90 protein-coding genes, 1 tRNA gene, 1 pseudogene and 1 other annotated feature are annotated in these 101572 nt (G+C 66.6%); of the genes and pseudogenes, 56 read left to right on the top strand and 36 right to left on the bottom strand.

The window, feature by feature from the left end; genetic code table 11:
* Positions 1-122: 122 nt before the first annotated feature.
* Positions 123-392, top strand: a pseudogene (locus ABD719_RS16810) (LysR substrate-binding domain-containing protein); the annotation flags it as partial.
* On the opposite strand, the gene ABD719_RS16805 reads toward ABD719_RS16810, so the two are convergent.
* Positions 372-1784, bottom strand: coding sequence for an aminotransferase-like domain-containing protein (locus ABD719_RS16805; protein WP_344694516.1), 1413 nt, complete (start codon positions 1782-1784; stop codon positions 372-374). The pseudogene ABD719_RS16810 and the gene ABD719_RS16805 overlap by 21 nt on opposite strands.
* Positions 1785-1895: 111 nt before the next feature.
* Here ABD719_RS16805 and ABD719_RS16800 point away from each other — a divergent pair, with 111 nt between their 5' ends.
* Positions 1896-2738, top strand: a complete 843-nt coding sequence (locus tag ABD719_RS16800; protein ID WP_344694515.1) for a PhzF family phenazine biosynthesis protein — start codon at positions 1896-1898, stop codon at positions 2736-2738.
* Positions 2738-3334, top strand: a complete 597-nt coding sequence (locus ABD719_RS16795; RefSeq protein WP_344694514.1) for a DJ-1/PfpI family protein — start codon at positions 2738-2740, stop codon at positions 3332-3334. Before ABD719_RS16800 ends, ABD719_RS16795 begins: the two co-directional genes overlap by 1 nt.
* Here the strand turns inward: ABD719_RS16795 and ABD719_RS16790 are convergent.
* Positions 3331-4179 carry a protein NO VEIN domain-containing protein gene (locus ABD719_RS16790; RefSeq protein ID WP_344694513.1) on the bottom strand — a complete coding sequence of 283 codons (849 nt, stop codon included), beginning with the start codon at positions 4177-4179 and terminating at the stop codon, positions 3331-3333. The two genes, ABD719_RS16795 and ABD719_RS16790, sit on opposite strands and share 4 nt — an antisense overlap.
* Positions 4180-4210: 31 nt before the next feature.
* Entirely contained in the window at positions 4211-4849 is a 639-nt protein-coding gene (locus ABD719_RS16785; RefSeq protein WP_344694512.1) for a helix-turn-helix transcriptional regulator, read from the bottom strand.
* A gap of 146 nt (positions 4850-4995) precedes the next feature.
* Between ABD719_RS16785 and ABD719_RS16780 the strand changes: the two genes are divergently transcribed.
* From ABD719_RS16780 to ABD719_RS16770, 3 genes are all read left to right on the top strand, one after another.
* Positions 4996-5565 (top strand): glutathione S-transferase family protein, encoded by a 570-nt coding sequence (locus tag ABD719_RS16780; protein WP_344694511.1) that lies wholly within the window; start codon positions 4996-4998, stop codon positions 5563-5565.
* 411 nt (positions 5566-5976) lie between these two features.
* Positions 5977-6246, top strand: coding sequence for a hypothetical protein (locus tag ABD719_RS16775; RefSeq protein WP_344694510.1), 270 nt, complete (start codon positions 5977-5979; stop codon positions 6244-6246).
* Between the two features lie 31 nt (positions 6247-6277).
* The gene (locus ABD719_RS16770) at positions 6278-6622 is read left to right on the top strand and encodes a hypothetical protein (protein WP_344694509.1); all 345 of its coding nucleotides are present in this window, start codon (positions 6278-6280) and stop codon (positions 6620-6622) included.
* A gap of 6 nt (positions 6623-6628) precedes the next feature.
* On the opposite strand, the gene ABD719_RS16765 is transcribed toward ABD719_RS16770, so the two are convergent.
* Entirely contained in the window at positions 6629-8110 is a 1482-nt protein-coding gene (locus ABD719_RS16765; protein WP_344694508.1) for a SulP family inorganic anion transporter, read from the bottom strand.
* A gap of 76 nt (positions 8111-8186) precedes the next feature.
* Positions 8187-8242 (bottom strand) — a sequence feature (sul1 is cis-regulatory element that is thought to sense ions involved in sulfur or methionine metabolism; They are found in Alphaproteobacteria).
* 103 nt (positions 8243-8345) lie between these two features.
* Between ABD719_RS16765 and ABD719_RS16760 the strand changes: the two genes are divergently transcribed.
* From ABD719_RS16760 to ABD719_RS16750, 3 genes are read left to right on the top strand one after another with little or no spacing between them, the layout of a single operon-like run.
* Entirely contained in the window at positions 8346-8762 is a 417-nt protein-coding gene (locus ABD719_RS16760) for a cupin domain-containing protein (protein ID WP_344694507.1), read from the top strand.
* Positions 8759-9730, top strand: coding sequence for an SDR family oxidoreductase (locus ABD719_RS16755; RefSeq protein ID WP_344694506.1), 972 nt, complete (start codon positions 8759-8761; stop codon positions 9728-9730). Before ABD719_RS16760 ends, ABD719_RS16755 begins: the two co-directional genes overlap by 4 nt.
* A complete protein-coding gene (locus tag ABD719_RS16750) occupies positions 9727-10044 on the top strand; it encodes a hypothetical protein (RefSeq protein WP_344694505.1) in 318 nt (105 codons plus the stop codon). Before ABD719_RS16755 ends, ABD719_RS16750 begins: the two co-directional genes overlap by 4 nt.
* On the opposite strand, the gene ABD719_RS16745 is transcribed toward ABD719_RS16750, so the two are convergent.
* A complete protein-coding gene (locus ABD719_RS16745) occupies positions 10014-11405 on the bottom strand; it encodes an ABC1 kinase family protein (RefSeq protein WP_344694504.1) in 1392 nt (463 codons plus the stop codon). The two genes, ABD719_RS16750 and ABD719_RS16745, sit on opposite strands and share 31 nt — an antisense overlap.
* A gap of 232 nt (positions 11406-11637) precedes the next feature.
* Here ABD719_RS16745 and ABD719_RS16740 point away from each other — a divergent pair, with 232 nt between their 5' ends.
* Positions 11638-14115 carry a putative bifunctional diguanylate cyclase/phosphodiesterase gene (locus ABD719_RS16740; RefSeq protein WP_344694503.1) on the top strand — a complete coding sequence of 826 codons (2478 nt, stop codon included), beginning with the start codon at positions 11638-11640 and terminating at the stop codon, positions 14113-14115.
* A gap of 84 nt (positions 14116-14199) precedes the next feature.
* Positions 14200-15552, top strand: a complete 1353-nt coding sequence (locus ABD719_RS16735; RefSeq protein ID WP_344694502.1) for a glycoside hydrolase family 27 protein — start codon at positions 14200-14202, stop codon at positions 15550-15552.
* Positions 15553-15575: 23 nt separating this feature from the next.
* Here ABD719_RS16735 and ABD719_RS16730 read toward each other — a convergent pair whose 3' ends face one another.
* The 5 genes from ABD719_RS16730 to ABD719_RS16710 all read right to left on the bottom strand — a co-directional run bounded on the left by ABD719_RS16730 (position 15576) and on the right by ABD719_RS16710 (position 23923).
* On the bottom strand, positions 15576-17603 hold the full coding sequence (locus ABD719_RS16730; protein ID WP_344694501.1) for a hypothetical protein: 2028 nt from the start codon (positions 17601-17603) through the stop codon (positions 15576-15578).
* A gap of 55 nt (positions 17604-17658) precedes the next feature.
* Positions 17659-20553, bottom strand: coding sequence for a TonB-dependent receptor (locus tag ABD719_RS16725; RefSeq protein WP_344694500.1), 2895 nt, complete (start codon positions 20551-20553; stop codon positions 17659-17661).
* Positions 20554-20647: 94 nt separating this feature from the next.
* Complete coding sequence (locus tag ABD719_RS16720) at positions 20648-21607, bottom strand: FecR family protein (protein ID WP_344694499.1); 960 nt, start codon at positions 21605-21607, stop codon at positions 20648-20650.
* Positions 21579-22187: an RNA polymerase sigma factor gene (locus ABD719_RS16715; protein WP_344694498.1), complete on the bottom strand. Its 609-nt coding sequence runs from the start codon at positions 22185-22187 to the stop codon at positions 21579-21581. The genes ABD719_RS16720 and ABD719_RS16715 overlap by 29 nt, the downstream gene beginning before the upstream one ends.
* Positions 22188-22252: 65 nt before the next feature.
* The gene (locus tag ABD719_RS16710) at positions 22253-23923 is read right to left on the bottom strand and encodes a sensor histidine kinase (RefSeq protein ID WP_344694497.1); all 1671 of its coding nucleotides are present in this window, start codon (positions 23921-23923) and stop codon (positions 22253-22255) included.
* A gap of 183 nt (positions 23924-24106) precedes the next feature.
* Between ABD719_RS16710 and ABD719_RS16705 the strand changes: the two genes are divergently transcribed.
* Positions 24107-24574: an Lrp/AsnC family transcriptional regulator gene (locus ABD719_RS16705; protein WP_192128890.1), complete on the top strand. Its 468-nt coding sequence runs from the start codon at positions 24107-24109 to the stop codon at positions 24572-24574.
* 105 nt (positions 24575-24679) lie between these two features.
* Here ABD719_RS16705 and ABD719_RS16700 read toward each other — a convergent pair whose 3' ends face one another.
* Positions 24680-25966, bottom strand: a complete 1287-nt coding sequence (locus ABD719_RS16700) for a hypothetical protein (protein WP_344694496.1) — start codon at positions 25964-25966, stop codon at positions 24680-24682.
* Between the two features lie 162 nt (positions 25967-26128).
* On the opposite strand from ABD719_RS16700, the gene ABD719_RS16695 reads away from it, so the two are divergent.
* The 4 genes from ABD719_RS16695 (at position 26129) to ABD719_RS16680 (ending at position 30771) form a co-directional block, all read left to right on the top strand.
* Complete coding sequence (locus tag ABD719_RS16695; protein WP_344694495.1) at positions 26129-26869, top strand: YaaA family protein; 741 nt, start codon at positions 26129-26131, stop codon at positions 26867-26869.
* Positions 26866-27549 carry an SDR family NAD(P)-dependent oxidoreductase gene (locus tag ABD719_RS16690; protein ID WP_344694494.1) on the top strand — a complete coding sequence of 228 codons (684 nt, stop codon included), beginning with the start codon at positions 26866-26868 and terminating at the stop codon, positions 27547-27549. The genes ABD719_RS16695 and ABD719_RS16690 overlap by 4 nt, the downstream gene beginning before the upstream one ends.
* An 82-nt stretch (positions 27550-27631) precedes the next feature.
* Positions 27632-30421, top strand: a complete 2790-nt coding sequence (gyrA, locus tag ABD719_RS16685; RefSeq protein ID WP_344694493.1) for a DNA gyrase subunit A — start codon at positions 27632-27634, stop codon at positions 30419-30421.
* The gene (locus ABD719_RS16680) at positions 30418-30771 is read left to right on the top strand and encodes a DUF952 domain-containing protein (RefSeq protein ID WP_344694492.1); all 354 of its coding nucleotides are present in this window, start codon (positions 30418-30420) and stop codon (positions 30769-30771) included. The genes gyrA and ABD719_RS16680 overlap by 4 nt, the downstream gene beginning before the upstream one ends.
* A gap of 84 nt (positions 30772-30855) precedes the next feature.
* Here ABD719_RS16680 and ABD719_RS16675 read toward each other — a convergent pair.
* Both ABD719_RS16675 and ABD719_RS16670 read right to left on the bottom strand, forming a co-directional pair.
* Positions 30856-31613, bottom strand: a protein-coding gene (locus ABD719_RS16675; protein ID WP_344694491.1) for an IS5 family transposase whose coding sequence is annotated in 2 segments (ribosomal slippage) — positions 30856-31289 and positions 31289-31613 — 759 coding nt in all. Because the reading frame shifts where the segments join, the coding sequence is not laid out codon by codon here.
* 60 nt (positions 31614-31673) lie between these two features.
* Positions 31674-32108 carry a DUF488 domain-containing protein gene (locus ABD719_RS16670; protein WP_344694490.1) on the bottom strand — a complete coding sequence of 145 codons (435 nt, stop codon included), beginning with the start codon at positions 32106-32108 and terminating at the stop codon, positions 31674-31676.
* 44 nt (positions 32109-32152) lie between these two features.
* On the opposite strand from ABD719_RS16670, the gene trmFO reads away from it, so the two are divergent.
* Positions 32153-33520 carry a methylenetetrahydrofolate--tRNA-(uracil(54)-C(5))-methyltransferase (FADH(2)-oxidizing) TrmFO gene (gene trmFO / locus ABD719_RS16665; RefSeq protein ID WP_344694489.1) on the top strand — a complete coding sequence of 456 codons (1368 nt, stop codon included), beginning with the start codon at positions 32153-32155 and terminating at the stop codon, positions 33518-33520.
* On the opposite strand, the gene ABD719_RS16660 is transcribed toward trmFO, so the two are convergent.
* Positions 33456-33920, bottom strand: coding sequence for an EF-hand domain-containing protein (locus ABD719_RS16660; protein ID WP_344694519.1), 465 nt, complete (start codon positions 33918-33920; stop codon positions 33456-33458). The two genes, trmFO and ABD719_RS16660, sit on opposite strands and share 65 nt — an antisense overlap.
* Before the next feature lie 33 nt (positions 33921-33953).
* Positions 33954-34637: a squalene/phytoene synthase family protein gene (locus ABD719_RS16655; RefSeq protein WP_344694488.1), complete on the bottom strand. Its 684-nt coding sequence runs from the start codon at positions 34635-34637 to the stop codon at positions 33954-33956.
* Between the two features lie 61 nt (positions 34638-34698).
* Between ABD719_RS16655 and ABD719_RS16650 the strand changes: the two genes are divergently transcribed.
* Genes ABD719_RS16650 through ABD719_RS16640 form a run of 3 tightly spaced genes read left to right on the top strand, consistent with a single transcriptional unit; the run spans position 34699 to position 37639 of the window.
* Entirely contained in the window at positions 34699-36423 is a 1725-nt protein-coding gene (locus tag ABD719_RS16650; protein WP_344694487.1) for a TadE/TadG family type IV pilus assembly protein, read from the top strand.
* The gene (locus ABD719_RS16645; protein WP_344694486.1) at positions 36423-37001 is read left to right on the top strand and encodes a TadE/TadG family type IV pilus assembly protein; all 579 of its coding nucleotides are present in this window, start codon (positions 36423-36425) and stop codon (positions 36999-37001) included. Before ABD719_RS16650 ends, ABD719_RS16645 begins: the two co-directional genes overlap by 1 nt.
* Positions 37001-37639, top strand: a complete 639-nt coding sequence (locus ABD719_RS16640) for a TadE/TadG family type IV pilus assembly protein (RefSeq protein ID WP_344694485.1) — start codon at positions 37001-37003, stop codon at positions 37637-37639. Before ABD719_RS16645 ends, ABD719_RS16640 begins: the two co-directional genes overlap by 1 nt.
* Positions 37640-37714: 75 nt before the next feature.
* Here the strand turns inward: ABD719_RS16640 and ABD719_RS16635 are convergent, their stop codons facing one another.
* Both ABD719_RS16635 and pdhA read right to left on the bottom strand, forming a co-directional pair.
* On the bottom strand, positions 37715-39139 hold the full coding sequence (locus ABD719_RS16635; protein WP_344694484.1) for a pyruvate dehydrogenase complex E1 component subunit beta: 1425 nt from the start codon (positions 39137-39139) through the stop codon (positions 37715-37717).
* 1 nt (position 39140) lies between these two features.
* Positions 39141-40184 (bottom strand): pyruvate dehydrogenase (acetyl-transferring) E1 component subunit alpha, encoded by a 1044-nt coding sequence (pdhA, locus tag ABD719_RS16630; RefSeq protein ID WP_425567195.1) that lies wholly within the window; start codon positions 40182-40184, stop codon positions 39141-39143.
* 122 nt (positions 40185-40306) lie between these two features.
* Between pdhA and ABD719_RS16625 the strand changes: the two genes are divergently transcribed.
* From ABD719_RS16625 to ABD719_RS16615, 3 genes are read left to right on the top strand one after another with little or no spacing between them, the layout of a single operon-like run.
* Positions 40307-41596 (top strand): MFS transporter, encoded by a 1290-nt coding sequence (locus ABD719_RS16625; protein WP_344694483.1) that lies wholly within the window; start codon positions 40307-40309, stop codon positions 41594-41596.
* A complete protein-coding gene (cysK, locus tag ABD719_RS16620) occupies positions 41593-42513 on the top strand; it encodes a cysteine synthase A (protein WP_344694482.1) in 921 nt (306 codons plus the stop codon). Before ABD719_RS16625 ends, cysK begins: the two co-directional genes overlap by 4 nt.
* Positions 42510-43832 (top strand): cell wall hydrolase, encoded by a 1323-nt coding sequence (locus ABD719_RS16615; RefSeq protein ID WP_344694481.1) that lies wholly within the window; start codon positions 42510-42512, stop codon positions 43830-43832. The genes cysK and ABD719_RS16615 overlap by 4 nt, the downstream gene beginning before the upstream one ends.
* A 191-nt stretch (positions 43833-44023) precedes the next feature.
* On the opposite strand, the gene ABD719_RS16610 is transcribed toward ABD719_RS16615, so the two are convergent.
* From ABD719_RS16610 to ABD719_RS16595, 4 genes are read right to left on the bottom strand one after another with little or no spacing between them, the layout of a single operon-like run.
* Positions 44024-45826 (bottom strand): acyl-CoA dehydrogenase C-terminal domain-containing protein, encoded by a 1803-nt coding sequence (locus ABD719_RS16610; RefSeq protein WP_344694480.1) that lies wholly within the window; start codon positions 45824-45826, stop codon positions 44024-44026.
* Between the two features lie 18 nt (positions 45827-45844).
* On the bottom strand, positions 45845-46267 hold the full coding sequence (locus ABD719_RS16605; RefSeq protein ID WP_344694479.1) for a MerR family transcriptional regulator: 423 nt from the start codon (positions 46265-46267) through the stop codon (positions 45845-45847).
* Between the two features lie 31 nt (positions 46268-46298).
* Positions 46299-46658 carry a phosphoribosyl-AMP cyclohydrolase gene (gene hisI, locus ABD719_RS16600; RefSeq protein ID WP_344694478.1) on the bottom strand — a complete coding sequence of 120 codons (360 nt, stop codon included), beginning with the start codon at positions 46656-46658 and terminating at the stop codon, positions 46299-46301.
* A 42-nt stretch (positions 46659-46700) separates the two neighbouring features.
* Positions 46701-46952 carry a DUF7218 family protein gene (locus ABD719_RS16595; protein WP_344694477.1) on the bottom strand — a complete coding sequence of 84 codons (252 nt, stop codon included), beginning with the start codon at positions 46950-46952 and terminating at the stop codon, positions 46701-46703.
* Between the two features lie 127 nt (positions 46953-47079).
* Here ABD719_RS16595 and purF point away from each other — a divergent pair, with 127 nt between their 5' ends.
* Together purF and ABD719_RS16585 are read left to right on the top strand one after the other, a co-directional pair.
* On the top strand, positions 47080-48552 hold the full coding sequence (gene purF, locus ABD719_RS16590) for an amidophosphoribosyltransferase (protein ID WP_192129610.1): 1473 nt from the start codon (positions 47080-47082) through the stop codon (positions 48550-48552).
* A 2-nt stretch (positions 48553-48554) separates the two neighbouring features.
* Entirely contained in the window at positions 48555-49265 is a 711-nt protein-coding gene (locus ABD719_RS16585) for an SDR family NAD(P)-dependent oxidoreductase (protein WP_344694476.1), read from the top strand.
* 123 nt (positions 49266-49388) lie between these two features.
* On the opposite strand, the gene ABD719_RS16580 is transcribed toward ABD719_RS16585, so the two are convergent.
* From ABD719_RS16580 to ABD719_RS16570, 3 genes are all read right to left on the bottom strand, one after another.
* Entirely contained in the window at positions 49389-50600 is a 1212-nt protein-coding gene (locus ABD719_RS16580) for a class I SAM-dependent methyltransferase (RefSeq protein ID WP_344694475.1), read from the bottom strand.
* A 108-nt stretch (positions 50601-50708) separates the two neighbouring features.
* On the bottom strand, positions 50709-52067 hold the full coding sequence (locus ABD719_RS16575; protein ID WP_344694474.1) for a cryptochrome/photolyase family protein: 1359 nt from the start codon (positions 52065-52067) through the stop codon (positions 50709-50711).
* Positions 52068-52074: 7 nt separating this feature from the next.
* Positions 52075-53007, bottom strand: a complete 933-nt coding sequence (locus tag ABD719_RS16570) for a histone deacetylase family protein (RefSeq protein WP_344694473.1) — start codon at positions 53005-53007, stop codon at positions 52075-52077.
* 59 nt (positions 53008-53066) lie between these two features.
* On the opposite strand from ABD719_RS16570, the gene ABD719_RS16565 reads away from it, so the two are divergent.
* From ABD719_RS16565 to ABD719_RS16510, 12 genes are all read left to right on the top strand, one after another.
* Entirely contained in the window at positions 53067-54041 is a 975-nt protein-coding gene (locus tag ABD719_RS16565; protein WP_344694472.1) for an alpha/beta hydrolase, read from the top strand.
* On the top strand, positions 54038-54523 hold the full coding sequence (locus ABD719_RS16560) for an RNA pyrophosphohydrolase (protein ID WP_344694471.1): 486 nt from the start codon (positions 54038-54040) through the stop codon (positions 54521-54523). The genes ABD719_RS16565 and ABD719_RS16560 overlap by 4 nt, the downstream gene beginning before the upstream one ends.
* 39 nt (positions 54524-54562) lie before the next feature.
* On the top strand, positions 54563-55510 hold the full coding sequence (locus tag ABD719_RS16555) for a DUF481 domain-containing protein (protein ID WP_344694470.1): 948 nt from the start codon (positions 54563-54565) through the stop codon (positions 55508-55510).
* Positions 55511-55563: 53 nt separating this feature from the next.
* Complete coding sequence (locus tag ABD719_RS16550) at positions 55564-56715, top strand: hydrolase (RefSeq protein WP_425567196.1); 1152 nt, start codon at positions 55564-55566, stop codon at positions 56713-56715.
* On the top strand, positions 56712-57725 hold the full coding sequence (locus tag ABD719_RS16545; RefSeq protein WP_344694468.1) for an arginine N-succinyltransferase: 1014 nt from the start codon (positions 56712-56714) through the stop codon (positions 57723-57725). The genes ABD719_RS16550 and ABD719_RS16545 overlap by 4 nt, the downstream gene beginning before the upstream one ends.
* Positions 57725-58975 (top strand): N-succinylarginine dihydrolase, encoded by a 1251-nt coding sequence (locus ABD719_RS16540; protein WP_344694518.1) that lies wholly within the window; start codon positions 57725-57727, stop codon positions 58973-58975. The genes ABD719_RS16545 and ABD719_RS16540 overlap by 1 nt, the downstream gene beginning before the upstream one ends.
* Before the next feature lie 89 nt (positions 58976-59064).
* A complete protein-coding gene (locus ABD719_RS16535) occupies positions 59065-59286 on the top strand; it encodes a hypothetical protein (protein ID WP_344694467.1) in 222 nt (73 codons plus the stop codon).
* Positions 59287-59354: 68 nt separating this feature from the next.
* Positions 59355-60254, top strand: a complete 900-nt coding sequence (gene cysD / locus ABD719_RS16530; RefSeq protein ID WP_344694466.1) for a sulfate adenylyltransferase subunit CysD — start codon at positions 59355-59357, stop codon at positions 60252-60254.
* Positions 60254-62167 (top strand): sulfate adenylyltransferase subunit CysN, encoded by a 1914-nt coding sequence (gene cysN / locus ABD719_RS16525; protein WP_344694465.1) that lies wholly within the window; start codon positions 60254-60256, stop codon positions 62165-62167. The genes cysD and cysN overlap by 1 nt, the downstream gene beginning before the upstream one ends.
* A complete protein-coding gene (locus ABD719_RS16520) occupies positions 62164-62916 on the top strand; it encodes a 3'(2'),5'-bisphosphate nucleotidase CysQ (protein WP_344694464.1) in 753 nt (250 codons plus the stop codon). Before cysN ends, ABD719_RS16520 begins: the two co-directional genes overlap by 4 nt.
* 87 nt (positions 62917-63003) lie before the next feature.
* A complete protein-coding gene (locus tag ABD719_RS16515; protein ID WP_344694463.1) occupies positions 63004-64200 on the top strand; it encodes an acyl-CoA dehydrogenase family protein in 1197 nt (398 codons plus the stop codon).
* Entirely contained in the window at positions 64200-65312 is a 1113-nt protein-coding gene (locus ABD719_RS16510) for an acyl-CoA dehydrogenase family protein (RefSeq protein WP_344694462.1), read from the top strand. The genes ABD719_RS16515 and ABD719_RS16510 overlap by 1 nt, the downstream gene beginning before the upstream one ends.
* Before the next feature lie 13 nt (positions 65313-65325).
* Here ABD719_RS16510 and cas3 read toward each other — a convergent pair whose 3' ends face one another.
* A complete protein-coding gene (cas3, locus tag ABD719_RS16505) occupies positions 65326-67872 on the bottom strand; it encodes a CRISPR-associated helicase Cas3' (RefSeq protein WP_344694461.1) in 2547 nt (848 codons plus the stop codon).
* 173 nt (positions 67873-68045) lie between these two features.
* Between cas3 and drmD the strand changes: the two genes are divergently transcribed.
* The 6 genes from drmD to ABD719_RS16475 all read left to right on the top strand — a co-directional run bounded on the left by drmD (position 68046) and on the right by ABD719_RS16475 (position 81126).
* The gene (gene drmD / locus ABD719_RS16500) at positions 68046-71267 is read left to right on the top strand and encodes a DISARM system SNF2-like helicase DrmD (protein ID WP_344694460.1); all 3222 of its coding nucleotides are present in this window, start codon (positions 68046-68048) and stop codon (positions 71265-71267) included.
* Positions 71264-75205, top strand: a complete 3942-nt coding sequence (locus ABD719_RS16495; RefSeq protein ID WP_344694459.1) for an Eco57I restriction-modification methylase domain-containing protein — start codon at positions 71264-71266, stop codon at positions 75203-75205. Before drmD ends, ABD719_RS16495 begins: the two co-directional genes overlap by 4 nt.
* Positions 75202-78687: a DISARM system helicase DrmA gene (gene drmA / locus ABD719_RS16490; RefSeq protein ID WP_344694458.1), complete on the top strand. Its 3486-nt coding sequence runs from the start codon at positions 75202-75204 to the stop codon at positions 78685-78687. Before ABD719_RS16495 ends, drmA begins: the two co-directional genes overlap by 4 nt.
* A 13-nt stretch (positions 78688-78700) precedes the next feature.
* A complete protein-coding gene (gene drmB, locus ABD719_RS16485; RefSeq protein WP_344694457.1) occupies positions 78701-80590 on the top strand; it encodes a DrmB family protein in 1890 nt (629 codons plus the stop codon).
* A gap of 49 nt (positions 80591-80639) precedes the next feature.
* Positions 80640-80843 carry a Flp family type IVb pilin gene (locus tag ABD719_RS16480; RefSeq protein WP_344694456.1) on the top strand — a complete coding sequence of 68 codons (204 nt, stop codon included), beginning with the start codon at positions 80640-80642 and terminating at the stop codon, positions 80841-80843.
* Between the two features lie 121 nt (positions 80844-80964).
* Positions 80965-81126, top strand: coding sequence for a Flp family type IVb pilin (locus tag ABD719_RS16475; RefSeq protein ID WP_192129592.1), 162 nt, complete (start codon positions 80965-80967; stop codon positions 81124-81126).
* A 79-nt stretch (positions 81127-81205) separates the two neighbouring features.
* Here the strand turns inward: ABD719_RS16475 and ABD719_RS16470 are convergent, their stop codons facing one another.
* The 4 genes from ABD719_RS16470 to ABD719_RS16455 are packed head-to-tail and all read right to left on the bottom strand — an operon-like array spanning position 81206 to position 85006.
* Positions 81206-82153 carry an acetyl-CoA carboxylase carboxyltransferase subunit alpha gene (locus tag ABD719_RS16470; protein ID WP_344694455.1) on the bottom strand — a complete coding sequence of 316 codons (948 nt, stop codon included), beginning with the start codon at positions 82151-82153 and terminating at the stop codon, positions 81206-81208.
* Positions 82154-82162: 9 nt separating this feature from the next.
* Positions 82163-83068 (bottom strand): tyrosine recombinase, encoded by a 906-nt coding sequence (locus ABD719_RS16465; protein ID WP_344694454.1) that lies wholly within the window; start codon positions 83066-83068, stop codon positions 82163-82165.
* Positions 83065-84888 (bottom strand): hypothetical protein, encoded by a 1824-nt coding sequence (locus ABD719_RS16460; protein ID WP_344694453.1) that lies wholly within the window; start codon positions 84886-84888, stop codon positions 83065-83067. The genes ABD719_RS16465 and ABD719_RS16460 overlap by 4 nt, the downstream gene beginning before the upstream one ends.
* On the bottom strand, positions 84872-85006 hold the full coding sequence (locus tag ABD719_RS16455; RefSeq protein ID WP_274602270.1) for a hypothetical protein: 135 nt from the start codon (positions 85004-85006) through the stop codon (positions 84872-84874). Before ABD719_RS16455 ends, ABD719_RS16460 begins: the two co-directional genes overlap by 17 nt.
* Positions 85007-85107: 101 nt before the next feature.
* Here ABD719_RS16455 and ABD719_RS16450 point away from each other — a divergent pair, with 101 nt between their 5' ends.
* The 3 genes from ABD719_RS16450 to ABD719_RS16440 all read left to right on the top strand — a co-directional run bounded on the left by ABD719_RS16450 (position 85108) and on the right by ABD719_RS16440 (position 87414).
* Entirely contained in the window at positions 85108-85638 is a 531-nt protein-coding gene (locus ABD719_RS16450; protein WP_344694452.1) for a shikimate kinase, read from the top strand.
* Positions 85635-86774: a 3-dehydroquinate synthase gene (gene aroB, locus ABD719_RS16445; protein ID WP_344694451.1), complete on the top strand. Its 1140-nt coding sequence runs from the start codon at positions 85635-85637 to the stop codon at positions 86772-86774. The genes ABD719_RS16450 and aroB overlap by 4 nt, the downstream gene beginning before the upstream one ends.
* Positions 86775-86862: 88 nt before the next feature.
* A complete protein-coding gene (locus ABD719_RS16440) occupies positions 86863-87414 on the top strand; it encodes a MarR family winged helix-turn-helix transcriptional regulator (RefSeq protein ID WP_425567194.1) in 552 nt (183 codons plus the stop codon).
* On the opposite strand, the gene ABD719_RS16435 is transcribed toward ABD719_RS16440, so the two are convergent.
* Positions 87369-88385: a lytic murein transglycosylase gene (locus tag ABD719_RS16435; protein WP_344694450.1), complete on the bottom strand. Its 1017-nt coding sequence runs from the start codon at positions 88383-88385 to the stop codon at positions 87369-87371. The genes ABD719_RS16440 and ABD719_RS16435 overlap by 46 nt on opposite strands.
* 122 nt (positions 88386-88507) lie before the next feature.
* On the opposite strand from ABD719_RS16435, the gene ABD719_RS16430 reads away from it, so the two are divergent.
* Positions 88508-88597, top strand: a tRNA-Ser gene (locus ABD719_RS16430).
* A gap of 84 nt (positions 88598-88681) precedes the next feature.
* On the opposite strand, the gene ABD719_RS16425 is transcribed toward ABD719_RS16430, so the two are convergent.
* Positions 88682-91450, bottom strand: a complete 2769-nt coding sequence (locus ABD719_RS16425) for a peptidoglycan DD-metalloendopeptidase family protein (protein ID WP_344694449.1) — start codon at positions 91448-91450, stop codon at positions 88682-88684.
* Between the two features lie 676 nt (positions 91451-92126).
* Between ABD719_RS16425 and ABD719_RS16420 the strand changes: the two genes are divergently transcribed.
* From ABD719_RS16420 to ABD719_RS16410, 3 genes are all read left to right on the top strand, one after another.
* Positions 92127-92381, top strand: a complete 255-nt coding sequence (locus tag ABD719_RS16420; RefSeq protein ID WP_344694448.1) for a hypothetical protein — start codon at positions 92127-92129, stop codon at positions 92379-92381.
* Between the two features lie 292 nt (positions 92382-92673).
* Positions 92674-93003, top strand: coding sequence for a hypothetical protein (locus ABD719_RS16415; protein ID WP_344694447.1), 330 nt, complete (start codon positions 92674-92676; stop codon positions 93001-93003).
* A gap of 482 nt (positions 93004-93485) precedes the next feature.
* Complete coding sequence (locus ABD719_RS16410; RefSeq protein ID WP_344694446.1) at positions 93486-94355, top strand: hypothetical protein; 870 nt, start codon at positions 93486-93488, stop codon at positions 94353-94355.
* 186 nt (positions 94356-94541) lie between these two features.
* On the opposite strand, the gene ABD719_RS16405 is transcribed toward ABD719_RS16410, so the two are convergent.
* On the bottom strand, positions 94542-95018 hold the full coding sequence (locus tag ABD719_RS16405; protein ID WP_344694445.1) for a LexA family protein: 477 nt from the start codon (positions 95016-95018) through the stop codon (positions 94542-94544).
* Between ABD719_RS16405 and ABD719_RS16400 the strand changes: the two genes are divergently transcribed.
* A complete protein-coding gene (locus ABD719_RS16400) occupies positions 95012-95167 on the top strand; it encodes a hypothetical protein (protein WP_344694444.1) in 156 nt (51 codons plus the stop codon). The two genes, ABD719_RS16405 and ABD719_RS16400, sit on opposite strands and share 7 nt — an antisense overlap.
* Positions 95168-95354: 187 nt before the next feature.
* Positions 95355-95588 (top strand): YozE family protein, encoded by a 234-nt coding sequence (locus tag ABD719_RS16395; RefSeq protein WP_344694443.1) that lies wholly within the window; start codon positions 95355-95357, stop codon positions 95586-95588.
* Between the two features lie 363 nt (positions 95589-95951).
* Here the strand turns inward: ABD719_RS16395 and ABD719_RS16390 are convergent, their stop codons facing one another.
* On the bottom strand, positions 95952-96929 hold the full coding sequence (locus tag ABD719_RS16390; RefSeq protein WP_344694442.1) for a hypothetical protein: 978 nt from the start codon (positions 96927-96929) through the stop codon (positions 95952-95954).
* 400 nt (positions 96930-97329) lie between these two features.
* On the opposite strand from ABD719_RS16390, the gene ABD719_RS16385 reads away from it, so the two are divergent.
* Positions 97330-97533, top strand: coding sequence for a hypothetical protein (locus ABD719_RS16385; RefSeq protein ID WP_344694441.1), 204 nt, complete (start codon positions 97330-97332; stop codon positions 97531-97533).
* A 163-nt stretch (positions 97534-97696) separates the two neighbouring features.
* Positions 97697-97951, top strand: coding sequence for a hypothetical protein (locus ABD719_RS16380; protein WP_344694440.1), 255 nt, complete (start codon positions 97697-97699; stop codon positions 97949-97951).
* Positions 97952-98085: 134 nt separating this feature from the next.
* Here ABD719_RS16380 and ABD719_RS16375 read toward each other — a convergent pair whose 3' ends face one another.
* Positions 98086-98271 carry a hypothetical protein gene (locus ABD719_RS16375; protein WP_344694439.1) on the bottom strand — a complete coding sequence of 62 codons (186 nt, stop codon included), beginning with the start codon at positions 98269-98271 and terminating at the stop codon, positions 98086-98088.
* Between the two features lie 167 nt (positions 98272-98438).
* Between ABD719_RS16375 and ABD719_RS16370 the strand changes: the two genes are divergently transcribed.
* Positions 98439-98828: a BLUF domain-containing protein gene (locus tag ABD719_RS16370; RefSeq protein ID WP_344694438.1), complete on the top strand. Its 390-nt coding sequence runs from the start codon at positions 98439-98441 to the stop codon at positions 98826-98828.
* Between the two features lie 600 nt (positions 98829-99428).
* On the opposite strand, the gene ABD719_RS16365 is transcribed toward ABD719_RS16370, so the two are convergent.
* Together ABD719_RS16365 and ABD719_RS16360 are read right to left on the bottom strand one after the other, a co-directional pair.
* On the bottom strand, positions 99429-99728 hold the full coding sequence (locus tag ABD719_RS16365) for a hypothetical protein (protein WP_344694437.1): 300 nt from the start codon (positions 99726-99728) through the stop codon (positions 99429-99431).
* A 227-nt stretch (positions 99729-99955) separates the two neighbouring features.
* Positions 99956-100792, bottom strand: a complete 837-nt coding sequence (locus tag ABD719_RS16360; protein ID WP_344694436.1) for a PEPxxWA-CTERM sorting domain-containing protein — start codon at positions 100790-100792, stop codon at positions 99956-99958.
* A gap of 272 nt (positions 100793-101064) precedes the next feature.
* On the opposite strand from ABD719_RS16360, the gene ABD719_RS16355 reads away from it, so the two are divergent.
* Positions 101065-101523: a DNA/RNA non-specific endonuclease gene (locus tag ABD719_RS16355; RefSeq protein WP_344694435.1), complete on the top strand. Its 459-nt coding sequence runs from the start codon at positions 101065-101067 to the stop codon at positions 101521-101523.
* Positions 101524-101572: the final 49 nt, after the last annotated feature.

The following is a 101572-nucleotide window of genomic DNA, read 5'->3' as shown; positions in this document are numbered from 1 at the left end:
CCAGCCTCGGCCTCCTTCAGGATGCCGATGATCTGCTCTTCCGAAAACTGCTTCCGCTTCATCTGTCCGTCCCTTCGAGGGGCCGGTCTCTAGCTCCAGGTGGATGAAAAAACGGGGGGCACGTCACCTTGAGCGTCGAGGGCGGCATCGTCGCCAACAATGGGGAAACGCTCGGTCAACTCGCCGCCGCGGGCGTCGGCATCACGCGCGTCGGCCGCTTCAGCGTCGTCACCGAGATCGCCGATGGACGGCTCGTGCCGCTGCTCGATGCGTATAATCCGGGCGATGTCGAGCTGATCCATGCCGTCTTCATAGGCGGTGCAACCACGCCGGCGCGAGTGCGGGTATTCGTCGACTTTCTGGTCAAGCGGCTAGCCGGTCGCACCGTCTAGCGGCCGGGAAAGGGCGGCTTCCAGAAACGCATATAGCCGCTCGTCATCGCTCATCGCAACGTTGAAGCGCATATGGTCGCGCCACCCCCCGCTGGTGCTGAACACCGGCCCCGGCGCCAGCACGATGCCCTCGACGATCGCGCGGCGGGCGAGGTCGACGGCATCGGTGCCGTCGGGCAGTCTTGCCCACAGGAAGATGCCGGCCGCCGGCTCGATCCAAGGCTCGATGCCCACCGTGCGCAGCCGCATCGCTACTTTGGCGGTCGCGCGAGCCAGCCGCGTCCGAACACCTTCGACGTGACGGCGATAACTGCCATCGGTCAGCACATTATGGAGCAGGCTGGCCGCGAGCGGGCTGCCCGCCATCGACGTGGCGATCCGCAGGTCGGCCAGCCCCTCGATCCAGTCCGGCCGCGCAGCGATGTGACCGCAGCGCACCGCCGCGGACAGCGATTTCGAAAAGCTGCCGATGCGGATCGTCCGGTCGAGGCCGTCGGAGGCGGCAAGGCGTGGCGATGGCGCATGTTCGAAGTCGGCGAAGATGTCGTCCTCGATGATGACCATATCGTGCGCCTCGGCGATCTTGAGCAGCCGATGCGCGATGGGCGCAGCAAGCGATGCTCCCGTCGGGTTATGGACGCCCGAGTTCGTCAGGTAGAAACGCGGTCGATGCGTCGCGGCGGCCTCGGCGAAGGCGGCGACGTCCGGCCCGGTCGGCGTCATCGGCACGCCGATCACTTTCGCCCGATGCGCCCGCAGCAGCGCGAGGAAGTTGAAGTAGCACGGATCGTCGACCAGCACGGTATCGCCGGGCTGAAGCAGGAACCGGCACACCAGATCGAGCGCATGGGTGCCGCTGTCGGTCAGCAGGATCTGGTCGGGACCGGCCTCGATCCCCTGATCCGCCATCCGCCGCGCGAGCAGCGTGCGGAGCGGGCGCGAGCCGCGTGGCGAGGCATAGCCGGCCAGCGTGCCGTCACCGTCCGCGCGTGCCGCCCCGCGCATCGCCTTGCGGAGCGCGTCGCCCGCGAGCCAGTCGTCAGGCAGCCAGCCGCATCCCGGCATCAACGCGTGTCGGCGCTCGCCCAGCGACTGGCGCAGCATCCACAGCGGATCGACCTCGCGTTCCTGCGCAGTGCCAAGTCGGTCGAGGGCCAATGGTGCGAGCGGCGCGGCGACATAGAAGCCCGAGCCCGGTCGCGAACGGATCATGCCGTCGCCGGCCAGCCGCTCATAGGCCTCGACCACGGTCGAGCGTGCGACACCGATCGACTCCGCCATGGCGCGGATCGAGGGGAGCCGCGCGCCGGGCGTGAGCGTGCGTGCCTCGATCCGGTCGCGGATAATGCGCGCCACCATCCCGGTGCGAGTCTCGTCGGGCTTACTTGCCACCGTGCTGCACCTTTCACCAATACAGTTCGATCGCATCGTATCGATCCGTCACTGTCCGCGCCAGCCTGCCAGCGGCTACATCGGGGCATCATCAACAGGAGATCTGCCCCCGTGACCCGCCCCTTCGCTCTTGTCGACGTGTTCGGTACCGACCCGCTGACCGGCAACCCGCTGGCCGTCATCGCCGATGCTGAGGGGCTGACGACGGAAGCGATGCAGGCAGTCGCGAGCTGGCTGAACTTCTCGGAGACGACCTTCCTGCTGCCGCCGGTCGACCCGTCGGCGGACTATCGCATCCGCATCTTCACCATGGCGCACGAACTCCCCTTCGCCGGGCATCCCACGCTGGGCAGCGCCCACGCCTGGCTGGAGGCTGGCGGGCAGCCGAAACGCGATGGCATGATCGTCCAGGAATGCGGCGTCGGGCTGGTGACGATCCGGCGCGACGGCGACCATCTCGCCTTCGCCGCGCCGCCGCTGCTGCGCAGCGGGCGGCCGACCGAGGCGGAGATCGCGCAAGTCGCCGACCTGCTGCGGATCGACCGGGCGGCGATCGTCGACGCGGCCTGGGCGGACAATGGCCCCGGCTGGATCGCGGTCATGCTGCAGTCGGCCGAGGCGGTGCTGGCGGTCGAGCCGGCGCGGCATCATCCCGAGCATATCGACATCGGCATCGTCGGCCCCCACGCCCCCGGCGGGGAGGCCGCGTTCGAACTGCGCGCCCTGTTCACCGACGCGCATGGCGGGTTGATCGAGGACCCCGTCACCGGCAGCCTCAACGCCTCGGTCGGCCAGTGGCTGTTCGCGAGCGGCCGGGCGAGCGGCCGCTACATCGCCGCGCAGGGCACCCGGCTGGGGCGAACCGGGCGCATCCACGTCTCGCAGGACCACACCGGACAGGTCTGGGTCGCTGGCGCGACGCGGACGTTGTTCAGCGGTCGGACACACGGCTGATGCAGGTCGCGATCCTCACCTTCGACGGCTTCAACGAATTGGATTCGTTCGTCGCCGCCGCGATCCTCAATCGGCTGCGCCCACATGGCTGGGCCGCACACATCACCGCGCCTAGCAAGACGGTGACGTCGACGAACGGCGTCGTCGTCCACCGGCAACGCCCGCTCGCGTTCGTCGAGGAAGCGGATGCAGTCCTGATCGGCAGCGGTGTCCGCACGCGTGAGATCGCCTCAGATGCGGCGATGCTGTCGCGGTTGCGGCTCGATCCGGCGCGACAGCTGATCGCCGCGCAATGCTCGGGCACGCTGCTGCTGGCGAAGCTCGGCCTGATCGGCGACCTGCCGGCCTGCACCGACCTCACCACCAAGCCGTGGGTCGTGGAAGCCGGCGTCACCGTCATCGATGCGCCGTTCGCCGCGCACGGCAACATCGCCACCGCCGGCGGCTGCCTTGCGGCACCCTATCTCGCCGCCTGGATGATCGCCCGCGGCGGGTCGTCCGATTTGGCACGCGAGGCGCTGCACTATGCTGCACCGGTCGGCGAGAAGGGCCGGTTCGTGGATCACGCCCTATCCGTGATCGACGTGGTGCGTTAATCCCGAAAGCTTGCCTGGAAGCTGGTCGGCATCAGCGACACATGCGCGTCCAGCGGCGGTCGCAACTCGAACGCGCGGGGATCGCGGGCGAAGTTCCATAACCGGACAAGGCACCAGTCGCGGCGGCGTTCGTCGGCCACCGCCAGCTCGTTGCGGCTGATGTAGAAGGGCGTGCGCTCCCATCCGTTGGTCGTCTTCACTTCGATAAGGCGCGGGCGCCCGTCGATCTCGAAGCTCGCGATGTCGTAACCGGCACCATCGCCATCCTGCTCCGACACCCAGCGGACGCGGTCGGCCAGATCATCGCGCCCGCCGGCCGCCAGCGACGATCGCTCGTGCCGGACGATCCGCTCTTCACCGGCGCGGCCCAGCGCACGGTTGCGGGCATCGCGCTCCGCCACGTCGAAGCGCCGGGCGATATGCTGCATCTGTTCGAGTTCGTCCGGCGGCGGCGCATTGCCCAGCGTCGGCGGTGGGCCGATCCACAGGGCCGGCGTTTCCTGCACACGCGACGACGACCCTCCGGCCAAGGACAGGCGCGTCTCGGGCGACAGCCACGTCGGATACGTCGCCAGCCAGCGCGCCACGGCATCGACCAGCGATCCCTGGAAGTTGAAGGCAGGCTTGTAGCCGGGGATCCAATCCTCGCCGAGCCCCTTCAGGACGGCGCTGATGTTCTGATGCTTGTATTCGATCGACCCGCGCGGGCGGCTGATCGCTTCCTGCAACCGGCAATTATGCTCGGCCTTGCTGTAGGGACGGCCAGCCTCATCGTCGGCCAGCATCGCGAAGTAATCGGCGACGATCGCGTCATTTTGTTGATCGGTCCAGTCGCCGGAGCCCATCGGCCGAGGCTAGGCGATGCGGGCGAAGCTGTCACGATGGAGTGCGCGCCTGTTGCTCCTTCCTCTTCCACACCGCCGTCCGCAGCACGACATAGTCGCGAAGGAGCTGCACCCGGCGGGGACGGAAGCTGCGTCCGCCCCGTTCCAGCGCTTCGATCCGCGGCACCTCGAACGTGCGATGGGCCTCGCGCAGCAGGCACCTGCCCACCAGCATCAGCGTCCTCGGGCTGTAGGACATGCCGAGCGGCAGGATTTCACGTTCCGTCCGCCGCCCGTTTGCATCGCGATAGGCGATGCGGACGCTGAATTCGTCCCAGCAGGCTTCGCGCAGGAGATCGAGGTCGATCGTGACGGCGGCGCGCGGCTCCGGCGGACGCCACGCTCGCATCGTCGCGTGCGCGGCCTGCCGCGCTTGTCGGTCGGGCAAGGTCGCGACGATCCGCGCGAGCGCATTGCGCCCCGCCGTCGTCAGCGTGTTGTCGCCAAGGTCGCCGAGACTCGCGACCCCCAGCGTCAACGCTTCGATCTCGAGGCGCGAGAAGCTTTGCGGCGGCAGCGCCGGATCCTCGGTCAGCGTGTAGCCGTAACCCGCCGCCCCATCGATCAGCACCCCGCCAACGCGCAGCGTCGCGATAGAGCTGTCGCGGCGAGACCTCCGTCTCCGCGGCAAGGCGGGTCGCCGTCACCGGCTTTGGTAGCCGCCGCAGCGCGTCGAGCAACCGCATCAGTCGATCCGATCGTGCCATCCCTGCTGCCCGAAATTGTCAGGAGCGCTTTCGTAGGGTGACGACGTCATTCAACGCAAGGAGCAACCTGATGCGCACCCTTTACTATTCACCCAACTCCCGGTCCGATACGGTCGTCGCGCTCGCGCGGATGCTCTCGGCCAACATCGACATGCGCGAGGTGACCATCGCGCGACAGGACGGATCGGGCAGCCGCGATCCCGCCAATCCGCACCCGGAAGGCAAGGTGCCCTATCTGACTGACGGCGATGACGCCGTGCGCGATCGGGGCGCGATCATGCTCTACCTGACCGATGCCTATCCCGATGCCGGGCTCGGGCCGCTGCCGGGCGAGGCGGGGCGCGGCGCCTATCTGTCGTGGCTGTTCTATTATCAGGGCATCATCGAGCCGCTGCTGATCCTGAAATGGGCGAAGGTCAGCCATCCCGCGATCACCGCCGGCCTGCGTGACTTCGATACGATGATCGAGCGACTGGCCGAGCCGCTCCGGCAGGGGCCTTGGCTGCTCGGCGAGCGTTTCTCCGCCGCCGACATGCTGTGCAATTCCCCGTTCTTCTGGTTTGCCGACATGATGCCCGCGGATTCGGCGATCCGCGACTGGGTAGCGCGGTGCGCGGCGCGGATGGGCGACGGGAAGTAGGACCACGTCGCCCCACAGTCATGTGACGGTGCCGGGCAAGATTCACGACCTGGATTCGCCATCGATCGGCGGTTGAAAAATGCCGCCGATCGATCATCGGCCGCTTGCCATTTTGTGAACCTTTTTGTACCCCTCGCTGTGCAACTCGCTAATTGGAGAGTTGGTCGTTGACATGGAATCAACGACTTAGCGGGCCGGGAGAAATTGGAGGAATCCTGTCTCCCCGACCAACGATTGTCGAGCATAGCGCTTTGCCTGTTGGCGGTAGCACGTTCGATATGCCCCCTGCTTGGCCATTGCGGGCTCCCATACAATCCGAACAGGTACCGCGCCTACTGAATGGGCTGGCCTGACTGTTGCGGGACATCTCGGCGTGTCGATGCGTTGGTGTCGGTCATTCCGGAGAAACCGATGTCTCATTCCCCGCCCGTTCCGCCTGCCAATCAATCCCCTTATCCCCGGGTCGAACCGCCGCACGAGCATCATGACTCGCCCGTCGCTCCGTCGCCGACGGTCGACCGCGCATCGTCCGAGCGTCGGGTGCGAACCGGCATCGCCGCCGCCTTGGGCATCGGGGCGATTGCCGCGTTGGTGGCAGGTATCGTGGCCGCCAACCGACAGTCACCGGCGTCACCTGCCCGCAAGCGGAAGCCGAAGGGATCGGGCAAGAAGAAGCGCTGATGATCGCGGCATGGCAGCAGAGGATAACGACATGACCGAACCGACCCCTTCCCGACCGGACGACCCCCTGGATGATGGCGCCCGGCGACAGCCCGCCAGCGCCTTCGACCGGGATACCGGCTACAGCGGTCAGGGCTATCAGCGTGATCGCGAAGCGGCGGAGGGCGCTGCGCGACCGAGCGGCCATCCGCTGATCGGCGACCCGGCCACGGTGACGCCGCCGGCAGCCGATCCGCAGGCGCGCGACATTCCGCCCGAGAATGGTCGTCGTGGCTGGATCGACCCCGCCACCGGCGAGGTCCATGGCAGCGGCAGCGGTGCCGGTGGCGGCAATCCCGGCGAGAATTTCGACGACGAAAGTCCCGCCGGCGGCTGACCGGGATCAGGCGGTGGCGTCACGCATCAGGGGTGCGTGACGATCCACCAGAACCGCGCTCGCCTGATTCAGGCCGATCACCTCCACGGCGTTGCCGTGCCGCCGCATCGCGGCAACGACCTCTTCCAGCGCGCCGACCGCCGTGACATCCCACAGATGCGCGGCGGTCAGATCGATCCGCACGTGACGGGCATCGTCGCGAAGGTCGAACCGGTCGGCGAACATCTCGGCACTGGCGAAGAACACCTGTCCCGACACGATGTAGGTCCGGGTATCGCTGTCCACGTCATGCTCGACCCGGACGGCCATCAGCCGGCTGACCTTGAACGCGAAGAACACGCCGCTCAGCAATACCCCGACCGCGACGCCGATCGACAGGTCGTGCGTCGCCACCGTCACCACCACGGTGGCGAGCATGACGATGCCGGATACCCGCGGATGCCGGCGCAGATCGCGCAGCGACCCCCAGGAGAAGGTGCTGATCGACACCATCACCATGATCGCCACCAGCGCCGCCACCGGCACCTGCGCGACCCATGGCCGCAGCGGCACCATCACGATCAACAGGAAGACGCCCGCCACCAGCGTCGACAGCCGGCCCCGCCCGCCATAGCGGACATTGCCGACCGTCTGCCCGATCATCCCGCACCCGGCGATGCCGCCGAACAGGCCCGCCGCGACATTGGCCAGCCCGAGCCCGGTACACTCGCGCGCCTTGGGACTGGTGGTTTCGGTCAGGTCGTCGACCACCCGCGCGGTCATCATCGATTCCAGCAGCCCCACCGCCGCCATCGCCAACGCATAGGGGGCGACGATCACCAGCGTCGCCCAGTCGAACGGGATGGCGGGCAGTGCGAAGCCGGGCAGCGCATCCGGCAGACGCCCCAGATCGGCCACCGTCCGTAGCGGCATCGGCGCCCATGCGGCGATCACGGTCAGCACGACGATGCAGATCAGGGGCGACGGGATCGCGGTCGTCAGCCGTGGCAGCAGATAGATGATCGCAAGGCCCAGCGCGATCATCGCATGGGTATGCCACGTCACCCCCAGCATCTGCGGCACCTGCGCCGAGAAGATGAGGATCGCCAGCGCGTTCACGAAGCCGGTACGCACCGACCGCGACACGAAGCGCATCAGCATGTCGAGCCGCGCCAGCCCGAACGCGATCTGGAAGATGCCGGCCAGCACCGTCGCCGCCAGTAGATAGGAAAGCCCGTGCGCCTGCACGAGCGCGGCGGCCACCAGCGCCACGGAGCCCGCCGCGCCGGAGATCATCGCCGGGCGCCCCCCGGCAAAGGCGATCACGATGCCGATCACGAACGAGGCGAACAGCCCCACTTCGGGATTGATGCCCGCCACGAAGGCGAAGGCGATCACCTCCGGGATCAGGGCGAAGGTGCCGACCATGCCGGCCAGCACGTCGCGCCGTGCGGCGGCGGGGCCGCTGTACCATTCGGCACGGTAACGGGAAAAGGATGATAGGGTCATGTCGATCGTCCGCAATCATCGCATCGATGCGGCGCCCACCCGGCGATCGGGCGAACGGTGTCAGGGATGCGGTCTGCGTTGTCCGGCGGATCGGCGGCCGGAATAGCCACCCGGAATTGCACCGGGTCCATGCGAATGTCGCCCGCTACCGCCGAACGCGTCGCGATGCAACCTTCGCGGGGAACACCCCCTCGCCTCGTTCGTCCACCAGACGAACCATCAAGGGACCGATATCATGACGATCTTCAACAAGGACATGGTCGACCTGGCGAGCCGCAACGAGCTTTGGCAGAAGGAAGTCTATCGCGACAACAAGGTCCAGATCGTGCTGATGAGCATCCCGGCCGGCGAGGAGATCGGGATGGAGACGCATCCCGCCGACCAGACCACTTTCATCGTCGCGGGCGATGCGCAGGTGGTGATCGACGGCCATTCGACCAAGGCCAGCCCCAACCACCTCGTCGTCGTGCCCAAGGGTTCGCAGCACAACATCATCAACAAGGGCAGCGGCGATCTGAAGCTGTTTTCCGTCTACGCCCCGCCGGCAGAACCCGAAGGCGCCGCCTTCCGGACCAAGGCGGAAGCGGAGGAAGCGGAAAAGGGCCTGCTGGCCAAGGCGGCGGATGCGGTGAAGGAGGCGATCGGGCGATGAGCGGTCACGCCACCCGCGTCGTCATCACCGGCGCATCGAGCGGGATCGGGGCCGCGACGGCGATCGCCTTCGCCCGGACCGGCGCCCGTCTGGTGCTGGGCGCGCGCGGCGAGGCGGGGTTGCAGGATATCGCCCGGCGCTGCCGCGAGGTCGGCGGCATCGCCGATATCCAGGTCGTCGACACGACCGACGCGGCGGCGGTCGCATCGTTCGCGGCATCGGCGCGCGACCTGCTCGGCGGGATCGACCTGTGGTTCAGTTGTGTCGGCGTCGGCGTGGTCGGCCGGTATCACGAGGTGCCGATCGCCGATCATGCCCGCGTGATCGATACCAATCTGCTCAGCCACATGAACGATGCCCATGCCGTGTTGCCAATCTTCCTCGCGCAGGATCGCGGGACGTGGGTCAACATGATCTCGGTCGGAGGCTTCTTCGCGACGCCCTATGCCGCCGCCTATTCCGCTAGCAAGTTCGGCCTGCGCGGGTTCAGCGAGGCATTGCGCGGCGAGGTGTCGAAGCGGCCGCATATCCATGTCTGCGACGTCTATCCCACCTTCGTCGACACGCCGGGGATCGATCACGCCGGCAACTATACGGGCGCGAAGCTGTCACTGCCGCCCGGCTCGCTGGCACCGGAAACGGTGGCGAAGGCAGTGGTGCGGCTTGCACGACATCCGCGTAATACGACCGTCGTCGGCGCACCCGCGATCGCCCTGAATCTCGGCCAGTTCGCCGCCCCTAATCTGGGCGCGGCGATGATGAACGGCTTCATGGACATATGGTCCGACCGGGCCGAACCGGGCGAGGACACGCCGGGCACCTTGTTCGCGGCCCCCGGAACGGCGAGCGGCCCGGATGGCGGCCGACGTCACCCGGAACGCCGCCGCAAGGCCACCATGGCGGTCGGTGCAATCACGGCGGTGGGCGTCGCCGGCATTGGTGCGTGGTGGTGGCGGCAGCGGCGGTGAACCCACCCCCGGTCACGCCCGACGGCCGCTATATCGTGGTGCGTGGCCGACTGTGGCGGCGGGCCGATCCGGCGCTGCCCGATGTGGAACGGCAGCGACTGGTTGACCGCCTGATGGACGCCCGCCGCGCCGTCGCCCGTGCGTTGCGGACGAAAGACGACGCGGCGTTGGCGGTAGCGCGAGTCGCCGTCGAGGATGAGAAGATCGCGCTGGGGGAGCGTGGTCCAGTATGGTGGCAGGACGGCGACCCCGACCTCAACCGCCGGATGGCGCGCAATACCGTCTATGCGGACTGGTTCGCCACCATTGATTGATCGGGGGACCGATCGGGCACCGCCATGCCGATCGCCGCGGCGGCGAGGCCACGCACATCGACCCGTGACTTCAGCCGCGCGGCCAGCAACGCGGTGCCGCTCACCTTCCGCTGCACGAACAGCGTCTCGACATGCGGGACATGCCATGTCGTGCGGTCGGCAACCAGCGCGCGCGCCTCTTCGCGTACCACCGGCACGAAGGCGCGGTCCCCGAAATCGAACGGGCCGGGTCGCGCCATCGCATCGTCGACGGCGGCGATGATCCGGTCGACCGCCGGCCGATGCGCCATAGCCGCCTGCTCGCCGAGGAAACCGTTCGCCACCGCCAGATCGCGGATACGATCGCGATCGTGAACCAGACCCGCCTCGATCAGTCCGCGATACGACGCCGCGGTCGCTGCCGGTACGCTGCGGGTCGCGCCGAAATCGAGCAGTACCAGCCGGCCGGTATCCGGTTGCCAGCGATAATTGGCGAAGTTCGGATCGGTCTGCATCATGCCGAACGCGAATAGTTCGCGCAGCACGAGATCGACCAGCGCGGTCATGGCGCGGTCGCGAATGTCCTGCGGTTCGTCCGCCAGCGTCTCCACCGGCCGCCCCTCCACGAAGCTCATCGCGAGGACGCGATCGGTGGTCAGCGCGGGATCGAGCGTCGGCACCAGATAGCGCGGATCGTCGCCGAGGCGTTCGCCATAGGCACGCATCTGCTCGCCCTCGCGCCGGTAATCGGCCTCCTCGGCCAGTTGGCGTTTCGCTTCCGTCAGCAGCGGTGCGATATCCATCGTCGCGGGCAGCAGGTTCGATACGCGAAGCAGGGTCGCAACATTGTCGACATCGGCGTCGATGCTCTCGCGTAACCCCGGATACTGCACCTTGATCGCCAGGAGCCGCCCGTCAGGCAGGGTCGCACGGTGAACCTGCCCGATCGAGGCGGCGGCGATCGGCGACGCCTCGAAATGCCTGAACCGGCGTCGCCAGTCGCGGCCCCATTCCGCCTTCAGCACGCCGTCGAGTTGCTGGGGCGGCATCCGATAGGCCTGGTTGCGCATCCGCGCCATGATGGTGGATAGTTCGGGCGGCAACAGGTCCCCCGCATCCATCGAGATCATCTGCCCCAGTTTCATCGCCGCGCCGCGCAGATGCGACAACCGGTCGGCGATCCGCGTCGCGTTCGCCGGGGTCAGCATCATGTCGCCCATGGTGGGCCGCTCGCCGGCGGCCAGCCGTCGCGCGCCCTCCGCGAGCATCCCGCCCGCCACCCCGCCGGCCAGCCGGCCGAAGGTACCCAGCCGGGCGAGCCGGCCACTGGGTACGGCGCGACCGCGGGGGGCCGGAAGATTGTCGTCGTCATGATCGGGCATGACGGCACAGCGCCCGGCGACCGGCACCGGTTCCGGTTCCGGTGGAGGTCGCCGTATGCGACCACGATATGGGATCAAGGTTGACCCATCTTGGTTGCACCGCCCGGAATGACGCCGTAAGCAGCGAGGATCGTCAGGGGCGATGCCCTGGGCATGCACGTCGATCCGGTTCGCCAACCCTGCCGGAATTCCCGAAGGGGAGACGGACAGCCGGGTTCTAGCGGGGTGGCCGATGGCGCATAACCTATGGAAATTGCTGGCGATCGTTTTCCTGATGGTGGCGGCGCCGGCATGGGCGGACGGCATTTCCCTGCGTGAAGCGGTCTGCACCGCGCCCACCGCGTCGGACGCCACCCCGCAGACGGTGCGCCGGGCCGATTATGCCTGCGACGATGCGGCACCGCGTGCGGCGAAGGGCTGGCTCTGGCTGAAACTGGATGCCGCGCGGCTGGCATCGTTGCCACCGGGATGGCGACTGCTGGTCGATCAGACCCGCTTCGCGCGGATCGCATTGCTGGTCGATACGGATGCCGGTGCCAGACGGACGATGCTGTCGACAGGCGATCTTGCCGGATACGGGGCACCGGGCGGTGTCCTGCGTTTCGAGATGCCCATGGCGGGGCGCGAGGTTCGCGGCCTGTATCTCGGCTTCGACGGGATCGATGACCTGTCACTGATGCGCAAGTTGCGTGCGATGACCCCGGCCGAGCAGATGGCCGATGCGACCGCCTGGCTTGTCCTGATGGGGATGTTCGCCGGTATCCTGCTGTCCGCGCTGATCTACAACGTCGTTATCCATGCGGGGCAGCGATCGGCGTTCCAGCGCTGGTACCTGCTATGGGTCATGGTCGCCTTCGCCTATGGCATGACGTGGACGAACATGGCGGCGCTGCTCGATCCCGCCCTGGTTGGACCGGTGGCGGTCCGGATCGACTACGTGCTGGTCGGCCTGATGGTCGCGGCGGGCGGCAGGTTCTTCCTGACCGTGATCGAGGCGGGGATGATACCGCGTGCGCTGGTGGCAGCGATACGGTGGCTGACCATGCTCGGTGCCGCGGCCGGCGTGGCGGCGGCGGCGGACGGGGTGTTGCCGGTCATGCCCTTCGACCGGGCGTTGACCGTCATGGTCGCCGCGTCGTTCGTCGCCCTGGGGGCCGGCTGGGTGACGGCGATGATGCGGGGCAGCCGGGTGGTCTGGCCGTACCTGATCGGATGGGCACCGGTGATCGGCGTGTTCGTGGCGCGGCTGCTGCGCAATCTGGGTGTCATGGGACAGAGCGATGCGATCGACCGCGCCACCTTCGCCGCCCTGGCGTTCGAGGCGCTGGTGTTCTCGCTCATCATCGCGAGCCGGTTCCGCCGCCTGCGACGGGAGTTGCATCACGCCACCCGTCAACGCGAGATCGAGTTGGCCGAAACCGAGGCCCTGCGCCGCGCGGCCGAAACCGATTTCCTGACCGGACTGGGCAACCGGGCCTCATATCAGCGCAAAGCCCAGGAACTGGTCGAGGGAGGCGACGCGTTCTCGCTGTTCCTGATCGATATCGATCATCTGAAGCTGGTCAACGACCGGCTCGGCCATGCCGGGGGCGATGCGCTCATCATCGCGCTCGGCGATGCGCTCCGTTCGCTGCGCGCGGGCGACGGCCTTCATGTAGCGCGGATCGGCGGCGACGAGTTCGCGGTGCTCATGCCCGGCGATGGGATGGCGGAGGCGCGGTTGCTCGACCGGATCGACGCAATGCAGGGTGAGCCATGGCGGTTCGCGGGTGGACGGCGAATGCTGTCGGCCAGCATCGGCGTCGCCAGCTTTCCCGACGATGCCGCCGATATCGACTCATTGTACCAGAATGCCGACATGGCGCTCTATGGGGCCAAGGAGATGGGGCGTGGTCGCCATCGCCGGTACGATCCGCTGCTGCGCATCCTGCGCGATCTTCAGACCGATTTTTCCCGCGATGCGGAAAACGCACTCGATCGCGGCGAATTCGTGCTGCATTTCCAGCCGATCGTCACCCTGCCGGATGGCGATCACCGCGGGTACGAGGCACTGCTGCGCTGGAACCATCCCGAGCATGGCCTGATGCTGCCCGATCGGTTCGCGAACCTGCTCGTGGCGGATCGGCTTGGCCTTCGGATACAGGATCATGTCCTCGATACGGCGCTCGGCTGGGTGCAGCGCCGACCCGACGTCGCGATGGTGTGCGTCAACGCCACCGCTGCGCAGCTGGGCGATCCGGGTGCCGCACGCCACATCCTCGACCGGCTCGCCGACCATGGCATCGCGCCCGGCAGGCTGTGCGTCGAGGTGACGGAGGCGGCGATGCTGGACCAGGCCGCCGATACGATTCTCGCAACGCTGACGACCCTGCATCAGGCAGGCGTCGTGATCGCGATCGACGATTTCGGCACCGGCCTCGCCTCGATCGTCCATCTGCGCCGGATGCCGGTCGACCGGATCAAGATCGACCGCTCGTTCATCGCCGGGCTGGACGAGGAGGGTGGCAACGCGACCGCGATCGTGCGCGCCATCATCGCGCTGGGTCATGGGCTGGGCAAGGCGGTGATCGCGGAGGGGGTCGAAACCATAACGCAGGCACGATTGCTCGCCGATATGGGATGCCTCCTCGGCCAAGGCTTCCTGTACGGCATGGCGACCATGGACGGCAAACCGGTCCGGCATCCCCCGGCCCCGCTGCACCCCGTCTAGGCACGGGTTGTCCCACGGGATCGACAATCGGCGCCGCCGCTGTACGATCTGGTCCGACAAGATCACCGCCGGGGAAAGTGAACAATGGACGATATGCAGCCGAGCCGTCGCAGGGTGCTGGCATCGGGCATCGCCGGCGCGACGGCCGCGATGGTTCGGCCGTCACGGGCGGGCGCGGCGCCGACGGGCGGACTGCTCGCGCCGCGACCACCGATGGGCTGGAACAGCTGGAACAGCTTCGCCACCACCATCACCGAGGCGCAGGCCCGCGAAACCGCCGCGATCATGCGCGAAAAGCTGCTGCCGTTCGGCTATGATATCTTCACCGTCGATATCCAGTGGTACGAACCGGAGGCGTCGAGCTACGAATATAACGGTAATCCGGTACCGGCGATGGACGGTTACGGCCGGCTGATCCCCGCCCCGAACCGCTTTCCGTCTAGCGCCGACGGGTCGGGCTTCACCACGCTGGCCGCCGATGTCCACCGGATGGGGATGAAGTTTGGCATCCATCTGATGCGCGGCATCCCCCGGCTGGCGGTGAAACGGAACCTGCCGGTCCTCGGCACCCGCTACCGCGCCGCCGATATCGCCGACACAAGCAGCATCTGTTCGTGGAACCCCGACATGTACGGCGTCGACATGACTAAACCGGGTGCGCAGGCTTATTATGACAGCGTGTTCCGGCTGTACGCCGGCTGGGGCGTCGATTTCGTCAAGATGGACGATATGAGCCGCCCCTATGATGCCCACGCACCCGAGATCGAGGGCGCCCACCACGCCATCGCGAACAGCGGCCGCCCGATGATGCTCAGCCTGTCGCCCGGCGAGACACCGGTGATCCGTGGCGAGCATGTCCGCCGCCATGCGCAGATGTGGCGGATCAGCGACGATTTCTGGGACAATTGGGGGATGCTGGAAGCGCAGTTTACCCGGCTGGAAAACTGGAACCCGTGGCGGCGGGCGGGGGCTTGGCCGGATGCGGACATGCTGCCGTTGGGCCGGCTGGCGCTGGGCAAGCGCGATACGAAATTCACCCCCGACGAACAGCGCACGCTGATGACATTGTGGTCGATCGCGCGGTCACCGCTCATCATGGGTGGCGACCTCCGCCATCTCGATGCGCCGACCCTGGCGCTGCTGACCAATCGCGATGTCCTCGCGGTCAATCAGGCGAGTACCGACAACCAGCCGCATTTCGTCGACGACGGCGCCCGCATCTGGTCCGCCCGGCCGGAGGGCAGTCAGGATCGCTACCTCGCGCTGTTCAACCCGACGGACAAGACACGACCGGTCGGCATCTCCCTGCGCGATCTCGGCAAGGCGGGCACGGTGCGGGTGCGTGACCTATGGTCGGGGAAGGCGATCGGTACAGCTACCGACCGTGTCGTCCGCACCGTTCCAGCGCACGGCGCCGAACTGCTCCGGCTGAGTTGATCGTCCACCTTGCCGCCCGCCCGTCAGCGGGCGGGAGGATGCAGGGCAAGGAAGACGGTGCTCCAGAGTTGGGCCGCGTTGGATTCGTCGGCATCGCCGCTCGATGCGCCGAACGGAGCGACGCGGTAGCGGCCGTCCGCATAGGTCCATGACCAGAGTTCCGACGTGCGGACCTCTCCCGCCGCGTCGATCGCCCGCCACAGGCGACTGCGCAGGGCCACCAACGCCGCGCGGGTGGCGGCGGGCAGGTCGCGACGCGCCAGTTGCCGGTCCAGCCCCGCGGCCAGGATCGCCTGCTGCCACGACCAGACCACCGTGCCGTGATAGGCGTTGGCGCCGAACCGCGCCCTCGTTTCCGCCGGGGCGTAGGCGGGATTGGCGACCAGCAGGCCGACATCCGTCATCAGCCCCGCCGGAAACGGTCGCGCGATCGCCGCCACCGAGCGGTCGAGGGCGGCCGGATCGGGGTCGGTGAACAACAGGGCGAAGCCGTCGTCGGAATGGATCACCGGTACCGGCCGGCCCCGCGCATCGAGCGACAGCGCATTGAAGGCCAGCGGGGCATCACCGAGCGCGGCCAGTGCCGGGGCATCGGACACGCCCACCGCACGGGCATAATCGGCGACGGCGGCGCGGGCGCGTGTATTGGGCAGCGTCAGCGCGAACAGGCCGGGCGCGCGTTCCCGCCATATCCTTGCCTGCGCCGCGGCACGCGAGATCGCCGCCCGCTCCGCCGGGGTCCCGTACCGATCGATCAGCGGCGCGAGATCGGCGATCGCCGCCAGCGCGGCGGGCACCCAGACCGCATTCACGTCATAGGCATAGACGCCCCTGCCCAGCCCCTCCTCGCTGTCGCGCCATTGCCCGGTAAGCCGGCCGTCCTTGATCGCGACCAGCCGTTCATGGCCCGGCGCGGCGGCGAAGGCGGCGGTCCGCTTCACCACCCAGGCGAAGTTGCGCGCCAGCAGGTCGCCACGCCGCACACCGCCAATGCGACCGCCGAGGAATGCCGATGCCCGATCGCGTCCCCGATCCAGCAGCCACGCCCGGACGACGGCGGGGAACATGAAATCGTCGTCGACCATCGCGTAATCGTAGATCGGCGTGGCGACGCGGCCACGGCCTTCCTTCGCGTTGCGCAGGACGGCGAACTCGCCGATATCCTCCTCATGTGCGACCTGCCCGTCGGGGGCCAGCCGCGCGAGCACCGCGCCCAGTCCGTCCTCGACCGCCACCGGTTGCAGCACCGGCATCAGCAGCCGCAGCGACATCAGCGTATCGCGCCCGAAATAGGTATCGAACCGCCACGATCCGGCGAGATACTTCTCCCGGTAAGACAAGAATTGCAGCGCGTGGCGCGCGCGGGCATCCGTCCCCGCCGCCCCGGTCAGCAGGGCATCCTCGGCTAGCGGCGTCAGCGGCACCTCTCCCGTGGCGGCCTTGATGGTCAGGCGGATGCGGCCGGACGGCCCGGCGGATACGCTGCTGTCGGTCATCACCGTGTCGCCCACCGCGCTGACCGACAACCAGTAACCGGCCGCACCGTCCAGCCGGTCTCGCGCCCATGTCAGCACGGCATCGCCATGCATCGGCGATGCCTCCCCAAACATGGGCATGGTCGACACCTCCGGCGGCGCGGTCCGCAGCAATTCGTAATCGCGAAGCACGCGGATCGACGACAGCACCCCCTGCCCGAATGTCAGCGTCCGGGCGTCGATGCTCACCGTGGCGGTGATGCCGTTCAGGCGCCGTCCCTTCCTGTCGGTCGTCCGCCACGGTTCGGGCGGCCGGTCGAGCGCCCACGCCACCGGCTGCGCCGTCTTCGCGAACCACAGGGCGACGCCGCTGTTGCCCGCGGGAAAGCCGATCAGGATGCGCGGATCGGTACCCGATCGCAACAACAGGTGCGCCGCGACCGGCCCCTGCCGCACGAAGGCGTTGATGTTGCGCCCCTCGTCGATGCGGAAGGCGAGCGGTGGCGGGGTCCGCTGCGCGGAACCGGCGGCACCTGCACCGGCCAGCAGGACGAACGCGGCGGCAAGACGGATCATGCAGGCTCCCATGGCGACAGGAAGGCGGGGCGTGACCGGCACGCCCTGCCCCGGATCAGAAATCGAACCGCAGCGATGCGACCGCATTGGTGCCGTTGATCGGCCGGGCGAAGTAGAAGTTCGATCCCGTATTCTCGACGAAGCCACCGCGCGGATTACCTTCGGTCAGGCCGATGGCGTTGCCGATATTCTCGACGCTGGCGTTGAACGTCACCCCCGGCGCCACCCGCAACAACACCCCGGCAGAAAAGACGCTGTAGCCGGGCAGTTCCAGCGAGTTGGAGATATCCGCATAGATCTTTCCGATCCGCTTCCAGTTGCCGTAGATCTCACCCAGATCGCCCGGTAGCACGATCGCGGGGGTGACGTTGACATTGACCGAGGGAGTTCGTTCCGGCCGGTTTCCATCGAAGGTGTTGACGAGCGCGACGTCGCTGGCGCTCGGCGTCTGCGACACGCCGTTCAGCGCGGCGCCGACGCGGTTCACGTTGATGTTCGAATCCTGGATCACGCCCGATGCCTGCACGCGGAACCATGATACCGGCCTGACCGTCACTTCGAACTCGCCGCCATAGACATCGATGTTCGAGAACGCCTGCACCTCCACACCGGTGGAATTCTGGCGCGAGAAGATGAAATCCTTGAACTTGGTGTAGAAGCCGGTCAGCGACGCCTGCAGGAATCCCGACGAATAGCGGACGCCGCCCTCGGCGAATTCCAGGTCGGTCGGTGCGTTCTGCTCCTGCGCCTGGAAGCCGGTGGCATAGCGGCCATAGACCGCAAGGCGCGGCGTAATGAGGTAATTGGCCCCGATCGTATAGGCCAGCTTGTTGAACTCGCGCCGCTGCGACGTGTAGGTGCCGGCGAAGCTGTTGCCGCCGAACTGCGCGATATAGTTGTTGGCGATGATCGTGTCGTTGTCCTGCACGATCGTACCGTTGACGAAGGTACCCGCCCCCGCGACCGGCGTCCGCCCCACGGTGTCGCCGCCGCGCCGGTTGAATACGAAATGCTCGAACCGGACGCCGCCGTCGATGCGCAGCGCATCCCACAGCGTCAGCTGATCGGTGGCATAGCCGGAGATCGAGGTGAACTTCGCCCGGCTCGGTCCCTCGCCGAAGGTGCCGTAGTTGAGGAAGCCGTTCTCGGTCAGCGATCCGACCACCCCGCCCGCAGCGTTGAGCGCGACCACGTCGACACGCCGCGCCCGGTCCTGCACGTCGGTCAGGAAGGTCGAGGCGCCGATCGCGTCATTGTACCGGCTCGACCGCGTGAACAGGCCACCGACCGTGAGCGAGTTGCCGGGCGTCTGCCAGGTGATGCCGGTATCGCTATTGAACTCCTTCACCCGCGCCTTGTTGTCGCCGATCACGCTCTCCGCGATCAGACCGTTGCCGTTCAGCGCGTTGAGCGCGGCGGTGCCCGCGACGATCTGGCCGGTATCCACGTAGCGCAGCCCGAGCGAGCCGGCGCCGCGCGGCGCGAAGGTCTGCAGCGCCAGCACGCTGGTCGCATTGGGGTTGGCACCGAACGTGTTCAGCCGCTCGGACGCCAGTTGCAGCGCCGAATTGTCGTAGGAGAAGATCGAGTTGAAGTTCGTCTTGAACCGCGTGTACCGGCCCCGCGCGAAGAAATTCACCTCCTCGCCGAAATCCTGCGTCAGGTCGTAGCCATAGGCCTGTGCGCGGGTATGCACGCCGTCCTCCAGGTCGATGTCCTCGAACGAGCGGCCGGTGGTGGGCGAGGTACGGGTGCGGACCAGCGAGAAGTCGCGGCTCTGCAACAGACCGTGCGTCGCCGACAGGCCGGGGATCGACTGCGGATCGCCGACACCGGTCACCGGGATCGGCACGTAGAAGGTGTTATGGTCGTCCACCACCTTGGCCGACAGCGTCAGCTTGCCGGTGTTCCAGCGCTGCGCTACCGCACCGCGGAAGATGAAGCCGTGATTGGCGTCATAACCCGGATCGCGGATGCCCTCGTCCCGCCGGTAGAAACCGCCCAGCGAAATCGCGGTGTTCTCGCCGATCGGCCGCGTCATGAACGCGTCAACCCGTGCGGTGGCGAAGGACGAGGTGGTCAGCTGGAACGTGCCGCCCGCCTTGTCGAAATCGGGTTTGCGGGTGATGAAGTTGATCGTCGCGCCCGCGCCGTTGACGGTCAGGATACCCGACGAGCCGGAACGCACCGCCTCCAGCCGGTCGATCGACACCTCCTGCTTCAGCAGCGTGTCCGACAGCGCGTTGATGTAGAAGATCGGCAGCCCGTCTTCCTGCAACTGCACGAATTGCTGCCCGCCCCCGGCAAGACCCCGGACCGAGAAGTTGTTCGACACCTCGCCACCCGATCCCTCGACATAGATGCCGGGGATCAGCTCCAGCGCCTGCGCGGTCGATCGCGGCGCCTTGCGATCGAGATCCTCGCGCGTGGCGACGGTGATCGCGGACGAGGACGTCAGCACCGTCGCGCCACGGGCGCGGGTACCGGTGACGATGATCTCGTCCAGTTCGTTGTTGGCCTGTTCGGTCGGCGCCTCACCCGGCTGGTTGACGTTGTCCGTCTGCGGGGCGGCGGGGTTCGCGGCGGGATCGGCCGCCTGCCCCTGCTGCGGCCTGACCGCGAGCGACAGGGGCCGGACCGGCATGGAGCCGGCGGCGAGCACGGCGGTGCGCCCGTCGAACGACACGACCCGCAGCCCCGCCATCGCGGTCAGCCGGCGCAGGGCATCGGCGACCCGCATCGTGCCCCGCAGGTCCGCGGTCCGCCGGCCACGGGTCGCCGCCTCCGGCGCGATGATCTGGATGCCGGCCTGACGGGCGAACGCGACGATGCCGGTGGCGGCCGGCTGCGCCGCCACGTCGAAACTGCGCGACTGGGCATAGGCGGCGGCGGGACTGGCGGTGACCATCGCGACGATGGAGGCCGTGACGAGCGAGGCTTGAAGGCGCATGATTTCGTTCTCCCCAATGATCGGGCACGTCTTCGGCGTGCCTTGCGATCAGGAGATACGCGGCGATGGCATTTCCGTCGCGATCCGGCCCGATTTATTCGACGATGCGGATCGCATCCCCGTCGCGCTCGATCCGGGCGCCCGTCATCGTCGCGGCGGAGCGGGCGAAGCCCTCCACGTCGTCGGTGCGGAACCAGCCGACGATCCGCCGTTCGGCCAGCGGTGCCTCCACCGCCAGCTGACGCGTGTTGTAGCGGTTGAACTCGGCGGCGGCGTCGCCCAGCGTCATCCCCTCCAGCACGATCTCGCCCCGCCGCCAGGCCAGCGCATCGGCCACGCCACCGTCGGTCACCGCCGCGTGGCCGACGCCCGCCTGTTCCGGCACGGACGCCCGGCGCCCGGCATCGACGAACAGGAACCGGGCGGGATCGGCGGTCGACCACACCCGCACGCGCCCCGCCGTCACCAGCACCTCCGCCAGCCCGGCGCGACGACGGACGGCAAAGGCGGTGCCGACCGCCTCGACCCGTATTGCCCCGGCCACGACCACGAACGGCCGCCGACGGTTGTGGGCGACATCGAACCACGCCTCACCCCGGTCGAGCATCACCTGACGGTGCGCCGGGGTGTAGGCGATGCGCGAACGGGTATCGGTGTTGAGCAGCATCGTCGACCCGTCGGCCAGTCGTGCCCGGCGCTGTTCGCCATGCGCGGTGGCCACCGCCTCATCGCGATCGCCGTCCAGCCACCAGGCAGTGCCTGCCGTGGCGATTGCGGCCATCCCGGCGGCAACCAGCCATCGTCGCCGCGCCGGACTAGCCGGCGCATCGTCCGCGATCACCGCCGGCACCGCCACCACGTCGAGTGCGGCCCATGCCGCCTGTGCCCGGATCAGCGCGCCGCATCGCCGCGGGTCCTCCGCCAGCCACGCGTCGAGCGCCGCCTGCGTGGCGTCATCGCGCGGCGTCTGGTCCAGCCGCACCGCCCACATCGCGGCGGCGTCCATGGTCGTGTCCGCCGCCATGTCAGCGGGGATTGGCCGGACGGCGGGCATGACCGACCTTGCCGGTGCCGACGGGTCGGGTCCGGACGGGGCGGGCCGGCAGTTCGTCGCGCTCTCCGTCGCTGAGACCGGCCAGCAACGCCCGCAGCCCGCGCGACAGGTCGTTCTCCACCACCGCCTCGCTCACCCCCAGCCGCTCGGCGATCTGCCGCTGCGACAGGCCATCCAGTTTGCGTAGCCGGATCGCGGTGCGGGCCCGTTCCGGCAACCCGGCGAGCAGCACGTCGACATGGGCGAGCAGCCAGCGACCGCCCACGATCCGGTCGGGCGACAATTCGTCCGCTGCCAGCACCCCCTCCAGATCGGCAGCGGACCCCGCCGCCTCGATCCGCACGACGCGGGCACGCCGCAGTTCCGCCAGCACGACGTTGCGCGCGGTCTGGAACACGTACCGGCGCGGGTCGTCGATCCGGTCGAAATCGGTCATGCCCGCGATCCGGCAATAGGTTTCCTGCACCACGTCATCGACATCGCATCCCGGAAAGGCACGACGAAGCCACCGTCGCAGACCGGGTTCGGCCGGCAACACATGCCGCGCCACCCACGTCACCAGGCTCGTCATCGTCGCCATCGCATCCCCTGTCTCCCATGCCTTGATGCATGGCGCCAGCGGTTCCGTCCGGCGGCGGCGTCGTCCTATCCGTCGGCCATCGCTTCCATCGCCACCGGCCGTGTCGCGGCAGGCAGGCGCAGCGTCAGCCGGTCCTGGTCGATCGTCAGTTCGCCGCCCAGTTCCGCGGCGAGGTTGCGCACCAGCCGCAACGTGAAGCTGATGCCCAGCAACGGCGCGCCCTCGCCCCCGTCATCCGCCAGCGCGTCGGCCATGCCGTCCAGCGTGAACAGCGGTTCGCCCGGCACGCCGGTGATCGCGCGCGGCCGGGTGCCCGTCACCACGACGTGGCGACCGGCGGTGTGGACCGCCACGTCGATCCGCTCCCCCGCCTCGGCCGCAGCGACCAGAGCGGCGAGCAACCGGTTGACCAGCCGGTCCGCCGCGCGGTCGTCCACCACCGCCACCGCGTCGCCCGACGCGGCCAGTTCCACGCTGCGCGCCCGCGCCAGCGGCGTCAGGTCGGCCACCGCCCGCCCGATCAGCGCGCCCAGCGGCACCTCCGCCGGGCGCAGGTCGAGCGCCCCGCCCTCGATCCGCGCCGCCACGTCGAGATCGTCGATCGCCGCGAGCAGGCTGGCGGCCTGTACCCGGATCACATGCGCGCGCTTGCGATAGGGATCGGGCACGGGACCCAGCAACTCGGTTTCGATCAACTCGGCAAAGCCCATCACCGCATTGGCAGGGGTGCGCAGTTCGTGCACCAACTGGCGCAGGCCATCCGACATCGCCGCCCGTGTGCCGGTGGCGGGCGCCTCTTCGCGCGTGGCAGGCCGCTGGCCGGTGCCGGCATAGCCGACGAAGCGCCCCGTCGCCGGATCGAAGCGCGGCACGGCACTGATCCGCCACGATCCCGCCGCATCGGACAGCCCCTCAACTTCCAACCGGATATCCGCGAAACGTGCGCGACGGCGAAGCGCCGCCGCCGCCCCGGCATCGATTCGCACCAGCCCCTGCGGCCCCGGCATTTCGAGCGACGCACCGACGAGCGCGGCACGGCCGACCCCATCGACCCACCGGATCGTACCCGCAGGATCGGTCACGAACCGGAACCCGCCGGTGGTGGCGGGCGGCGGATCGCGGAACCGTTCGCTCCAGCCGTGGCGATATGCATCGATCCGGGCGATCAGGTCGGCGATCGGAAACGTGATGCTCGCGGGGCCCCCGGATCGGGGTTCGCCCACGGGCGGCGGCGCGGCGGCCGGCTCGGGAGGGCGGATCGCCGCGTCATCGGCATCGATCGCCATCGGCGGATCGGTCGCCGTGATCGGTGCCGCGATCGCCCGGTCGACGCTGCCCAAGCTGTCGAGCCCGCGCCGCACCACCGCCGGCAGGTCTTTTCGCCGCCGCAACATCCCGCGGCTTGTCGGCCCCAGTCGCGGCAGCAGTCCGAGCCAGCTGGCCGCCGCCAATCGTACGCCGCCCAGAACGGGTTCTGCGACCACAGGCTCGTCCTCACCGAACAATCCGACCAGCGTGGCGGAGGGCCATGCCCCTGCCAGCCCGCGTCCGGACGACGTCCGTACCGCCACAGGCACTTGCCCGCGCAAATCGCGCAGTCGCCCGATCAGCGCCGCCTCGTTGGCGAAGCGTTCACGCCCCATCAGGTCGACGAGTTGCCGCCACGTCGCCTGCGCGCCCAGCCCGGGCGTCTGCCCGGCTGCCAGCACCGTATCGAGGCGGTCGTCGAAGCGCACGCGAATAGCTCCCATCGGCCCCGCATGGGATACGGGGTCGCAACGATGCCTTAATGGACCCGGAACGGGCTCGATACCGGCTTTCTGCGATCGTCACTCTATGGGACAATTGCCTTATCCGGCAATTATCTTATGTGCCGACCCCCAAGGCTGAACGGTCATATCTCCGGGAGATGGAACACGATGGCGATCGATCGAATCGACCGGCAGATCCTGTCCTTGTTGCAGGACGACGGACGGATGACGAATGTCGATCTGGCCGAACGGGTCGGGCTGACCGCACCACCCTGTCTGCGCCGGGTCCGTGCGCTGGAGGAAGCGGGGGCGATTCGCGGCTATCACGCGGATCTGGACGCCGCGCGTCTGGGCTACCCGATCACGGTCTTCGCGATGGTGTCGCTGCGCAGCCAGGCCGAACGCGATCTCGCTGCGTTCGAAGACCATGTCGCCGCGATTCCCGAAATCCGCGAATGCCACATGCTGAACGGCGAGATCGACTTCATCCTCAAGATCGTGGCGTCCGACCTCAAGAGCTTTCAGGAAATCCTGACGACGCACCTGACGCCGGCACCCAATGTCGCCAGCGTGAAGACGTCGCTGACGATCCGGACTGCCAAGGCGGTATCCGGCATCCCGGTCCGCCTGGAATAGAAAACCCCTCCCCTGTCGCCAGAGGAGGGGTGGTGACGAAGATATCGGAATACCCCCGCGCCAGCGGCGGGTGCCCCCTCCCTGAACAGGGAAGGGGCTGCCTCCTTACGCCGTCGGTGCCGCCAGATAGGCGTTCCACAGGCCGGCGATCCCGGCGCGTGGCGTACCCTTCACGGCGTCGAACGCCGCCTTGGCGCCGGCCTTGTCGCCCGACTTCGCCAGCGCAATGCCGAGGTGCGTATTGACCTCGTCCGCGTCGACGCCGCCCTTTTGCAGCGCCACACGGTAGAGTGCGGCTGCTTCGGTGTAGTTGTCCTGACCCAGATAGGCGTCGGCGGTACCGGCGGCGAGCTTGCCGGTCGCTGCGGCATTGGCCTTCGTCTTCAGCGGCGCCAGCGATCCTTCGGCGGCGACCTGACGCGTGGCCTCGGTCACCATCGTCTTGGCCAGCGTATTGGATGCCGGAATCTTGCCGGCAGCCTGACCTTCCTTGATGACCGCCAGTGCTTCGGCGGGCAGGCCGCGGCGCTGCACGTCGTCGGCATATTCCAGATAGTCGTTCTGATCGGCCAGCGCCTTGTTCTGGCGGAGCAGGCGGAACAGGTCGATCTTCTGCGCATCGTCCAGCTTGGCGATCGAATTGCTCGACAGGCCATAGGTCACCACCACGTCGCGCCAGTTCTTGGGCGTGGGATAGGCGGAGACATAGGATTGCAGCCACGTCATCGTCGTCGGCAGCTTCGCCTGGTTGGAACGTGCGATGCCGTAGCGATAGATGTCCTCGGGCGCCTTCTGGCCGCTCGCATTCATCTGCTGCACCGCGGCCTGCAGGTCGGTCAGGCCACCGGCCACGTCGCCGCCGCCGACCTTCGCCTGCGCGGTCTGCACGACGAGATTGGGGTCGGAATAGCCGAACTGCTTGGCCTGCTCGAAGAACTGGACCGCGACCGGGAACTGCTTGCCGTTATAGGCCAGCAGGCCCCGCTGGTAGGCCAGCTTGCCCTTCTCGGCGACGGGCGTGTTCGGGCTGGCCATCAACGCCTCGATCGGCTTGGCGAGCACCGTCTCGTCGACCGGTGCGTTCGGGTTGGCGGTGCGCGCCGCCTGGATCTTGATCTGCTCCAGATTGTACCGCATCGCCGCCGCGAAATACTTTTCGTCGTCCGACTTGGCGACGGTTTCGAGCTGCACGATCGCTGGTTCGGCAGTGGCGGCGTCCTTGGCGGCGAGCGCGGTCTGCGCCGTCTGGGCGGCCTTCAGCGCCTCCGGGCTCATCTTGGGGCCGGGCTTCTCGTCCTTCTTCTTCTGGGCGAAGGCGGGCGGGGTCAATGCGACCCCGGTCGCACCGGTGGTCAGCGCCAGCGCGATGGCAAGCTTCGAAATCGTCTTCATGGTCGTGGAATTCTCCTGTTGCCCGGTGGCATCGACATGTCGGGTTGCATCTACCGCCGCAGCCTGCCGCCATCAAGCGAGCCCGGGCGTTATGGTTCCATGCCGCCGAAGCGCTGAACCGCGATTGAACCGCCTCGCCGCCCACGCTACCCGGCGCGGACCATGATTGCCGTGATCTCCCCCGCCAAGACGCTGGATTATGACAGCGCCCTGCCCCCGCTCGACCCCACCGAGCCGCGCCTCGCGAATGAAGCGGCGACGCTGGCCCGGGCGGCCGCGCGGCTGGGGCCAAAAAAGCTGGCCGAACTGATGAAGATATCGCCCGCGCTGGCGACGCTCAACGCGCAACGTTTCCGCGATTTCGCCGACGCCCCCGCCCGCCCCGCGATGTTCGCCTTCGCCGGTGACGTCTATACCGGGCTGGACGCCGCCACGCTGGAGGCACCTGCGATCGTCTTCGCGCAGGACCATCTGCGAATGCTGTCGGGCCTTTATGGGCTGCTCCGCCCGCTCGATGCGATGCGGCCCTACCGGCTGGAGATGGGCACGCGCTGGGCGCCGCGGAAGGATCGCCTGACCGACTGGTGGCAGGGTCGCATCGCCGACCTGCTTGCCACCGACGTGGCGGCGGAGGGATCGGACACGATCCTGAACCTGGCCAGCAACGAATATTGGACGGCGGTCGGCGGGCGGCTGCCCGCCGGCGTCCGCACCGTCGCGGTCGATTTCCGCGATGGTGGCCGCTTCGTCAGCTTCCATGCCAAGAAGGCACGCGGCATGATGGCGCGCTGGCTGGTCGAACATCGGGTGGAGGAGGTAGAGGATATGAAGGCGTTCGACAGCGACGGCTATACCTTCATGGCGGCCGACAGTGACGACCTGCGCTGGACCTTCGCGCGATGAAGCAGGCGATCGTCATCGGCGCGTCGGGCGGCATCGGCGCCGCGCTCGTGCAGGCGCTGGCGGAGGAGGACGTGCCCGTGCGCGGCCTCGCCCGCTCCTTTGCCGGGCGCGACCATCTCGACCTGACCGACGAGGCTAGCATCGCCGCCGCCGCTGCCGGCGTCACCGCCGCGCCCGATCTGGTCGTGCTGACCACCGGGCTGCTGCACGAGGGCGAGCGTGGTCCCGAAAAAAGCATGGCCGCGCTCGATGCCGACTGGCTGATGCGCCAATATGCGATCAACGCGATCGGCCCCGCCCTCGTCGCCAAGCATTTCCTGCCGTTGATGCCCCGGGCCGGGCGCTGCGTGTTCGCGGTGCTGTCGGCGCGCGTCGGCTCGATCGGCGACAACAAGCTGGGCGGCTGGTACGGCTATCGCGCCGCGAAGGCCGCCTTGAACCAGCTGATCCGCACCCTCGCGATCGAGGAACGCCGTCGCAACGATCGGGCGATCGTCGTCGGTCTTCACCCCGGCACCGTCGACACCGGCCTGTCCCGGCCGTTCCAGGCGAATGTCCGGGCCGACCAGTTGTTCACCGCCGATCGCGCCGCGGTGCAGCTGCTCGACGTGATCGAGGGCCTGAAGGCGCCCGACAGCGGCCGGCTGTTCGATTGGGAGGGCAAGGAAATCACGCCCTGACGAAAGCGGCGCACGCGTGACTTTGCCCGCCACAGGGCATAGAGGGCAAGTCACACCCCTGTAACGAACCGGAAAGCTGACCTTGGCCGACGACACCGTCCTCGCCGAACCTTCTGACATTTCGACGATCTCGATCGTCGACGAGATGAAGTCGAGCTATCTCGACTATGCGATGAGCGTCATCGTCGCCCGCGCGCTGCCCGACGTGCGCGACGGGTTGAAGCCGGTGCATCGCCGCATCCTGTATTCGGCGTATGAAAGCGGCTTCGTCGCGGGCAAGGCGTATCGCAAATCCGCGCGCATCGTCGGTGACGTGATGGGTAAATACCATCCGCACGGCGACAGCGCGATCTACGACGCACTCGCCCGGATGGCGCAGGACTGGTCGATGCGCGTGCCGCTGATCGACGGTCAGGGCAATTTCGGCTCGATGGATCCCGATCCCCCCGCCGCGATGCGCTACACCGAGGCGCGACTGGCGAAGGTCGCCAACTCGCTGCTCGACGGGCTCGACAAGGATACGGTCGACTTCACGCCCAACTATGACGGGTCGGAACGCGAGCCTTCTGTGCTGCCCGCGCAATTCCCCAATCTGCTGGTCAACGGCGCTGGCGGCATCGCGGTCGGCATGGCCACCAACATCCCGCCGCACAACCTCGGCGAGGTGATCGACGCCTGTTTCGCCTATCTCGATAATGGCGCGATCACGTCGGAGGAACTGACCGAGATCGTACCCGGTCCCGATTTCCCGACCGGCGCGATCATCCTCGGCCGGGCCGGGGCGCGTTCGGCCTACAGTACGGGTCGCGGCTCGATCATCGTCCGCTCGCGCCACAGGATCGAGACCGGTCGCGGCGATCGCCAGTCGATCATCCTGACCGAGATCCCGTTCCAACAGGGCAAGAACGCGCTGGTCGAGAAGATTGCCGACGCCGCCAAGGAAAAGCGGATCGAAGGCATCAGCGACATCCGCGACGAATCGAACCGCGAGGGCGTCCGCATCGTCATCGAGCTGAAGCGCGATGCGACCGCGGACGTGGTGCTGAACCAGTTGTGGCGGCATACCCCGGCACAGGGGTCGTTCCCCGCCAACATGCTGGCGATCCGTGGCGGTCGCCCCGAACTGCTGAACCTGCGCGACATCATCCAGGCGTTCATCCAGTTCCGCGAGCAGGTCATTACCCGCCGCTCGAAGTTCGAGCTGAACAAGGCCCGTGAGCGCGCGCACCTGTTGCTCGGCTTGGTCATCGCGGTCACCAACCTCGACGAGGTGGTGAAGATCATCCGCGGATCGGCCAGCCCGGTGGCGGCGCGGATGGCGCTGCTGACCCGCGAATGGCCCGTCGCCGAGATCGCGCCCTATCTGGCGTTGGTCGAGGCGGTCGAGAACACCGGCGACAGCGACGTCTATCGCCTGTCAGATGCGCAGGTCCGCGCGATCCTCGACCTGCGGCTCCACCGCCTCACCGCGCTCGGCCGCGACGAGATCGGCGACGAGCTGAAGACGCTCGCCGAATCGATCACCGACCTGCTCGACATCCTCGCCGACCGTGTGAAGCTGTACGAAGTGATGCGGGGCGAGCTGAAGGCGATCCGCGACCAGTTCGCGACGCCTCGCCGCACCGAGATCGTCAACTTCGCCGGCGGGATCGAGGACGAGGATCTGATCGAGCGCGAGGACATGGTCGTCACCGTGACCATGGAAGGCTATATCAAGCGCACCCCGCTCGATACCTTCCGCGCCCAGCGCCGCGGCGGCAAGGGCCGTGCCGGCATGACGACGAAGGACGAGGATGCGATCACCAGCCTGTTCGTCACCTCGACGCACACGCCGGTCCTGTTCTTCTCGACGCATGGCAAGGTCTATCGCCTGAAGGTCTGGCGCCTGCCGGAGGGCGGCCCCGCCACCCGCGGCCGGCCGATGGTGAACCTGCTGCCGCTGGCGGCGGGCGAGACGATCTCCACCGTGCTGCCGCTGCCCGAGGATGAGGCGAAGTGGGGCGACCTGCACGTCATGTTCGCCACCGCCAAGGGATCGGTGCGTCGCAATTCGATGGATTCGTTCGCTAACATCCGCACGTCCGGCAAGATCGCGATGAAGTTCGAGGAAGGGTCCGACGATCGCCTCGTCGGCGTGTCGCTGCTGACCGAGACCGACGACGTGCTGCTGGCGACCCGCATGGGCCGGGCGATCCGCTTCTCGGCGACCGACGTGCGCGAATTCCAGAGCCGCGATTCGACCGGCGTGCGCGGTGCGCGGCTGGCGGACGGCGACGAGATCATCTCGCTGTCGGTCCTGCGCGGCACCCCTTTCACCGTCGAGCAGCGCGAGGCATATCTGAAGGCGGCGCCGTGGAAGGAAGGCGAGCGCGAACGCACGCTGGACGAGGCGACGATGCACGAGATGGAGGCGGCGGAGGAATTCATCCTCACCGTCACCGCCAACGGCTATGGCAAGCGCACCTCGGCCTATGAATATCGCCGTACCAATCGCGGTGGCCAGGGCATCACCAACATCGTCTCGTCCGATCGCAACGGCCCCGTTGTCGCCAGCTTCCCCGCCCATTCGGGCGAGCAGCTGATGCTCGTCACCGATCAGGCCAAGCTGATCCGCCTGTCGGTCGGCGACACCCGCGTCACCGGTCGCAACACGCAGGGCGTCACGCTGTTCAGTGTCGCCAGGGGCGAACACGTCGTCTCCGCCGCGCGCATCGACGAGGAGGAAAACCCCGAAAACGATGCCGAGGCGATCGTCGCCGCCGAGATTACCGAAGCCCCGCCCGTCGCAGCGCAGGACCAGTTGACCCTCGACGACGGCACCGGCCCGCAGACGATGAACGAAGACCTCGACACCGATGGGGACGATGCATGACCGATCGTCCCCAGACCGCGTACAAGGTGCTGACCGCCGACCAGATGGCGACGCTGGAACGAGATGGAACCTTCGCCGGCGCGCCGGTCGATCTGGCCGACGGCTATGTCCACCTGTCGACCGCGAACCAGCTCACCGAAACGGTCGACAAGCACTTCGCCGGGCAGACGGATCTGCACGTCGCCGCCGTTGACCTCGGCAGTTTCGGCGGATCGTTGAAATGGGAGGAAAGCCGGGGCGGCCAACTCTTCCCCCACCTCTACGGCCCGCTATTGCTGGAAACAGTGATCGCCTACGGCCCGCTGGAGCGGGACGATGACGGCACGGTAAGGCTGCCTGTCGCGGGATAGATATTCGCCCCTCCTGCCAAGGGGCAAGTTTTACGTCAGCCTCTGCCAGAGAGGCGGTAGCCGGCTAGGGTCAGGACTCATTGGTCATAGCCAGAAGATGACGGTGGCAGCGAGGGCGATGGCGGAGAAGAAGACCGTGGGGCATCGGTCGTAGCGAGTGGCGACGCGGCGCCAGTCCTTCAGACGCCCGAACATGATCTCGATGCGGCTGCGGCGTCGGTAGCGGCGCTTGTCATATTTGACCGGCTCGTTGCGCGATCTGCGACCAGGGATGCAGGGCTGAATGCCCTTGGCTTCCAGGGCATCCCTGAACCAGTCGGCGTCATAGCCGCGGTCCCCGAGCAGCCACTGCGCTTTGGGCAGATCGTCGAGCAGGGCTGCTGCGCCGGTGTAGTCGCTGACTTGCCCGGCGGTCAGGAAGAAGCTCAAGGGCCGCCCATCTGCATCGCTGACGGCGTGCAACTTCGTGTTCATGCCACCTTTAGTGCGGCCGATCAGCCGACCAAGGCCCCCTTTTTAACCCGCAGGCTTGATGCCGTGCGATGCGCTTTCAGGTAAGTCGCGTCGATCATGACGGTCTTCGGCACGGCCTCTGCTGCCGCGAGCCCCTCCATCATGCGCAGGAAGACACCCCGCTCACCCCACCGCTTCCAGCGGTTGTAGAGCGTCTTGTACGGGCCATACGCGCTAGGCGCATCACACCAGCGTAGCCCGTTGCGGTTGACGAAGACGATGCCACTGAGCACCCGTCGGTCATCAACACGAGGCTTGCCGTGGCTCTTGGGAAAATAAGGCACCAGACGCGCCATTTGGTCGTCCGTCAGCCAGTACAGGTCGCTCATCCACGGTCTCCTCACAGAGCCTGAATCAGATCGCGACGCTCACATCAATGGGTCCTGACCCTAGGGAAACAGATCGACCACCTCGCACCCCTGCCCCACCGCCTCCAGCAACAGGGTGCGGTGGCAGTGGCAGGGGTCGCGTTCGTAGCAGACCAGCGCCGATGGCATTTCTTGGGCCAGCGCCAGCATCCGCGCCGCCTGCGCCATCGCCTCGGGCAGTTCCAGTTGCTCGTCATACACCGCGCGCAGCGTCGCGACGTCGCCCTTCTTGGCGGCATCGCGCCCGCGCTTCGGCGTGCCAAGCGCCTTCAGGTGGACGTAATCGATCCCCGCCTCCTTCAGCGAGGCGGCGAGCGGCGATTTCGAGAAGCCGGGCCGGCGCGACAGCGGCAGGGCGCGCACGTCGATCACCCGCCGCACTCCCGCGCCCTGCAGGGCCGCGATGAAATCGGCCATCGTCGTGGCTTCATAGCCGATGGTGAAGATCGTCGTCATCGCCGGTACTTGCCGCATCGCCCGCCGAACCGCTAGGCCGGGGCATGACCCATGACATCCATATCGTCGGCGGCGGCCTCGCCGGTTCGGAGGCCGCGTGGCAACTGGCCGAGGCGGGCTTCAAGGTGCGCCTGTCGGAAATGCGCGGATCGGGCGAGACGACCGCGGCGCACCAGACCGATGGCCTCGCCGAACTCGTCTGCTCCAACTCGTTCCGCTCCGACGATGCGGAGGCCAACGCCGTCGGCCTGCTGCATCAGGAGATGCGAACGCTCGGCTCGTTGATCCTGACTCAGGCCGATGCCCACCGCGTCCCCGCCGGGTCGGCGCTGGCCGTCGATCGCGACGGCTATTCGCACGGCGTCACGCAGGCGCTGGCCGATCATCCCAACGTCACGCTGGTGCGCGAGCGGATCGACGCGCTGCCCGATGGTCCGGCGATCCTCGCCACCGGTCCGCTCACCGCGCCGTCGCTGGCCACCGCGATCGGCGACGCGACCGGGGCGGAGGCGCTGGCTTTCTTCGATGCGCTCGCCCCCATCGTCCACCGCGATTCAATCGACATGGACGTGGCGTGGTTCGCGTCGCGCTGGGACAAGGGCGAGACCAAGGACTACATCAACTGTCCGATGGACAAGGACCAGTATCTGGCCTTCCACGCCGGGCTGGTCGAGGGCGAGAAGACGCCGTTCAAGGACTGGGAAAAGGACACGCCCTATTTCGACGGCTGCATGCCGATCGAGGTGATGGCGGAACGCGGTGTCGATACGCTGCGCTACGGGCCAATGAAGCCGGTCGGCCTCGACAATCCGAAGACGGGGCGTTGGCCTTATGCCGTCGTCCAGTTGCGGCAGGACAATGCGCTGGGCACGTTGTGGAACATCGTCGGGTTCCAGACCAAGCTGAAGCACGCCGAACAGGTTCGCCTTTTCCGCACCATCCCCGGCCTGCAGAATGCGGAATTTGCGCGACTGGGCGGGCTGCATCGCAACACCTTCATCCGCTCGCCCGAACTGCTCGACGGTACGTTGCGGCTGAAGAACCGGCCGAACCTGCGTTTCGCGGGTCAGATCACGGGGTGCGAGGGCTATATCGAATCCGCCGCGATCGGGATGCTGGCCGGGCGCTTCGCCATCGCCGAACTGCGCGGGGAGACGCTGGCGCCGCCGCCGCCCGAAACCGCTCTTGGTGCCCTGCTGGGCCATATTACCGGCGCGGCGGTGGCGGAGACGTATCAGCCGATGAACGTCAATTTCGGCCTGTTCCCGCCGATCGAGGGCCGCACCAAGAAGGCGGATCGCAAGCGCATGTACACCGATCGCGGCCGCGCCGCGCTGGCCGGGTGGATCAGCCCTCCTCCGCCGCGGCAGCCGGTGGCGGACATGGTGTCGAGCGAGCCGGCTTCCGCTTGACCGCGGTAGTGGCGAATTCGGCGGCCGACATGGCGCCGGATTTGTCACGGTCGGCGCCGGCGAACTTGGCCGTCGTCTTCGCCGCCCATTCGTCGAACGACAATTGCCCGTCGCCATTGGCGTCCAGCTTCGCATAGGCCTTGCGGCGCGATACGAGATATTCGTCACGGGTGATCCGGCCATCGCGATCCTTGTCGTACCGGCCGAAACGCTTTTCCTCACGCGTCCGGGCGGTGGCCTCCGGCACGCGGTCGGGCAGCGGCTCCTCGATGCCGGGCGCCGCCTGCACCGGCCGCTGGGGCAACACCGCGGCGGGAGCGGCATCGCGTGCCGACCACAGCATCATCCCCGCCGCGACTGCCGCCGCCCCGGCGCCACCACCCGCCGCATATCGCCACATCGTCATCGTTCCCCCCTTTGTCGACGTCCCGAATTATCGTCCCGTCAGACGATTGACCATCAGCCGGCCGACCCTGGCGGGATGCCCCGGCGGCCTGGGCTGGTCCGATACGTCCATCCGGGCCGCCAGCGCCATCGCACTCAACGGACGGACGGGCCGGCTCCAGCGAACCGACCCCATGATCGCCAGCCGTTCCCTCGCCAGCGATGCCGCCAGCGACCGCGATTCCGGCGCGGACAGATTGGTGCTCAGATCGGCCAGCGCCCATCCCTCCCCCGCCACGGCCAATGGTTCGGCAGCAGCACCGAAAAGCCGGCCGGCGAGGGTGAACAGGATGCCGCCCCGCGCCGCCGCATGGCGCACCATCGCCGGTGCATCGAGTATGTCGGCGTCGATCAGCGCTTCCCAGCCGTCGATCATCGCCGCCAGTTCATCGCCCGCGATCCCCCGGGTCAGGACGTCGCCTGCCAGGGTCTGCAGCACCGGTTCCGCCGGCGGCCGATCGTCATTCAGGGCGGTCAGCGCTTCATACCACCAGGTCAGCCGCATCTGGCCGACCAGCGGCTCCCGCGTCGATCGCAGGATCGATCCCAGCCGCTCGTCCAGTGCGAGCAAGGCGACGAACCCTGCCCGCGCGGCCGGCGGTGCATAGCCCACGATCAATTGTCGTTCGGCCGCCAGAGCGTCGGGGTCATGGGTATGAATGTTAACGGTCATCAGGGCATCGCCTGTACCGCGTCGCACAGTGGTGCGCCACGCCGGTAGCCGGGATTGCGTCATGACTTTTCGTTTCGCGTGGGCGACGGGGATGATGCCGTCGTTTCTAGTTCGCCTTCGACGGGACATTCGCGGCAACACACTGGCACTGATGGCGGCGGCAATGATGCCGCTGCTGGGCATGGTCGGCTCGGGGATCGATATGAGCCGCGCCTATATGGCGCAGAACCGGTTGCGACAGGCATGCGATGCCGGCGCGCTGGCGGGTCGACGTCTGCTGAACGGATCGACGATCGACGATCCGCTGAAGGCCGAGACGGCGAAATATTTCAGTTTCAATTTCGCGCAGCGCCAATTCGATACCGCCCCCTATACGCTGAACATCAGCGTTCCCGCCGCCGGCACGCTGAAGGTCGACACCAACACGACGATCCCGACGACGATCATGGGGCTGTTCGGCATCGCCTCGCTGCCGTTGTCCGCATCGTGCTCGGCGACGCAGGATTTCATCAACACCGATATCGTGATGGTGTTCGACCTGTCGGGATCGATGAACTGCCCGGTCACCCGCCCGAACGACGGCTGTGGCAACGTCAACCAGCCCAGTTCGAAGCTCGACGCCCTGAAGGATGCGGCCAAGGCATTGTACACGACGCTCGAACCCGCCCAGAACAAGCTGGCGGCCAACAATCTGCGGATGCGCTACGGCTTCGTGAATTATGCGAACAGCGTGAATGTCGGCGCCGCTGTCTACGGAAAGAATACGGACTATTTCCTGCAGAGCTGGACCTATCAGTCCCGGCGGAACGCGCAGAACGATGCGACCCGCACCGAAGCATGGTGCAATGCCAAGGGCGGCGTCTGGTATGATTCTGATCCGAGCAGAAGAGTCACGAGTATGGCCTGCCGCTACCCGGTCAACTACTGGACAGGCACCTATCTGTATCAACCGGTGACCTATGACGTACGCAGCTATCTGGCCGGCGGGACGCCGTCGGTGACGGCGCAGCGTTACGCCTCGGACGCATGGGAAGGCTGCATCGAGGAGCGGGACACCGATGCCACCTTGATCGACGGCGGCGCATCGACGGCGGCGCCGACCTCCGCACTCGATCTCGATATCGACCTGATTCCGAACAGCGACGCCAGCCGCTGGCGCCCGGCATGGCCCGATGTCGAATTCTTCCGGAACGATGCCATCAATGGCGCAACCGATAATTCGGACACGTACTGCCCCACGGCGGCGCGACGGCTCAAGTCTTATTTCAACGACAAATCGGGTTTCGACGGATACGTCAATTCCCTGACCGCAAAAGGCGGCACCTATCATGATCTCGGCATGATCTGGGGTGCGCGGTTCCTGTCGCAGGACGGGATATTCCGTGCCGTGCCATCGGAAACCAACGATAATATGGTCGCCGACAATCCCAAGAAGATCAAGGGATTTGCCGTCCGCCAATATATGATCTTCATGACCGATGGCGACATGTCGCCCACGGCGGACGTCTACTCCAGCTACGGTATCGAACAGTTGGACAATCGCGTGACAGCGAACGCCTCGAATCAGCTCGCTCGCCATCTCCAGCGGTTCCGCATGGCGTGTAACGCGGCGAAGGCGAAGGGGATCGATGTGTGGGTCATCGCCTTTTCGACCTCGTTGACCGACGACATGAAGAATTGTGCGAGCAAGCCCGAACAGGCAGCCGGCCTGGCCACCAATGCCGCGCTGATCGACAAGTTCAAAGAAATCGGGTCGAAGATCGGATCGCTGAGGCTCAGCCAGTGATGCGGCCGCAGCATTGCGTCATCATCGATCGTCGCGGGGTGACGGTACTGGAATTCGCGCTGATCCTGCCCGTGATGCTGACCCTGATCTTCGGCGGGCTGGAATTGGGCTATCGCGCCTATCTGGGGGCTGTGATCCAGGGCGCCCTGCTCGAAGTCGCGCGTGTCGCCAGCGTGGGCAACAAGACGGAAGACCAGATCGATACGCTAATCAAGGGGCGGATCGGCGTGCTGACGGCCATCGGCAACGTCAAATCGATTCAGAAGGAAAGCTTCTTCAACTTCTCCAATGTCGGCAAGCCCGAAAAGATCACCTCTGATACCGATCCGATCGGCGTCTACAACGCCACCGACTGTTACGAGGATGCCAACAACAACAACCGCTACGATACCGCCTTGAATAGCGGGATCGGGACGGCCGACGATATCGTCCGCTACCAAGTGACCGTCACCTATCCCGATCTGCTGCCCGCCAGGGGCTTTCTGGGATGGGGCAGCGAACAGACCATTGTCGCCAGCACGGTATTGCGCAACGAACCCTTCGCCGGGCGCTCGCAGCCGACGATCCGGTGCCCCTGATGAACCGCATCCTCCTTCGCGACACCCGCGGCCTTGCGGCGATGGAGTTCGCCCTGACGCTGCCGATCCTGCTGACGATCATCGTATCGGGCATGGAAACCGCCAATTACGCGATAGCGACCCTGCGCGTCAGCCAGATCGCCGCAACCACCGCCGACAATGCCGCGCGCGTTCGCGACAGCATCGGTGAGGCGGACGTGAACGAAGTGTTGCAAGGCGGGCGTATCGTCGGCGAGCCGATGGATTTCGCGACGCGGGGTCGCATCGTGCTGTCGGATGTGATGCCCAACGGCCTGACGGGGTCGTCGGCAGGGCAGAAGATCCTGTGGCAACGCTGCACCGGGGCGCTCAATACGACGGAGTCTGCTCCCCGCTATGGTATTCAGGGCAAGGGGGAATCGGACGGGACGTTGCCCGCGATGGGGTCGGCCGGGCGTACGCTGGCCGCCAGTGCCAATTCGGTCATGATGTTCGCCGAAGTGACGTATCGGTACAAACCGCTCGTATCGGCGCTCGTCTTCGGCACCCCGATCATGCGGTCAGAAGCAAGCTTCACGGTACGCGAACGGAAAAGCGAGATATTGACCGCCGGCGCCAGCGGAACGGCGACGAGTGTCTGTTCACGCTACGATTTATGAAACGCCCCCGCAGGGGACAAAGAAAAGTCTCGGTGAGCCATAACCCCCTCCCGCTAGCGGGAGGGGGCCGACCGGTCAGCCCTTGTAGCAGACCTTCTTGACCGCCTTCACGATACGCGCGGTATCGATCAGCGCCAGCTTTTCGAGATTGGCGGCATAGGGCATCGGCACGTCCTCGTTGGTAACGCGCAGGACCGGGGCGTCGAGATCGTCGAAACCCTCTTCCATGCAGATCGCCATGATTTCCGACGACACCGAGCAGACCGGGAAGCCCTCCTCGACCACGACGAGCCGGTTGGTCTTCTTCAGGCTGTCGAGCACCGCCTGCCTGTCGAGCGGGCGCAGCGTGCGCAGGTCGATGACCTCCGCCTCGATCCCCTCGCCCGCCAGCAGTTCGGCAGCTTCCAGCGACAGGCCGACGCCGATCGAATAGGACACGATCGTCACGTCCTTGCCCTCGCGCATCGTCCGCGCCTTGCCGATCGGCAGGACCCAGTCGTCCAGCTTGGGCACGTCGAAGCTGCGGCCGTACATCAGCTCGTTTTCGAGGAACACGACCGGATCGGTGGTGCGGATCGCCGCCTTCAGCAGGCCCTTGGCATCCGCCGCGTCATACGGCGCGATCACGATCAGGCCGGGGACGGACGCGTACCATGCGCCGAAATTGTGCGAATGCTGCGCACCCACGCGGCTGGCGGCGCCGTTCGGCCCACGGAACACGATCGGGCAGCGCATCTGGCCACCCGACATGTAGTTGGTCTTGGCCGCCGAGTTGATGATGTGGTCGATCGCCTGCAGGGCGAAGTTGAACGTCATGAACTCGATGATCGGCTTCAGGCCACCCATCGCCGCGCCCGAACCGATGCCGGCAAAGCCATATTCGGTGATCGGCGTATCGATGACGCGACGGTCGCCGAACTCGTCCAGCAGCCCCTGCGTGACCTTGTACGCGCCCTGATACTGCGCGACTTCCTCGCCCATCACGAAGACGCGGTCGTCGGCGCGCATTTCCTCGGCCATCGCATCGCGCAACGCTTCGCGGACGGTCGTCTTGACCATCTCGGTGCCCTCGGGGATCGCGGGGTCCTGCGCACCGGTCTTCTCGGCGGCGGCGACCAGTTGCTGCGTGCCGCTTTCCTGCTCGGCGGCGGCGGCGCCCTCCGGCATCGGCGGTGCGGCGTGGTCGGTCGCCTCGTTCTTCGGCTGGGCGTTGGCATCCTCGCCCGACCGGCTCTCGGTCACGGCATCGGCGCTCTCGCCCTCTTCCAGCAGGGTCGCGATGACCGCGCCGACCTTCACATTGTCGGTCCCCTCGGCGACGACGATCCTGCCGATCGTGCCTTCGTCCACCGCCTCGAACTCCATCGTCGCCTTGTCGGTTTCGATCTCGGCCATGATGTCGCCGGACTTCACCGTATCGCCTTCCTTCACCAGCCACTTGGCGAGCGTACCCTCTTCCATCGTCGGGGACAGGGCCGGCATCTTGATCTCGATCGGCATCTCAGTAACGCTCCACCAGCACGTCGGTATACAGGTCGGCCGCATCGGGCTCGGGGGTCTGCTCGGCGAAATCCGCCGCTTCGTTCACCTGCTTGCGGATCACCTGCTCGACCGACTTCAGCTCCTCGGCGGTGACGCCCTGCTCTTCCAGCAGCTTCTTCACATGCTCGATCGGGTCGGACTTGTCGCGGACGCCCTGCACCTCTTCGCGGCTGCGGTACTTGGCGGGATCGGACATCGAATGGCCGCGATAGCGATAGGTCTTCATCTCCAGGATGATCGGCCCCTTGCCCGCGCGGACCCATGCCAGCGCTTCCTCGGCGGCGCCGCGGCAGGCCAGCACGTCCATGCCGTCCACCTGGATGCCGGGGATGCGGAAGCTTTCGCCGCGCTTGTAGAACTGGTCCTCGGACGCGGCCCGGCTCACGCTGGTGCCCATCGCATACTGGTTGTTCTCGATCACGAAGATGATCGGCAGCCCCCAGAGCTGCGCCATGTTGAAGCTCTCGTACACCTGCCCCTGGTTCGCCGCGCCGTCGCCGAAATAGGCGAGGCAGACGCCCCCGTCGTTGCTGTACTTGTGCCCGAAGGCGAGACCGGTGCCGAGCGACACCTGCGCCCCCACGATGCCGTGGCCGCCATAGAATTTATGCTCGGTCGAGAACATGTGCATCGACCCGCCCTTGCCGCGGCTGATCCCGGCGCCACGGCCGGTCAGCTCGGCCATGATGACCTTGGGATCGATGCCATAGGCGAGCATGTGCCCATGATCGCGGTACCCGGTGATGACCGAATCCTTGTCGCCGTCGAGCGCCGACTGGAGGCCGACCGCCACCGCCTCCTGCCCGATATACAGGTGGCAGAAGCCGCCGATCAGGCCCAGGCCGTACAATTGCCCGGCCTTTTCCTCGAAACGACGGATGAGCAGCATATGCTTGTAGAAGTCGAGGAGCTCGTCCTTCGTCGCGTCATATGGTTGCGGTTCGCCGGGACGCTCCCGGTTCGGCAGAGGCGGTTCGGCGATCGCGCGGAGAGCTTTGGCCACAGGTAACCCTTGTTTCCGTAGGGAAGATGCCCCGCCTATAGTCCCGGTTTGCCACGGACTGCAATTGCCTCGCGGACGCGTGGTTGCCCTGCCCCCGCCCGGCCGGTTAAGGCCCGGTCGTCATGGACCGCCCGCCGCATCCCTTCCGCATCGCCAATTTCCGCGCCTACTGGGCCGCCCGCTTCGCGATGACGCTGGCGCAGAACGCGCTCATCATCGTGGTCGGCTGGCAGACCTACACGATCGCGCGGGCCACGATGTCACCCTCCGCCGCCGCCGCGCAGCTGGGCCTGATCGGGTTTTTGCAGTTCGTGCCGCTGTTCCTGACCACGCCGGTCACCGGGTTGGTCGCCGACCGGTTCGACCGCCGCTGGATCGCACGGATCACCGTGACCTTGCAGCTGATCTGCGCGATCACGCTGGCCCTGGTGACGGCGGAAGGCGCGATGACGCTGCCGGTGCTGTTCGGCGTGGCGATCCTGCTGGGGATCGCGCGCGCCTTTTCCGGGCCGGCCTTTTCCGCGCTCGCCCCCAATCTGGTGCCGCGCGACGTGTTGCCGACCGCGATCGCGCTGTCCTCGATCTCGTGGCAGGTCGGCACGATCATCGGCCCCGCGCTGGGCGGCTACGCCTATGGCCATGTCGGGCCGGCGGCGCCGTATTTCCTCGCCACCGGGTTGTTCGCGGTGGCGCTGCTGTACCTGTTCCTGATCGGCCCCGTACCGCGCGCCAATCAGGTCGGGCGGGCCAAGCCGCTGCGCGCGATCATCGACGGCCTGTCCTATGTCGGGCAGAACAAGCTGGTGCTGGGCGCGATCACGCTCGATCTGTTTGCGGTGTTCCTCGCGGGCACCAGCGCGCTGCTGCCTATCTATGCCGCCGACATCCTGAAGGTGGGGCCGACCGGCCTCGCCGAACTGGCCGCCGCGCCGGCGGTGGGGGCGGCGATCATCGCGCTGATCTTCTCGATCCGGCCGCTAAAGACCAATGTCGGACCCAAGATGCTGGTTGCCGTCCTGATCTATGGCACCGCCACCGTCGTGTTCGGCCTGTCGACCTGGCTGCCGCTCAGCCTGGCCGCGCTGGCAGTGGCGGGGGCGGCGGACATGTTCTCCGTCTATATCCGCCAGTCGCTCATCCAGCTTTATACCCCTGACGAGATGCGCGGGCGGGTCGGCGCGGTGTCGCAGCTCACCATTTCCGCCTCGAACGAACTGGGGGAGGCCGAATCGGGCTTCCTCGCGTCCGCGCTCGGCCCGGTCGGCGCGGTGATGGTGGGCGGCGGCGGCGCGATCGTCGTCACGATCCTGTGGACGTTCCTGTTCCCGTCGATCCGTCGCGCACGGACCTTCGACCCGCCACCGACGTTGATCGATCCGGCGCCCCTTCCCCAACCGGAGAGAGTCTCATGAAGGCAAACACGATACTCGATACGATCGGCCAGACGCCGCACATCCGCATGCAGCGGCTGTTCCCAGGGTCGGAAGTGTGGATCAAGTCCGAACGCTCCAACCCCGGCGGATCGATCAAGGATCGCATCGCGCTGGCGATGGTCGAGGCGGCGGAGGCATCGGGCGATCTGAAACCGGGTGGCACGATCATCGAGCCGACCAGCGGCAACACCGGCATCGGCCTCGCCCTGGTCGCGGCGGTGAAGGGGTATCGCCTGATCCTCGTCATGCCCGAATCGATGTCGCTGGAACGCCGCCGGCTGATGCTGGCCTATGGCGCGACCTTCGACCTGACCCCGCGGGAAAAGGGCATGAAGGGCGCGATCGAACGCGCGCACGAACTGGCCGGCGAGACGCCGGACGCTTGGATTCCGCAGCAGTTCGAGAATCCCGCGAACATCGACGTGCATGCCCGCACCACCGCACAGGAAATCCTGAACGATTTCCGTGACACGCCGATCGACGTCATCATCACCGGTGTCGGCACCGGCGGCCATATCACCGGCGTTGCCGAGACGCTGAAGAAGGAATGGCCGGGTCTGAAGGTCTTCGCGGTCGAACCCGCCGCCTCGCCCGTGATCGGCGGCGGCCAGCCGGGGCCGCACCCGATCCAGGGCATTGGCGCGGGCTTCGTGCCGAAGAACCTGCACACCGCCGCGATCGACGGGGTAATCGAGGTCGATGCCGCCGTCGCCAAGGACATGGCCCGCCGCGCCGCGCGCGAGGAGGGGATGCTGGTCGGCATCTCGTCGGGTGCGACTCTGGCGGCGATCCTGCGCAAGCTGCCCGACCTGCCCGACAATGCCCGTGTGCTCGGTTTCAACTACGACACGGGCGAGCGGTATCTGTCGGTGCCGGACTTCCTGCCGGAACAGTGACACCTGTCCAGCGGCCCGACCCCCGCGTCCGGGCGATCCTGATCGCGATCGGGGCGGCGGCGATCGCCGTCCCGGCCTATATCGCGACCCATGCACCGGCACCGGTGCGGCAGGCGGTGCGGTTGCCGCGCCGCACGCCGCCGCGCGTGGTGCCGGTCACCGTCGTGCCGCCGGTCGAGGCGGTCGAGTTCGTCGATCTCGCGCCCGACGATGCGCGCACTTTCAACGCCGGTGTCCCCTTCGTCACCGGGCCGAATCCCGCCGCGCGTCGCTTCGTGTTGCGTGATGCGGCGGAGGATGCGGCGCGGGCGACCGACTGCCTCGCGACGGCGGTGCTGTACGAGGCGGGGAACGACCCGGCCGGGCAGAAGGCGGTGGCGCAGGTCGTGCTCAACCGCGCCCGCCATCCCGCCTTTCCCAAAACGATCTGCGGCGTGGTGTTCGAGGGGCAGGAACGACGTACCGGTTGCCAGTTCAGCTTCACCTGCGACGGCGCGCTTACCCGCTGGACCCCGCCGCCGGCGCTGTGGACGAAGGCGCGGGCGGTGGCGGAGGCGGCGTTGAAGGGCGCGGTCTATCGCCCGGTCGGCTATGCCACCCATTACCATACCGACTGGGTCGTGCCCTATTGGCAGTCCAGCCTCGACAAGATCGCCGCGGTTCACAGCCACCTGTTCTTCCGCTGGTCCGGCTGGTGGGGCACGCCGCCCGCCTTCGCCCGCAACGTCGATCTGCACGAGCCGGTGATCGAGAAGCTCGCCGCCTTCTCCGAGGCGCACCGCACCGGCGAAGTATTGGCGGAGGTGGCCGCGGCAGCGGCGGAAGCCGCCGTCCTGACCGAGACGATGGCCGCCAGCGACGTCGCCGCACCGATCCTGTCCGGCCAGCCCGATGAACTGCGCGTCGCGCTGCCGGCGGGCGTGTCGCCGGACACCTATCCCCAGCTTGCCGCCAAGGCGTGCGCCACGCGCGAACGGTGCAAGTATCTCGGCTGGGCGGATGCGAAGGCACTACCGAAGACCGCGGCGCTCGATGCCCCGCAACTGGCGACGATGGCGTTCAGCTATCTGCGCGACCGTCCAGCCGGACTGGAGCGGACATTGTGGAACTGCACGCTCTATCCCAAGACGCGTCCGGGTGGATGCATGCGCCGCCAGCCTTTACCCGCCGCCTCGCCCACGCCGACGCCGCTCAGGACGCCGTCATCCGCCCTGAAACCGTTGGAGGGCGTGCGGCGGCAGACACCGGCGTCGATCGCCCGTCCATTCCCCGCCATCGGGACCGACCGGACCCTCCAGAAACCGATGACATCAGGCTGAACCTGATGTCCGTCATCCTGATGTCCGTCATTACGAGCGCAGCGAAGCAATCCAGAGCGTCCTGATCCGGCCCTGGATTGCTTCGCTGCGCTGACAATGACGGATTGGGTCAGACCCATGTCATCTCGCTATACTCCGCCATTTCTCATGGCGGTTGTAGCGATACCGGAGTTTGCGGGTGTTTCCGCCCCTTACGCGGCGAGGAACATCTCGGGCGGCAACGCCATCACCGCGTCCGCGCCGCCCTCGATCTTGCGCCGCAACGCCCCCGCCTCGGGCAGGATGCGCTCCGCGAAGAAGCGCGCGGTCACCTGTTTGGCGTCGAGGAACGCGGCATCGCCTTCCCCGTCCGCTTTCAGCCGGGTCGCGGCGACCGCCATGCGCAGCCACATCAGGCCCGTCGCCACCAGCCCGGTCAGGTGCATATAGCTGACCGCACCCGCCCCGACATGGTCGGGGTTCTTCATGCCGTTGGCCATGAACCACATCGTCGCGGCCTGCTGCTCGCCCAGTGCCCTTTCCAGCCGCGTTGCCAGATCGGCGGTCGTGGCGTCGGCCTTGGCCGCGGCGATCTCGGTCGCGACCAGCTTGAAGAACGCCTGGATCGCACGGCCGCCATTCTGGGCCAGCTTGCGCCCGACCAGGTCCATCGCCTGTACCCCGTTGGTGCCTTCGTAAATCTGCGCGATCCGCGCATCGCGGACATATTGCTCCATCCCCCATTCGCGGATGTAGCCATGGCCACCATAGACCTGCTGCGCATTGGTCGCGATCTCATAGCCCTTGTCGGTGCCGACCCCCTTGATGACCGGGGTCAGCAGGCCGATCAGGTCGGCGGCCATCTGCCGATCCGCCTCGTCGACCGCACGGTGTTCCAGATCGACCTGCAACGCGCCCCACAGGCACAGGGCACGCAGTCCCTCGGTCCACGCCTTGCCTTCCATCAGCATCCGGCGGACATCGGGATGGACGAACAGCGTATCCGCCTTCTCGTCCGGTTCCGCCGGCCCGGCCAGCGCCCGGCCCTGCCGCCGGTCGCGGGCATAGTGGACCGCGTTCTGATACGCCGTCTCCGCGATGCCCAGCCCCTGCAGGCCGACGCCGAGGCGTGCCGCGTTCATCATGATGAACATTGCGGCGAGGCCCTTCATCTCCTCGCCGACCAGCCAGCCGGTCGCGCCATCATAGTTCATCACGCACGTCGAATTGCCGTGGATGCCCATCTTGTGCTCGATCGACCCGCACGACACCGCGTTGCGTGCGCCCAGCGTGCCGTCGTCGTTCACCATCACCTTGGGCACCACGAACAGCGAGATGCCCTTCGAGCTGTCCGGCGCCCCCGGCGTCTTGGCCAGGACCAGATGGATGATGTTGTCGGTCAGGTCGTGTTCGCCCGCCGAGATGAATATCTTCGTGCCGGTGATCGCGTAGCTGCCGTCGTCGTTCGGCACCGCCCGGGTACGGATCAGTCCCAGATCGGTGCCGCATTGCGGCTCCGTCAGGTTCATCGTGCCGCCCCACTCGCCCGACACCATCTGCGGCAGGTATTTTTCCTGCTGTTCGGGTGATCCCTTCACCACCAGCGCGGCGATCGCGCCATGCGCCAGGCCGGGATACATCGCGAACGCCATGTTGGCGGAGATCATGTATTCCTGGAACGCGGTCGACACGACGTGCGGCATCGCCTGCCCGCCGAACGCCTCGGGCGCGGACAGCGTGCCCCAGCCCGATTCGACGAACCGGCGATAGGCATCCTTGAAGCCGTCGGGTGTCGTCACCGATCCATCGGCATGGCGGGTGCAGCCCTGCTCGTCACCGATCTGGTTGAGCGGGAACAGCACCTCCGCGACGAAACGGCCACCCTCCTCCAGCACCGCCTCGACCGTGTCGGGGGTGGCAGCGCCGAAACCGGGGACATTCGAATAGGCGGGCAGGCCCACGACGTGTTCCAGCACGAAGCGGGTATCGCGGACGGGGGGCGTGTATTGCGGCATTACCGGGACATCCTCTGTTTATCGTTGGTCGTCGGCGCCGACGGGTTCGACGAGCGCGACGAAGTCGGCGAGTTCGGCGATCGCGGCATCGATGTCGTGTCGTTGCGCCTCCAGCGCAGCGATCCGCGCACGGCAGCGCTCGATCGTCACCTGCCGCTGCAACCGCCGGCCGTCGTCCAGATCGTACAGGTCGATCATCTCGCGGATTTCGCCGAGCGAAAAACCGACCCGCTTGCCGCGCAATATCCACGCCAGCCGGGCGCGATCGCGGTGCGAATAGACGCGGACGGTACCGCGCCGATCGGGAGCGATCAGCCCTTCGTCCTCGTAGAAACGCAGCGCCCGCGCGGTGACCGCGAACTCCTCGCACAGGTCGGAAATCGAATAATCGTCGCGGTCGTGACGCGGGGTGATCGCCGCATAGGAAGCTGCATCGGCCATGCGCTCCTATCGCATGACGTTTACGTCAACGTCAAGTAACGGGTATCAGCCGATCGCCATCGATCCGGCGATAGAAGCAGCTCGCCGCACCGGTGTGACAGGCCGGCCCCGCCGGATCGGCAATCAGCCACAGCGCATCCTGATCGCAATCGATCCGCATCTCCACCACGCGCAGGACGTTGCCGGACGTCTCGCCCTTCTTCCACAGGCGCTGCCGGCTGCGCGACCAGAAGGTCGCTTCCCCCGTCGCCTGCGTCGCCGCCAGCGCCTCGGCATTCATGTGCGCCACCATCAGCAGCGCGCCCACCCGGTCGGTGACGACCGCGGTGACGAGGCCGGCGGCATCATAGGCGGGGTCGAGAGTCAGGCTGCGGTCGCGGGGATCGGTCATGCCCCCTGCCTAGCGCGCCGCCACGGCCCCGTCACCGCCATGTCAGCCGTGATCGCGGATCGCCTTGATCAGCGCGGCCTTGTCCATCTTCGACCGGCCGGCGATCCCCACCTTGCGCGCCTGCGCCAGCAGGTCGGCCTTGGTCCGGTCCTCCAGGTGGACGCTGTTGTGCGACAGCGTGCCGGCCGCCTTCGCATTGGCGATCCGCGCCGCCTTGCCGGGCGAATTGCCGTCCTCGACCAGCTTCTCGAACAACGCGTCATCCTTGATCTGCGGGCCGTGGTCGCGTGCCATGATCTCGTCTCCTTGCCGCCACCAAAACCATCGATGCGACGATCGGCTCCCGATTTTCGTGACAAACAGGCGACAAGCCGGACGACCCTATCTATAGGGCGCGCGACACCAAGAGAGCCCCGCTCCCATGCTGACCACCAATCCCTACGATGTTTCCTCCGACGACGGGGACACGCTGCGCGAAGAATGCGGCGTGTTCGGCGTCTCCGGCAGTTCCAGCGCCGCCGCGCTCGTGGCGCTCGGCCTCCACGCCCTCCAGCATCGCGGGCAGGAGGCGGCGGGCATCACCTCGTTCGACGGCACGCATTTCCACACCCATCGCGCGATGGGCCATGTCGCCGGCAATTTCGACCGCGACGACGTGATTCGCGCGCTGCCCGGCACCGTGGCGGCGGGGCATGTTCGCTATTCCACCTCGGGCGATACCGCGCTGCGCAACGTGCAGCCGCTCTATGCCGAGCTACAGTCGGGCGGCTTCGCGGTCGCGCACAACGGCAACATCTCCAACGCGCTGAAGCTGCGGCGCGAACTGGTGCGGCGCGGCTCGATCTTCCAGTCGACCAGCGATACCGAGACGATCATCCACCTGGTCGCCACGTCCAGCTACCGCACCCTGATCGACCGGTTCATCGATGCACTGAAGCAGATCGAGGGCGCCTATTCGCTGGTGGTGATGACGCCGGAGGGGATGATCGCCTGCCGCGATCCGCTCGGCATCCGGCCGCTGGTGATGGGCCGGCTGGACGATGCGGTGATCTTCGCCTCCGAGACCGTCGCGCTCGACGTCTGCGGCGCGACGTTCGAACGGATCGTGGAGCCGGGCGAACTGGTGATCGTGCAGAATGGCGAGGTCCGCTCGGTCAAGCCGTTCGCGCCTGTCCCCGCGCGGCCCTGCATCTTCGAATGGGTGTATTTCTCGCGCCCCGACTCGATCGTCGATAGTCATTCGGTCTATTCGGTCCGCAAGGAAATCGGCGCGCAGCTGGCGGCCGAATCGCCGGTCGACGCCGATCTGGTCATCCCCGTCCCCGATTCGGGCGTGCCCGCGGCGATCGGTTATGCCCAGGCGTCAGGCATCCCGTTCGAACTCGGGATCATCCGGTCGCACTATGTCGGACGCACCTTCATCCAGCCGGGCGACAAGGTCCGCCATCTCGGCGTCAAGCTGAAGCACAACGCCAACCGCGCGCTGATCGAGGGCAAGCGGGTGATCCTGGTCGATGATTCGATCGTCCGTGGCACCACCAGCCTGAAGATCGTGCAGATGATGCGCGATGCGGGCGCGGCGGAGGTCCATCTGCGCATCGCCTCTCCGCCCACCCGGCACAGCTGCTTCTACGGCGTCGACACCCCAGAGCGTACCAAGCTGCTGGCGCACAAGCTGGATCTGGGCGGGATGACCGATTTCATTCATGCCGATACGCTCGCCTTCGTCTCGATCGACGGCCTGTACAAGGCGCTGGGTGAGGCGAAGCGCGCTGATGTACGCCCCAATTACTGCGACGCCTGCTTCACCGGCGATTATCCGACCACGCTGACCGATCATGACGACAGCGCACAGGTCGACCAGTTCGCGCTGCTTGCCGAACGCGTGATCTGACCATGGCCGATCTGCCACTCGAAGGCCGCCTCGCGCTCGTAACCGGGGCCAGCCGGGGGATCGGCGCCGCCACCGCGATCGCTTTGGCGGCGACGGGCGCGCACGTCGTCGTCACCGCGCGCACCGCATCGGCGCTGGAGGAGGTGGAGGAGACGATCTTCGCCGCCGGCGGCTCCGCGACGATCGCCCCGCTCGACCTGACCGAAACCGATGCGATCGCCCGGCTGGCGGCGGCGGTCGGCGAACGCTGGCAGGCGCTCGACGTGATGGTGCTGAACGCCGGGATGCTCGGCAGCCTGTCGGCGGTGTCCGCGATCGATCCCAAGGAATTTGCACAGGTGCTGACGCTCAACGTCAGCGCTCAAGGGGCGATGATCGCCGCGTTCGATCCGCTGCTCCGCCGGGCCAAGGCGGGCAAGGTGATCGGCGTCACCAGCAGCGTCGGCCGCGATCCGCGCGCCTATTGGGGTGCCTATGGTGCGTCGAAGGCCGCGTTCGAAACGCTGCTGGGCGCCTATGGCGACGAGGTCGAACAGCTCGGCCGCACCCGCGTCGCGATCCTCGATCCCGGCGCCACCCGCACGAAGATGCGCGCCCGCGCCTATCCGGGCGAGGACCCGCAATCGGTGAAGGACCCCGCGATCGTGGCGGAACGCATCGTCAGGCTGGCGGTCGACGGCTTCCCGGCGGGACATCGCGAACGGGTGGGATAGTCACCCTTCGCGCTGACCCCCTACCGTTGGTGCCCACCATCGCCCGTTCGTGCTGAGCGTAGTCGAAGCACCGCCCCACACGCATGGCCTTCGGCCTCGCTCGGGCAGAACGGATGGGCGGCATCACCCCTTCACCAACGTCACCTGCGCGACGTCGATCCCGCCGCCGCGGAACCCGCCCTCGCAATACATCAGGTAATAGCGCCACAGTCGCCGGAACCGCGCATCCAGCCGTGCTGGCAGCCGCCCCTCGCGGTCGGCAGCGTCGAAACGCTGGCGCCATTGCCGCAGCGTCTCGGCATAGTCCAAGCCGAAACCGTGCCGGTCCTGCCAGTCCAGCCCGCGCGCGGCCGCCAGCGTGCGGAACCGCGGTTCGGACAGCAGCATTCCGCCGGGGAACACGTGCCGCTGGATGAAATCGACGCTGGCGGCATAGGCGGGGAACACGTCGTCGGCGATCGCGATATACTGGATCGCGGCGCGCCCGCCCGGCTTCAGCGCGGCGGCGATCGCGTCGAGATAGGCGGGCCAGTATTCCTGTCCCACCGCCTCGACCATCTCGATACTGGCGACCGCGTCGAACTGCCCGGCCACATCGCGATAATCGGTCAGCGCCACGTCGACGCCGGGCAGCGCCCGCGCATCCACTGCCGCCTTCTGTTCGGCGGACAGCGTCAGCGCATGGACGCGTCGGCCCTCACCCGCCGCCAGTGCCGCGAACGATCCCCAGCCGCAGCCGATCTCCAGCACCGTGTCGCCCGGCGCGGTCGCGGTGCGGTCCAGTATGGCGTGCAGCTTGGCGGCCTGCGCCTCGGCCAGCGATTGACCGGGGCGCTCGAAGATCGCGCTCGAATAGGTCAGGCTCTCGTCCAGCCATTCGTGGTAGAAATCATTGCCCAGATCGTAATGCGCGGCGATGTTGCGCCGCGCGCCGCCCCGGTCGTTGCGCCGCAACCGGTGCCATGCCCGCCCCGCCAGCCGCGCGACCGCCCCCGCGCGTGCCGCATCGCCCAGCGGCACGCGGTTGCGCATGAACAGATCGAACAACGGTACGGCATCGGGGCTGGACCAGTCGCCCGCCTCCCATCCCTCGTACCAGCCGACCGAACCGGCGGTGGCCAGCCGCCACAGCGCGCGCCAGCGATGCACCGCGACCGTCGCGACCGGCCCGTCCGCCCGCCCGCCGATCAGCCGCGCGCTGCCGTCCGGCAGCGTCGCCTCGATCGCCCCGACTGCCAGCCCGCGATCGATCCGGTCGAGCAGCCGGTGGAACGGATGCGACAGCACCCGCACGGGCAACGACACGCGACGACGATGGATGGCCCCGGCTTTCATGCGCGGCCCCATGCACCCGCATCGCCGGCAGGGGAAGCCCGCTCGGTCGAGCGGCTTGGCTCGATGGATCGTCCGGGCGGGAGCACGAAGGTCCCCAGGAACGCTCCGTCAGATCGCCCGCGCCGCCGCCAGCGCCCGCTCGCGCGCCTCGCGGTGGCCGACGACCTTGGCCGGATAGTTCGCCGGCCGGCATCCCGCCGCGTCGGGATCGTGGATCGCCGCGTCGCCCACGTCCGCCAGTTCGGGCACCCAGCGGCGGATATAGTCGCCCGCGTCGAACTTTTCCGACTGGCCGAGCGGCGCCATGATCCGCCCGAACATGTTGGCGTCGACCCCGGTGCCCGCGACCCATTGCCAGTTGACGGCATTGTTGCCGTAATCGGCATCCACCAGACAATCCCAGAACCAGCGCTCGCCCGCACGCCAGTCGATCAGCAGGTGCTTCACCAGGAAACTGGCGGTGATCATCCGCACCCGGTTGTGCATCCAGCCGGTGTTCCACAATTGGCGCATCCCGGCATCGACGATCGGATAGCCGGTATGCCCGGTCTGCCAGGCACACAGATCGGTCTTGGCCTCCACTCCCTGCCGCCATCGCAGCCGGTCATACTTCGCGCGGCCATTGGCATCGGCATAATCGGGCAGCGCCATTACGACGCCGCTGGTGAAATCCCGCCACGCCAGTTCTTTCAGGAAGGTGTGGCCGGCATCGACATCGGCCGCGTGCCACACCGCCCGTGCCGAAATTTCGCCGAAATGGAGATGGGGCGACAGCCGCGTCGTGCCCTCGGTCGCGGGCAGGTTGCGCGCCTCGTCATACTCGCCCAGCAGGTCCGCGATGTCCGCCACCTTCGCCTGCGCGCACGCCTCGCCCGGCGTCCAGTCGTCATCGAACCCACCCGACCAGTCGGGCGCGGTCGGCAACAACTTCCAGTCGGCCGGATCGTCGCTCGCCGGCCATTGCTCTGGCGCGGCGATAGTTTCGGGGGCGGGATAGGGCTCCTCGGGCGGCAGGAAGTTCTGCAGCGCCTTCCAGAACGACGAATACATCCGGAACGGCTGGCCGCCGCCGGTGCGGACATCCTCGATTCGAGTCAGGTGGTTGCCGTCGTGCAGGTGGAGCCGGTCGCCCAGCGCCGTCTCCGCCGCCCGCCACCATGGTTCGTAATGCCGCAAGGCGTGGACGCGCGCCGCCCCCGTCTCCTCGATCACCGACGCCAGAACTTCTTCGGCCCGGCCGCGCCGCAGGATCAGGCGGCTTCCCTTCGCCTCCAGTGACGCGGAGAGCGCCGCAAGACTGTGGTGTAGCCACCAGCGCTGCGCGCCGCCGATCCGCCAGCTACCCGGCGTCTCGTCGTCGAGGATATAGAGCGGGATCACCGGTCCCTCGCCCGCTGCGGCGATCAGCGCGGGTTGATCGCAAAGGCGCAGGTCCTGACGGAACCAGAGGATGACGGGATCGGGCATGCCCCGCCTAACGGTCGCCCGCGCCAAATGCTCCCGCTTCCTGTTCGGCCAGCACCTCCCCCAGCGTCAGGATCGCATGAACGTGCCGCCGGGCGATCGCCATCACATCGTCGCCATATCCGCCGCCCACCGTGCAGGCCACCGGCACGCCCCGCTCCCGCGCCAGCCGCGCCACCAGCCGCTCGCGCGCCACAAGCCCCGCCAGCGTCAGGTCCAGCCGCCCCAGCCGGTCGCCGCCGAACGGGTCGACCCCCGCCTGATACAGGATCAGTTGCGGCCGCATGTCGTCCAGCAGCGGTACCAATGTCTGTTCCAGCGTGGCCAGATAATCGGCATCGCCGATCCTGTCCGCCAGCGGCACGTCGAGCGTCGATCGGGCCTTGCGGGCGGGAAAGTTCTTTTCGGCATGGATCGAATAGGTCGCGATCTCCGGCCGTCCTGCGGTCAGCACCGCGGTGCCGTCGCCCTGATGCACGTCGACATCGACGATCAGCACCCGGTCGACGCGGCCTTCCTCCACCAGTCTGATCGCTGCCACCGCCAGATCGTTGAAAACGCAGTATCCCGCCCCGGTGTCGGGCAGGGCATGGTGGCTGCCGCCGGCGGTATTGGCGGCAAAGCCGTGCGCCATCGCCAGCAATGCGGCCAGATAAGTGCCCCCCGGCACCGCCGCGGCGCGGGTCGCGACGACCGGCGTCACCGGAAAGCCGATCCGGCGCTCCTTGGCATGGGGCACCTGCGCGGTCAGCACCTCGGCGACATAGTCGGGGTCGTGCGTCGCCTCCAGCCATGCCGCCGGCATCGGTTCGGGCAGGTGCCAGGCGATCCGTTCCCCTTCGGCGACTAGCAGGTCGCGGATCGCTCCGTTCTTGCCCCAGCGATAGGTGGACCGGGCCGGCGCCTCGGTGACATAGGCCGGGTGGTGGACGACATGGATCACGCCGATTAGGTAGGACGGCGACCCCGCCCCCGCCATCCCGATTTCAGCCCGGAGCCTGCATGACCGACCATTATGTCCGTCCCGATGTCCGGCAGTTCCTCGATTATCTCAATGCCTTGCCGGGGCCACGCACCCATGAGCTCGATCCCGTAGCCGCGCGGCAGATGTTCACCGCGACGAAGGACCTGACCGACCTGCCCTTGGGCGATCTGGCGACGATCCGGGATATCGCCATTCCCGGACCCGATGGTCCGATCCCCGCCCGCCTGTTCGATGCGGCGGAAACGCGGGTGCCGGGCCCGGTGATGGTCTTCTATCATGGCGGCGGCTTCGTGTTCGGCGAGATCGAGACGCATGCCTCGCTGTGCGCGGAGATGGCGCGAGTGCTGGGGATGCCGGTGCTGTCGGTCGAATACCGGCTGGCGCCCGAACATCGCTGGCCCGCCGCCCCCGACGATGCGGAGGCGGCGGCGCGCTGGGTCGTGTCGAACCCGGCGGCGCTTGGCCGTACCGCGACCGGCCTCGTCCTGTCCGGCGACAGCGCCGGCGGGATGCTGACGATCGTGACCGCGATGGCGCTGCGCGACCGGCCGGCGGCGGTGCCCGTCATCGCGCAGGCACCGCTCTATCCCGTCACCGATCCCGCCGGCCGCTACCCGTCGTTCGAGGAGTTCGCCGAGGGGTATCTGCTGACCAAGGCGGCGATGTTGTGGTTCGGCGACGCCTATCAGGCGGATATCGCGCATATGCGCGGCTCGCCGATGCTGGCACCGCTGGCCGGGATGCCCCCGGCGGTGATCGTCGCCGCCAGCCTCGATCCCCTGCGCGATCAGGGTCGCGCCTATGCCGCCCGCCTGATCGAGGCGGGCGTGCCGACCGTCTACCGCGAGGCGGTGGGGACGATCCACGGCTTCGCGACGCTGCGCAAGGCGATCCCCTCCGCAGTCGGTGACATCGCCGGCTTCCTCGTCGCGCTGAAGGCGGTGGTGGCCGAGTCCGAGGCGGCACGCGTGATGGTGCAGGCGGCCCGATGACCGACCTGCCTTATCGCCCTTGTGCGGGGATCATGCTGATCGATCGCACCGGCCGCGTCTTCGTCGGCCAGCGCATGGATTCGACGCTGGAGGCATGGCAGATGCCGCAGGGAGGGATCGATCCCGGCGAGGAGCCGCTGACCGCCGCTATGCGTGAGCTTGGTGAAGAAACCGGGATCGCGCCCGACAAGGTTGAACTGATCGAGGCGGCCGACGGTGACTTCGTCTACGATCTGCCCCCCGAACTGGTCGGCAAGGTATGGAAGGGGCGCTGGCGCGGGCAGACCCAGCGCTGGTTCCTGTTCCGGTTCCTGGGCGAGGACACCGATATCGACATCGCCACCGCGCATCAGGAGTTCCGGGCGTGGCGCTGGATCGAGCCGGACGACCTGCCCCGGCTGATCGTGCCGTTCAAGCGCGCGCTCTACGAGGCGGTACTCGCGGCGTTCCGGCCCCGGCTCGACGCGGAGCGTGCGCGCTGACCGGTTGCAGCGCGGCATCGGTCGGGTAAGGAAGGTCGCGTGCCGTTCCCGATCCTCCTGCTGGCTGCCACTGCCCCCGCCCCGGTCATCGCCCCGGTCATCGCCCCGGTCGCGATCCCGCCCGCTACCGACCCGCAGACCGCCGCCGGCGCGATGATCCCCGAATCGATCCGCGCGATGCTGGACGCCGCGATAGAATCGGGAAATGACGGCGACGTATCGACCATCGTCAAATATGCCCGTTCCGCCGATCCGCTCAGCGGCGATGCGGTGCTGGCGATCGCGCAGAAATGGCGGGACGACCGTGCCGCCGCGCGTGAACAGGTGATCCGGCAGGCCAGTTTCCTGAACCTGTGGAAGGGGCGTGCCGAGGTCGGCGGCTTCGTCACCACCGGCAATTCCGACACCGCCGGCGGCAGCGCGGTACTCGCGGCGGAGCGTGAGGGGCTGCAATGGCGGCAAAAGTTCCGCGTCCAGGCGGACTATCAGGAAAGCCTGAACGTCACGACGCGCGAGCATTATCTCGTCGCCTACGAACCCAACTACAAGATCGACGACCGCGCCTATATCTACGGCGCGGTGCAATATGAAAGCGACCGGTTCCTCGGCTATACCGATCGTTTCTCGGCATCGAGCGGCGCCGGCTACAGCCTGCTGAAAAGGCCGCGGATGCAGCTTGACCTCGAACTCGGGCCCGGTTTCCGTCATACCGAATTTACCGACGCGACCGTCCAGTCGAGCATAGCCGGGCGTGGATCGATGGATTTCCGCTGGCAGATACTGGGCGGCCTGACGCTGCGCCACATCGCCTCCGCCTATGTCCAGCGGTTCAATTCGACGGTGAGTACGACGACCTCGGTCAACGCCAAGCTGCTCGGGCCGCTGTCTGCCCAGCTGTCGTACAACGTCCAGTATGAAAGCATGCCGCCGGAAGGGCGGGAGACGACCGACACGATCAGCCGCGCATCGTTGGTCTACACTTTTTGACGCCACTTGATCCGATCGGGCGCGATGCGATCGCGGGGATCGATGCCGCCGCGATGCTGGCGCAGGTCGAACGCTGGGCCGCGATCAACAGCGGCACACGGAACCTGCCCGGCCTGGCGACGATGGCGGGATTGCTGGCGGATGCCTGCGCTACCTTGCCCGGCACGGTGCGGCTGGTCGATCCTGCCCCCGTCGACAGCGTCCGCGTGGACGGGCGTATCGAGCCGATCGACCATGGTCGCCATCTCGTCGTCTCCGTGCGACCGGAGGCGGCGCAGCGGCTGTTGTTCGTGGGTCATATGGATACGGTGTACGGCGTCGATCACCCGTTCCAGACGCTGGTCTGGCGCGACGACGGGGCGTTGGTCGGGCCGGGGGTGACGGACATGAAGGGCGGGCTCGCGGTGATGCTGGCCGCGCTTCATGCGGTGGAGGCGAGCGGTGCGGCGTCTGCAATCGGGTACGACGTGCTCATCAATTCCGATGAGGAAACCGGATCGCTGTCGTCGGCCGCGCTGATCGCCGACCTTGCCCGCGGCAAGACGGCGGCGTTCGGCTACGAGCCCGCACTGGCGGACGGTACGCTGGCGGGGGCGCGGGGTGGCACCGGCAATTTCTCGGTCGTGGTCCGTGGTCGCAGCGCCCATGCCGGTCGCAATCCGCGCGATGGCCGCAATGCCGTAGTCGCGGCAGGCGATCTCGCGCTGCGGCTCGCCCGATCGGATCGGGCGGGATTTGCGGTCAACCCCGCCCGGATTGACGGTGGCGGCCCGAACAACGTGGTGCCCGATCTCGCCGTGCTGCGCGTCAACTTCCGCCCGCGCGATCGCGACGCCATTGCGGCGGCCGATGAGGTGCTGCGTGCCACTGCCGCCGCCATCGCCGCCGATCACGAGGTGACCACAACGGTACATGGCGGCTTCACCCGCCCGCCCAAGCCGGTCGATCCGGCGGCGGAGCGGCTGTTCGCGCTGGTCGGACGGGCGGGTGCGGCGCTTGGCCTTGCCATCGCGCGGTGCGATACCGGCGGGGTATGCGACGGCAACAATATCGCCGCGGCCGGTGTGCCGGTGATCGACACGATGGGGGTGCGTGGCGGCGCGATCCATTCGGCGGACGAATTTCTGCTGGTCGACAGCCTAGCGGAGCGAGCCGCCCTGTCGACGCTGGCGATCCTGCGGCTGGCCAAGGGTGACCTGACATGAGCTTCCGCATCCGCGCCGCGACCGATGCCGACCTGCAGCATCTCTACGAGATGGCGAAGCTGACCGGCGGCGGCTTCACCAACCTGCCGCCCGATCGCCATGCACTGAGGGCAAAGCTCGACCGCAGCCATGCCGCCTTCGCGCGGGTGGAGGGTCTGGTCGAGGACGAACTGTTCGTGCTGGTGCTGGAGAATGTCGCAACCGGCGAGGTGCGCGGCACCTGCCAGATCTTCACCCGTGTCGGCGATCGCCACCCCTTCTACAGCTATCGCATCGGCACGCTGACCCAGCACAGCCGCGAACTGGCTCGCACCTTTCGCGCCGAGATGCTGACGCTGACCACCGATCTGGAAGGATCGAGCGAGGTCGGCGGCCTGTTCCTTCATCCCGGCGAGCGGGCGGGCGGACTCGGCCTGCTCCTCGCCCGGTCGCGCTATCTGTTCATCGCCACCCACCGCGCGCGCTTCGCCGACCGCATCCTGGCGGAACTGCGCGGCGTGATCGACGAGGCGGGCGGATCGCCATTCTGGGACGGCCTAGCCGGGCGGTTCTTCGGCATGAACTTCCAAGACGCCGACCAGTTCAATGCGATCAACGGCCATCAATTCATCGCCGACCTGATGCCCAAGCATCCGGTCTACACCGCAATGCTGACCGACACCGCGCGCGCCGCGATCGGCCTGCCCCACCCGTCCGGCCGTGCCGCGATGCGGATGCTGGAGCATGAGGGTTTCCGGTACGAAGGCTATCTCGACATCTTCGACGGTGGCCCGACGATGACGGCACGGACCGATCACGTCCGTTCCATCGCCGAGGCGCGGACCGATCCGGTCGTCACGGTGGCACCGGGTGGAACGGAAGCGCTGGTGGCCACCGGTACGCTGGCTGAATTCCGCTGCACCTTCGGCACGGTCGCAGCGGCGGATGGCGGCATCGCCCTGTCGCTGGATGCCGCCGCCGCACTAGGCGTCGCTGCCGGCGACCGGGTATGCCATGTGGGGCGCTGGTGATGGCAGGCGTGGTGGAGATCAATTTCGACGGCATCGTCGGGCCAAGCCACAATTATGCCGGTCTCAGCCCTGGCAACCTGGCCGCCACCCGCAACGCCGGCGCGACCGCTCATCCGCGCGCGGCGGCGTTGCAGGGGATCGCGAAGATGCGCGCCAATCTGGCGCTGGGGCTGACGCAGGGCATCCTGCTGCCCCATCCGCGCCCCGACCGCATCTGGCTGAACGACCTTGCCACCGACCCCCTTGCCGCCCCGCCGCATCTGCTGGCGCAGGCGATGTCCGCCTCGGCCATGTGGGCGGCCAATGCGGCGACGGTATCGCCCGCCGCCGACACGGCCGACGGCCGTTGCCATCTGACGGTCGCCAATCTCGTCACCATGCCGCATCGCAGCCATGAATGGCGGGCAACGCTGGCGCAGTTGCGGATTGCCTTCGCGCACCCCCACTTCGCGGTCCACGGTCCCGTGCCCGCCCCATTCGGTGACGAGGGCGCGGCCAATCATATGCGGCTGTGCGACGGGCACGGCGGGGCGGGTATCGAGGTCTTCGTCTACGGTCGCAGCGGCGGCGCCTTTCCCGCGCGCCAGTCCGAAGAGGCGAGCCGGGCGGTCGCGCGACGCCACGGGCTCGACCCCGCCCGCACGCTGTTCGTCGAACAGTCCCCCGCCGCGATCGCCGCCGGCGCCTTCCACAACGATGTCGTTGCGGTCGCCAACGAACGCGTGCTGTTCGCGCACGAACACGCCTTCGCCGATCCGGCCGGCTTTCACGACGATCTGCGCCGGCTGTTCCCCGCGGTCGAGATCGTCGAGGTGCCTGCGGCGGCGGTGTCGCTGGAGGAGGCGATCGCCGCCTATCTGTTCAACGCCCAACTGGTATCGACGCCTGCCGGCATGACGCTGGTGCTGCCTGGCGAGGCGCGGGCGAGCGAACCCGTCTGGCGCTGGCTTCAGGCCCATGTCGCCGGGAACGGCCCGATCCGCCGGCTGGACGTGGTCGATGTGCGCGAGTCGATGGCGAACGGCGGCGGCCCCGCCTGCCTGCGACTGCGCGTGGTTGCCGATCCGACGACAATCGACCCGCGCTTTCTGGTCGACGGGTACCGGCTCGACCGGATCGCGGCGGTGATCGATGCGAACTGGCCGGAGACAATCGCCGCCACTGCGATCGGCGATCCGCCACTGATCGCCACGGTGGAGGCCGCCCGCCTCGCACTGCTGGACGTGCTTGACCTGCGTGAACTGGCCTGACCTGTCGGGTTAATTGACGGTCAACCATATCCGTTAATCCGGGAATCGCGCTTTTCCGGCAATGGCGCGGTTCTTGCTATGTAATCGGTATGCTTCACCGATTTCTTCGCCTGTTCGTCATCAAGACCAAGTTCGAGGCGTTCCTCGTCATCTATGGGTTGGCGGTCGGCGCTACCCAGCGCGGGGTGCAGTATCTCGATCAATATCCCGGCTATGCCGGCTGGTTGCTGTTCGCGTGCTGCCCGGCGGCGGTGTTCATGGCGGGGGTCCGAATTCTCGATTCACTGGAACGCGAACAGGAGATGACGTGACCGGGCTTGGGGGCGTGACAGGATAAGTTGGTCGCACGCGGCGGCGGCTTGACTATCTGCACCGTGACATGAGCACGCTCACCCATCTGCAACGCCTCGAAGCCGAGAGCATCCATATCATGCGCGACGTGGTCGCCGAAACCGAACGGCCGGTGATGCTGTATTCGGTCGGCAAGGACTCCGCAGTGATGCTGCATCTGGCGAAAAAGGCGTTCGCGCCGGGTCGCCCGCCCTTCCCCCTCCTGCACGTCGATACGACGTGGAAATTCCGCGCGATGTATGAATTGCGGGACCGCGCGGCACAGGCGGCGGGGATGAACCTGATCGTTCACCGCAATCCCGATGCCGAGGCGGAAGGGATCAACCCGTTCGATCATGGCGGCCGTCATACCGACATGTGGAAGACCGAAGGGCTGAAGCAGGCGCTGACGCTCGGCGGCTTCGATGCCGCGTTCGGCGGCGCCCGCCGCGACGAGGAGAAGAGCCGCGCGAAAGAGCGCATCTTCTCGTTCCGCTCCGCCAGCCATGGCTGGGACCCCAAGGCGCAGCGCCCCGAACTCTGGCACCTGTACAATGCCCGCAAGAACCGGGGCGAGAGCATCCGGGTGTTTCCCCTGTCCAACTGGACCGAGTTAGACATCTGGCAATATATCCTGGCGGAGGGGATCGAGATCGTACCGCTGTATTTCGCCGCGCCGCGCCCCACCGTGGAACGCGACGGGATGCTGCTGATGGTCGATGACGACCGCTTCCGGTTTCTGCCGGGCGAAACGCCCGTCGAGCGATCGATCCGTTTTCGCACCCTCGGCTGCTATCCGCTGACCGGCGCGGTCGAGAGCACGGCGGATACCTTGCCCGCGATCATTCAGGAAATGCTGCTGACCACCACCTCCGAACGGCAGGGGCGCGCGATCGACCACGATCAGTCGGGCAGCATGGAGAAAAAGAAACGCGAGGGGTATTTCTGATGACCGCCTATCGCCCCGATGCGCTCGTCGCCGAGGATATCGACGCCTATCTGGCGGGTCACGCCGCGAAGTCGATGCTGCGTTTCATCACCTGCGGGTCGGTGGACGACGGCAAGTCGACGCTGATCGGTCGCCTGCTGTACGACAGCCGCGCGGTATTCGAGGACCAGCTCGCCGCGCTGGAGGCGGATTCGGCACGGGTCGGCACGCAAGGGGCCAATATCGATTTCGCGCTGCTGGTCGACGGACTGTCCGCCGAGCGCGAACAGGGTATCACGATCGACGTCGCCTATCGGTTTTTCGCGACGGAGAAGCGCAAGTTCATCGTCGCCGATACGCCGGGGCACGAACAATATACCCGCAACATGGTGACCGGCGCATCGACCGCCGACTGCGCCGTGATCCTGATCGACGCGCGCAAGGGCGTGCTGACGCAGACCCGGCGGCACAGCTATCTGGCGCATCTGGTCGGCATCCGGCAGATCGTGCTGGCGGTGAACAAGATGGATCTGGTCGGGCACGACCGCGCGACCTTCCAGTCGATCGTCGCCGACTATACGGAATTTGCCGCCTCGATCGGGATCGGTGCCTTCACCGCGATCCCGCTGTCGGGGCTGACCGGTGCGAACGTCACCGAACCATCGGCTGACATGGGCTGGTATGACGGGCCGACCCTGCTCGCGCATCTGGAGGCGGTGCCCGTGGACGCCGATCGCGCTGGTCAGCGGCCGTTCCGCCTGCCGGTGCAATGGGTCAACCGTCCCGATCTCGACTTTCGCGGCTTTGCCGGCACCATCGCGGGCGGGAGGGTATTGGTCGGCGATCCGGTGCGGATCGTGCCGTCCGGCCGCACCACCACGATCGCCCGCATCCTCGGCCCGGACGGTGAGCGAACCCGCGCTATTGCCGGTGAGGCGGTGACCGTGACGCTGGCCGACGAAGTCGACTGTTCGCGCGGCGACGTGATCGCCGCATCGGACGATCCCCCCGCGATCGCCGACCAATTCGCCGCGACGTTGGTCTGGCTGGCGGATCAGCCGCTTACGCCGGGCCGCGGCTATTGGCTGAAACTCGGCACGCAGACGGTGAACGCCACCGTGCAGCCGCCCCGCCACGTGGTCGACGTGAACACGCAGGCGCAATTGTCGGCCGCGACGCTATCGCTCAACGATATCGGCGTGGCGGAGGTGTATTGCGACCGCCCGATCGTGTTCGAACCCTATGCCGCCGGGGTTGAGCTGGGCGGGTTCATCCTGATCGACCGCGCCACTAACGCCACCGTCGCCGCCGGGATGATCGATGGCGCCCTGCGCCGGGCAGAGAACGTCCATTGGCAGTCGATCCATGTCACGCGCGAGGCGCATGCCCTGCAAAAGGGCCAGACCCCGCGCGTCCTGTGGTTCACCGGCCTATCAGGATCGGGCAAGTCCACCATCGCCAATCTGGTCGAGAAGAAGCTGCACGCGCTGGGTCGCCACAGCTTCATGCTCGACGGGGACAATATCCGCCATGGCCTCAACCGCGACCTCGACTTTTCGGAAAGCGGCCGGATCGAGAATATCCGCCGGGTGGGTGAGGTGGCGCGGCTGATGGCGGATGCCGGGCTGATCGTCCTCACCGCCTTCATCTCGCCCTTCCGTGCCGAACGGGGGATGGTGCGTGCCATGGTGCCGCCCGGCGAGTTCGTGGAAATCTTCATCGACACGCCATTGGCGACGGCGGAAGCGCGTGACGTGAAGGGGCTGTATGCCAAGGCGCGTGCCGGCGAAATCGCCGACTTCACCGGCATCTCCAGCCCGTATGAGGCACCCGAACGCCCCGAAATCCACATCGATACGCTGCGCGAAACGCCGGAAGCGGCGGCGGAGCGGATCGTCGAGCATATCTTCGGCGTCTGGAGTCCCGACCTGTGACCGATCCCGTTCCGGACAATGATGCCGCGCTCGCCGTGGCGATCGCGCACGAGGCGGGAGTCCTGTTGCAGGCGATCCGCGCCGAGGGTCGGGAAACCGGCAAGGCGCTGGGCGACCGGGGCGACCGCGAGGCCAATATGCTCATCCTGGCAAGGCTGGCGGCATCACGGCCTGACGACTTCATCCTGTCGGAGGAAAGCGTCGACGATCGCCGTCGCTGTGCCGCGACGCGGGTATGGATCGTCGATCCGCTCGACGGCACGCGGGAATATGCGGGTGGCCTGGACGACTGGGCGGTGCATATCGGCCTCGCCGTTGGAGGCCGCCCCGCGGTGGGCGCGGTTGCGGTGCCCGGACTGGCGCGGACATGGTCGACCGCCGACCTGCCGCCCGCCTTCCCCCCGCTGCCCGTCCGACCCCGCGTGGTCGTCAGCCGTACCCGCTGCCCTGACATCGCCGTCCGGGTTGGGGAGGCACTGGGCGCCGACCTGATCGGCATGGGTTCGGCCGGTGCGAAGGCGATGGCGGTGATCGACGGACGTGCCGACATCTACCTGCACGAAGGCGGCCAGTACGAGTGGGACAATTGCGCCCCCGCTGCGGTCGCGCTGGCCGCCGGTCTCCACGCCTCGCGCATCGATGGCACGCCGTTGGTCTACAACTGCCACGATCCGCTGCTGCCCGACCTCCTGATCTGTCGCCCCGAACTGGCCGACCGGACCCTCGCCGCCATCGCCGCCACCCGCTGAAGACAGTTATAGAAGATCGGGTATGTTTCGGCTTGCCCGCGCCACCGGACCTGATATGCCTTGGGCAAAACAGGATCGGAGTGGATCATGGACCTGCGTTTTACGCCTGAGGAGGAGCTTTTCCGGGAAGAGGTACGCGATTTCCTGCGCGACCACCTGCCCGAAAGGCTGCGCCACAAGGTCAGGCACGACCTGACGATGACCAAGGCCGATATGGAGGAATGGCACGCCATCCTCCATGCGCGCGGCTGGCTGGCCAGCCATTGGCCCGAGCAATATGGCGGCCCCGGCTGGACGGTGGTGCAGCGATCCATCTTCGAGGACGAGGCCGCCCGTGCCCACGCCCCCCGGATCGTGCCGTTCGGCGTCGGAATGCTCGGCCCCGTCCTCATCAAATATGGCAGCGAGGAGCAACGCCGCACCATCCTGCCGCGCATCCTCGACGGGCGCGACTGGTGGTGCCAGGGCTATTCCGAACCGGGCGCCGGGTCCGATCTCGCCAGCCTGAAGACCAGCGCGGTGCGGGACGGCGATCATTACGTCGTCAACGGTCAGAAGACCTGGACGACGCTGGGCCAGTTCGCCAACCGCATCTTCTGCCTCGTCCGCACCGATCCCACCGCCAAGGCGCAGGAGGGCATCTCGTTCCTCCTGATCGACATGGATACGCCGGGCATCGAGGTGCGGCCAATCGTGCTGCTCGACGGGGATGCGGAGGTGAACGAAGTGTTCTTCACCGATGTCCGCGTGCCCGTCGCCAATCTGGTCGGCGAGGAGAACAAGGGCTGGACCTACGCCAAATATCTGCTGACCTATGAACGCACCAACATCGCGGGCGTCGGATCGTCGATGGCCGCGTTCGACCGGTTGCGCGCGATCGCGGGCAAGCTGACGCGCGGCGGCCGGCCGCTGAGTGACGACCCGCTGTTCGCGGCACGGATGGCACGGGTGGAGATCGACCTTGCCAATATGGCGACCACCAACATGCGCGTGATCGCCGCGGCGGCGGGCGGTGGCGCACCGGGGGCGGAAAGCTCGATGCTGAAGATCAAGGGCACCGAAATCAGGCAGGCGATCACCGCCCTCACCCGCCGGGTCTATGGCCCCTATGCCCAACCCTTCATGCCGGAGGCGCTGGAGGACGGTTATAACGGCGAACCGGTAGGACCGGAGGATGCGATCGCCGCCGCACCCGCCTATTTCAACAACCGCAAGCTCTCGATCTTCGGCGGATCGAACGAGGTGCAGAAGAACATCATTTCCAAGATGATCGTGGGGCTCTGATGGATTTTCACCATGGCGAGGACCGCCAGATGCTCGGCGACACGTTGCGCCGGTTCCTGGCTGAAAAGGCCTCGGTCGAGGCGCGCAACAGGATCGCCTATGGCGATATCGGTTACAGCCCGGAGATATGGCGCGGGCTGGCCGAACTGGGCGTGATCGGCGCGTTGTTCGGCGAGGATGTCGGCGGGTTCGGCGGTGGCGGATTCGATATCATGGTGGTCTTCCATGAAATCGGCCGCGCGCTGGCGGTGGAGCCGTTTCTGGGTGCGCTGATGGTCGGACAGGCGCTGGCCACGGCAGGGCGGGCGGACGCGATCGAGGGCATCATTGCGGGGACGACCATCGCCGCTTTCGCCCATGCCGAACCACAGGACCGGGCCGTGGGCGACCCCCTGGCGACGTGGGCGCGACGCGATGCCGCCAGTGAAAGTGGGGGCTGGACGATCGACGGAGCCAAGGCGGTGGTGGCACACGGCGAGGCGGCCGATGTCCTGCTCGTCTCTGCGCAGACCGATGCCGGCGTCGCGCTGTTCCTGATCCCGCGCGACAGCGCCGGACTGGGCGTGCGCGGCTATGCCAATATCGATGGCGGCCGGTCCGCCGAGGTGACGCTGCGCGGCGTGACCGTGCCCGACGCGGCATTGGTGACGACAGACGGCGCCGCCGCGATCGTTGCGGCGGAGGCGGCCGGCCTGCTCGCACTATGCGCGGAGGCACTCGGCGCGATGGAGATCGCGCGCGATCACACGGTCGATTATGTCCGCACCCGCAAGCAGTTCGGCGTGCCGATCGGCAAGTTCCAGGCGCTGCAACACCGCATCGCGACCGTGCTGCTGGAAATCGAGCAGGCCCGCTCGGCGGTCATCAACGCCGCCGACGCCTTTGGCAGCGACGCCGCCCCCCGCGTGCTGGCCGCTGCCAAATACACGATCGGCGCGACCGGGCAGTTGGTGGCCGAGGAGGCGATCCAGCTTCACGGCGGCATCGGTATGACATGGGAATTGCCGCTGTCGCATTACGCCAAGCGGATCACGATGATCGACGGCCAGCTCGGCGATCAGGACGAGCACCTGCAACGCTATATCGCGCTCGGCCGCGCCGCCACCGCTTAGGCGCCACGAGACGTCAGGCGGCCGACGTCAGCCCCCAGCGGTCGTAGCGGAAGCTGCGACGGCCCAGCCGGAACCGCCAGCCGTCCCCGTCGCGCACCGCCGAGGACGGCTGTTCATCCAGCGCCACGTCACCGGCCATCCATGCCGGAATGCCGATCCGCGACACCGGCTCCCCGAACGGTCCCTCCAACGGGACGGGCAGGTCGATCAGCAGGTCGCGCGCACCCAGCCGGGTGGCTACTGCCTCGGCCCGGTCGGGGAATTCCAGATCGCTGAATGGTACCGACCAGTCCAGTGACACCCTTCTCGCCGCCTCGATATCGCCAGCGGTCGCCCCGCGCTGCGCGGCGGCATGATTGTGCCAGCCAGCATCGGCGTTCGCGATGATGGCGGCCAGTGCCTGCGGGTGCAGCGCCTGTTCGACCAGCCGACGATTGTCCGCCGGGATCGTCATGACCGGGTTCGCCTCCAGCACCCGCAACGTCGCCTCCAGCTGGACGATGTCGGGATAGGGACCACGCCTGCCCAGCCCCTGTGACGGACGTCCCGCCACCAGCAGCGGCGTCAGGTCGCGCATCACCGGTCGCATGATGATGGCGCGGGCATCGGCAAAGGCTTCACGATCGCGGCCGGCATGGCGATGCAGCCGCCCGATCCGCTGAAGCAGCACGTCGACCGGTGCCAGATCGGTGACGAGGAAGTCGGCGTCGATATCGAGCGATTGTTCCAGCGTCTGCGTGCCGATCAGGATGCGACCCATGGTCGATCGGCCCTTCCCGAACGCAGCCTCCACACCCGCGTCGAGCAACCGCCGGTCGCTGGCCGCGAACCGGCCATGATGCACGGTCGCCACCCCATCGATGCGGAAGGCGAGATCGGGGGCCAGCGCCTCGACCGTCTGCGCCACCGCAACGGCACCGGCGACGCTGTTGCGGATCACCAGCACCGATGCACCGGCGCGTGCCGCCGAGATGGCCTGCGCGGCGATCGCGGCGGGATCGTCGATCGAACCGACCAGTTCGATCGAAACGCGTTTCTGATCCGGTTGCGGCGCGGCGATCGCCCGCACTGGCGCGGCGCTGCCCGACAGCGCGGGATAAGGCTGCGCCACCGCCTCGGCGAGGGTCGGAACCGGCTGCTTCAACAACCGGGCGCGGGTCGCGGCGCCCAGCGTCGCCGACAGCAGCAACGCCTGCCCGCCCACGCCGACATGGTTGGACAGCAAACGCTCCAGCAGCCCGCCCATATAGGCATCCGAAGCATGGACCTCGTCCACCACCAACAGGCTGCGCGCAAGCGCGGCGGCACGGACGGGCGCGTGGCGGATGCCGATCGCCCCTGACAATGCCTGATCGATCGTGCCGACCGCCACCCGCGCGGTGAGATACTGATTGGCATGTTCCGCCGCCCACCGTGCATCGACCGGCCGGCCGCTGTCGGTGTCATCGTCCCAATGAACGCGGCGGGCGCCGTCGCGCGCGCCCTTGGTATCGCCCATGCGCAGATAGCCGGGCACCGCCAGCACCGCTTCCGGTGCGCCTGCCCCCCATACCCGATCGAGCATCCGGTTCACCCGCCCGTGAAGTTGCACTGCCGCCGACCGGGTGGGGAGCGCGAAGTACAGCCCATCCACCGCGCCGCGCCGCCGCAATGCCAGCCAGCGCCACAACGCCGCCTCGGTCTTCCCCGATCCGGTTTCCGCCTCGATCAGCGCGATCGGTCCCAGGTCATCCGCCGCCGCTTCGGACTGGACGCCACGGGCCGCGAACCCGAACGCCGCCATGAAGTCACCCGACGGGGTGGCGATCGGCGCCAGTCCGCGCGCGACGACCGCCTCCTGTGCGGCCATTTCCCGCATCGAGTCACGCAGCGTGCCATGCGGACCCTCGACCGGAAAGCGTCGCGCGTCGGAGCCCAGCCAGTCGGCCAGCACCAGCAAGCCGGCGAACAGCGCGACGAAGCGCGGCGCCTCCGGCAGACCCTCGCCCTCCGCCCATGCCAGTGGATAGCGGGCACGGACCCGGTCGACGAGATCGGCGGCGCTGGCGGCAGGATCCTGCCCGTCCTCGGCCAACCAGTGGCGGACATGCTGTTGCCAGGGACGGTTGCCGCTGCGCTGCTGCCGCGCGAACTCGGCACGCAGGCGACCATGATGCGCCATCAACGCGGACATATAGGGTGCCGCCGACCATGAGCGGATGATCCCATGCAAAGCCCTGCCCCCGGCGGACTCGCGCAGGCGGGTATCCATCAGCAGGGCGGCAACCTGTCCCTCATGCCCGATCGGCGGCGCTGCCCGGTCCGACCGCGCCTGAAAGCCGCGATTGGCCTTGCCGATATCGTGCAGCGCCGCCAGGGCGACGAGCCGCGACCGGTCCTGCTCCGTCAGCCTCCGCCCGGCGCAATGCGTCAGCGACCGGTCCCACGCCCCCGCGCGGAGCAGCCGTTCCAGCACGGTCGCCACGTCGAAGCCATGATCGGCAAGCGGCAGGGCGGCACGGACCCGCCCGTCCGCGTCATGCGTCAGCTTGGCCCAGATCATGTCGAGCGATGCCTGCATGGGGCGATTCCCTTTCCTGCCGATCGTTCATCCTGCCGTACCACGCCCGTCGACAACAGCCGAAGCTGCGCCTTACTTCTTCCCCGAACCATCCGTTTCGGCGGGAAAAACCGCTCCATGCCGGATGCGACATCGGTTGCCCGAACCATCCCATCCGGTGTCGTGTCGATCCGATGTCAGCATCTCCCCAGCCCCGGATCGGCCAGTTCGTATCGTTGCGGGGCAGGCTCTGGCTGGTCGAGGAAGAACCGGCGGCGCCTTATGACGGCCATCTGCTCGCCTGTATCGACGACGACGCCGGTGGCGAGACGGTGCGGGTGCTGTGGCCGGCGGAGATCGACGCGCGGCTGCGCGACGAGGAGGCATGGGATACGCTGGGTTTGGGCGGCGATGACGGGCCGGCGGCATTCGCGGCCTATCTGCGCACCGTCCAGTGGCGCACCGCCACCGCGACCGAGCGCGATCTGTTCCAGGCGCCGTTCCGCGCCGGCATCCGGCTCGATCCCTATCAGCTCCTGCCGCTGCGCAAGGCGTTGCGATTGCCACGCGTCAACCTGCTGATCGCCGACGATGTCGGGCTGGGCAAGACGGTGGAGGCGGGGCTGGTCCTGCGCGAACTGCTGCTCCGGCGGCGGGTCGACTTCACCGTGGTGCTGGCACCGCCGGCGATGACCGGTCAGTGGCGCGACGAACTCCAGACCAAGTTCGGCCTGTCGTTCGAGATCGTCGACCGCCGTCATCTGGAGGATTTGCGCCGCCGCCGCGGGCATGGCGCCAATCCGTGGGCGGCGGGATCGCGCTTCATCCTGTCGCACCGGTTGCTGGGTGACGAAGCCTATGTCGCCGGCCTGCGCGACGTGCTGGAGGATTTCCGCGCCCGCTCGCTCCTGATCCTGGACGAGGCGCATCACGCCGCCCCGGCCGGCGGCGGGCGTTATGCGGTCGAGACGCAGTTCACCCGCGAGTTGCGCGATCTTTCCGGCCGGTTCGAGCATCGATTGTTCCTGACCGCGACGCCGCACAACGGCCATTCGAACAGCTTCGCGACCTTGCTCGAACTGCTCGACCCGCAACGCTTCACCCGTGGCCTGACCGTCCGGCCCGCCGATCTGGAACCGGTGATGGTCCGCCGCCTGAAAAGCGACCTGCGCCTGCTAGGCGAGCGGTTCCCGGAACGGGTGGTCGAGCCGGTGGTGATCGACGGCCTTCCGGCAGATGCGCCGGAACTGCGGTTGGCCGCGATGCTCGCCGGGTATCGTGAACTACGCGATCGCCGGATCGGCGGGCTGGACAGTGGCCGGGCAGCGCAGGCACGGCTCGCCTTTGTCGGGTTGCAGCAGCGATTGTTGTCGTCGGTACCTGCCTTCGCGCGCACGCTGCGGGTCCATATCGCCTCGCTCGACCGGCTGATCGCCGGGCAGACGGCGGCGCCCCCGACCGTGGAGGTCGATCCCGATATCGCCCCCGAACGGCTGTCCGACGAGGATGCGGCGTTCGACCGGCCTGCGGCGGCGGATACCGCGCAGGTGGATGCCACGACGCTGGCCGGCGCGGCAGGCGGCACCAGTCAGCAGTTGGCGGCGGAACGGGCCCACGCCGCCGCGATGCTGGTGGTCGCCGATGCCGCCCGGCATCTGCCCGATGCCCGTGTCCGCTGGCTGCTCGACTGGATACAGACCCATCTGCTCGATTCCGGAGCGCGTTGGACCGGGCGGCGGTTGATCCTGTTCACCGAATATGAGGATACGCGTCGCTGGCTCCAGCGCCAGCTGTCCGTCCTGCTCGACCCCGCCGATCCGGACGAAGATCGGCGGATCGACAGCTTCACCGGCATCACCTCGACCGAGCGGCGGGACGCGATCAAGCGCGCCTTCAACGACCCCGATCATCCGATCCGCATCCTGCTGTGTACCGATGCCGCGCGCGAGGGGATCAACCTCCAGTCGCAATGCCATGACCTGATCCATGTCGACCTGCCGTGGAACCCGTCGCGGCTGGAACAGCGCAACGGCCGGATCGATCGCAAGCTGCAACCCGCCGACACCGTCACCTGTCGATATTTCGTCTATGCGCAGCGCCCCGAAGACGTGGTGCTCGACGCACTGGTGCGGAAGATCGAGCTGATCCGCCGACAACTGGGATCGGCCGGGCAGGTGCTGGGCGACCGGATCGCCGAACGGCTGGCCGCGCGCGGGATCGGCCGGGCCGAGGCACCTGACGTGGCGGCCCGCATCCGCGATGCCGAGGCGGACGAGCGGGTACGCACGGCGGTGCGCGACATGGACGATGGCGATGCCGCACGGCTCACACGGTTGCGACGGGAACAGGCGGACCTGTCCGCCGCGCTGGAACAGGCCCGCGCGAAGGTGGGCGTCGATCCCGATGCGCTGCGATCGGTGGTTGCGCTGGCGATCGCCCGTACCGGGGCCGGTGCCGATACCGCCCTGCCCCCGGCAACGGTGGTGGAGGGCACACCCGTCTTCGCACTGCACGAAGCCGCATCGGCGCTGGCAAACGACCCCGCCTGGCAGCCGCTGTTCGACCCACTGCGTGCCCGCAACCTGCGCCCCGGTGAAAAGCCCGGCCAGTGGCGGGCCAGCGCCGATGCCGGGTTTCGCCGGATCAGCTTCGCCCCCGCGATCCTCGCCGACGGCCGCGATGCCGATGTGGTGCAGCTTCATCTCGAACACCGCCTCGTCCGTCGTCTGCTCGGCCAGTTCCTGTCCGCCGGCTTCCGGCAGGGGCTGCAACGGACCTGCGTGATCGAAACCCGCGCGGCCCGTGCCGCGCGGGTCCTGCTGATCGGCCGGCTGGCGCTGTACGGCGAGGGCGCGGCCCGGCTGCACGAGGAGGTGTTGAGCGTTGCCGCCGACTGGCGCGATCCGGCCCGTGGCCCCGCGCCCCTGCGCGCCCTCGCCCCCGGTCGCGAGGCAGAGGGGCGGGTGCTGGACGAACTGATCGCCGCGCTGGACGAGGCGCGGATGGCGGCCCCCGCGATCGTCGCGACCGTCAGTGCGGGGGTAGCGGTCGATATCGCCGATCTCCGCCCCGTCCTTGAACGACGCGCCGCCGAGCAGGCCGCCCGGGCCGCCACCGAACTGGCCCGGCGGGCGGAGGCGGAGGCGACCGGACTGGAGCGGCTGCTGCGCGAAAGGATCGAGCGCATTCGCCGCGAACGCGGGCAGGACGACCGCCAGTTCGCGCTGCTGCTCGACGAGGCGGAGGCACGGCAGCGAGCGACCGACCGGCGATCATGGGACCGTGCGGCAACCCGGCTGGACGACGAACTGGTGCGCGAGCCCGAACGGCTGCGCGCCGCCAACCGCGTCCGCGCGACCCGGCTGGAACCAATCGGCATGGTGTACCTGTGGCCCGGGCGGGATCGACCGGCATGAGCGGCCGGATCGACGGCGGCCAGCACGACTGGATCGGCTATCTCCAGCCGGTCGGGCTGGTAGTGGCGCCCGTGGTGCTTACCCGGCTCGGCCTGTGGCCGGAACCACAGGCGGCGGCGGACAGCGAGGCGGTGGCCGCGGCACTGACCCGGCTGGCCGATGGCGATCGCTTCGCCTTCTTTCGGGACGTGTTGGGCTGGCCGGCGGCGCGGGTCGCGGGTGCCCCGAATGGTCCTCCCCTGCCCGCCGTCCTTACCCGCTCGCTGCGCGATGCCGAGACGTTGCTCACGCCGACCTATGCGGTCCAGGCGCCCGCCGGCGACGACGTCCAGTCGCTGGTGCGGATCGAGGATGCCGGGATCGTGCTCGACCGGCGTGGCACGCTCGGCGGATGGGAGGCGACCGCGCATCAGCGCTTCGAACGGCTGCTGCGCGAGACGGGGGTGTCGGCCGGTGTCCTGATCGGCGAGGTGGAGACCGGTCGCGGCGACAGCCCGCTTGAACTGGTACTTCGCCTGGTGGTCGCGCCCCGCGGCGAGGCGGCGGGATGGATGTCATGGCCCTTGCCTGCGCTGACGAAGGTGTCCGGGCGCGGGATGCTGGCGGGGCTGAAGCTGCTGCTCGACGGCCATGCCCTGTTTACCGGCGCCCCGTCGCACCGGCTGCCGGTATTGCTCGCGGAAAGCCGGGCGGCGCAGGCCGCGGTGTCGACGCGGCTGGCCGGCCAGGTGCTGGCCAGCCTCCACGAACTGCTGCGCGGGCTCGATGCCGCCGCACCCGATCTGATCCGCGACCTGGCGGTGGGGCGACCGCACCACCTGTACGAGGGGCTGCTCACCGTCCTGCTCCGCCTGATCTTCATCGCCTATGCCGAGGATCGCGACCTGATGCCGTCGGGCGGGGGACGCGGCGCGACGCTGCTGTACGAACAGGGTTATTCGCTGGGCGGGTTGCATGTCCGCCTTGGCGACGATCGCGCGCTCAACCCTGATACGATGGACGAACGCCATGGCGCCTGGGGCCGCCTGCTAGCGCTGTTCCGGCTGGTGGAGCGCGGCGCCGGGGATTTCATGCAGGCGCGCGGCGGCAAGCTGTTCGGCGAGACGGCCTTCCCGTTCCTGTTCGGGCGCACCGATCCCGACGATCCCGAACGGGTGCTGACGATCGGCGACGGGTGCATCGCCCGCGTGCTGGACGGGCTGCTGACGCTGGACGGCGATCGGGTGTCCTATCGCGCGCTCGATGTCGAGAAGCTCGGCTCGGTGTACGAAACCGTGATGGGATTCACGGTGGAATGTGCCGCCGCCCCCATGCTGGCGATCCGCGCGGGCAAGGGCAACCGTACCCCGGTCTGGGTCGATCTCGCTGCGCTGGCCGCCGCTGGCGGTACCGACCGGGTCCGGCTGTTGAAGGAGTGGACCGGACGCGGGCTGTTTCCCGCCGCCGTGGTAAAGGCTTTGCGCCGGGCGGAAGGTGTCGCCGGACTGGAGGCGGCGCTGGCCGCGGTGGTCGATCCGCGTGCCGCCCCTCGCGGTGCGGCGGTATCGGCGGGAACGCCGATCCTGCAACCGACCGACGAGCGGCGCCGGACCGGCAGCCATTATACCCCGCGCGCCATGACCGAGCCGATCGTGGGCCATGCCCTCGCCCCCGCGCTGGCGCGGATCGGTGCGGGTGCGACACCCGGCGACGTGCTCGACCTGAAGGTCTGCGACCCGGCGGTGGGATCGGGCGCGTTCCTGGTCGAGGCGTGCCGGCAACTGGGCGCGCGGCTGGTGGAGGCGTGGGAACGCTGGCCGGCGCAACGGCCGACCATTCCTGCGGACGAGGACGATCTGCTCCATGCCAAGCGCCTCGTCGCGCAGCATTGCCTGCGCGGGGTCGATCGCAATCCGCTGGCGCTTGATCTCGCCAAGCTGTCCCTGTGGCTGGAGACGCTGGCGAGCCGGCATGAATTCACCTTCCTCGATCACGTCCTGCGCGCGGGCGACAGTCTGGTCGGGTTGCCCAATCCCAAGATCATGGCCGTCACCTGGGGCAAGATGTCGGGACAGCACACGTTCGTCGAACAGATCGTCCGCGATGGCATCCGCGCCGCCGCCGATCTCGACCTGCTGATGCGCCACGAGGCCGAGATCGCCTCCTACGACACGCAGGAACGTCGCCACCGCGAAGCGACGACCGCGAAGCATCGCGCGCATCTCGTCGCCGATGCGGTACTGGAAAGCTTCTTCGCCGGCACCACCCATCGCGAGCGCGAACGCGGGCTGGCCGAGATGCAGCAATTCGCCCTGTCGCCCCGTGACGAGAATTGGGCGAAGCTGGCCGCCTTGCGCGATCGGTTGCGCGCCTCCCCGATCGGGGTCACCAGCTTCCACTGGGAACTGGAGTTCAACGACGTCTTCGCGCGGCCCAATCCCGGCTTCGACGCGATCATCGGCAACCCGCCCTTCGCGGGCAAGAACACGATCGCTTCGGGCCACCCCCTCGCCTATCCCGACTGGCTGAAGACGCTCCATCCGGGCGCGCACGGCAATGCCGATCTGGCCGCGCATTTCTTCCGCCGCGCCTACGGCCTGTTGCGCCAGGGGGGTGCGATGGGGCTGATCGCGACCAACACCATCCGCCAGGGCGACACTCGCGAAACCGGGCTGCGGCACATCGTCGGCGACGGCGGCGTCATCTACCGCGCCATCAGCCGCGTCCGCTGGGAGGGTGAGGCGGCGGTGGTCGTCGCGCAGGTGTTCGTGAGCAAGGGCGGCACCCCGCCATCGCCACCAGTCCTCAATAACCAGCCTGTACGGCGAATTTCTGCCTATTTGGTCGAAGGAGACCTGGACGGCTCGCCAGCGTGCCTTGCAGAAAACCGTTCGAAAAGCTTCGCCGGCACCGAGATATTTGGCAACGGCTTCACGTTCGATGACACCGACACGAAGCAACAGGCCTACCCCTTGGCCTTGATGCACGATCTAGGCAAAACCTCGGCCCGGTTCCAAGAAGCCGTATGGCCGTATCTTGGTGGTGAGGAAGCGACCAATCATCCGCGCCATTCCGCACGTCGCTACGTCATCGATTTTAAGGACTACCCGCTGCGTCGAATTGCGGCACCGGTAAGCTGGGACAACGCCGATGCTATCAATCGTAGAAACTATCTTCGCAACGGGGAGGTTCCAGAAGATTATCATGGCCCCGTAGCTAATGATTGGCCTGATCTACTCGCCCTCGTACATGCACGGGTCAAGCCAATTCGGGATAAGGACAACCGTGACGTCTATCGCCGGATGTGGTGGCGATTCGCTGAACGCCGTGTTGAGCTATATGCGACGATCGCATCACTCGACCAAGTACTTGTAGCCAACCGGGGGGCCAGTCCGCATCTAGCTTTTGCACGCGTTCCGACGGGACAGGTTTTTGCAAAGACGCTCGCCGTCTTCGCCTTGTCGACCCACGCCGCCTTTGCCACGCTGCAATCCCGTGTTCACGAGGTCTGGGCGCGATTCTTCGCATCGACGCTGGAGGACCGGCTCCGCTACACCCCCTCGGACTGTTTCGAGACGTTCCCGCTCCCGCCCGGCTATGCCGATGCGCCCGCGCTGGAGGCGGTGGGGCGGGCGTATCACGATCACCGCGCGGCGCTGATGATCGCCCGCGATCAGGGGATGACGCCGACCTACAACCGCTTCCACACCCGTGCCGACGATGCTGCCGACATCGCCACGTTGCGGGGATTGCATCACGCGATGGATGACGCGGTGCTGCGGGCCTATGGCTGGGACGATCTGGCCGACCGCGCCGCCGCGCAGTTCCTCGACGAGCATAGCGAGGACGATCACCGCTATCAGGGACGGCTGTTCTGGCCGGCACCTTTTCGGGACGCGCTGCTGGCGCGGCTGCTGCGATTGAACGAGGAACGCGCGATGGCGGAGACGATGCTGTGAGCGCGGCGGGTATCCGCGATGGGCTGGTGCGGCGGCTGCGGCGCAATCTCGTCGGCCCCGGCGAGCCGGAGGATGCCGATCTCGCGTCCGAGCGGTTGCCGGCAGGGGAAAGTCCGTCGCGCTGGTATCTCACCGGCTTCATCGCGCCGTCCGGCGAACTCACCGCCCCCGCCACGACCGCACCCGCCGATCCGTCGGAGGATGCCGGGTTCGACGAAGGTGACCTGTTCCTGCCCGATCTGGAGGGCTTCGGCGCGGGCGGTGCCGCCGGCGATCATGACGAGCCCGAGCCGCCCGCGGCGCGCCGGCGCTTCCTGCCGAGTTCGATCGGCCTGTCGACCATGATCGACCCGGCCGTCACCACGCTGGACGTGCAGGTGAACTGGGGCGATTACGTGCCCGAGCCGCCGCTGCCGCCGGAGGTGCTGGACAATGGGGTGGAACCGCGCGGCGAGCCGGTGACGTGGCGGCGCATCGCCCGATCGGCCACGCTGACACTGGCGATACCGGCCGAGGACGACGGACTGGTGAAGACGCCAATTCCGGAATCGGCCGCCACTGCCCGGCCGGGCGGCGCACTGGAACTGGGCATCCGCGCCCGGCCGTTCCGGCTGGCGCTGGCGACCGGGGCGGTGCGTGAGGTGCGCGTGGTCACGATCTTCCTCGTCAACAAGCGCCAGGAACCCGCCTCGCGCTACCGCGATCTCGCTTATGCCTATCAGGTGCGGATCGACCTGCATTGCCCGCACGGGTTCGTCGCGCAGCATGATCTGTCGCGGATCACGCGCGACGACTGGGACGAACAGCTCGCCGACCTTCATTACCGCGACGCCGCCGCCTATGCGGTCGGGCTCGGCTGTGCGACCGGGCACGGGGCGGATGCCGATGGCGTGGTGCGCCGCGTCCACACCACTCACCTGCCGCGCGCGGCGGTCGAGCGCACCGTCACCGCCCCGGTCGCCGGCGTCGAGTTCGCGATGGACCGTCTCGCGATGCTGGCGGATCAGGACGCAGCGGCGGTCCATGCCGCGCTCGATCCGCTGGTTGCCGCCTATGCCGCCTGGGCGGGGCGACAGCGGCAGGCCGCAACCGCCGCAGACATCGCCGATGCCCCGCAACGCGCGCGGACGGCGGCGAAACTGATCGAGGGGCAGGCCGCCGCCTGCGCCCGGATCGCGGCCGGCATCGCGCTGCTGGCGGACGACCGGCGCGCCCGGACCGCCTTCGCCATCGCCAACCGTGCGGTCGCCGACGCCGGCCGCGCCCGTCGCCCGGGGGACCGCGCGCCCGCATGGCGGCCGTTCCAGCTCGCCTTCATCCTGCTCAACCTCGCCGGCATGGCCGACAAGACCCATCGGGACCGCGAGATCGCCGACCTGCTGTTCTTCCCCACCGGCGGCGGCAAGACTGAGGCGTATCTGGGCCTTGCCGCCTTCACCATTGCGCTCCGGCGACTGGGGGCGGACGGCCTGCTCGGCGCGGGCGTCAGCGTCGTCATGCGCTACACGCTGCGCCTGCTGACGCTCGATCAGCTCGGCCGCGCCGCCGGCATGATCTGCGCGCTGGAACTGCTCCGGGTCGGGCCGGACTATCGCCGTGCGGACGATCGGCCGCTGCTGGGCGACTGGCCGATCGAGATCGGGCTGTGGGTGGGGTCGGACGCCAGCCCCAACTGGCTGGGCGGCAAGGGCGACAAGCGTGACGATACCGCGGTCAAGCGCGTGCGCGCCTATCGATCGGGGCGAGATCCCCGCGCGCCCGCGCCGATCAAGGCCTGTCCATGGTGCGGCACCGCCTTCACGGCGCAAAGCTTCCAGTGCGTGCCCCATGCCGACAAGCCGACCAATCTGGAGATACGCTGCGCCAATATCGGCTGCGCCTTCACCGGCGACCGGCCGTTGCCGATCGTCACGGTCGACGAGGCGATCTATCGCCGCCTGCCCGCCTTCCTGATCGCCACCGTCGACAAGTTCGCGGCACTGCCGTGGCGGGGTCAGGCAGGGGCGTTCTTCAGCCATGTCGACCGGGCGGATACGACCGGCTTCTATGGCGCGGCGGAGCCCGGCGGCGGGCGGCCGATCGATGGCGGCGACGGGCATGGCACCGCCCGGCTCGATCCGCCCGACCTGGTGATCCAGGACGAACTCCACCTCATCTCCGGGCCGCTCGGTACCGTCGCCGCGCTGTACGAAGCGGCGATCGACCGGCTCGCCAGCCGTGATATCGGCGGCGTCAGGGTGCGACCGAAGATCGTCGCCTCCACCGCCACGGTGCGGCGGGCACAGGGACAGATCAGCGCGCTGTTCGACCGGCACGTCACGCATATCTTCCCCGCCCCCGGCCTGGACCGGCGCGACAGCTTTTTCGCCCGCACCCGCGCCGAGGGGCCGGACGATCCCGCGCGCTGGTATCTGGGGCTGGCGGCGGCCGGACGCGGCCCGAAGCTCGTCTTCCTCCAGGCACTCGTCACGCTGCTGGCCGGTGCGCAGGGCTGCGCGGAGGAGTCCGGCGACGATGCCGACGCCTATCTGACCGCGCTGTGTTATTTCAACGCGTTGCGCGAACTGGGCGGCGCACGGCGGATCGTCGAGGATGAGGTGGCGACACGGGCGCGGACCTATGGCACCGAACGGCGCCGGCTGGAGCCACCCGACCATCCGTTCGGCAACCGGACGATCGGCGAGCCGGTGGAACTCACCTCGCGCGTATCGACCGATCAGGTCGCGGCGGCGAAACGCAGGCTGGAGACGATCTTCGCGAGCGAGGGTGCGGAACCCGTCGACGTGGCGCTCGCCACCAACATGATCTCGGTCGGGCTCGATATCGACCGGCTCGGCCTGATGCTGGTGCAGGGCCAGCCCAAGACCGCTGCGGAATATATCCAGGCGACCAGTCGGGTCGGGCGCAACCCGGTCCGGCCGGGGCTGGTCGTCGTCGTGCTCAACGTCCACCGCCCGCGCGACCGGATGCACTTCGAACAGTTCGGCCATTTTCACGACACCTTCTACCGCGCGGTGGAGGCGACCAGCGCGACGCCATGGTCCGCACGCGCGCTCGATCGCGCGCTGCCCGCCGTCGTCGTCGCCATCGCCCGGCATCTCGATCCGGCACTGACCCCGTCGAACGCGGTCGCGGCCCTCGCCGGATCACCGCAGACGCGGACGGCGGTCGTCCGCCATCTCGTTGACCGGGCGCCCGACGATATCGGCGGTGGCAAGGAACGGCTCGCCGCCCTGATCGAAGGGCTGCTGGACGACTGGATCGCCGTCGCCGCCGTCCAGACCGCGCTCGGCACCGGCTTCAGCTATGAGGATCGCCCGCACCGGTTGCTGCATCCCCCGCTCGACCCGGCCCCGCCGGACGACCCCGCCCATCGCCGCTTCCATGCGGGATGGAGCATGCGGGATGTCGAGCCCGGCGTGCTGGTCCGCCCGCGCGGCCCCGATGGCGAGACAGTGGCCGGCGCGAAGGATATCGAATGACGAAGGACACGGTATGAGCGGGTCGAAACGCGTTACCCTGCGCGCGTCGCAGATCGTCACCGCGTTCGGGCCGGGATCGATGGTCGACCTGCCCACCCGGTCGGTGGTGATCGGCGGGCTGGACCTGTGGCACATGCGCGAACGGGACAGCTGGCGGCCGATCCACGAACCCCGCGCGGTTCAGGTGCTGGAGGCGTTGCTGCGCGCGACCGGGCGGTTGGGTGACGGCATCGCCCTGTCGCTGCGTACCCCGCCGGTGGACGACGAGGGGCAGCAGGGGCCGGGGCGGCCTGGCCGCCAGCCGCCGGGGATCGAGGCGCGCATCTTTCCCACCTGGTTCGTCGCGCGCGATGCCGAACCGGTCGCCGTACCCGACGCCGGCCAGATCCGCCGCCGCCGGCTGGTACGCTGGCGCGATCTCGACCCGCGTGGCCGGACCGACTTCATCGATGACGACGGTCGCCGCCTCGGCGTCACCCCGATCCGTTTCGTCGCCGGCTGCAAGAAAGGGCATCTGCAGGATATCGACTGGGGCTATGCGGTTCATCCCGGCGCCACCGGGCGGTGCGGGCAACCCCTGTGGCTGGAAGAGCGCGGCACTTCCGGCGATCCGCGCTCGACCCGGATCGTCTGCGCCTGTGGTGCGGCACTGTCGCTGCACGACGCGCAGGCGACCGGCCGGTTCGGGGACTGTCGTGGCCGCCGGCCATGGCTGCCGACACCGGAGCCCGGCGGCTGTTCGGAAAAGCTCCGCTTCCTCACCCGGACCGCGACCAACGGCTATTTCCCGCAGGTGCTGACGGTGATCTCGCTACCCGCCGCCGAGGATGAACTGACCCGCCTGATCGAACAGCATATGGATGCCTTGAGCTGGGTCGAATGCGAACGCGACAGCGCCGCCGCACGCAAGTCGAACCCCGCGCTGCGGGCCGCGCTGGAGGGATGGAGCGACGCCGATGTGCTCGCGCGCATCGGCCAGTTGCGGCACGCGCAATACCAGGCGATCGAGAAGGCGCCGAAGGTCGCCGAGTTCGATCTGCTCGCTTCCGGACTGGACGAGATCGGATCGGATACCGCGGATGCCAAGCTGCACGCCCGCACCCTGGCCCGCGCCGACTGGGACGGCGACCGCCCCCGCCTCGCCCCGATCGCGTCCGTCGTCGCGGTGCATCGCCTGCGCGAAGTGTCGTGCCTTTACGGCTTCACCCGCTTCGAAGCAGCCCCGACCGCGATCGACGGCGATCTGGAGGAATTGACCATCGCGGTGGAGGGCGCGGCGCTGGCGACCGATCTGGAATGGCTGCCGGCGGTCGAGCAACTGGGCGAGGGCGTCTTCCTCCGCTTCGATCCGGCGGTGCTGGCGGCCTGGGTGGCGCGACCGGCGGTGGCGGTGCGCGGCGAAGCCCTGCACCGCGGCTGGTGCCGCTGGCGCGACGGACAGCCCTATGCCGACCGGCTGCGCTTCCCCCGCCTCGGCTATTACGCGATCCACGGCTTCTCCCATGCGCTGATGAACGAGATCGCGCTGGAATGCGGTTACCCCGCCACCGCGATCAAGGAACGGCTATACGCGATAGTGGACGACGAGCCGCGCTTCGGCCTGCTGATCTACACGGCCAGCACCGGCGCGCAGGGGACGCTCGGCGGGCTGCTGGCGGTGCTGCCCGGGCTGGGAGCGATCGCCGAACGCGCGCTGGATGCACTCGCCTTGTGCTCCGGCGATCCGATCTGTGCCGAACACGATCCCGACGATCATGCCGACGAACGCTCGCTCAGCGGGGCGGCCTGCCACAGTTGCCTGCTCGTCGCGGAAACCAGTTGCGAGGCGCGCAACCTATACCTCGACCGGGCACTGGTATCGGCGACGATCTCGACCCCCGGCACCGCCCTGTTCGCCGGATAGCGACCGGCGTGGGGGGGGGGCGTTGGGCATTCCTTAAAGTTCGCGGTCTATGCCGGCGATCATGACCTTGATACGCCTCTTTTCCCGCCTGATGCGACCGATGCTGGCCGACGGCCGTGGCGCCACGGCCGTCGAATACGGACTCATCCTCGCGCTGGTCGTGCTGGCGATGATCGGGGCTCTGGGCAACTTCGGGCGCGGTTCCACCAGTATGTGGGCCAATGTCAGCGAACGTGTGGTTAACGCCCGATAATCAAAGGCAAATAAAACCACCCTTAAACATTCCTCAACCTACGCCCGGGTAATGAATGAGGGTCGATCCGGACTATCCGGCACGACCGGGTACTGAAGCTTCGCCAACGATGGAGACCGGAATGAAGACGATTCGCACCATTTTCAAGAACAACAAGGGCGCCACCGCGATCGAATACGGCCTGATCGCAGCGCTGATCGCCGTCGCCGCCATCGGCGCCATGACCAGCCTGGGCACCAAGCTCAACTCGACCTTCAACATGGTCGCCAACAACATGAAGTAATCGTCCCCGCAGGATGATTACCACGCAGGGGCGGCGGACTTTCGGGTTCGCCGCCCCTGTCATGTCCGGGACGATGTTTCTAGAGCCGACCCATCTTCAGGAACTTGGCACGGCGTTCGCTGCGCAGTTGCTGCGCGGACAGCGGCGTCAGGTCGGCTAGCGCCACCTCGATCGCATCGCCCAGCGCGGCGATCGCGGTCACGGGCACGCGGTGCGCGCCGCCCAGCGGCTCGGGGACGATCGTGTCGATCACCCCCAGCGATTTCAGGTCCTGCGCGGTCACCCGCATTGCCTCCGCCGCGTCGGGCGCCCGGTCGGCGGTGCGCCACAGGATCGAGGCGCAGCCCTCCGGGCTGATGACCGAATAGACCGCATGTTCGAACATGATGACCCGGTTGCCCGCCGCCAGCGCGATCGCGCCGCCAGAGCCACCCTCGCCCACCACCGCCGCGATCACGGGGACGCCGGCCGCCAGACACGCCTCCGTCGACCGCGCGATCGCCTCGGCCTGACCGCGCTCCTCCGCCTGGATACCGGGGAACGCGCCGGACGTATCGACCAGCGTCACCACCGGCAGGCCGAATCGGTCGGCCAGTTCGACCAGGCGGATCGCCTTGCGATACCCCTCCGGCTTGCCCATCCCGAAATTGTGGCGAAGCCGGCTGGCAGTGTCGTCGCCCTTTTCGTGGCCGATCACCAGAATCTTGCGACCGCGGAAAGTCGCGAACCCGCCGAGGATCGCCTGATCGTCGGCGAAGGCCCGGTCCCCGGCCAGCGGCAGCCATTCATCGAACAGCCCGGCGACATAATCGCGGAAATGCGGACGTTCCGGATGGCGGGCGACCTGCGTCTTCTGCCACGGCGTCAGCTTGGCGAAGGTATCGCGCAACAGCTTGTCGGATTTGGCCTGAAGCCGCTGCACATCGGCGGCGATATCGACATCGCCGTTGGCAGCGGTTTCGCGCAGTTCGTCGATCCGCCCCTGCAATTCGGCGATCGGCTTCTCGAAGTCGAGGAAACTTGGCATCGGCGGCGGTTAGGACCGGCGGCCGGGAAGGTCAACGAGCGGATGCCGCGTCGTCACCAGTTCGACCAGTCGCGACGCGTCGACATGCGTGTAGATTTCGGTCGTCGCGATGTCGGCATGGCCCAGCATCGTCTGCAGCGCCCGCAAATCCGCGCCCCCCGCCAGCAGATGGGTGGCGAAGGCATGGCGCAGCACATGCGGGCTGACCCGGTCGGGCGGGATGCCGGCATCGGCCGCCAGCGCCTTGATGAGCTGATACAGGCGGATGCGGGTCAGGTGGCCGCGGCCCGATGGAAACAGATAGGCCCGCTCCGCCGGCACATTCACCCGCCACGCCGCCACTGCCGCCCGCGCGCGATCGGATAGCGGGACGAGGCGTTCCTTGTCCCCCTTGCCCCGCACAATCAGATAAGGCCGGTCGGGTGCCACCGCATTGCGCGGCAGCGAGACGAGCTCGGTCGCGCGCAGTCCCGATCCGTAAAGCAGTTCGACCAGCGCGGCGAGCCGCAGGTCGGCGGCGACCGGGTTCGCGGCCGCCACCCGCTCGGCGATAACCGCAAACAGCCGGTCGACATCGGCATGGCTCAGCGCCTTGGGCAGCGGCCGGGTGGCGCCGGGCCGGGGCAGCGCCACGCCCGGATCGTCGGCACGATGCCCCTCGTCGTGCAGAAAGGCGAAGAACCGCCGCAATGCCGCCGACTTGCGCGCGACGGTAGGAGTGGCGAGCGCGCGCCACTCGTCGGCCAGTCGGGCCAGCGCATCCGCCCCCGCCCCCGCCAGGCCACCGTCTAGTACCGTCGAGGCGAGCGACAGGTCGCTGCGATAGGCGGCAATCGTGTTCGCCGCGGCCCCCGCCTCCGCCGCCATCATTTCGAGGAATCGGTCGATCAGCGCGCGGTCGGAAGGGCCGGTCACGCGCGCGCGATCGCCTCGGCCGCGATCATCCGCGCCTCGCCCTCCAGCCCGACCGCGCGCAGTGCCGCGACGATGCGATAGAGCGCGGCGGGCGGCACGCCGCGCCACCCGGCCGTCTGCATACCCGTCGCCGCGAGCAGCGCGACCGTACCGGGCTGGCCATCGCCCACGGCCCGGTCGAGCGCGCGGGTCCAGCTGTCCCCGGTACCGATCGGCACCCCCAGTTCCTGCGCCAGCGGCGTGACGTCGGCGGTGGCGATCCGCCCCAGCCCTGCCAGTCCGGCGAAGAACAACCGCCGCTTCACGTCGCCGCCGCCATATCCCTGCACGTCGCCCGCGCCGAACCGGCGGCGCGCATCGGGATCGGCGAGTGCGATCATCGCCCATGCGTCGCTGCCCGCCGGGGCCATGCCGGCCCAGCGCGCGGCACTGCGATCGAGCCCGGCCGCCAGCATCGCCGCGACGAGCCGGTCGACCCCCTCCACCCCGCCGCGCACCGGCTGGCGCACGGCCGCGCGTGCGGTGAGGACCAGGCGCGCATAATTCGGCTCGTCACCCCATAGCCGCCGCAGTGCCGCCATCCGGACGGCAGCGTCGGCATCGGCATAGGCGGTGCGCAGATCCTCGGCGGCCGCCTTTGCCGTGGAGGCGCTATCGTCGTCCGCGGCCAGTACGCCATACAGATCGACCAGCGCGACGTTGGACAATACGCCCTGCGCCGCCGCCGCCTCCGCCGCGGCCAGCCGGTCGGCGGGCGACAGCATCGGCAACAGCGCGCGCCAGCCCGTCACCTGCGGACCGGCGGCAGCGATCAGTGCGTCGGGCATCGCCGCCCCGGTGGCGGCGGCCAGACCGAATCGCCAGATCGTCAGCCGGTCGACCATGTCCCATTCGATCGTGACGGCCTGCCGCCCCTGCCCGCCGGCACCGATCACCTTCTGCGCCAGCCGCAGATCGATATCGCTGGCGAAGCGACGGCGGCGGACCGCGGCCAGCCCGGCGCGCGCCGCACGGCCATTGCCGGCCAGCGCCGCACAGATCGGCTGGGCCAGCGCCCAGGCGCCCTCGCGTGTCCCGGCGAAACCGGCATCGGCGAGCGGGCACAGACCGGCCGGATCGCCCGTCGCCAGCATCGCGTTGAGCGCGACCTGATAGAGCTTGGCGGTGTAGTCGGCATTGTCGACCCGTTGCACCAGCGCCTGGGCCGCCACCGATTCGCCCATGCGCAGCAACAGCCACGCCCGCTCCGCGGCGTAGTCCGCGCCGTTCAGCCCCGCAGGCGTATCCAGCTCGGCCGTCAGCGTGCGTCGCAGCAGGATCGACAGCCAGCGGGACGGCAGCGGCGCGGCGGTGCGCCGCATCAGCGCCTCCAGATAGCCGCCATCGGCATCACCGAATGCGTCCGCCGCGACCTCGTCCGTTGCGCCGACACGGGTCAGCGATCGACGGGCGAACAGCGGCATCTCGTATGCGGCCAGCGTCGCCCGGTCGACCGGGGTGGGGCTGGCGGTCGGGCTCGGCGACGGCGTATCGAGCGGCAGCGGCTGCACCACGGCGCCGTCGGGGTCGCTCGCCGGAAGGGCCGGCGTCGACGCGGGTGCGGGTGCGGTCGTCGTCGCGCGTGGGACGGGCGTCGGCGGCGTACCGCGCGGCGTGGCCCCGCCACGTGGCGGGGCGGCTCGCGTCGCCGCAGGGCGCGGCGGTGGTGCCGGATCGCCGAAACCGGGGGGCAGGATCGATTCGGGGCGGTCCTGCGCCGTCACCGCTACCGCGGTCGCGGCCAGCAGGACGGCGGCCAGCGCCTTACTGGAGGTTCGCAAGCACGACCTGCTTTTCGACCTGGGTGACCGGCCGCTCGCCGCTGCGGCCAGCCAGCAGGAACAACCCGCCCACCACCACGACGAGGATGACGGCGATGGATACGATCAGGCGGGACATGGGCAAACCTCGGTACGGACGCGAACAGGCGGATAGATAAAGATATGGCTGCAACACGCGCTTTTGCGTGGACGCGTCCCGGCTGTATAGCGCGGCCAACGATGATGCAAAGCCACTCCCCCTGGACCGGCAGGCCGATCGTGCTCGTCGGGTTGATGGGCGTCGGCAAATCCACGGTCGGTCGCCGGCTGGCGGTGCGGCTGGCGGTACCGTTCGCCGATGCCGATCATGAGATCGAATCGGCCGCCGACATGTCGATCACGGAGATTTTCGCCGAATATGGCGAACCTTATTTCCGGGACGGCGAGCGCCGGGTGATCGCCCGCCTGATGGACGGCACGCCCAAGGTGATCGCCACCGGCGGCGGCGCGTTCGTGAACGACGAGACGCGCGCCCTGATCCTCGCGCAATCGACCGCGATCTGGCTGAACGCGCATCCCGACGTGCTGGCAGAGCGGGTCAAGCGGCGCGATACCCGCCCCCTGCTCCGCGGGCGCGATCCGCGCCGCGTGCTCGCCGATCTCGCCGAACAGCGCGATCCGTTCTACGCGCAGGCCCACATCCATATCTCCAGCCAGCGCGGTCCCCATGAGGCGACCGTCGCGGCGATCCTGAAAGCGATCGGACGATGACCCTTTCCACCGATACCGTCGATGTCGCGCTGGCCCCCCGCACGGTGATGGTCGAACTGGGCACGCGGCGTTATCCGATCGTGATCGAAAATGGCGTGCTGGCACGCGCTGCCGATCACCTGGCGCCGCTGGCCCGGGGTCGCACGATGGCGATCGTCACCGACGAGCATCTCGGGACGCATCTGGCGACGCTGGCCGACGGATTATCGGCGGCCGGCGTCGCCACCGAGGCATTGGTCCTGCCGGCGGGAGAGGCGACCAAGAGCTGGTCGACGCTGGAGCGGGTATGCGACTGGCTGTTGCGGCTGGGGGTGGAACGCGGCGATCATGTCGTCGCGCTCGGTGGCGGAGTGATCGGCGATCTGGTCGGCTTCGCCTGCGCCATCCTCAAGCGTGGCTGCGGCTTCGTGCAGATTCCCACCACCCTGCTGGCACAGGTCGATTCGTCGGTCGGCGGCAAGACCGCGATCAACACCGCCGCCGGCAAGAACCTGATCGGGGCCTTCCATCAGCCCGCACTGGTATTGATCGACCCGACCGTCCTCGACACGCTTCCCCCCCGCGAATTGCGGGCCGGCTATGCGGAGGTCGTGAAGTACGGCCTGATCGACGATGCGAATTTCTTCGCATGGTGCGAGGAGAACGGGGCGTCGCTGCTGGCCGGCGATCCGGCGGCACGGCTCCATGCGATCACCCATGCCGTTAGCGCCAAGGCGCGGATCGTCGCGGCCGACGAGCATGAGACGGGCGGCATCCGCGCCCTGCTCAATCTGGGCCATACATTCGGTCATGCGCTGGAGGCGGAGGCCGGGTTCGATGGCCGCCTGATCCATGGCGAGGGTGTGGCCGCAGGAATATGCCTGGCCTTTCGCTACTCGGTGGCTCGCGGTCTGTGCCCTGTCGCCGATTCGGACCGAGTCTCTGCCCATTTTCATGACATCGGCCTGCCCGATGGACTCGCGGCCAGCGGCATCACGGCAGACGGTGTGCAATTAGTGGCACATATGCGGCACGATAAAAAAATGGCGGCGGGAACGCTGCCGTTTCTCCTCGTCCGGGGCATCGGCGCGACCTATCTCGACCGGACCGTTGATCTTGTTGATATCCAACAGTTTTTGGACAAAGAACCAAAATAGTTCCAAAATGGGGCAGATGTGCAGCCTATCGGCTGGAACAAATAACAGGCACTGGAATTTTTAACTCGATCTGAGTTAGTGTCAGCATGTGACCACGCTGATCCCTCCCCCCGCCGATCTGTTCCTGCGCGAAGACGCCATCCGTGGCGGCATGGACCTGATGCTGTTCGCTCACAGCCGCCACCTCCGCAAGGCAGACGAGGAACTGTCGCGCTGGGGTCTGGGCCGGGCCCATCACCGCGTCCTCTATTTCGTGGCGCGCCGTCCGGAGATGACGGTCGGCGAACTGCTGGCAATTTTGGGCATTGCTAAGCAATCGTTTGCCCGCGTTGCCAGACAGTTGACCGACAAGGACCTGCTCAGCCAGCGGCCGGGCGATCGCGACCGCCGCCAGCGATTGCTGACCCTCACCGACGCGGGGGCGGAGCTGGAAATGGCGCTGTTTGCGGACATGCGGCACAACATGGCGCAAGCCTATGCCGCAGCAGGCGGCCCGGCGGTCGCCGGGTTCTGGATGGTGATGCAAAATCTGATGGGCGAAGAAGCGCGCGGGCATTTTTCCCGGCTGCATGGCATCGGCGGCGGCGGCCCTCGTTACCCGGCGATGGCATCCGCCAGCAGCCCGACCGACAACGCGTAGAAGTTCGAGCAATTGTAATCCAGGATGACGCGGTAATTGCCGGTCAGGAGATAGGCGGTCGCCCCCTCCCCGTCCGGCTCCATCAGTGTCGCCTGCACGCTGTCCGCCGGCCAGACGCCACCCTGCGGCACCAGCCCCAGCGCGCGCCATTCCGCCATGCTCCGCCAGCCGCTGTGGCGCTGGAATACGCGCGGGCAGCGGGGGCTGACCAGCGTGTTGCGGATCGCCGCGCGATCGAACCCCGCCGGTACCGACACGGCTACTCCCCAAGGCTGGCCACGCCGCCAGCCCGCGTCGGTGAAATAGTTCGCGATCGAGGCGAGCGTGTCGGGCTGGCTGTTCCAGATGTCGGCGCGGCCGTCGCCATCGCCGTCCCGCGCGACGCGTAGATAGATAGAGGGCAGGAATTGGGGATTGCCGGTCGCGCCAGCCCAGCTGCCCTTTAACTGCGACCGCGGCGTACCGCGATCGATCATCGTCAGCGCGGCGATCAGTTCCCCCTCGAACAGCGAGCGACGCCGCCCGTCAAACGCCAGGCTGGCCAGCGACCGGACGAGATCGAAATTGCCGGTATAGGCGCCATAGTTCGTCTCATGCCCCCAGATCGCGACCATGATCGATTCGGGCACCCCGGTCTGCGCCTCGATCGCCGTCAGCCGGGGCCGCTGCGCCTGATAGACGCTGCGCCCGCGCCCGATCCGCGCCGCATCGACATGCTGGACACGGTAGGGCGCGAATGGCGAGAAGCTGGTGCTCAGGACATTGCCCGGCTGACCGCGATCGAGTTCGACGACCCGGGGATTGAGGGTCAGTCCGGCGAATTCGCGGTCGACCGTCGCGCCCGCCACGCCCTGCGCCACCGCGCGGGCCCGGACACCGGCCAGATAGGACTGGAACGGATCGTCCTGTGCGACGGCGGGCGTGGTGACGGCAAGGGCGGCGGCGACCAGCACCGATTTTGTGAACGACATGGCTGCGGCTTGTCGCGGGCTATCGTCCGATCGGCAAGTCCCGACCGTCGTTGGGGTTGCACGGATCGGCGCGGACGCTATCGAAGGGCTCGCATCCATCGTCCCTGCCGGCGATCGATCCGGGAAGAGTGTCCGAGTGGTTTAAGGAACCGGTCTTGAAAACCGGCGAGCGGGCAACCGTTCCGTGGGTTCGAATCCCACCTCTTCCGCCAGAAATCATTGATTTTGCTGATTTTTTTGGGCCGGATTAGGATCTACCCTAACCTCTGCCCTAACTTATTTTTCCATCATCCGAATCACCCCAGCGCCTGCTTCACGGCGCCGCTGTTCGCCCGGATGAAGTTCATGATCGCCTTCCCGCCCACGCCTGTGTCGAGACCCTTCGACACGAAATCGCCGGCATCGATCGCGTTCACGACCTTGATCTGCGGCGCAGCACCACCGCCCCCGGCCAGTCCGCCGTTCCATCGGTGACGCGGGTCGCTGCGGGTCAGGATCTCCTCACCCTGCTCCGCAATGATCGGCACCTCGTTAGGCTTCAGCCCCGCAATACCGCCGGTGTGATACCGGGCCGCCGCGGCGAATACCTCGGGCGAGATGTTCCGCGTGCCGCTGCGCTGGATGCCTGGCAAGCCGCCTGAGTGGTTGGTACCGACGGATATTGGAGCAGGCACCGCAACACCGAATGCGGCCAAAACACACTTTGCGATATTGAACGCGATCTGCTGCAGGATCATCTGGGCGATCAGCCGCAGGAAGTTGCCTGCGAAATCCAGGAACGCGTCCTTCAACGCGCCGAACGCGTTCTTCCCGTCCGAAACGGCTTTCAGGAACTGATCCACGGCCGAGACCAACGTGCTCTGAAACGCCTGTGCGATCTGCTCAGCATTCAGATTGAGCACCGTTCCCCACTCCACCGACGACTGTTTCGCGATGTCCAGCTTCCGGATGATCGCGTCGATCTGCCCGGCCGTCAGTCCCAGCGGGTTGTCGCCCGGCGACAGCGACCGGTAGAACGCCGTCGCCCGGTCGATCGCGACCTGCAACTCGCCGTTCACCTGCCCCAGCAGCGGCAACAGGTCGTTCGCCTGCGCGTCCAGCCCGTTGTCCCGGAAGAACGTCACCTGCTCCCGCAGCGCGTCACGCTGGGCAGTCAGATCGTTCACCGGGTTGTCGACCGCCGCGCGACCGGCCTCGAACGCATCCTTCGCATGTTGCGCGTCGAAATACGCGCCGGTGACCTCTTTCAGCTTCTCCAGCCGCAGCTTCAGCCCGGCATCCTCGGGATCGACACCCGCCTGCCGTGCCGCCTCCTGCTCGCGCAGCACGGCGTCTTCGATCGCGGCGCGGCGCTGAGCTGCCAGCAGCAGCGCGCCGGACAGGTTCACCTGCTCCTGCAGCTGCACCGTATCCTGCTCGGTCTTCTCGCTGGTGGCGTCCACCTTTGCCAGATACGCGTCGCGCTTCTCGGCCAGCTTCTGCTGCGCGTCGTCGTAATTCCCGATCGCGTCAGCCTGGTCGACCTGGAACCGCGACTTCCCGTCAGCCGGGAACAGCCCCTTCGTCGGGTCGACCGGCTTCCCGTTCACCGTCACCGTGTAGTGCAGGTGCGCGCCGGTCGAATTACCGGTGTTCCCGCTGCGGCCGATCAGCTGCCCGGCGTTGACCTGCTGGCCTTCCTTCACGACGTTGTTGTCCGACAGGTGGCCGAACTTCGAAATCACGCCCTTGCCGTGGTCGACGTAGACGAACTTCCCCAGCTTCGAGTCATAGCCCGTCTCGACCACCACGCCGTTCGCCGGCGCCTTGACGGGGGTGCCCACCGGCACGGCGAAATCGATACCGCGGTGGAACGCCGACGCACCCTCCTTCGGAGCGGCCCGCGCACCGAACCCGGACGAAATCCGACCGTCGACCGGTGCCTGAAACACTGTCTGCTTGGCCAGCCGCTCCCGTTCGCGCTTCTGCTCGTCGGCCAGTCGCTTGGCCTCATTCGCCTCGCGCTTGCGTTCGTCGGCGGCCTTCTTCAGTGCAGCCGTCCGCGCCTCCTCGGCTTTCTGGGTGATGTACGCCTGTTTCGCGGCGTCGCTGGCGAACTTGAAATTCTTCTCGACGTATTCGGTCGCCTCACGCCGCGCCGCTGCGGCCGCCTCCGCTGCCGTCTTCTCGGTCTTCGCCGACTCGGCCACGGCACGCAGGTCGGCCGACTGCTTGGCCTCCAGTTGCGGGCGATTGGCGACCGTGTCGCCCTTCGCGTTCGTGTTCTGCGCGCGGGTCAGCGTCTCGTACTTTTTTTGCAGCGCGGCCAACTGCACGCGACGATCAGCCAGGTCGCGATCGATCGTCGGCGCCAGTGCCGGGTTGTTCCGCCGGCCCCGCTCCAGGTTGTTGATGACCGTCTGCGCGTTGGCGATCTGCGCGCTGATGTCGGCAGCGGTGGTGACGCCGTCGATTTCCCGCAGCGCCTGCGATGCCGCCTTCGCGAGACCGGCCAGCAGTCCTGCTGATACCTTGATCGGCGCGGTATCCGACAGCACGTTCAGGAAGTCCTGCCACGCGCCGCTCAACGACCGGGTGGCGTCCGCCCACGGCCCGCGCATCTTGTTCGCGGCATCTTCCTGCCGGTCGCTGAATATCCGCAGCGCCTCATTCCGCGCCTCGGCGGCCCTGCCCTGGTCGAACAGCGACTTGATGTTGTCCCGCTGCGTCGCCGTCAGGAAGTTCGTGGCGTCGTCCAGTTTCTGGACCGCATCGTAGCCGCCGGTGAACGCGTCAGCGACCTGCTTCGCGGCATCCGTCACCTTGATGCCCAGCACCTCGCTGAGATCCTGCGCTGTCCGGCCGAACTCCTCCAGTCGCGACTGGTCGATGCCTTCGTTCACGAACGTCTTCACGACCGCGACCGCATCGGCCGCCGACAGCCCGTATCGGTCCAGCGCCTCGGACGCGGCGTTCAGCTTCGTGACACCATAACTGCTGCCGTCGGCGGATGCGGCCAGCAGCCCCATAAACCCGCGCAGCCGTTCCGCCTCGTCGCCGGCTTCCTTCAGGTGCAAGTGCCTCATAGAAGAGTACTCCGATGTCTTCCTGAGAGTGCGCCTTCAGCGTGTCACGGATCGACAATCCAGCAGTGACCCAAGTTGCGAACCCGCCTGCAACCTCTGCCGATGGCCTACCTGTGGTCATCGCGACGACCGTTCGCGACACCGCCGGATCGACAGCCATCACTGAAACGGCATGCGCGATGTCGTCAACACCGATCGACTTTTTGCCTGCAAGAGCGGCGAAAGCAGATGGATGTAGCTTAATGATGTCTCGGATCTGATCGAGCGTTAATGGGCGGGCCATGATATCTCCACTCCTTGTCGGAGTGATTCATTTAACACGCCATCGTTGTTCAACCCAATTTCAAGGGAACAAAGGCGCAGTATCTTAAATTCAACTTTGCCCTGCATTTAACCTGTTAAGTTGAATGTTGGGCGTCAGTGAATTTTTAACTTGTTATTCCTCAATATTAGTAGGTAAAAGATGCTACCGACTCAGATAAGGAGTCGCCGCGGACGGCAATCCGGGTAGCAGGTCACGAGATCAACCAATCCGCGCAAGCGGTGACTTTGGTCGGGTGACGATGGGGAGTCTCTGACTCGTCGTGTCTGCTGCACGATATTGCCGCCCATCGTCATCCGGCCACCAATGGCAAACAAGGCGGCCGGGCTTCCTATTCAGCAGGACCCAAAGCTCATGATCCAAGAAATCACGCAGAACACCGTTCGGGAAACGATCGCGAATATGGCGGCAGCGCCTGCGACCGGAGACTACGCCGATGACTGCGCCACTGGGCGGCGGTTAGCAGATGCATTGTGTCAGGCGATGAATGAGCAACAGTTTCCGGGAACCTTAGGCGCAGTAATTCGGGAAATGGTGACTGGCGGAACATTCACCAGCGTGCACGTGGGCTTGTTCAATCGGATTGCCGAGCGAGCGATGATCGCCTGATAGAAAAATGGAGATCATATGCCGCGAGTTGAATTTCTCAGCCTCCGCCGCGTCATCGAGGCTTGCGGCATCTCCAAGAGCGAGATTTATTGAAAGATCCGCTCGGGATCGTTTCCCAAGTCATACCCTTACCGCGACAGTCCAACGCGTCGGTTTTGGCTATCGACGGAAATCGCTTCTTGGCAGCAATCACAGCTGGACGGCGGTGACTTCGATGGTCTCCTGTAATTCGGAGCACTGCTGAAGATGTGTTATTAGCTGCGGCACCGACAACAACCCGGAGAACAGCATCATGGCCGCAGCAACCGCATTGAAGGAAGCCGCCCGAGCAACTGGCAATCGCACAGCTGAGATCGACCGGAAGAGGTTGACCGATGGAATGATCAACTGGTCGCCGTTGGGCGCGCTGCCAGATCCTGTAGTCCAGGAAGATGGCGTCGCGCCGCTCAAAGCAATTCATCAGATCACCTATGGCGCTGGCCAGACAGCCTTTCCCGGCATGGTTTTCATCCCGATTTCCGTCGCAGAGCGAAAGGATCTTCTAAAAGGCACATTCCCGCCGGCGGAAGAACCGGGTCCTGCGGATCTCGCACTATTTGATAAGGGCAGCGATTTCGGCTGACCTTGCATCGCGCTTTCAACGTCTTCGGCCCCCGGTCATCTGATCGGGGGCCTTTTCTTTATCGGGGTCTGCGTCGGCCGCGGTCACTCTATTCCGATTTGTGCACCAACGTTCGGGAGCATGGGCCATCCTGCCTCGCTGTCACCGCCGTCGCTCGTCATTATTTGAAGATCGCACTGGCAGTATGATGAAATTCATAATTTTGCTACGCGCCAACAGACGGCATCAGTTCTACATTTTGGTAAGATTGACCCCGGTAAATCACTGTAATGTTTACTATATTGAATTTTTAGCCGTGGTGCATTTGTCATTTACGCGACACTTTATGTATGACTAGGGTAATCCTACCCGCCTAAATGCAACAAATGTTAACAAGATCGACCATAAGGAAATGTCTTGCCAAAGCAATTAGCCATCTTATGCTATAAATGACATTTTGGCGGGGGCGCGAATCTATGAATACTATCCATGGACTATCAGCGATGGCCTTGACCGCCACTTTAACCGGATGCATTGCTGGTCCGGAAAAGTATAAGGCGATTGGGGCAAACACGCCGGCTGTTGAAGCGTACCGGTTAACGAATTTCGGAACCGAAAGCGCTTCGACGGTGAGAGGGTTTGCCAACATTGCAGAAGGAACGGAGACCAGTATCGATACAAAGAGCGTATACACTCCTGCACAAATTGGTGGGAAAGAAGATTGGCGCCCGGTTGTTGATGCGGGGATTTACTATGTTGATAATCGATGTCTCGCCTATCTCGACGCTATTTTTTGGGCTAATCGAGCGCGTGAAGGTACGAGCCGCCAACTGGGGTATATTGGAGCGGCTTCAGCCGCGGCTTTGGCGTTAGTTAAAGCAAGTAAGCAACTTATCGGCCTGACACCGCTGGGCATTACATTAGTAGACCAAACCGTTAATAACTTAGGAAAAGGTCTTTTGTTCGATCTACCGCCTGCGACGGTCAAAAAGATAGTTTATAAGCAGCAAGCAGTTTACAAAGATCAAATATCAAAAACTGCGTTTACTACGCGAGTTGCTGCGCTTCAGGCTGTCCATGGATATCTGAGTATCTGTCTTCCGCTATCTATTGAAACGGAAGTAACTGAAGCGATTGAAAGGGCAGATTTCAAACCTATTTCGGTTTTGACGCCGGAACTTAAGACGGAAGACGTCAAAGCACCAGCAGGCCCCGTTGTTAAGCCACCGGTGCCACCGGCCGTCGTGCCTCCAGCTCCGGTACCTGTTCCACCAGTTTTACCTACCAAAGATTTAGATAGTAATCTTAAAGCCACGCTTCCAGTAAACTCATTGCCCTTGATCGTTCAGACACAGGGCGACCGACAGAAATAATCGGAGAGTAATTAGGTTCTGAGGGACCCCAACACCGCCCGGATTAATTGTAGGCGGTTCCCTGTCTGCTTCGAAGTTAGGCTTGGCCAATTCGGCGCGGGCTGATTGTCCCGACGAGGCTGGTGTCGAACGCGCGTTCGCACGACACATAGTAGTTATTGCAGTCGATCAGCGCGATCGGCGCGGTCATGCCATCTTGCGAGCGACGCCCACCACCACGCCCCAGATCTGCACGTGCTCGTCGACGAGAATATCGGTGAAGCCTTCCGCTTCCGGGACCAGCCAGTGCCGGCCGTCGACATAGCGCAGGCGCTTCAGGGTGCGATCACCGTGAACCAGCGCCACCACGATCATCCCCGCCCGCGGCTCCTTGGCACGGTTGACGACGATCAAGTCACCATCGTTGATTCCCACCCCGGACATCGACCGGCCATCGACCCGCATGATGTAGCTTGCTGCCGGATGCTCGACGAGCCAGGCGCCGAGATCGATCGGCTCCTGCATGTCGTCCTGAGCTGGCGATGGAAAGCCAGCCGGCGTGTCGCAGAGGAAGAACGGCACCTCGCGTGGCACCAGTTCGAACGGTACGTCGTGGAGGGTCAGCGCGGGTACGGCGCGGCGTGACGACACGATGCTGAGGCGGGGCCTACCGGAGCGTGTCATCACAGGATCGCTGGGAGCGGCAGTTGCTGATGCGGCGCAGCCAGTACGGCGCGGGCATCCTGCGCGGCGCCGACCGCCTGTCGGTAATGGACGGTACCGTACCGCTCGGCATCGTCGAAACCTATCGGTGCCATTCCTCGGAGGGATAGACGTTCTCGTAGATGGCACGGGCAGCCGCGCGCAGTTGTAGGTCATGCTGCATTTGGTCCTCCAGCGATGTCGATCACCGCGGGGCGGCGCAGGCATAGCTAGGCCGATCCCGGATTGATTCGCAAGAACATTGCAAGAACGAAAGTGGGATGCCATGAGTACGATCGTTGAAACGAAGGGCCCGACATGACCGATCACGACGACCAATCCGACGCGCAGCTGCCATTCGGGCGGTGGCTTCTGACCCAGCGTGATCGCGGGGATTGGGTCGATGGCATCGCCGACGCTGCCCGTGCCGATCGGACGTTCCCGAAGAAGGGAGATCCCGAAGCCGTGCGCGCCTACCTTCGCAAGCAACAGGCCGATGGCGACGCCTTCGCCGCTCTGGACGACGCTGAGAACGATTGGATGTCGTTTTAACGGGCCGAAACATGGAGGTAGCGTTCGCTCTGGTCGCTCTGGTCGCCTTCCATGGCGGCTGCGCGTGCGAAGCATGGCAATCGACGTTAGATGGCCTGCGAGCCGCTTCCCTCGACCAGCAGGCGACGGCAGACGCGTGGGTCAGTTTGACCAACTGCCTCAACCGGATCATAAACGAGGTTACGATTCACTGATGCCGACGTCACTACGACGTGTTCAGCTAATGGCCGTCCAACCTACTTCGCTGCATCTACGGCAGCGCAAAACGCGAGCGTATTGAAGGGCGATCGTAACGCGTGGAAACATGGGTTGCGATCGGGCGAACATCGAGTGTTGCGGTCGCTCGTTCGCTAGCAGCAAAAATCATGGCTTCTTTATCGCCTGACCTAGCCGCCATAGAATATAAAGGGGGTCATCCTTTAGAGCCGCTAATTCATCCCTTTTTTCCGCTATTTCTTTTAAAACTGAAACTGCGCCTGCCCCTCCCGCAGCTGCTAGGATTGCAGCCCCCATGCCGCCGCTTAGATAAGAGGTTAGAGCCAAACCTGCCGTCGCAACCGCTGCCCCAGCAATCTTAATATTAGAGCTGCCGGCTATACGATTAAATGATCTATTGATCTTTGCGATCTTAGGCTCGACCGTTTCGTTGAGACAGGCTTGAGCAGATTTTTTATCAGTCAAAGATAGTTCGGTTAGGGTGTCGAGCCCTTGTCTAAACTCGATTAGCAAATCGCTCTCATCATCCAGAATTTTAGAAAAATCTGAGAATGAAACGCCCTTTATAAATGGTAATGAAATTTCATCTGATAGCGCTTGAGCATGCGTGGGATTGAAAGAACGGCGAAAGGCGGCGTCAGTGACGAGCGTATCAGCGGGTGCTCGATCTTCACCCGAGACAATCCACGCATCTGCGGGAGTATTGCGGGCGGCCGGCAAGGCTTTCCAATGAACCCCGCCCTTATTCGTTCTCTCTCCACTGTCATACATTACCATGCGGGACGGGGACACTAGCAGCCGTCCTTGCGCTATCAGAGAGGCTAATTCGATTAATAGACGGTCTACTTTATCTCCCCCGGGCATAAAAAAGCCGGGGTTCACTTTTTTGTTATTTAAAGAAAAATGCATCTTTTCAACTTCGGAGTTAGGTATTGTCACCTTAACTTCACCATCGCTAAAAATAGGACTATTAGGTCCGGGTATCACAAAACTACCTGATCCATCTCCGTCCGGCATCTCGAAAGATACAAATTCATTCATTAAAAGAGAAATTTTGATTGAGTCTTCGGCTTCAGGCGAAGCACCGCATTGAAATATGCCAATTCTCCTTCCGGATCGAGACATAGAAATAAGGGTATCTTCAAGAGATTAAGCATATTCAGATGTATAGTCACTGCTTCCACGCCGAGCTGCATCGGCTAGCCTAATATGCGCCGCTGCTAGTTGGTTCGTCTCCAAGCGCCAGTCCTCCCGATCCCGATTCGTTGAGGTAGACGTTACATTAGGGCCCGGCGGAGATGGAACAGTGGAGAACAAGAATTTCTTAGCTCACGAACTTTACCTCCACAATCGCCTTCATCAGCACGCCCCGAGGCACCGGCACGCTGACTGACGTGTACCCCATGTTCTCCGCCCGCCGCTGACCATACAACCCAATCCACTGCCGCCCATGCTGACGCCACGCGCGCTGGAACGAGGGCACCGGCGCAGGACGCAGGTAGCCGCCGGCGTATAGGCATAAGCGATGAAGCCGCAGGCCAAGGGTGTCTGCAGCCAGCGCGACCGCAGTGATTGGGTCGACGGTATCGCCGATGCCGCCCGCGCGGACCGCACCTTCTCCAAGAACGGTGACCCGGAGGCGATGCGCGGCCACCTTCGTAAGCAGCAGGCCGATGGCGATCCGTTCGCAGCCGTCGACGACGCTGAGAGCGACTGGACGACGGCGTAATAAAATGATCGGCGCCGTCCCGATCTTCGTGCTATTACGGATGAAATGGCGCTAGGTATCAGCTGGCACATGTTCAGCCGCAACCTTGCCTTCCGTCGCAGGCTAAAAAGCATTGAACCTCCATCAGTTACCCAGCGTTGCGCAGGTAAGAGGAGTTGGTAAGATGGGTGAAGGCACCAGCAGTCCTATTCTCGGTATCCTGCTTGCCTGCGTGGCGGCATCGATCTTCCTTGCGGCCCTCGGGATATGGCTCAAACGAAAGGGCAAGCTGACGTCCAGTAAAGCAGCCCTTGCTTGGGCTGTCTTCACGATCGTGCCCCTCTTTGGAGCCGGATTTGCGATGATGACCAAGCACAGCGTCGAGATTGCAAACGGTGAGACGCAATCAGGCGTCAACGAGCCACCTCCGACCCGTTAAACGCTGTGGAGCAGTGTGGCCGTAGCGCCGTGCCTTCTGGGCTGCTTGGCAGCGGACGCACACCCACCGCGTCAATCGTTAAAGACAATCAACTGATATGGGGTGATGGACTAGGCCGGCCCTGACGCACTAGCTTATTCGGCCGGCCTCTTCAGTAGACGATCCTGCCGACCGAATAGAAACGCGACGGACACCCATATCTGCCGGGCGCGCGAGCCCATCGGCCCCTCAGCCTGGTCATATTGCACCAAAGCGCGCTCGACGGTCGGCTCGCCGCTATCGGCCAGTTCGGCCGCCTTTTCGATGACTTCACCAAGCATGGGGATGCCATGACAGCCCTGCGGTTAAAGTGGTGGCAATCGCTACGGTAAATCGTCCAGTTACGATCTCGTTGCCCTTAGCGGCTATGTCCCTCAGGCAACACGGATTAAGCCTTTCCTAACCGGCTCGGGGTAGCCCGATCAGACGCACTGACCATAGGCCCGACATGCTTCAACTCGTCTACATCAGCACCACCGTCGACAAACCGAGCACCGACGACATTCTTCGCACCTCACGTCGGAATAACGCACGGGATGGCCTGACCGGGCTGCTTTACAGTGACGGCAAGCAGTTCATGCAGGCATTGGAGGGTCCTGCCGACAAGGTCGAGGCAGCCTATGCCCGTATCAAGGCTGACCCCCGTCACCGGGCAGCGGTCATCCTATCGCGACGTGATGTTGAAACCCGGGAGTTTGGGCAGTGGGAAATGGCGGCGCGTGCCCCGGGAGAGGAAAGCGAGGCCTTCCTGGCCCGTGTTGAGCAGCTGATCGTCAACGCCGACCGGAATGTTCAGGCAACCTTCGAAGGGTTTGCTCGCATCAACCGCGCCGCCTGATACGCCCTTTCCCAGCCAATCTGATACGACAAGCTACGATCACAGTCAGCGGCGAGCAGATGCAGATGCTGGCGGGGGATCGACAGACGCGCGGCAGGCTCTGAAGCAGGGGTCCTGATCGCCCTCCGTGCGGTCGAACATCACAAGCTGCTTGCAATGCTACTTATCGCTTTGTGGCGCCGTATCGAGCCTTGCAAACAGGTCGTCGGCCAAGCCATCGGAAGCAAGCGGTATGGCGCTTCGCAACGCATCCCCGATCAGGAAGCCGGCGTTCCCGTTTTCTGGCCGGTTTGCGCCGACCTTTCTGCGAATGATCCCAAGGGTGTTGCAGCGTGTCCTGATGGCTTGAGAGGAACATCCAAAAGCTGTGGCAATGTCATCGACTGAATCACCGCTTACATAGCGCCTGGCAAGTTCCACGTCTCGCTCACGGCTCCAAAATAGACGATTCACGTAGCTGGGGCTGGGTCAGTATTTGCATCATGCATGAGAAGCGCATGCCATGCGGACTGGCACTTTGGAATGGCGCTCCTTGCTGTCCCCTCGATCGATTATGGGACAGCATGTTTTATTCGTCGTCATCTAAAACGATAGTGATTGTTATATATTAGGCGATTGCATCCTGCGTACTCTGGCCCGCAGCGCAGTCAGGTAGGCACGATGGTCGACCAACTCCTTTCGAAGACGAGTGTTTAAGGCTCGCTTTTTGATGACGTCGCCATTCAACGGTGCAACCGATTTGAATTCCTGTGAGAGATCGGAATACAAACTGTTTGCGGTCAAGCCATACTGCAGCTCAATGGCGATGACGCGATCATGTACTTCTCGGATTTGTCGGACGAACTGAGAGTTTGCGCGTAGCAAATCGAGGGCTTCGCGGGCCAACACATTGTCGGTCATGCGGGGGCACAGCCGTGCTGATCATGAGGAGCAGCCATGCTCGATCCACTTTAAGTAGCCCTACCGATGTGCGGTATTGCGCCGGCACGATGCCGTGCGAGCGATCTAGAAGACCTTGGAGGGCTCCTAAGTTCCAGTCATTGTGAGATAATCTGCTCAGACAGAGCAAAACAGGGGCCGCCTGCCGCTAGACCGACGGCTCCTGTTTTATCCAAGCCTCGAAAGGGTTAGGCGAAGGCGACCTTGGTGCTGCGACGCCGATACCGCGCGGCACCGGCGACCATTCCGAAACCGACCAGCATCATCGCCCAGGTCGCGGGTTCCGGCACCGGCGATACCACGCTCGAGCCAGCGGTCTGTACGGTCAGCCCGGCCAGCTTGAAGGCATCGTTCAGGTTGTCGGGGCCGTTGATCGACGCGCCGATCAGCCACGTGTTGCCCACCGCGTTCATCAGGTTGAACGTCTGCGCTGCGGTACCATTCGAACTGGTATTGGTGCTGCCCGACAGGCTGCCGAACACCGTCGCCTGATTGTAGTTCTGCAGACCCAGATTGCTGTTCCAGCTGGCTGCCGTGTTTCCCCAACCAAGGAACGCATCATTATCGCGGTAGTCGCGGTAAACCACCTGGCCCGACAAGTTCGTGATGGGTGCACCGTACGCATCGGTCTTGGCCAAGGTATAGGCATTGAAGACCCCGGACGTCAGCGTGACCGCCTTGCTGAACTGGAAGGACAGGAACTCCCAGCCGTTGACGTTATCAATCTGATGCAGCGCGCCGGCAGTCGACTCGCCCTGCTGGTAGATACCAAGGCCGTTCGGATCCCATGATGCCACGGCGCCCTGCTTGATGCTGCCGTTGAACTGACGGGACCAGCCGGACACCATTACATCCAGCTTCTCGCCACTCGACGCGGTGGCTTGGTACAGGAACGAATTGCCCCAGGCGACGGCCGGCGTGCCGATCCCGTCATTGCGCAAGTCGAAGGTGAAGTCGGTGGCGCTGGCTGGTGCCGCCGCAAGGACAGCGCCGACGAGATAGCCGATCTTCAGCAGATTGTTCATGATGTCATATTCCCGAATGGTGCCTGACCACCAATCCTGACTTTCATGATCCACGACAATGGGTCAGTTATCTGCACCCATCCCAAAACAGCACGCGGTTTAGTTAACGTTAAGACCTGTATACTTATGATCGGACAGGCGGATTTGCTGATCTCAGGCGTGCAGCTATGCGCCAATGTACTTCGTATCCGACGCAAGGGCATGGCGGGCCAGCCATTGAGCGTTCAGCCCACGCCGGGCACGGGCCAGGACATGATCCTGGAGAACTACCGTTGAAGCCTCCCCGGCGCACCGTCGCAATCATCACAGCAACGATGACGCTCGTCGCCAACCAGTCTGCATTTGCAACCACCAGTTGTCCGACCCATTCCGCCGGCGGGGTCGAACCGACGCTCAGCAACCAGAAGCTGGCCCGTGCCACGACCGAACTGTGCAACCGTCGCTTTGCCGTGCTGCATTCCGCCGTCACGCGAACTCCGCTTTATGTCGCCGAACACCTCACCCGCGCCTCGATCGCTGCCGCGCGCAGCTATGACCTGCGCGACAACCGCTTCCATGCCGATCCTCGACTGCGCTCCTCAGACCAAGGGGAATTGGCGGATTATGTGCGCTCAGGGTTCGATCGTGGTCACATGGCCCCGTCAGGTGACATGACTGAAGCGTCCCGGGTTTCCCGGAGGCAGTTCGGTTTGGGTCATGCCGCCATATCGAGTTCCTTGTGTGCGGCATAGTAGTTGGTTTCGGCTTCGGCGGGGGTGACGTAGCCGATAGGTCCGAAGA

The sequence above is a fragment of the Sphingomonas cynarae genome, from assembly GCF_039537815.1.
Classification (GTDB): domain Bacteria; phylum Pseudomonadota; class Alphaproteobacteria; order Sphingomonadales; family Sphingomonadaceae; genus Sphingomonas; species Sphingomonas cynarae.
Note: the sequence above shows the minus strand (reverse complement) of the source record. Positions and strands in the feature narration are given on the sequence as shown.

Coding starts and splice junctions, on each gene's coding strand:
- ABD719_RS16795 (WP_344694514.1), top strand. CDS start 2,738: ATGCAGGTCGCGATCCTCACCTTCGACGGCTTCAACGAATTGGATTCG.
- ABD719_RS16790 (WP_344694513.1), bottom strand. CDS start 4,179: ATGGGCTCCGGCGACTGGACCGATCAACAAAATGACGCGATCGTCGCC.
- ABD719_RS16780 (WP_344694511.1), top strand. CDS start 4,996: ATGCGCACCCTTTACTATTCACCCAACTCCCGGTCCGATACGGTCGTC.
- ABD719_RS16775 (WP_344694510.1), top strand. CDS start 5,977: ATGTCTCATTCCCCGCCCGTTCCGCCTGCCAATCAATCCCCTTATCCC.
- ABD719_RS16770 (WP_344694509.1), top strand. CDS start 6,278: ATGACCGAACCGACCCCTTCCCGACCGGACGACCCCCTGGATGATGGC.
- ABD719_RS16765 (WP_344694508.1), bottom strand. CDS start 8,110: ATGACCCTATCATCCTTTTCCCGTTACCGTGCCGAATGGTACAGCGGC.
- ABD719_RS16760 (WP_344694507.1), top strand. CDS start 8,346: ATGACGATCTTCAACAAGGACATGGTCGACCTGGCGAGCCGCAACGAG.
- ABD719_RS16755 (WP_344694506.1), top strand. CDS start 8,759: ATGAGCGGTCACGCCACCCGCGTCGTCATCACCGGCGCATCGAGCGGG.
- ABD719_RS16745 (WP_344694504.1), bottom strand. CDS start 11,405: ATGCCCGATCATGACGACGACAATCTTCCGGCCCCCCGCGGTCGCGCC.
- ABD719_RS16740 (WP_344694503.1), top strand. CDS start 11,638: ATGGCGCATAACCTATGGAAATTGCTGGCGATCGTTTTCCTGATGGTG.
- ABD719_RS16735 (WP_344694502.1), top strand. CDS start 14,200: ATGGACGATATGCAGCCGAGCCGTCGCAGGGTGCTGGCATCGGGCATC.
- ABD719_RS16730 (WP_344694501.1), bottom strand. CDS start 17,603: ATGATCCGTCTTGCCGCCGCGTTCGTCCTGCTGGCCGGTGCAGGTGCC.
- ABD719_RS16725 (WP_344694500.1), bottom strand. CDS start 20,553: ATGCGCCTTCAAGCCTCGCTCGTCACGGCCTCCATCGTCGCGATGGTC.
- ABD719_RS16720 (WP_344694499.1), bottom strand. CDS start 21,607: ATGCCCGCCGTCCGGCCAATCCCCGCTGACATGGCGGCGGACACGACC.
- ABD719_RS16715 (WP_344694498.1), bottom strand. CDS start 22,187: ATGGCGACGATGACGAGCCTGGTGACGTGGGTGGCGCGGCATGTGTTG.
- ABD719_RS16705 (WP_192128890.1), top strand. CDS start 24,107: ATGGCGATCGATCGAATCGACCGGCAGATCCTGTCCTTGTTGCAGGAC.
- ABD719_RS16700 (WP_344694496.1), bottom strand. CDS start 25,966: ATGAAGACGATTTCGAAGCTTGCCATCGCGCTGGCGCTGACCACCGGT.
- ABD719_RS16695 (WP_344694495.1), top strand. CDS start 26,129: ATGATTGCCGTGATCTCCCCCGCCAAGACGCTGGATTATGACAGCGCC.
- ABD719_RS16690 (WP_344694494.1), top strand. CDS start 26,866: ATGAAGCAGGCGATCGTCATCGGCGCGTCGGGCGGCATCGGCGCCGCG.
- ABD719_RS16680 (WP_344694492.1), top strand. CDS start 30,418: ATGACCGATCGTCCCCAGACCGCGTACAAGGTGCTGACCGCCGACCAG.
- ABD719_RS16670 (WP_344694490.1), bottom strand. CDS start 32,108: ATGACGACGATCTTCACCATCGGCTATGAAGCCACGACGATGGCCGAT.
- trmFO (WP_344694489.1), top strand. CDS start 32,153: ATGACCCATGACATCCATATCGTCGGCGGCGGCCTCGCCGGTTCGGAG.
- ABD719_RS16660 (WP_344694519.1), bottom strand. CDS start 33,920: ATGTGGCGATATGCGGCGGGTGGTGGCGCCGGGGCGGCGGCAGTCGCG.
- ABD719_RS16655 (WP_344694488.1), bottom strand. CDS start 34,637: ATGACCGTTAACATTCATACCCATGACCCCGACGCTCTGGCGGCCGAA.
- ABD719_RS16650 (WP_344694487.1), top strand. CDS start 34,699: ATGACTTTTCGTTTCGCGTGGGCGACGGGGATGATGCCGTCGTTTCTA.
- ABD719_RS16645 (WP_344694486.1), top strand. CDS start 36,423: ATGCGGCCGCAGCATTGCGTCATCATCGATCGTCGCGGGGTGACGGTA.
- ABD719_RS16640 (WP_344694485.1), top strand. CDS start 37,001: ATGAACCGCATCCTCCTTCGCGACACCCGCGGCCTTGCGGCGATGGAG.
- ABD719_RS16635 (WP_344694484.1), bottom strand. CDS start 39,139: ATGCCGATCGAGATCAAGATGCCGGCCCTGTCCCCGACGATGGAAGAG.
- ABD719_RS16625 (WP_344694483.1), top strand. CDS start 40,307: ATGGACCGCCCGCCGCATCCCTTCCGCATCGCCAATTTCCGCGCCTAC.
- cysK (WP_344694482.1), top strand. CDS start 41,593: ATGAAGGCAAACACGATACTCGATACGATCGGCCAGACGCCGCACATC.
- ABD719_RS16610 (WP_344694480.1), bottom strand. CDS start 45,826: ATGCCGCAATACACGCCCCCCGTCCGCGATACCCGCTTCGTGCTGGAA.
- ABD719_RS16605 (WP_344694479.1), bottom strand. CDS start 46,267: ATGGCCGATGCAGCTTCCTATGCGGCGATCACCCCGCGTCACGACCGC.
- hisI (WP_344694478.1), bottom strand. CDS start 46,658: ATGACCGATCCCCGCGACCGCAGCCTGACTCTCGACCCCGCCTATGAT.
- ABD719_RS16595 (WP_344694477.1), bottom strand. CDS start 46,952: ATGGCACGCGACCACGGCCCGCAGATCAAGGATGACGCGTTGTTCGAG.
- purF (WP_192129610.1), top strand. CDS start 47,080: ATGCTGACCACCAATCCCTACGATGTTTCCTCCGACGACGGGGACACG.
- ABD719_RS16585 (WP_344694476.1), top strand. CDS start 48,555: ATGGCCGATCTGCCACTCGAAGGCCGCCTCGCGCTCGTAACCGGGGCC.
- ABD719_RS16580 (WP_344694475.1), bottom strand. CDS start 50,600: ATGAAAGCCGGGGCCATCCATCGTCGTCGCGTGTCGTTGCCCGTGCGG.
- ABD719_RS16575 (WP_344694474.1), bottom strand. CDS start 52,067: ATGCCCGATCCCGTCATCCTCTGGTTCCGTCAGGACCTGCGCCTTTGC.
- ABD719_RS16565 (WP_344694472.1), top strand. CDS start 53,067: ATGACCGACCATTATGTCCGTCCCGATGTCCGGCAGTTCCTCGATTAT.
- ABD719_RS16560 (WP_344694471.1), top strand. CDS start 54,038: ATGACCGACCTGCCTTATCGCCCTTGTGCGGGGATCATGCTGATCGAT.
- ABD719_RS16550 (WP_425567196.1), top strand. CDS start 55,564: ATGCTGGCGCAGGTCGAACGCTGGGCCGCGATCAACAGCGGCACACGG.
- ABD719_RS16545 (WP_344694468.1), top strand. CDS start 56,712: ATGAGCTTCCGCATCCGCGCCGCGACCGATGCCGACCTGCAGCATCTC.
- ABD719_RS16540 (WP_344694518.1), top strand. CDS start 57,725: ATGGCAGGCGTGGTGGAGATCAATTTCGACGGCATCGTCGGGCCAAGC.
- ABD719_RS16535 (WP_344694467.1), top strand. CDS start 59,065: ATGCTTCACCGATTTCTTCGCCTGTTCGTCATCAAGACCAAGTTCGAG.
- cysD (WP_344694466.1), top strand. CDS start 59,355: ATGAGCACGCTCACCCATCTGCAACGCCTCGAAGCCGAGAGCATCCAT.
- cysN (WP_344694465.1), top strand. CDS start 60,254: ATGACCGCCTATCGCCCCGATGCGCTCGTCGCCGAGGATATCGACGCC.
- ABD719_RS16515 (WP_344694463.1), top strand. CDS start 63,004: ATGGACCTGCGTTTTACGCCTGAGGAGGAGCTTTTCCGGGAAGAGGTA.
- ABD719_RS16510 (WP_344694462.1), top strand. CDS start 64,200: ATGGATTTTCACCATGGCGAGGACCGCCAGATGCTCGGCGACACGTTG.
- cas3 (WP_344694461.1), bottom strand. CDS start 67,872: ATGCAGGCATCGCTCGACATGATCTGGGCCAAGCTGACGCATGACGCG.
- drmD (WP_344694460.1), top strand. CDS start 68,046: ATGTCAGCATCTCCCCAGCCCCGGATCGGCCAGTTCGTATCGTTGCGG.
- ABD719_RS16495 (WP_344694459.1), top strand. CDS start 71,264: ATGAGCGGCCGGATCGACGGCGGCCAGCACGACTGGATCGGCTATCTC.
- drmB (WP_344694457.1), top strand. CDS start 78,701: ATGAGCGGGTCGAAACGCGTTACCCTGCGCGCGTCGCAGATCGTCACC.
- ABD719_RS16480 (WP_344694456.1), top strand. CDS start 80,640: ATGCCGGCGATCATGACCTTGATACGCCTCTTTTCCCGCCTGATGCGA.
- ABD719_RS16475 (WP_192129592.1), top strand. CDS start 80,965: ATGAAGACGATTCGCACCATTTTCAAGAACAACAAGGGCGCCACCGCG.
- ABD719_RS16470 (WP_344694455.1), bottom strand. CDS start 82,153: ATGCCAAGTTTCCTCGACTTCGAGAAGCCGATCGCCGAATTGCAGGGG.
- ABD719_RS16455 (WP_274602270.1), bottom strand. CDS start 85,006: ATGTCCCGCCTGATCGTATCCATCGCCGTCATCCTCGTCGTGGTGGTG.
- ABD719_RS16450 (WP_344694452.1), top strand. CDS start 85,108: ATGATGCAAAGCCACTCCCCCTGGACCGGCAGGCCGATCGTGCTCGTC.
- aroB (WP_344694451.1), top strand. CDS start 85,635: ATGACCCTTTCCACCGATACCGTCGATGTCGCGCTGGCCCCCCGCACG.
- ABD719_RS16435 (WP_344694450.1), bottom strand. CDS start 88,385: ATGTCGTTCACAAAATCGGTGCTGGTCGCCGCCGCCCTTGCCGTCACC.
- ABD719_RS16425 (WP_344694449.1), bottom strand. CDS start 91,450: ATGAGGCACTTGCACCTGAAGGAAGCCGGCGACGAGGCGGAACGGCTG.
- ABD719_RS16420 (WP_344694448.1), top strand. CDS start 92,127: ATGATCCAAGAAATCACGCAGAACACCGTTCGGGAAACGATCGCGAAT.
- ABD719_RS16415 (WP_344694447.1), top strand. CDS start 92,674: ATGGCCGCAGCAACCGCATTGAAGGAAGCCGCCCGAGCAACTGGCAAT.
- ABD719_RS16410 (WP_344694446.1), top strand. CDS start 93,486: ATGGCCTTGACCGCCACTTTAACCGGATGCATTGCTGGTCCGGAAAAG.
- ABD719_RS16405 (WP_344694445.1), bottom strand. CDS start 95,018: ATGACACGCTCCGGTAGGCCCCGCCTCAGCATCGTGTCGTCACGCCGC.
- ABD719_RS16395 (WP_344694443.1), top strand. CDS start 95,355: ATGACCGATCACGACGACCAATCCGACGCGCAGCTGCCATTCGGGCGG.
- ABD719_RS16390 (WP_344694442.1), bottom strand. CDS start 96,929: ATGTCTCGATCCGGAAGGAGAATTGGCATATTTCAATGCGGTGCTTCG.
- ABD719_RS16385 (WP_344694441.1), top strand. CDS start 97,330: ATGAAGCCGCAGGCCAAGGGTGTCTGCAGCCAGCGCGACCGCAGTGAT.
- ABD719_RS16380 (WP_344694440.1), top strand. CDS start 97,697: ATGGGTGAAGGCACCAGCAGTCCTATTCTCGGTATCCTGCTTGCCTGC.
- ABD719_RS16375 (WP_344694439.1), bottom strand. CDS start 98,271: ATGCTTGGTGAAGTCATCGAAAAGGCGGCCGAACTGGCCGATAGCGGC.
- ABD719_RS16370 (WP_344694438.1), top strand. CDS start 98,439: ATGCTTCAACTCGTCTACATCAGCACCACCGTCGACAAACCGAGCACC.
- ABD719_RS16365 (WP_344694437.1), bottom strand. CDS start 99,728: ATGACCGACAATGTGTTGGCCCGCGAAGCCCTCGATTTGCTACGCGCA.
- ABD719_RS16360 (WP_344694436.1), bottom strand. CDS start 100,792: ATGAACAATCTGCTGAAGATCGGCTATCTCGTCGGCGCTGTCCTTGCG.